Genomic DNA, 115,343 nt, shown 5'->3' with positions numbered 1-115,343 from the left:
AAAGTCAGTTAATTGAAGCAATTAACCGCTTTTTAAGCCCGTGGGCATATGATACTGATGCTATAGACTTTTCTGGAGAGATAGAAGTATCATCACTCATCCAGTTAGTTGACGACCTGCCTTATGTAGATTTTGTTACCAAATTTAAAGTTGACCAGCTTGTGCCGGATCCTAATAAGGATAACAAGTATACCGAGCTCAGCGATGTTAAGTCTATAACACCTACTACTGATTATACTTTGTTTATTCCAAACGAAGCGCACAATATTATTAAGATAACCGAGTGTATTAATGAATCCTGAATATATAATACCTAAAGACAGAGTACTGCCCCGCGCCCAGGATTATGAGTTCCTGAGGCAGGAAGGGATGAAGTATATAGAGAAGCTGGGCAACAAGCTATGGACAGATTATAATGCCCACGATCCCGGTATTACTATACTCGAAGTACTGGCTTATGTTATTACAGAGCTGGGTTACCGTTCGGGTTTTACTGTAGCTGATTTGCTTACCGGAAAAAACGGCGGCATACAAAACGGCAGCTTTTTTCCGGCAGACCAGATAATGGTAAATGCACCCCTTACAGAAATCGATTACCGCAAATTGCTTATTGATATAGAAGGCGTATCTAACGGATGGCTGCTGGCAACCAAAAGAACTCTTAACAGCCAGGGATATTATCAGCCTAACGATAACGAGAAAAATGTTTATATCGACAAGCAGGATGATAAACTCAGTTTTAGCAATACAAACAGCAAAGGCAAAAAAAATGCCCAACTGCACATAAGAGGGCTAAACCGTGTTTTTATAGAGCTTGACGAAGACCCTGTTTATGGCGACCTGAATGCCACAATTACAGAATATGAGTTTTTGGTAGAAAATCCTGAAAAATGGGTTCAGGTAACTATAATACCAACGTTTAGCAGTTGGCTTGATAAGCAGGCACAGTATGTAAAAGAGTTTTTGGCAGCGACTGACCTGAATGTTATGGTTTATGGTTCGGGAAGTAATATTGTTACATTAAACATAACTAATACTACCACTGGTAACAACTTGTTATTTAAAGTAGAGGCTTATGATAAAAATGAAATAGCCGACATAGAAAACTACCTGAGCAACGACTACATAAAAATTTTAGAGCTGTTTGAAAATAAGAAAGCTAAGGCTGACGAAATATTCGACAGAACACTGGTTAAGCTGCAAAGCAACCGTAACCTTACAGAAGATTTTATAGAAGTTAATATAGTACCATCTGTAATGGTTAGCGTGTGTGCCAAAATAGAATTAAAGCCGCAAAGCAACCCTACCGATGTAATGGTTGCCATACAAAAAGCTATTTATGATGTGCTGAACCCGGGTGTGTCATTTTATACACTTTTACAATTGGCACAGCAGGGCTACTCTACCGAAGATATTTTTACAGGGCCAAGGCTTGAGCATGGCTTTTTGAAAGACGAGGAGGTTATCAAATCGCAGCTTCCCACATCTGTACATTCTTCTGACATTATTGCAGCAATAATGAAGATTGAAGGAGTTCAGTCGGTAAATAATGTATTAATGACAGCCTATGATGCAGCCGGTAACCCTATAGCAGGAAAAACAAACGTGTCTTGGTGCATGCCATTGCCCGGAGATGTAAGGCCAACTTTTAACCGCAAAAGGTCGCAACTGCAATTGTTTCAAAACGGCATACCGTTTCTATTATCGGAAGATGCACAACGTAACATAGACCAGCAGATAAGCATATATAAATCTTTTAAAACGGCACAAAAGCTATATAATCCTGCCAAAGACTTGCCGGTTCCTGAAGGCACCTACTACCAGTTAGGCAATTATTACAGCATACAGAATGATTTTCCTGCCAACTATGGGCTTGGTAAAAATAAGTTGCCGGAAAGTGTTCCACAATTCAGAAAAGCGCAGGTAAAGCAATTGCAGGGATACCTGTATTTCTTTGAGCAAATACTCGCTGATTTATTCAGCCAGCTTTATAATGCCAAAGAGTTGCTTAACACCACTACCCTTAAAGACAGTTACTTTACCAGCTATCTTGGTAACATAAATGGTTTTTATTCGGATGAAGTGCTTACAGATGAACTTAAAGCAGCTTTTGAAGCAACAGGTGTAAGCGGCGATGCTGTTTATGAAACCCAAGAACAGTTTTACAACCGCAGGAACAGAGCTTTAGATCATCTTATAGCTCGCTTCGGCGAAAGCTTTAATGACTATGTATTCATGATGTACCAAATGCAGTATGAAAACACGGGACTGGGCACCATGTTTATTGACAACATTGAACTTATAGAAGACAAGCAGAACTTTTTAGAAGCCTATCCGCAGATAAGCAGCTACAGGGCCATAGCAAAAAACTATACGTTAAAATGGCCTCCAAATACTTATGTGGCCTACTCCAATTACTGGAATACATTCAACATAGGCGGGTATGCAGAGAGAGCCGCAAGGCTTTTGGGTATTAACACCTGGCCATTACAGCCAAGCGATTATGATAATCCAAAAACCTATTTTATCCTTAATGTAAATAACGAAGCTGTTCGTTTCGATTTTGTAAATCCCGAAACGCAGCTTCCGCAAAAAAAGCGTTGGGCCAATACCAACATAGCAGATGCCGCCAACTATGCTTATAAAGAAGAAAATCCGGGTGAAGTTTACGCATATCTGCAATACAGCGGTAATGACATACTAAAGTTAGATAAAAAATTTTCGGATAATAATGAGGCTGTTGGTTATATAAATAAACTGATAGAAACCTTAGCCCTGCCTTACGAATATTTTTACTGCCTTGAGCATATATTGTTAAGGCCTTTTGAAAGTATGACACAGGAAGAGGAGCCGGATAACCCAAACCACCTGTCAGACCTGCTTCCGGTTTGCCTTGGCGATGACTGCCAGGGAGAATCGGGTACCGACCCCTACTCTTTTAAAGCATCTATAGTATTGCCGGGCTGGATGGGCAGGTTTACCAACATCAGCTTCAGGAAGTATGCCGAAAAGATATTCAGGCAGGAAGCACCGGCACATGTACTGCTTAAAATATGCTGGGTAGGTACTGAAGATATGACTGCCTTTAAAAAAGCTTACATAGACTGGTGCAAAAGCTATAACGGCTTCAGGATAGCAGAGACTAAAAAAGATTATACCGACCCTGTAATAGCAAAGCATTTAAAAAACCACAGGGAACTGATAAAAGTTATGGGACAGCTAAATAATACCTATCCGCCGGGGCATTTGTATGACTGCCACAGCAGCGAAAAATCATCACCAATAATATTAGGAAATTCTGTACTTGGAAATCTTTAAAAACATTTTTATGAAAGCATATAATAACACTAAATATCCCATTTTCGAAGCTGACCAGGTTTTAACCCAAAAGCATCTTAATACCATTGTCAGCTACCTTGAAGAACAGGACAGGCTTACACGTACCGGCATTATAGGTGTGGGCACTATTTGCGGTATGGAGGTTACTTTCCCCGATTTCAATTCGGTAACCATAGGCTGCGGTACTGCGGTAACATCTATTGGTTTCCAGATAAACTGGGAAGAAAAGAATTTTAGTTTTTATAAAGATGTTGAGCTACCCGAAACATTTTTACATCCTAATATTACTACCGAAACTTTTTTAAAGCCTGTATTTGACCAGGCTGCAAAATATACGCCGTTTAAAAACTGCCGAGAGCTTGTACACATTCCTGATTCAGACTCAGGCAAGCCCCTGCCGGAAGGCGTATCGGTAATACCAAATGCTAAGTTTTATAATGATAAAGTTATCATGATTTTGCTTGAAGTATCATTATCTGACGCCAAAAACTGTGTGGCTACAGATTGTGATGACAAAGGCAAAACACTCAACTTTACTATAAGGCCGCTTTTGGTTGATTATAAAGATATTGAGGAGTCTTTCATAAATAAATATATAACCGGAACCCTGCAGCCACCGCTATATATAGAGAGGTTTAATGTACCGCAAACCAACCTTGTAACAGGGCAACAGATACTTAACGCGCTTTATTCAATGGCCGGTAACACTCTTGTTGACCGCATTACACTTGCCATAAAATCATTATACAGCAATTTTAAAGACGAGTATGCCGGGAGTATCAGTAATTTCATCTTCCTTGATAACCCAAGGCCAAAGATCGACGAGGTAATAAAAAGCTACCGCACCTCTTTAGCGGTGCAGTATGTGTACAGGTGGCTTAACGATATTGTTGATGCCTATAACGAAATATATTTTCTTGAAGAAAAACATTCTTTAAGAAACTGCTGTTCAGACAATGTAGTTAACATGTTCCCGCTGCACGTGTTGTTAGGGCGTGTAATCACGCAAAGGTCTGCTATACAGTACCCGGGTCAGTTATTACCGAGGCCGGATATTTCAAAACGTTTTTTCCCTAATGAATATAACATATTAGATACCAACCAGGCCTTTATAACACCATGGCTTAAAGTCGCCGAAGAGGTACAGCTTGGCGAAAAGAACCGCCTGAGGCTACTGCTGGAAAGGCTTATCCTTTTGATAAATAACTTCACGGTACCTGCTAATTATGCCGATATGGAAATCAAGGTCACACCATCAAAGTATGGCAGCTACAACCTATCTGACAAATCAATACCTTATTACTATAACAGGAATACGGTTTCTACACTTAATAAAGTCTGGAATCCAGAAAAAACAATTGAAGGATTAAATACTTCTATTTTTAGCTACAACGCAAGTGCTTATACATCGCAACAGCATATAACTAACCCGCTACCATACAACTTTGAGCCTTATAACTTTTTAAGGGTTGAAGGCCATATAGGTAAACCTTATGACCAGGTTGTAACCACGCTTAATAATATAAAGAACAGCCAGAGGCTTGGTTTTAATATTATAGCTGTTAATGCTGTAGATTTAAATACGGGCTCTTTACGCATGAGCGATTATAAGGGCGACTGGGGCGAAATACAGTTAAGCTATGAAATTGTAAGCCGCAGGTGGGAAGATATTATTGGCAAATGCATAGAGTGGTTTGAGTATAACAACTGGTGGGTAAGAAATTATATTACCAATGAGTGGTTTGATAACCTTGTTAACAACATGAAAAGCGCCCGCAGTATGACCTACAAGCAATTTTCATCATTCCTGCCTATATACCAGCAGTTTATAAGCCTTTATGAAAAGATTGAGGCCAAAGCTATTGAATGTCGCGATTTACTTTTTGAAGAGTTACTCGTATTAAGCGACCGTTTTAAAGAATTTGATAATATGCCGAGTATAACCCGCATAGAAGAAATTGTAGATCATCTTGATGAGGTTATAATGGTTTGCAGCAAAGGCCAGTTCAGGGCGGTATATCAAAATGCAGAACAGAAATGGAAATCGATAAGCCAGGCTATTACTTTTAAAACATTCCTTGACAAGAACCCCGGTATAGAAAGTGCAGGAGGTGTAACCACTGGTGGTACATTACTATTAGTATATCAGGATAAATCAGCACAGGTTAACCCAATTGTAAGAGCAGAGCCCACAGATTTACCTGTACGTGGCGCAACTACCAAAAACATAATATTTAGCCCTACAATACAGGATTACAGCAATAAGCTCAAGGCTTTTGCCGAAGCATCTTTCGACAGCAATAACTATCAGAGCCTTGTTAGGTATATTGACCAGTCTATTTTCATAGGTTCTATGAAAGATACCTCAACAATACCTGATAAGGTGGTTATTGCTGACTTTTTCCTGCCGTACCAATGCTGTGGCGGTGGCGGAGACTCGCTTACTTTTATTGTAAATCCGGCTGATTTTGAACCACCCGGGCCTGCAGATTTTGACAAACCTGATTTTAAATCGCCCGACTTTTTTGCTAAAACAAATCCTTCTAACGAATCTTAACAGCGAATCATCATGACAAAGCAAGATGTTATTAACGAGATAAACAGGATATTAGACCAGTCATATACTACTGCCGAAACGGTAAGAGAGGTACTCAACACCTTACTGGACTACTCTGATGACGGAATAACCCAAAACAGTACTACTATTCAGGAGCTCGAAAGGGATATTGAAGACCAGTCCTCTCTGATAAATGGGCAACAGCAGGTACTTGACAATTATGGCGGGCAGTTTGAGGGTATTAATGCTACGCTTCAAAACCATGAGGAGCGTATAATTGCGCTTGAAAATGAAGAGCAGAATTTGTTGTTCAGTTATCATATAACAGATCCTTTGAGAGACCAATCGGGCAATGTGGATTTATGGTATTCATTCAGGGGAGTTGAAAATAAATACGCCAATTATACTTTTGTGATGAAGGCTCTAAAAGCAATACGAGGTGTAAATCCTGTTGACATTGTGTTTAATTTGAGGCAATCTGAATTAGTGCCAATATTAAAGAAAATAATGACTGACACAGTTAATTTATCATTTGTAGTTGCCGTAAATAATCTGAGAAATGCTGAAGGAAGAATGTTCAGTAAACTGGCTACAACAACTATAAATATGAGTAAGGATGAGTCCGCATTTTTTACACACAGGATATTTCCCTACAATATAATTGACCCGGACGGAAGCCAGGAAGAAATAATACTGGATGAAGGAGATACTATTGAAACATCTATTATTATACACCGCCCGGCATTTAAGATTAATTAAATGATTATCAATGCACTTCATCAGGAAAATTTCTATAGACGCGCTAAGCAGTTGCGAAAAAACGGGGCGGCAGCTTAACGATGAAATCAATACTGTTATAACTGATGAGCTGGCCCCGAAACTTACTACGCTTTTAGATAAATATTCGGCTGATACTGTTGTTACCGATATTGGTAGCATCAGTATCAGCCTACCCCCTCTTACCATCAAAAACTGGAAAAAAGAATTTGTTTCAAACTGCCTGAAAGAAATTGAAATCTTTTTAGACAGGCAAACAGCAATAAAAGAAGCAAGCGCAGCAGAACCAAAAATAATTTTTACTGCATCTAAGAGCCTAAGCTTACCTGAGAGAGGCACAGCTTTATCCCAGCATTCCGCATGGAAAGCTATTATCTATTATCTCCAAACAGGCATTATCGAAAATAAAGAATTCCTGAAAATAATGGAGGAAAGCAATCCGCTTAAGGAGGATATTCCCACACAAGTTGCAGATGCTCTAAAAAGCATTTTAGCTCAGGATAATAATGCATTGGTACGGCTCATACTTAACACTCCCGTAAAGTTTAAAAATGCAGTATTAACCAAACTAATCCCTGATTATAAATATAGTACTGCCATAGAAACAGTTTTAAAATCTGGAGGTATATCTTTTAATTCTGCGACAAGGCAGTCCGGTTGGGCAGCGGTACTGTTATCAGAATTATCTTTTTTCAGGAGTGGAGCGAGTACAGATAGTAAATGCCTGAAAATAATTACAGATTCTTATTTTAGCGAAATAGCCCCAAAATATTCTGAAGTACTATCTACATTAATTGTCGGTAATAAAGAGATTGCCGGCAGTGATGTTGGGTTTTTAAAATTTTTAGGGCTACAGCTTTCGCAATACCATGATAAACAAAACAGTTCGCATATTCAAACATCGCCTGTAAGTGAAGTATCTAAAGATGATATTCACTATGACAAGGTTTATACTGAAGAAGCAAATGTAGCAGCTCAAAATAAAACGAATAGTAATATACAAGACACCGCGGAAAGTGATTTAGTTACCAAAACAAAAAATAATCAATTTAAACCTCAAACAGGTGATGATACATTTGGCACTAGTGAAGGAAATACTAAACCTGTAACCTCATCAGATACTGTAACTGGTAATGATACTATAATTAATAATAACGATGCTGTAACTGACGATAATAATGCTGTAATTAGTGATGATGCTGTAATTAATGATAATAATGCTGTAACTGGTGATAACGATACTGTAACTGGTGATAACGATGCTGTAATTAGTGATAATAATGAAAATTATTTTGTTAGCAACAAGTCGGTATGCAAAATGGATGATATCGGTAAGATTAATGACAAGTCAACAACAGCAAAAAGTACTAATCCTGATATTACACCTGTTGTAAATATAGCACAAACATCTGAACAAGAGCATATAAAACAGAAGGACGAAATTATGCTCGGTACAACCTACATTACTAATGGTGGTTTGATTTTGCTTTTTCCCTTCTTAAGCTACTTATTCCAGAATACGGGACTTACCGAAGATAATAAATGGATATCTATGTTACAGCAACAAAAAGCAGTACTACTCACACAATATTGCGTTACCGGCAATACAGATTTCAGGGAAAATGAACTGCTGCTTAATAAATTGTTGTGCGGTTATCCGGTGTTTGATGTAGTAGATACAACAATTGAATTATCTGACTCTGATAAAGAGCAATGCCGTGAAATGCTGCAATCAGTAATACAATACTGGGAAGCACTTAAAAACAGTTCACCCGAAGCATTACAGGAAACGTTTTTACAGCGGGAAGCCAAACTAAGTTTTGATAATGAAGTGATAGAAATGTGGGTTGAAAACAAAGCCTTTGATATATTACTGCAACGCTTACCCTGGAGTATCGCTATGGTAAAAACAGTGTGGATGGAGAAAATGATTCAATGTAACTGGTACTGATGGAAAAGCAAAACAAAGAGCGGCAAAATGTAAGCGCTGTTACTGCAAAGGAGCCTTTTATAGATAATGTAAATAAAGCTGCAGATAAGGGCAAAGCCGTTCCTGCGCCCGCAGTACAAAAGGGTGTACCTAATAAGTCACTCCCTGTAAAAGGCCACTTGTTAACCACCAAAAAAGACGGAGGGCAGGACGATACCGTGCAGTACATTACAATTTCAAAAGGGCAACAGTTTGAAGGCAAAGTCATTGAAACTGATTATGAACTGAACCGTTTTGCAGAACAGCAAATGGGCATTACAGTTCCGCGAAACTGGAATCCTAAATATACAGACGAAGAAGTTAAGGGTATTATCAGTACAGGTAAAACTATTGCCTACCGTTTTAACCTTAATGATGTTAATAAGGGTATGGAGCTACTGCCGCCCGATAAAAAAGACTTTATTGCAAACCTTGACGGGATGACTTCTACTTTGCAAAAAGTAAGGATACTTGATTTATTAAGCCAGTTATCGGCATCAGATATTGCAGATTACAAAAGTAAGACTAATGCTGAAAGCGCAGATGCATTGGCCATTGAGGCGTCTTTAAGAGCTTACATTCAACAAAAAAATGAGCGATTACAGGAACAATCGTTGCTATCCTTACTTGCGGGTGAGTTAAAGGGCACAGATATGTTATCGCTATACAAGCAATATAAAGAATATAATACCGCTGCGCCAGTCAGTATTTCACCCTCCACCCTTGCACCGGCAAGCACAACCAACTACACGCAGGACCAGCAAAGGAGAGAGAAAAACAATCAGTTTCTTGAAAACCTTAAACAAAGTGGCTATACAGTTGAAACTTTCCGGCAACTGATAAATGATTATGAGCTTTCGTTCCGCCGCGAAACGTTATATTTAGCGCAGGATGTACTGCAAAAATACAGTCATATTTTATTTGAAGAGCAAGAAAAAATAAATAATGATGCCATACTCAGCTCATTACTGCGGCAGATAAAACAATCGGGAGCAAAAGAAGCATATAAAAATGCTGATGCGGCAAAAAGTGCCGCTAATATAATTACTGATGAAAAGACTATAGCTACTGAAACAGCATTTAAATTGGAAATGCGAGCTAAGTCAGCTTCCGAAACTCAAAAGGGTAATGCAGCGATAAATGCGCTCTCAGCAGCTTTACCCCTCATTAAAGATAACGGCTTTGATAAAGAAGCATTCTCTAAAATTGAAAGTAAGGCTGAACTCTCTGCATTCCTTAATGAATATATAGCCGGGCAAAAACTAAACATTACAGAAACATTAAAAAGCCTGAATGAAGATGACGGACTTGCCATATATGCCTATCAGGATTTGATGCAATACTCTAAAGCGCAGCAGGGCATTCAGAAAGGCAATATACTCGACCTTATCATTACCGATAAAGAAAGTAGAGAAAGTGCAAAGCACCTTATAAAAAGCCTTGTTATAGGGGTTTTGGCAGTAGCACTCGGATTGCTTACTTTTGGTACAGGTACCATAGCCCTTTTAATTGCTGCGGGTAATTTTGCTTTGGGGGCATACCTGACTTATGAAGAAATTGATGCCTACCAACAACAGCTTGCCGCTTATAATGTAAACATAAGCAAAGATGAGCCGAAGGCAGTGTGGGTAATATTATCTGTAGTAGGCACAGCACTTGATTTAGCTGCGATTGGAAAGATTTCAAATAATCTGGTTAGGGCGGGAAGAATTTTTGAAGAAACAGGTGACATAACAAAAGTAAATAACGTATTAGATGAAATTCCTGAAGTTGATAAGGTTACACGGGATAAAATTGCTAAAGCGTTACAAACTTTAGAAAACGATTCAAGAGGTATTAATAATTATCTTCCAAATGAACAAAGTCGTTACTATAGTTTAAGGGATAAATTTATGGATCCTGTGTGGGTTGAAAAAAATAAAGTTATTAGACAAGAATACTTAAAACAGACCGCAGAATTAGAAATTGCAATTATAAACATGAGAGCAGAAGGGAAGAATGATGAATATATAGCTAAATATGTTGTTGAGCAGAGAAATATTCAAAAGGTTAATGCAAGAAAATATATGAATGCTCAAGAAATAGAAGTTTTAGAAAAAGGTAATATGGAAAGATACGGTAACCCGGTCGGACCGTCTGCAAAAGATTTATATGATAAGATGAAAGATTGGGAAAAAGTTATAGAAAGTTCCCTTCGCAAAGATATTGAAATTAATATTCTTCTAGGTCTATAAATAGTTTGTTATGATTTTAAAAAATTTTGATAAAAGTAATGAACTAATTGACTATACCGATGGACAATATGTTCGATTAAGTAACCCTGCAGAATCTGATGGCTATTACCAAAATCATGCTATAGGATTTATAATTTTTAATCCCAATAAAGATTTGTTTTTAATAAACGATAAAAAATTCACTATTTCAGAAATAGGAAATATTGTTTATAATTCATCAGGGAATTATCGCGAAGTAATAATTTTAGATAAAAAAAAACATATAAAAGGAAATTACTCTTACGAACTAATTTATACCGAAGCTAACTCCATTGAGTTTATTTTTGAACTACCTACTGATGATGAAATAGATATATTAAAATATGCATCTAATTTTTTTGAAAGTAAAAAATAGAGTTATAAATATTTTAAATCGATGCAATTAAGTATTGTTTAAAAATAGCCGATTTGCTTGACAATAAAGAACATCAATGAATTTATGTTTTTACTAATTTCATGAAAACATAAATACTCAAAAAGAAATTTTGAAGAAAATTCTCATGCATATAGAGAGCAAGATCTTTTTTATAATTTAGTAGCTAAAAGCAATTTTTAACAAGAGTATATCCGTAACATGAACTCTATTAAAGATATTATTGAACTACTTAATACGAATAATAAAATAAAATTATTTGATATATTAAGTAATTTGGGAAAACGAATTGAACTTAATAATACTGAGAAAAGTATATTAAAAAAAGAAATAGAAAAATTTTTAAATAGCGAAAGTGAAATTCTCAGAGAGGTTTCCTTGAGGGTCTTAGGATTTTACTGGGCATTACCTGAATATAAAGATATAGCTATTAAAATTTTTAATAAAGATTCAGATGATGATGTTAGAGCTACAGCTCTTATGAGCTGGTCAAATCTTCAGCGTAACACAAATAATTTAAGTAGTATATCTTTTTTAAAAAAACTTGTAGAAGATAAATCGTTATCACCATTTATAAGACTTGAAGCATATTCTAATATTTTTGTTATCAGTAATCTACACCCAAGCTCATGGCCAAAAACCAATATAGATTTTAAACACATTGATGAAGAAATAGACTGGAAATTAATTGATGAAATATTGAAAGAAGCTGAAAAGTAAAATTAAAATCAGTATTTATACTGAATGTAAATTTAGTTGGTGTTGTTTAATTTCAGCGGTTGTAAGTTAAGTTAACTTACCATTGGAAAACAGCACTTTATGGAGACAACCCTTGTAAGCGAAAAACCAAAGGCTACCACTACCGCCAAAGCACAGCCGCTAAAAGTAGAGGACTCGCCGTCTTTTTTTCCGGAAACTGTAAAACCTAAAAATAGCTTTGATACTCCTGTACCGGTTTTGTCTGAGCAGGAAACTGAAGATGCTGTTAGTTCGCAAATAGCTGAACCCAAAATAGCTGAACCCGAAATAGCTGAGGCCGGCATTCAACCTGAAATTTTACCTTTGACTAACGAAGATGAAGAGGCACAAACAGAAAACCCGGTTACAAGCGATACTGTAGTTAACTCACCTTCTCCGGCACCTGCGGCAGTAGCTGCCACAAATAATTCTGATGCCGGTTTACCTGTAGAAGCAGCTGTAGAAAAAGCTGAAGAGAATATAGTACCTGAGCAGGCAGGTGATACAAACCTTGTTAACCAGGATGCGGAAGCGGGTAACGTAGAAAATGCTGAAGCTGCTGAGGAAGATAAAGAGCCGGACCCGAATGCTCTTCAGTTTATGGATCCTGCCACCACAGAGCAAGCCGTTCAGGAGAAGCTGGAAAAAACCGCGACACTGGCAAAAGCAAGTGCCACTACAAAGTCTGCAGGCACTAAAATAAATGAAAGTATTAAGGCACAAAATACTCCCGTTGCCGAAGCCAAGGCAACATCGGGTGCCGCACAGGTTAATCAACTTGCTAAAAAGCCGGTAGCTCCAAAAAGTAAAGAACCCGGTAAGAAAGCCTTTGATGCCAAACTGAAAGCTGCTACCCCGCAAACCCTTGATGACCTTGATAAGTTTAAACAAAATAAACAGGCATCAACAATCTCAAAGTCATTATTACAGCAGGTGCAGGGCGATGTAGGCAGCGTAAAAGGAAGTTTTGGCAGTATTAAAAATGAGCCCAAACCCGCACCGGCACCGGCCGGCACCCCTATACCTGCTGCTGAGCCTGCAAAAAGTGTGTCGAAAATAAACTTGTCAGGAGGCATATTGCCTGCAATACAGCAGGAGAAACTGCAAACGCAGGAATACCTGCAACAGGCCGATTCAGATATAATTAAGGAAGGGATTACACAAGAGCAACTGGCAATGGTTGATTCGGGTGAACTTGCTGAAGCGGCAGCACTTAAAGGTGAAATGGCAACGGAAGCCGCGGCACAGCCCGCAGCTGTGAACGAGGCTGTAACTACAGAGCAGACGGCACTTAGCTCTTCACTAAATGAAGCCGAAACTGCAACGCGTACTGAGATGAACACGAAAAGGTCTCAACAGCTAAAACAGACCGGTACGCAACAAACAAAAGCTAAATCTGATTTAGAGAAGAAGCGTGAGGAGGTCGCCAAAAATATAAATGACCGCTATACGGCCTGCCAGCAAAGCGTAACCAGAAAACTAGATAACCTTGAGCAAAATTCGTTACGTGATTTTGACGCGGGGCAAAAACGGGCTACAGCAGAATTTGAAGAACAGGTTGACCGTGATATTAAAGCATTTAAGCAAAGGCGTTATAGTAGTGGACTTGGAGGCTTCAAATGGGTAAAAGACTATTTGTTCGGGATTGATGATTTTCCTGAGGTTAAAAATGCCTTTAAAAATGCAAGGGAGGTTTATGTAAATAAAATTGACAACCTTATTAATAGCATTACCAAAAAGAATAATGAGGTTATAGAAGGCTGTAAGGCAGAAATTGCAACTACGCAAAAAGAGATTGATAATTATGTAAAAGGCCTCTCTCCTGCCCTGCAAAGTATTGGCAAAAAAGCACAGAATGAGGTGGCTGCCAAACTACAGGAACTGGGCAAAGAGGTTGAGGAGCGCAAAGAAAAACTGCAACAGCAACTGCTGGAAAAACGTAAGGCTGCGATGCAGGCTATCGACAAGAAGATAGCAGCCATGAAAAAGAAAATGCGGGGTGCGCTGGCTACTTTTGGCGACCTTATTGCCGATGCGGCACGTAAGTTCTTTAAATGGGCACTCAGCCTTTTGGGTATTGATGCCGAAGGCTTTATGGCTACCCTGCAAAAAGCAGGCGAGGCTATCGGGCTGATTTTTAAAGACCCGGGCAAGTTCTTCAGTAATCTTGTGGCTGCGGTTAAAGGAAGTATTGATGATTTTAAAGCTAACTTTAAAGAATATCTTACGGGCAGCCTGTTCGACTGGCTTACGGGTGCATTGGGCGCGGTAGTAACCCTGCCGCAGAAATGGGACCTGAAAGGAATAATTTCTGTAGTGTTGCAGCTTGCCGGTATCAGCTGGCAATTTATCCGCAAGCAGTTGGTAAAAGTGTTTGGCGAGGAGAAAGTGGCTTATGCTGAAGCAAACCTGAAAGAAGTTAAGGAGGTGGTTCAGAAATTTATGACTGAAGGCGTGGCTGGGCTTTGGGACTGGATTAAAGACCAGGCAGAAATGCTTATGACCACGGTTGTAGATGGTATAAAAGACTGGCTGCTTACACGTATGGTTATAGGTTTTGCCGAATGGATTGCCGGGTTATTGATTCCGGGTGGCGCGATTGTAAAACTGATTCAGGGTATTTATAAGCTCGTCATGTTCTTTGTGGATAATATTCAGCGTATTATCAGGTGGGTTGGAGCAGTCCTGGATTCTTTAGGCAGCATTGCAGCAGGGGCAATACCAAGTGCAATCACTTTTATTGTGGATGCTATGAAAACCATCATCCCTGTTATCCTTGATTTCTTTGCAAAGCTGCTTAACATCAGCGGTATTGTAAATGCCGTTCAGGATATTATTGCAAAAGTAACAGCACCTATACATAAGGCTATTGATAAGTTTGTGGCGTGGATTAGCAAGCTGATGGAGAAAGTGTTGAAGAGGTTTAAGGGCGGTAAGCAGGAGAAGAAAGCTGATGCTAAAGATGAAAAAGCCTCTACAGATTCTAAAGAGAAGCTTGATGATATTGAAGTTGGAAAATTAGTCCGCTTTAGAGCTGGTGGAGAAAACCATAGACTTTGGGTAGAAACGAAAGGTAATAGTGTGGAAATAATGTTGGCTAGTGAAGAAATGACTATTCGACAACATCTTTCTAAATGGAAAAAAGCCGCTTCGAAATTACCTGAAGAAAAGCAAGTTAAGGCTCAAAACTTGATCCCAGAGGCCGAAAAAATGTATGAAGATACATTAGGGGATGCAAAAATAGCCAGCACGCTTATTGTTAAATTGAAAAAAGGAGATGCATCTGTTGCAGATGAGGCAAAGAAAAAAGACAATGCCGTTGAAAAAGATGAGGATGCACTTAAAAATCCTCTTTCGGAATTATTCAATCTATTTGGCGAAAAATTAGAAGATGTTTTACTTGTATCCCCACATCCTGTAAAAGTTCCGGGTGCCAGTAACAGAGAATCTCATCATGTACCGCAAAATGAATTTAAAAATACCTTTATAAATTATTATCAGGAACTAGGAAATAAAATTAAAGAAAATGGAATTGATGATTTAGGTATAAAACTTACTGAAAGGGCAGCAATTATAGATGCAAAATATCCTGAAGGGAATGGCCTTTCAGCTATATCTTTGCATAAAAATTCACATACCGCTAAAGTAACAGGTATTCATAGTAAAGATATGCAGAAACAAATTGAGTCTAATCTCAAAGCTTCAACCGATAGTTCTATGATCATCCTTTTAAAAATTGCCAGTCGACCGCAATTACAGGCCAAAGTCAATAAAGAAAGTTTTGAACAATATGTTTCTGTAATGTTTGACATTGAAGGGAATACGGAAAAAGAAATCGAAAATTCAACTTTAGCAGCTGAGGATTTTATAAATATATATAGAACCCAAAATGGATTAGTTATAGAAATAAAAGCTACAAAAAAACAAAATATAGCCTCTATTGTAAAAAAGGTTGAAAATGAATATATTAATAAAATTAATATTTTAAAAGAAAATGAAAGAGATATAATTTATCAACGAAATCTTATTATAAATAAACTTGAAACTAAAATACATGATGTAGCTAAAAGTTCTTTTATAAATATATTAACAAATTCAATTGGAGCAGTAAAAACTGTTTTACATGAAGAAAAAAATAGTAATTTAAACGGTCCTGAAAATTTGTTTGAAAATAGATTAAATGATCTACGTTTACTGGCATTAAAAATATGGGGCGATAATATTTATAATAAACTGGAAACATGAATATAAATGAATTTCAAAAAGAATTATTAGAAGTAAATGATTTTCTGGAAAAAGAAAGTAAAAAAATAAATTTAAATTATATTGGATATATTGGGTTTTATCTAAGAGTACTTGATAAAGATAAATATGAAGCCTTAAATAAAGGCTATTGGAGCAGTTACTTTTTTGGTCATTTAACTGATGGTGTCTCGCTATCTTTACGAATTTTTCCAAATTCTACATTTAAAAATTGGTCAATAGTACAAAATATGGAAGGTGACTTTGCAAGTACTTTTTCAAATAATATTTCCAATCTTATTCCAATTGCACAGTTAGGTATGTTATTACATAAAGATTTGTTTGGATATGTTAGTAAAGATTGGCATATTTTTTCAAGGCTTATTGATCCTCTATTAGATATTTTTGTATCCCGAGATAAGTTAAACTATATAAAAGATTATGCTTTTAATCCATTAAATCAGCCGATTTCCAATAATAAACAAAACAGTTTATCAAATTATCTTAAATTTTGGTTTCATTATGATCAATCAGAAGGGCATAAAATAATGAGGGAAATTATTGAAAAACTTCAATTTGATGAAAATTGGCTTCCTAATAGCTTCTCGCACGATAATTTAGGAATATGGGAAACCAGGATTAAAAACATGCTAATGTCAAGAGCGTACTTCTTAACAAATCGTTCCAGTTTTGAGCATAACAAAAATTTTCTTTGGGAAGGATATCAACAACCGCATGGATATGATTTTTCGGATTTTGAATATAGCCACTATCTCCAACTAATCCGAACAAAAAATGGTATACATTTTTTTGCTGAACAGATTAAGTTATTTGCAACCCATATAGATCCAGAGATCTTAAACCACCCTCTTTATACAACGTTGAAACCTTTGTCAAACGATTTCAATGCATATGTTGGCGAGGAGCATTATCAGGCAGCATTATTATTATATCAGGATAAGCCTCTAGATGCTTGGAATGCATTGGTTAGCGCCAGTTACTGGGCGGGTGTAAATGGCAGGCCTGATCTGGTAGAGAAACATTGGCAAAAAGCTATCGAACTTTGTCAAAACCAAAACTGGACAGATGCTTTGGATGCCCTCACCTATCAATGGGAGTGGTATCAGAATTACAAAAAGGAAAACAGTATTTCTTAAATTAAAAAAAATTAAACCGGTCAATAGTGCCGGTTTAATTTTATTGGAAAGTGAAAGGCAAATAGCGCTAAAGGTTGCAGAAGGAGCGCTCTTAAAGCTGGGGCAATGGCTGAAGGAGGCCGGGAAGAAATTCTTTAAATGGGCACTCAGCCTTTTGGGTATAGATGCCGAAGGCTTTATGGCTACGCTGCAAAAAGCAGGCGAGGCAATCGGGCTGATTTTTAAAGACCCCGGTAAGTTTTTCAGTAATCTTGTGGCAGCAGTAAAAGGCAGTATTGATGATTTTAAAGCTAACTTTAAGGAATATCTTACGGGCAGCCTGTTCGACTGGCTTACGGGTGCACTGGGCGCAGTGGTAACCCTGCCGCAGAAATGGGACCTGAAAGGTACTGTATCTATAGTATTGCAACTATATAGCTTTACACCCTTTTAAAATGCTTTTCTTCTTTAAGATACTCAAGTTCTATACCTGCCAAAATATCCTCATTTAATAAGCAATTGCTATTATTGCCTAATGCCTGCAAGCAGGCATAGGTAATAACAGATAGTATCTGCGCTCCTGTTATATCATACGATTTTGCAAGCAACTCTAATGAAACGGTTTCTTCTAGCTTTACATTATCAGGCAGGTTTTTTTGCCACAATGAAAGGCGCTCTTCAAATCCGGGTTTGTAAAATGCCACTACATTATTAAAACGCCTTAAAAAAGCATCATCGATATTATTCTTAAAGTTCGAAGTTAAAATCACCAAACCGTTAAATGATTCTATACGCTGCAAAAGATAACTAACTTCTTGATTGGCATACCTGTCGTTAGATGAGCGCGCTTGTATGCGTTTGCCAAATAAAGCATCCGCTTCATCAAAAAGTAATATCCACTCTTTACTTTCAGCTTGTACAAATATTTTTTCAAGGTTCTTTTCGGTCTCGCCTATGTATTTAGAAACAACAGCAGATAAATCTATTCTGAACACGCTCTTGCCAAGTTCTTTACCCAACAGGCAGGCCGTTAAGGTTTTTCCGGTTCCAGGCGGGCCATAAAACAATGCCCTGTAACCCGGCGCTATTTTACGGCCCATTTTCCAATCGTCCATCAGGCGGTCTTTATGTTTATTCCATAAAGCGATATTCTGTATCTGTTTTAAAGAGTTCTGGTTCAGCACCAGGTCTCCCCAATCCATTGCTGTAAATACTTCTTTTGCAGGAAATGTACTGCTGAAACGTGGCAACACTTCTTCACCATAAAATATTTTATGCAGTACCTCTTGCGATAACTGAAGCCTTCCGCTCATCTGCGGCTCCCCTTCCCTAACATCGCTTAAATACAGAATATTTTTTTTATAAAACCAGTGGCCGGGCATAAACATGTTTTGTAGCATGAGCCTTTGTTCTATATCATCTTTTGCAAGTATATATAATGCGGTTTCTCCTGTTGGATAAAATCCCCTGTGGCTTTCAAGCCTTGTGCCTCCTAATTGCGGAATATTTCCACCTTCAGGAAAAACTTCTTTAATTATATCATCATAAAAACCCGGCAATATATGCGGAACCGTAGCCATGAGTAGTATAACACCTTCCTCATGGCTTACGGGCACATCAATAACCTCAGAAAAAGTACCTTCAAAAGAAATATCAGATTGTTTTCCCTGAGGAAGGCTTTCCTTTAAAAATTGTTTCAGCAGTGTATAGGGCATATCATCAAATTAAGTCTTCAACACCAATAAGCCCCTGCTTAAAGGCAAATAAAATAACACCGATAAAGTTTTTGGAGTTAGTGCGCTCCATAATCCTCCTGCGGTGAGACTCTACAGTACGAGCCGTTATACACAGTTTATCGGCAATCTGGTTACTGCTAAACTGCTTGCATGCCAGCCTTATAACGTCAATTTCACGTTCGCTGAAGTTTACAAGCGGCTCCGGCTCATAACATCTCGGCCGGCGTTTTAATATCCCTGCTTCTTCAGCAAGAGAATTCAGTTCTTCATCAAAATAAAAATCAGAGTCATTAACAGTATGTATAGCCTTTTCCAGGCTATAGGGGTCAGAGTTTTTACTAAAATAACCATGAGCACCAATTTCTACTATTTTAAGTAAGGCCTCTTTGGTATTTAAATGAGATATAATTAAAACTTTTATATCCGGATACAAACTCCTGACCCTTTTGCAGGTTTCATAGCCATTAAGTACGGGCATCTGCAGGTCTAAGAGTAAAATGTCAATTTCATTACATTTAAGGCTTTCAAGCAACTCCAAGCCATTTTCGGCCTCAAGTGCTACAGCTACGCCATCAAAAGAGTCTATTAAAACCCTGAGGCTTTTTCTTACCAGTTTATGGTCATCAACTAATCCAATCTTTAACATAAATGAGTGTGGTTTTGAAAAGGAAAGACAAAGCACAGCCATATCCGATGCTATTTATACAATAACACGAAAGAATTGTGCGGTTAACAGATTAAGGGGTTGCTTAATGCTAAACTATGTACTCACAAATGATGATAAATAAAGAAATCTTGAAGAATGAGGTTCCGGTGGGGATGTACGGTAATTCATTATGTAATTTTTTAGTTGGGATAAAATTATAGAAATTATGATATCAACGTATAAAAAATTAAAATATTGTTAAAAAAAGTTATTAACCATTCAATTTCAGTAAAAACACGCAATGTGAATTTTAACAAATAATTTATATTTACCTCATATAAAACTGCTTCTTATGCAAATTGTTGAAGTTCCTGATGTGAACAATAAAGTCCATGCGGTAAATACTGCTAAAATTATAATGTTTTACCCGCGGCTAAATGGTAAAACAGTTATAGAACTTGAGAACGGACACCAATTGATTACCATTGTTCCGTATGAAGAATTATTAAGGCTGATAAAGTCACCCGAATAATGTATAAGTAAATTTTGAGTTACCCAGAGTTGTAATTTTTATGGACAAGAAGTTTGAAATTGGATTGTGTATGGCCGGCGCGGTATCTGCAGGCGCCTACACCGCCGGTGTTATAGATTATCTGTTAGAAACACTTGAAGAATGGGAAAAAAGGCGCGGAGGAGAAAATGTACCCTCTCACCAGATTAGTATTCCAATAATTGGCGGAGCCTCTGCAGGGGGAATGACAGGGCTTTTGCTGGCAAGCGCACTGCAGGAAAAGCACATACCGGTACAGTACAGCAGTAACAATACACAAATAACTGCTCCGCATCCCGAAAACAAATTATATCACAGTTGGGTAGACCTGCTTAACAATGATGTTTTCAGCAAGATGCTTGATGTGTCCGATATAAAAAATGGCTCGGTAGTATCACTCCTAAACTCACAGTTTATAGAGGAAATAGCGGCAAAAATGATTACAGGCACTAAGAAAGCCGTTGATAAACTACCCGCCTTTTTTGAAAATAACGACGGTTCTCCACTCAAAATATTTACCACCCTTACTAATTTAGAAGGTTTTTGCTATTATGCAGGATTAAACGCTGCAGGAAGGCAGGAAAAATATTATATGAGGGTTCATAACGACTATGGTTGTTTTGAGCTTATAAACGGAAATGCAACGCCTACAGGCAATGAATGGATGCCGCTGAACTTTGCAACAGGCCAGAATGTTTCGGTGGCTGTAGAGGCTGCAATGGCTACAGGTGCATTTCCTGTGGGTCTTGCACCACGAACCCTTACAAGGCCATCTGAATATGTTAACCAGATCCCATGGTTAAAATATATTTTTAGGAATTCTCCTGTAAAAGACGGCAGTTATACGAGCCTTAATATTGATGGTGGTGTTATTAATAATGAGCCTTTTGAAAAAGTAAGGGACTTATTAAACGAAACTTTGGCGCGTGACAAGGGCATGCCCTACACTACCGATGAAGAAAAGGCAGGCACCGACAGAATTTTAGATGATATAAACTGCGATTATTCGAGTTTTACAAATACTGTGCTTATGGTTGATCCTTTCCCGAGTGCAGAAGCCGAAATATTTGATGCTAACCCTGTACTAACAAGTGTGATACCTAAAACACTTGGTGCAATGCTGTCGCAAATGAGGGCCAAGCCACAGGAGTATAAAGAGCTAATGAAGGAAAATGACGCAAGCAGTTTTATAATTTCTCCCTCAAGGGAAATAAGGGATAAAAACGGTAATGTGATAGAAGATGTTTTCGGAGAAAAGGCAATAGCCTGCGGAACCCTTTCGGGGTTTGGCGGTTTCCTCCATAAAGAATTCCGTATTCACGATTTTTACCTGGGTCGCTATAACTGCGAAATATTCCTCAGGGACTACTTTACCGTACCGGAATCTGCCCTGCAAAATAACCCGATATTTGCCAATGGCTACTCTGGTGTTGCTAACAAAGATGATTTTGCGTCGTCTGCCACGAAACCCGGTGAAGAAAAACAATACCAGATAATACCCGTATTCTCAGAAAGGACAGGCGAATTTAAGATACCTGTATTTTCATGTGGTGATACCTGGCCAAAAATAAAAGTGCAGGATATTGATAAATATGAGCAGAAAATACGTAAGCGGGTAGGAAAGCTTATTATGGAACTGTTCACGTTTAAAGGTTTAGCCAGGCCATTAATGTTTATAGGTACTAAAGTAGTTATCAATAAATTTATAGCAGGTAAAGCTATAGATATAATAAAGCTGTCACTTAAAAAATGGAAACTGCTGTAATACATAACCCTAATATGAAAAAACATGAATGCAAACCGTAAAGCCATATTAGATACTGCCCACGCCGAATTAGGCACTGTAGAACGCCCTGCAGGCAGCAACAAAACCAAGTACGGCGAATGGTACGGAATGAATGGTGTAAAGTGGTGCGCCATATTTGTCAGCTGGGTTTATGATAAGGCGGGTTTCCCTTTGGGAGCCATACAGGCCACTAAGGGCATACACCATTGCCAGGCTGCACATAACTATTTTAAATCGAAGAACATGCTGGTTAAAGAGCCGCAGCCCGGTGATATAGTGATATTTGACTGGCGTGGCGACGGGCATGCAGACCACATAGGTATTTTTAAGAAGTGGACTAACACCGCTAAAACCACCTTTGAGTCATATGAAGGGAACACCGCAACTGGCAACGACAGCGACGGCGGAAAAGTAATGTTGCGCAACAGGTCATTAAACTCGGTAAAGTCTTTCGTTTCTCCCGAAGTACTGGGGCGTGAGAGTGCCGAAATTAAATCTGATATAAGTGTAGGAGACAGGGGTGCAGATGTAGTAAAATTACAAAAACTGCTGATAGAGGCAGGCCATGCTATAGTTGCCGATGGCTGGTTTGGCAACAAGACCAAAAAAGCAGTTACCGATTTTCAGGAATCACAAAAGATGAATGTAACAGGCATTGCCGATACAGTAACAATAGGCGCATTACAGGAATTTGTCAGTGATAAAAAGCAAAAAACTAAACTTTCAGGCACTATTGTTAAAGCTGGATATTCTGGTGAGGCCGTTATTAAAATCCAGGAAAGGCTTAATGAGGTTGGCAAAGCTAAAATAGCTGTAACAGGTATCTTTGATGCAGCTACAACCAAAGCAGTTAAAGAATTCCAGAAGGCTAAAAATTTAAAAACTGACGGTATTGTAGGCCCAAAAACATTAAAAGTAATGAACCTGATACTGTAATAATATGTAATTAGTAAGTGTCTAAAGCCAGTATCTCTTTTCTGTACAATGGAGGCAGTAGTGCAGCTTTAAGCAGCCAGTCAAACTTAAATTTCCTGCTCAATTTGTAAAAACTGACTAAAGGCTTTATTATAATCAACCGCTTAAACCCCAACAATGCCTTTACGTGTTGAGGCACGAGCAGCATCTGTACCTCTAGCAGTAACTTGTACCTCAAAAAGCCAAGATGCTTGTTATATTGTTTAAAAAGATTAGCGGTGTAGCGGCTGTATTGTAAGTCTTCTTCAAGGTGATGGGTTCGCATCACTTCCCATTCTTCATAATTACCCGGCAAGCCTTTTAGTCCCATCCGTGCCCCTACTCTGTAAAAAACACTAAACACATCTTCTTTTTCAGCTGCGGTAAGTTTCCGCTCAAGAACTTCAAAAGACCGTATAGAATAGTCTATCAGCATAAAAAGTACATCACGATATGCCCAATCGGGTATGCTGTAACCGCGAGCTTGTTCAACACTGTTGTGTATAGCTGCCATAGCATCAATAGCATTGTGCGCTGCCTGTTTCTCTGCAAAAACAATCTTCCTTGCGTAAGCTACTGTAGAAAACAGCCTGCCCAACGGATCAGATGGCAAACGGCCTGTAAAATAAAGCCAGTCCACGGCTTTATTAAGGGCAAACTCTGCAGAGGCTCCTGCAAAAATAAAAAGTATGGTATCGCCCCTGCCCCATATCCGGCGTACTATGGAGTTTTCTTCTGTAAAATATTCCATAACAACTGCATTAGTTCCAAAGTGTTCCGTTAAGTCCAAGTACAATGCCAATCCATAATATAACTACATAAACAGGCATACTTAATAAAAAGCCGACAACTTTATTTATTTGCATATACGCGGCAAGCCTTGTGCAGTAATACATAGCCATACCACCAAAAGCGCCAATGAATGGTGTAAGCAGTAAGGGTTTTACCCTCCAGTAGTTCCCCCATTCAGGATTGGGTGTATTTACCGAAAATACAAAAAGTGCTATAACCGCCAGAGCGATTGTGCCGCCTGCAATTATAAATCTTGTTCTTGTCGTGTTAATGTGCGACTGATTTTTAAAAACATTTTCTGCCATAATTTTAATTTTTAAATTACAAATAACTTTGATTTTCAAAGTTTAAAAATAAATTTTTTTATTTCTGAGATTTTATTAGTTTTTCCAACACTTTCAGGTGGTCTTCAAAAGCAATGCGCCCTTCTTTGGTCATAAAATAGCGTGTGTTAGGCTTCCGACCAACGAAAGATTTTTCTACACCTATAAATTCTTCTTTTTCTAGCGCTTTAAGGTGGCTTGCAAGATTACCGTCGGTAACTTCAAGATATTCTTTAAGGGTATTAAAATCGAGCCTGTCATTAACTGCAAGCGCCGACATGATACCAAGCCTTATGCGGCTTTCGAATGCTTTATGTAAACCGTTAATGGATAACTTCACCTTTCGTATTTGTAATGTATGTATATACCGTAAATAATGTGGCCTGCACCAAAGCCAATTGCCCAGAACAACAGCCCGTAGCCTAAGTATAAAGCTGCAACAAGCCCCAGCATTACCTGTACAAGCCCAAGTATCTTTACATCTTCATAAGTATAGCGGCTCGCAATATACAACGATAAGCCGTAAAAAATAAGCGTAGCCGGTGCAACAAGGCCTATCAAGCCTTTAGCTGCCAAAATTAATACAAATAAGCCTCCTGCCACAAGCGGGACACCCATATTTATCATCAGCCTTTTTGAAGTTGCATTCCATAGCTTTTCGTTTTTCTTCTTGGCCTTTTGGTTTGAGAAGAACCAAGCGGTACCAATGGCTAACAACAGTACTGCAGCTGCAACCAGCATCAACCCGATAAAATCTTTATTAATATGCATGCGGCCCAACGGGTTGTAAACAACTTTCCTGGGACTAAAATCAAATACAGCATAAGCTATATAGGCACCTGTGAGCGCATATATGCCTGCCATAATACCTGCCCAACCCGACAGCGATAAAAACTTAGTAGAACGCTCCATCATAGAGCGTATCTCTGATATGTCGCGGATATAATCCTGTTGCTGCTTCATATAAAGTACTTTTAAATACAAAGCTAGAAATTAATTTCAATCTGCAAACTAAAAGTTGAAAAAATATCTGCACAAAAAAACCTCCCTGCAAAGGGAGGTTCTTCAAACTTAACATTTATAACTAGTATGGCACCATTATCTGGTTGTGGGTAATTCTCGTGTCAGCCATCCCCTCCTGCCTGCTGTTGCAATGGCATAAGGCGTTATCCAGAATAACCCGAAGGTATAAAGAAGGCTATAGGAATAGGCCCAGAAGGAATCTGCCGTATCATATTTCCTTGCATAAAAGAAAACTGAAAAGCTGGAATATATCAGTATGCTGAACAATGTGGTACTAATAAACAGTATCGGGTGCGTAATAACAAAATATAACATCAGTAACAGCGCAGGATATACCATTATCATTTTAAGCCATTGGTTAATAAACAGCAGCCTTGTACCGAATTTAGAATCTTTCCTGAAATTGCTGAAGACAAACTTTGCCATCATGATGTTTTCGCGCACATTACTCCTGCCCCAACGTATAAACATTTTGTATAATCCTGTATATTGCTCCGGCACATTAGTAAGTACATGGGCATTACGCTGAAACAGCACGTGGTACCCCTGCTTCATGATCATGTTGGTCATGGCCCTGTCTTCGCCAATGTCTGATGGCTGCCCCATAAAAGTCTGGTTTATCCATTCTTCAAGGCATGCAAAAACTGCTGTGCGCCTGTAGGCAGATAATGCTCCCGGTGTGCACAGCACAGAACCAAGCCTGCTTTCTGCCGAACGCATAAACTCGAAACTCATAACAAAGCTTACATTAAGCATTTTAGGCAGTATGCCTTTTTTATCATTCAGTACTTTTACATTACCCGCAACAGCACCACATTTTTCATTTACCACAAATGGGCTTACCAAGTTTCTTAAAGTATCTTTCTTAACTATAGAGTCGCTGTCAACGGTTACAAAAACATCTCCGTTACCCATTTTAAATCCGCGATACAGCGCATGGCGCTTACCCATATTTTTTGGCTGTTTAAATATAGAAACCCTGTCACCAAGTTCTTCCTTGGCTTTCAGCATCCACTGCCAGGTGTCGTCTTTACTACCATCATCAATGGCGAGTAACTGTAATTTATGCTCGGGATAGTTACTGTCGGCAAGGCTTTTAAGTGTTGCCCATACCTGGCTGCCTTCGTTATAGGCAGGTACAATTACGGTACAGGTTGGCAGCTTATCATCGGTTACTGATTTTACAGGCCTGTAGCGTATGTATAAATATAAATTATAAAGGAAAAATCCTCCCTTAAACAGCAAAAGAAAAGCGGAAAGGAAAACTAAAAATATTCCAATAGCTGAATTTATCCTTTCCGTATTTAGCTGCTCGAGCTGGGGGTAAAATTCAAACAATAAAAAAACTCCGGTTGCCAACAGCAGAAAAGTAAAAAACTGTACTGCAAGATTAATGGCAGCCGGCTTGTTGTCTAAAATTGTTTTGGTAATATCTGTCGTGGTGGTGGTTATTGGACTGACCGTATCAGGATTTGCCGAAGCATATAATTTTCCTGAAGTAATTGTTTCACTATTCATATTTGCAAGTGTTATTATTTTAGGTTTTAATACACATACCAATATGCAATAGCTGCACCACAACAATAAAGTGATTGTAAATCAGTTATTTAAACCACATAACATTTTGAAATCTCTGTAGAAATCCACAAATTAAAATCAAACTTTCTACACATTCTATTAAACAATCCCCTATTGCATTTCTTAATCTGGTTCAATTCATATACAATAAAATTGACAGAAGTTTGTAAAGCAAAAAATCGTAATTTAACAGCATTAATCTTTCAGTTATGTCAAACATCAGCTTTATTATAGAAGAGCGACCAAGCGATATCGGTAATTTTTTAGTGGGCAGGCTATTGCCTTTCCGCCAGAAGCGCATGGTTGGGCCGTTTATTTTTATAGACCACATGGGGCCTGTTGCCTTGTCTGACCATGAAAATTTTGATATTGGCCCACACCCGCACATAGGGCTTTCTACCCTTACCTATCTTTTTGAGGGCAGTATTATGCACCGCGACAGCCTGGGAACCGAAATTGAGATAAAGCCCGGGCAGGTTAACTGGATGACAGCCGGGAAAGGCATAACACATTCTGAACGTACACCGGATTACCTGCGAAAATCAGATAAAAAAATGCACGGACTGCAAATATGGGTGGCGTTGCCTAAAGAGGAAGAATACTCTGAACCCTCTTTTTATCATGCAGATGAAAAAGACCTGCCGGATTGGGAAGAAAATGGCGTGCAGTATAAACTGATTGCCGGAGAGGCATTGGGCAAAAAATCGCCTGTACCGGTTTACAGCCCGCTTTACCTTATAGAGATTAAAACCAAGGAAAGACAAAATATAAACATAGGCAGCAGCCTTTTTGGAGAAAGCGGTTTGTATATACTGGAAGGTAAAGTTGAAACCGAAGGAACTGTTTTTGAGCCTAAACAACTTTTAGTTGCTAAAGATGCCGGCTTGTGTGAGTTTACCATGCACGAAAATACTACTGTATATATTTTTGGCGGCGAACCTTTTGCAGAGCCAAGGCATATATACTGGAATTTTGTTGCCACAGATAAAGAACGTATTGAAGAAGCCAAACAAATGTGGGCAAATAAAGCATTTCCCTCTATACCGGGAGAAACGGGCTATATACCACTACCGGAAGAAAATCCTAATCTTAAACTAAAACAATAAGTATGAATATTGAAAATTTTGACGACGGTAAAAAAGGGCATTTTAAAGCTACTGAGGGTGATACAGAAGCAGGCCTTATGACATATACCTGGGCGGGTGACGATAAATTTATTATAGACCATACCGAAGGTAACCCTGAGTTTAAGGGTGTCGGCATGAAGTTGCTGGACAAGGCAGTAGCCTTTGCACGAGAGAAAAATGTGAAAATAATTCCGCTGTGCCCTTTCGCTAAAAAAATGTTTGAACGTAAGGAAGAAATAAGGGATGTGCTTGCTTAACGGCAGCCTTTAAATACCTGATTAAAAGTATACCATAACTTAATTCTCCATGATTAAGTTATGGTATTTATGTATTACTGCTTTACTACAGGTTTTTTAGCTTCGGTCCAGGCATCCATACCGCCGTCAAGTTCTATAATACTTGTAAAGCCTTTTTCTTTCATGATAGCCACAGCTTCGGCACTCCTGCCACCTGCCTTGCAATATACATAAAGAGGCTTGGTTTTATCAAGCTGCTCTATACGCTGCTCAAAGTCTTTATCATAAAGGTGGATATTCACTGCATCTTTAATATATCCCTGCTTGTATTCCGTAGGCGTGCGCACATCTACCAACTGCCCCTTATGCTCAGCCATTTTCTCCGAAAAAACAGTAGGTTTTACAAGCATTACACTTTGTTCTTTTTGTTGCGCCTGGCACGAAACCAAAGCTATTACAGCTACTATAAGGCATATAATTTTTTTCATGATATAAAAAAAGATGAGTCGCTAATATACTAAAATGTGCTGTTTTTATGTAATAAAATTGTACATGATATTTATCATTTTTTTACCGATGTACCCATACTAATTTTGGATTTTGGAAATAATGTTGTCATGAAAAATTCTATAGTACAAAAATATAATGTTCCGGGCCCGCGCTACACCAGCTATCCGACCGTACCCTATTGGGAAGAAGGATTTTTTACTGTATCAGGCTGGATAGAAACCCTGCAAAGGGCATATACTGAAAGTAACGATACCGAGGGCATAAGCCTGTATATACACCTGCCCTTCTGCGAAAGCATGTGTACCTTTTGCGGCTGTAATAAGCGCATAACAAGGCGACATGAGGTAGAAGAACCCTATATTAACGCTATACTTAAAGAATGGGCACTATATTGCGGACTGCTAAACGGCAGGCCACGCATAAAAGAGCTGCACCTTGGCGGAGGAACTCCGACTTTCTTTAGTGCTGATAATCTTGAAAAACTGATTAAAGGCATATTTGCACTGGCAGATAAAGCACCCGATTGTGAATTCAGTTTTGAAGGGCATCCTAACAATACTACCCGCGCGCACCTGCAAAAGCTATATGATCTGGGCTTCCGAAGGGTTAGCTTTGGCGTGCAGGATTATAATGAGAAAGTGCAGATAGCCATAAACCGCATACAGCCTTTCCATAATGTGGCAAAAATGACCTTTTGGGCTAAAGAAATTGGGTACACGTCTATAAGCCATGACCTTGTTTTCGGGCTGCCTTTCCAAACAGTGGCAAACGTTACCGATACTATAGAAAAAACCAAATCACTGAACCCCGACCGTATATCGTTTTACAGCTATGCGCATGTGCCCTGGATAAAAGGCAATGGGCAACGTGGTTTTGATGAAGGCAACCTGCCAAAAGACGAGGAGAAAAGAATGCTTTATGAAGTAGGGAAAAAACTTTTAGCCAAAAAAGGCTATTATGAAATTGGTATGGATCATTTCGCGCTGCCATCAGACAGTATGTATAAAACTTTTACTAACGGCACACTGCATCGCAATTTTATGGGGTACAGCGCTTCTAAAACACAACTGATGATCGGGCTCGGGGTTTCTTCTATAAGCGATAGCTGGTACAGCTTTGCGCAAAATGAAAAGAACCTGGAAGACTACTACCGCAGGCTTGAAGAAAATGAGTTACCCGTATTCAGGGGGCACCTGCTAACGGATGAAGACCTTATTATCCGAAGGCACATACTTAACCTTATGTGCTGTTTTACCACATCATGGAAAGCAGAAAATACTTTTTTTAATGAATTGCCCGAAGTGCTGGAAAGCCTTACTGAAATGGAGCAGGACGGCCTTATAGAAATCACCGCTTACAGCCTTACCGTAACCGAAAAAGGAAAAGCATTTGTGAGGAATATCTGCATGGCTTTCGACCTGAGGTTAAAGCGCAAAGCGCCCGACACAAAGCTATTCTCTATGACCATATAGCAATAACATAATCAAACACTCAAAATAAAAAGAGCGGCATAAAGCCGCTCTTGCAGTTAATAAGGGTTAGTTATGGATGCCCAACAATACAGTCGGGATTGCTTTGTACAAAAAGGCTGTTCTCTGCCGGAGAGATAAACGGTATGCCCAAACCCAGCCCTCTCATAATAAACAGCATGCCAACCAATACAGTTACATAAGGCACCACTTTATAAAGGTTACTTCGCAAAGGGTTAGAGAGCATGCCTGATGCATATACCACGGCACTCATCATGGGTATGGTACCTGCTCCGTATAAAAACATATAGGCTACACCAAACGCTGTGTTTTGCATGGCTATTGCACCAAACAAGGCGGCATAAACAAGACCGCAGGGCAAAAACCCATTAAAGAGCCCGGCAAGGTATAGCGCCTTATTGCTTTTTTTGCCAAACTGTTGCCCAAGGCGGCTTTTTACAATGCGAATAAGCCTGTACACCGGCCTGCTGAAATTATACCGGACAAATACCTTTTCCGGTATAAGTACTATCAGAATCATTAACAGGCCTGCCAAAATTGATAGCTGTTGCTGTATGCCTGCCAGGTATAAACCTTTGCCAAGCATTCCGAACACAAGCCCCAAAGCGCAATATGCAGTGAGCCTGCCAACGTGGTAAAGTAATACTTGCGCAGCTTTTTTGGCAGGATTATTCCGGTCAACGGGCAGCATCATAGCTATTGGCCCGCACATGCCTATACAGTGCAGGCTGGAAAGCAAACCTAATATCAGTGCAGAGTAAAGCATATTTTCTACTGTTTCAGCAGTAACTTAAATCAGTCTATGGTAAGCATGGCATTATTGCGGTAATCTTTACCGTTGTACTGCCAGTCGACAGTAATGTCCCAACGGCCGCCTGCCAAATCACTTTTAGGTATGAGCAGATAAGGCATGGATACTGAAATGGGTAATTCAAAATCCAGCTTTTGGTTAGACGGCCTGTAAAGGGACACTTTGCCTGTTATTTTTGATGCTTCAAAGTTTTGAGGGAATATGATTTTTACTGATGAGTCGTCTTGATCTATTACCACCTTCTGTGTAAGTGATGCTGCGTTTTGCTCACTGTCGAGTTTTTTCTGGAGTACACGCTCCTGCTTGTAATAATCTTCCACCACCAATTCGTTGTCATAACTGCTGTCTGACTGTACTTTTATGACAAAGAAGAGTATAAACCCCATAAAAAAGATGAAGGCTAATACTATACCTGTTCCCCAGTTTATTTTGATTTTCATGATGTTATTTGTTTTAGTTAAATGTGCGGGGGCCTAAAAAATTGGTGGTCTCTGTTTCAATCAGGCGCTCGCCGTCATACACTTCAAGCGTAATTTTGGTTTTATCGCCTTTCAAAAACGCAGGATTAATCTCTATAAACATGGTGCCCTGCGCCATACCTTCTTTAGGTACCTTAAATGTTGCATTACCTACAAGTTTTACAGTACCCTGTGGCTTTACAAGCTTAAAGTGGACATTATCAAATTCCTTTGTTGTTTTATTTACAATTTTGTAAGTAAACACATTACTGATATTTTCGCCTTTGTGCTGGTAAAGCTGCCCGGGCAACCTCAGCACCGAAGCCTCTACATCATTACGCAAAAACAACATACCTGTAAACACACTCAGTAATATGGCAAGCACGGCAACATACCCCTTCATTCTTGCCGTAAAAACAAATTTTTCTTTTTTGGTAATTTCATCTTCGCTGGCATAGCGGATAAGGTTTTTAGGCAGCCCTACTTTTTCCATTACCGAATTGCACTCGTCTATACAGGCGGTACAGTTGGTACATTCAAGCTGGGTACCGTTCCTTATATCGATGCCGGTGGGGCAAACAGCCACACAAAGCTTACAATCTATACAATCGCCTTTACCGGCAGCCTTTCGGTCTTCATTTTTAATAACCTTGCCCCTGCCGCTTTCCCCTTCGCCCCTAACATGGTCATAGGCTACTATAATCGATTTGTTATCTAGCAAAACGCCCTGCAGCCTGCCGTATGGGCATGCTATAATGCACACTTGCTCCCTGAACCAAGCAAACACAAAGTAGAATACTGCTGTAAAAATGAGCAGTGCAATAAAATTACCCAGATGATTTGCAGGGCCGTCTTCCATCATTTGGATAACCCTGTCGCTGCCCACAAGGTAAGCAAGGAAAACATTGGCTATAGCAAATGATATGATAAAGAAGATGCTCCACTTCAAAACCCTTTTTTTAATCTTCCCGGCATTCCACTCCATTTTGGCAAGTTTTATCTGGGCATTTCTGTCGCCGTCTATCCAATACTCTATCCTCCGGAAAACCATTTCCAGGAAAATAGTTTGCGGACAAACCCAACCACAAAAAAGGCGTCCGAATGCAACTGTAAAAAGCGCCACGAATACCACCCCTATTATCATTGAGATAACAAACAGGTGAAAATCCTGTGGCCAGAACGGAAAGCCAAATATGTTGAACCTGCGTTCCAGCACGTTAAACATGAGGAACTGGTTGCCGTTTATTTTAATGAAAGGGGCTAATACCAGAAAGGCTAACAGGAAATAGCTGACAACTTTCCTGTAATTATACAGCCTTCCTGATGGCTTTTTAGGATATATCCACGACCGTTTCCCTTCATCATCTATCGTTGCAATGCGGTCACGAAAGTCTTCATCCAATTGTACTGACATTTTAAATCATTTTTAGTTAAGGGCTACATCGGGCCCTTTTTCCGTTTTTTCGGGTGCTGCCGGGGCAGCATTGCCTTCTTTGGCAGGTGTGCCTTCCTCTTTCCATATATCCCCATCAGGTGCTTTAGCATCAACCGGGTTTGTTCCCTGCAATGAAAGTACATAACTCGCCACAAGCTGAATTTCGCTTGGTTTTAGTGTGCCTTTCCATGCCACCATTCCTTTGCCATCGCGGCCACCCTCTGTAATCGTGTGGAACACGTTTTTAATGCCACCACCAAGTACCCAGTATTCGTCGGTAAGATTAGGGCCTATTGCACCCCCTCCATCTGCACGGTGGCAGGCTGCGCAGTTGGCTTCAAATATGGTTTTGCCCTGCGCAAGTTCGCCTGCATCCGTAAGTAATGTTACCGTTTCGGCATCTATCAGATCTTTAGCAGTCTTTTTATATTCTTCCACAGCAAGTTTTGCCTCTGCCATTTCCTGCTCAAATTCTTCTTTCTGATTATAATCGCCAACTATATGAAAACGTACCAGGTAAATTATACCAAACAAAATCGTTCCGTAAAACAGATACACCCACCACGGCGGCAATACATTGTCAAGTTCTTTAATACCATCATAATTATGATCGAGCATAACAGAACCTTCCTCTTCAACAGGTGCGCTTTTGCCCAAAAAGCCTTTTAGTTTTTTGTACCAGGCACTCTCTTTAATACCTATTGATTCTGCTTCAGCCAGCTTTTGCTTCTGCTCTTCGGTAAGCATGGCATAGGTAACTTTATCTATTGCGCTTATAACTATTTCTATGGCTATCTGCAGGAACAGGAACACAAACAGGAATACCGAAACCATTGGATATTTAAGGAAGGCCGGCCTGTCGCCTGAGTCTATAAAATACTCTAATGCCATAAACACAAGGGCAAATAAAACGGGTACCCTTACATATACCGGAATTAATTTTTTCATGGTTCTGATAGTTAACTGTTAAACGGTTGGTTATTACTGCCTTCTTCATCAGAAAAAGGCAGTTGGCTCATTTCACTTATCTTTTCTTTCCTGTAGGTATAAACCCATGTGTACAGCCCCACAAAAAACAGGAAGAATATCAGCAGTGACAGTATCGGGTAAATCTCAATTCCTGAGATTGACTCCATATTATGTTTTACGAACTTCAGCATGGCTAATTATTTAGTGTTATCAGCAGTTGCGCTGTTGGTGTTTTTAATTTTGATATCAGTACCCAGGCGTTGCAGGTAAGCAATAAGGGCTGTAATTTCCCTGTCCTTCATGGCAACAAACTCCTCGCCTCTTGTCTGGGCAGCCTTGCGGCTTTCTTCATAGCTTTTAACGAAATCAGGGTCGGTGTGCAGGTTCTGCTCTATTTTAGCTGACTGCGCCGCTATAGATTTTTGTGCATTGGCTATATCCTGCTCTGTATAAGGCACACCCAGCTTTACCATTACTTCCATCTTCTTTTCTATCTGGCTGTAATCCATTTTCTTATTATCGAACAGCCATTTATAGCCCGGCATTATAGAACCTGCCGATGTACTTTGCGGATCCCACATGTGGTTAAAGTGCCAGTTATCGCTGTACTTGCCACCTACCCTCATAAGGTCAGGCCCGGTTCGTTTAGAACCCCAAAGGAATGGGTGGTCGTATACATATTCCCCTGACTTGGAATACTCACCATAGCGCTCTACCTCGCTCCTGAAAGGACGTATCATTTGAGAGTGGCAACCCACACAACCTTCGCGTATATACAGGTCGCGGCCTTCCAGTTCCAGCGGTGTATAGGGTTTTACTGTTGATATGGTTGGTATGTTGGATTTTACCATAATGGTAGGCACAATCTGAATGATACCGCCTATAAGTATGGCTATTGTTGCCAGTATGGTAAGCTGTATTGGTTTCCTTTCCAGCCACGGGTGGAATTTCTCACCTTTAAGCCTGCGGCTTGAGATTTTTTGTAACGCTGGTGCTTCGGCAAGCTCATCTTCTATAGGTTGCCCCTGCCTTACCGTCATGATGATGTTATACACCAGTACCAATAAGCCAATCACGAACAGCGTACCGCCTATGGCCCTCATCCAGTACATCGGCATTATCTGCTTTACTGTTTCAAGGAAGTTACCGTATACCAAAGAACCATCAGGGTTAAACTGTTTCCACATAGAAGCCTGTGTAAAGCCCGCTACATACATTGGCAGCGCATATAGTATAATACCCAGTGTACCTATCCAGAAATGGAAGTTAGCCAGTTTAACAGAGTATAGTGAGGTTTTTGTCATGCGTGGTATCAGCCAGTATATCATACCAAAGGTTAAGAAACCGTTCCATGCCAGTGCACCCACATGCACGTGTGCCACAATCCAGTCAGTAAAGTGGGCAATAGAGTTCACGTTTTTAAGCGAAAGCATAGGACCTTCAAACGTTGCCATACCATAGCCGGTAACGGCTACCACGAAGAACTTAAGTACAGGATCTACCCTTACCTTATCCCACGCACCACGCAGGGTAAGCAAACCGTTTATCATACCGCCCCAGCTTGGCGCAATAAGCATTACAGAGAAGACTACACCGAGATTTTGTGCCCAGTCAGGCAATGATGAATATAACAGGTGGTGCGGGCCTGCCCATATATAGATGAATATTAAAGACCAGAAGTGAATAATTGACAGCCTGTAGCTGTAAACGGGCCTGTTGGCTGCCTTTGGCAGGTAATAATACATAAGCCCTAAAAATGGCGTAGTAAGGAAAAATGCCACGGCATTGTGCCCGTACCACCATTGCACAAGCGCATCCTGCACACCTGCATATACAGAGTAGCTCTTCATGCCGTTTACAGGCAGTTCAAGGCTGTTAAAAATGTGCAGTACCGCAACGGTAACAAATGTAGCAAGGTAAAACCAGATGGCTACATACAGGTGGCGCTCGCGCCTTTTAAGTATTGTACCTATCATGTTGATACCAAATGCTACCCAAACCAGTGCAATAGCGATATCTATAGGCCATTCCAACTCGGCATATTCTTTAGATGTGGTGTAGCCTAACGGCAGCGATATTGCGGCGGCTACTATAATAAGCTGCCAGCCCCAAAAGTTTACATTGCTTAAAAAGTTACTGTACATGCGGGCTTTAAGCAGCCTTTGCAATGAGTAGTAAACCCCTGCAAAAATAGCATTACCCACAAAGGCAAAAATAACTGCGTTTGTGTGCAGCGGCCTTAGCCTGCCATAACTTAGCCAAGATATCCCGTCGGTTAAGTTCGGGAACATATACATCGAAGCGATCAATAAACCTACAAGCATCCCCACAACACCAAATACTATTGTGGCATAGAGGAACTTCTTAACTATTTTATTGTCATAATAAAATTGTTGCACTTCCATAATTACTGTTATTTGATTTTCGTTTTGGTTTTGGTTTTTTGTAACTCGTCGTCAAAAAGCATCCTGACGGAGGGTGTATAGTCGTCGTCATACTGCCCGCTCTTAACCGCCTTTACAAAGGCGAAAAAGAAAGCCACAGCAACCACTATACTGATGGAGATTAATAAATAGATTACACTCATACCTTCTTAATTTTATCTTAACAAAGCTACTGCCCGCGCTACCGAAAAAATATGATATTTGTCATGCTTCGGCTTTTTGCAGCGGTTATTTGCCTTTTTTTGCATAGTAATTTGTAGTTATGGTTACAAAGCTTACTATAGTGATAGTACTAAGTGGCATAATAATGGCTGCTGCCAGCGGGCTAAGCTTGCCTGCAACAGCAAAAGAAAGCCCAACTGCGTTATACAACAGCGAAAGCGCAAAACTCATTTTTATGGTTTTTACCGCATTTTTTGCATAATGCATAAAGTAGGCAATTCGGCTGAACTGCCCGGCATCCAGTATGCCATCGCAGGCAGGAGAGAATACATTTACATTTTCTGATATGGATATGCCTACATTGCTTTGTGCAAGTGCCCCGGCATCATTAAGCCCGTCGCCAATCATCATTACATTTTTGCCCTGCTGTTGCAGTTGTTTTATAAAAGCAAGCTTCTGCTCCGGCTTTTGGTTAAAAACCAATTCGGTACCGGATGGGAGTAATTGTTGCAAGGCCTCGCGCTCGCCCTCATTATCGCCCGAAAGTATTTTAAGTTCATAGTTTTTGCCAAGTAGCTGAAAAAGGGAACTGAGGCCGTCCCGATAACAATTATCAAATACAAACTTGCCTTTATAGCTGCGATTTACTGCTATGTGAACATTAGTTTGAAGTGTGCCTGCCTCATCTTTACCCACAAATGCAGCAGAACCTGCCTGAATTAACAGCACTCCTGCCCTACCCAGCACACCTTTGCCCGTAACTTCCTGAAAATCCTGAACGGGTGCTACGGTATATACCGGTAAAAAATCATACAATCTTCTGCTAAGGGGGTGGTTAGAGCCGCGCAGCACATTTTTAAGGGCAGCCGTTTCGGCATCTGTCAGGACTTCGCCTTCATAAACAATAGCCGATTTTTTATTAGTGGTTATAGTACCTGTTTTATCAAATACTATGGTGTCTATCTTAGCCATCTGCTCTATAACCGTTGCATTTTTAAGGTACAGCTTTTGCCGCCCCATAATACGCAATACATTACCCAGCGTAAACGGTGCGCTAAGTGCCAGCGCACAAGGGCACGCCACAATAAGCACTGCTGTAAACACATTAAATGCAGTAGTTACATTTTTAAAAACCCAGAACAGGAAAACAGCAACGGCAAGTGCCAGCAATGCAGGTGTAAAATAACGGCTTATGGTATCGGTAAGGGTTTTGTAGCCCTGCTTTTCTTTTTTATTAAAAACATCATTACTCCATAGCTGGGTAAGGTAGCTTTGCGATACCGAACTGAGTACCTCTATCTCTGCCACTTGGCCAAGCTGCCTGCCGCCTGCAAAAACCTTATCGCCCGATCTTTTCCTGATGGGTATTGCCTCTCCGGTTACAAAGCTGTAATCAATATCGATTTCGGAACTGATTAAAATACCATCTACAGGTATAAGTTCCTGGTTGCGGATAAGCAGCCTGTCGCCTGCCGCCACATCATAAACCGGAACAGAAAGCTCCTGACCGTTGGTAAGTTTTGTTACCGCTATAGGGAAATAAGACCTGAAGTCACGTTCAAATGAAAGAAAGTTGTAGGTTTTCTGCTGAAAGAGCCTGCCCAGCAGCATAAAAAAAACAAGGCCTGTAAGGCTGTCAAAAAAACCCTGCCCCAGATTAAAAACAATATCTACCGTGCTTCTTATAAACATTACCACCAGCCCGAGAGCTATGGGTACATCTATATTAAGCATGCCCGCCCTTATGCTCTTATATGCAGAAACATAATAGCCACTTGCCGCATACAGGAAAGAAGGCAGCGCAAGGGCAAAAATGAGCCATCTGAAAAAACCTTTATACTGTTCCAGCCAAAACTCATCTACATCAAAATATTCGGGAAAAGAAAGCAGCATAACATTGCCGAAGCAAAAAAATGCAACACCAAGCTTATAGGTTAACTCCCTGCTGATGCCTTTTTTAGTACCCTCATAATTCTCAAGGCTTATGTAGGGCTCATAGCCTATAGAACTTAATAAAAGTACCACTGCTTTTAGTGTAGCTGCTTCGGAGTTAAACACAACCCGCACTTTTTTCTCCGGAAAGTTAACCTGAGAGCTGCTGATACCGGGGTTTAGCCTGTTGAGGTTCTCTAATATCCAGATGCAGGAACTGCAATGTATGTGCGGTATATATAAGGATACAATATGTGTGGTTTCTTCTTTAAAATCAAGCAGTTTTGCAACTATAGCCTCGTTATCTAAAAAGTCATATTTACCCTTAATGTCCTGTGGTGTTGCTCCGGGCGCATTTTCAAAATCATAATAGCAATCAAGACCGTTACTGCTGAATATCTCATAAACGGTTTTGCAGCCGCTGCAGCAAAACTCTTTTTCGTTAAATGCAATTTCCTGGCCTGCAACAAGGTGCAACCCGCAATGGAAACAATTTTTATTATCCATGATTATCTGCTCTAAATACCTGATACAAAGGTGCGGCAGCGTTAAATATTAAAATATGATTTTTGTCATGTTGGAGTAATTCTTATCTTTGTTGAGTTAACACAATTTTAACAAGGAGCACTGAACATATGAGTAAATGTGAACAATGTATAGTAAGAGAATTCAGCTCCCTGAAAGCACTTAAGAAAGACGAGCTGTTACGGCTCGCAGACTGCAAATCTTCATACACAATAAAGAAAGGAGAACCTATTTTTACAGAAGGCGAAAATGTGCAGGGCATCTTTTGCATTAAAGATGGCGTATGCAAAATGACAAAGCTAAGCCCGAACGGTAATGAGCAAATTGTAAAACTGATTACCAAAGGAGAATTGCTGGGTCAGCGCAGCATGATTAGCGAAGAACCTGTAAACCTTAGTGCTGTAGCGTTAGATGACATGCAAGTTTGCTTTATACCAAAAGCAGAGGTTATGAAGTTCTTTAACGAGAACAATGGATTTTCTATGAATGTGATGCGCACCATTTGCGGCGACCTTAAAGAAGCCGACGACCACCTTGTGACCATGGCGCAGAAATCGGTTAAGCAGCGGTTGGCCGAAACACTGATTTACCTGCATGACACCTTTGGCATTAACGAAGACAAGAGCCTAAAAATAAAATTATCAAGAGAGGAGCTTGCGGGCATGATTGGCACTGCTACGGAAAGCTGTATCAGGCTGCTTTCAGAGTTCAATAAGAGCGGACTGATTGAACTTAGCGGCAAAAAAATTACTCTTACGAATACCGAGAAACTGAAAAAAGTTTAGTTTCTACATCATCACACCACCTTACATTATTGACTATTAATTAATTAAATCAAGAACAACAAACAATTGTTCTTACAACAGGTATGTAAAAAAGTGATAAAAATATGTGAAAAACTATAAACCGAATTTCAGAAAAAATTTATATTTATGCATAATAAACTAAACGCCACACATGAAAAGACACAGGGATATACTGGTTATTGAAGACGATGAGGATGACAGGGAAATACTACAGGAGATCTTTCGTGACCTGGGTTACAAAAACAACATTATCTTTTTTGCTGACAGTACGGAAGCATTAGAGTACCTGAGAAGGCCCGAAATAGAACCTTTTGTAGTTATTTCGGATATAAACATGCCTAAGCTTGGTGGCTTTGAATTAAGGAATATTATCTTGAATGAAGAGATTTTTATGGACAAGGATATTCCTTACATTTTTATTTCTAACGCACAGGATGAACATTCCATAAAAGAAGCCAATAAATTATCCATACAGGGATACATCCACAAAGGCAGCGATTACAACAGCTACAAAGAGAGAATTCGCAACATGATTGATTACTGGCGCGAAAACATTAACTCATTTACAACCAAAAACGGTTAAAAAATTTAAGAATCCCGCTCAATGAGCGGGATTCTTATTTACTGAAACTTTATATCAGGCAACTACTTTATTGGTGTTAGAAGCCGACTGAAAAATTGCAAATGCTATTGCAGAAACAGCTATCCCAAAAAAGTTGGCATCCAGCCCCAAAGGCAGTTCTACCTGCATTAAGATTAAGGTTAGTGTGGTTAAACCACCCGATATCATAGCTGCCATTGCCGCCTTCGCAGAAGGCCTTTTAAGCATTAATGTACCCAGAACAGGAACCAGCAACCCCGATACCATAAAAGCATAGGAATACAGCATAAGCTCTAAAACGTTTTGCATGTGCGTTGCAAGCAGAACAGCAACCACACCAATTATCAGCGTAATTACCTGAGAGTTTTTTATGGTATTGTATTTCTTTACTCTTTTAAAGTAAGAAAGAATATCAGTAGAAAAATTGCCGGATGCAGCCATTAGGCAGCTATCGGCGGTTGACATGATGGCAGAAAAATAAGCCGAAAGCATCAGCCCCATAAGGCCAACAGGTAAAATACTTCTTAAAAACAATGGCAGCCCAAGCTCTGCATCAAGCCCTGTGCCGGGAGCAAAACCTATATTGGTAAACATGCCCTGCTCATAGCCTACCCTTGCGAATAAGCCGAGCGCAATACCCATAAATGCCATTACAGGCCATTCAAAAAGCCCTGCTATACGCCACGCTTTCTTAGCAGTTTTCTCGTCGCGACAGGCGTAAATGCGCTGATAAAGCGTCATACCCACAAACCAGATGGGTACAATGGTTATAAGCCAGTTAAAAAATTGTACAAAAGTGACTTCGGTCAGTGACAAGAAGCTGTCAGGCAATGTAGCCCTTATAGCATCCCAGCCACCAATGTGTATGTAACCCAACGGTATGCCTATACCAATAAGCCCTGCCATAAGGATAATCCATTGTATGGTATCGGTATAAATTACGGCTTTAATACCCCCAACTGCGGTATATACAATTGCTATAACGCCCATTATAAGAATAGCATCGGTTATTGAAACGGAAGGAAATGTTGCCGAAGCCAGCTTAGCACCCGCAAGTATTTGTGAACTGGTAAAGCCTATATAACCTATCAATGATATTATACCTGCTACAAGGGCTACTTTTTTATTATAGTGAAAAGCCAGTGACTGCGGAAAGGTTAGGAAGTTATGTTTTACCGCAACTGGATAAACTTTTGGTATCAGCAGTACGGCACTAATCCAAGCGCCAAGCAGCCCGGTAAAAAGCATCCAGCTGCCGGAAAGGCCCATCATGAACCCAAGCCCTCCTAAACCTATAGAAAAACCGCCTCCGACATCTGTTGCCACTACCGAAAGCCCTATATGCCCTGCCGACATACTTCGCCCGCCAACATAGTAATCTTCTTCAGATTTATTACGCTTCATAAAGTAGAAGCCTATGCCCAGCATAATTACAAGGTAAACTACAAAAATAGTGAGGTCGATAAAATGGATTTCCATTAGGGTTATCAGGTTTAAGATGATGGTGCAAACCCTCGTGGTTTGCCGTTATAAATGTTTTCTGTAAATGAATTTTACAGCAGGACAGCCCGCTACAGGACTGAAGGCGAAGCCTTAACAACATTTGTGATAACGGCAAAGATAAAAAACTGAATCCGTAATGGCAATTTTAAAGATAAACAATAAAAAAGAGGCTGTCTCAAAAGTGCTTTACCGGCATTTTGTCATTCCGACGATAGGAGGAATCTTAACGGATTTAACCATTTAAGATTCTTCACTTCACTATCGCTTCGTTCAGAATGACACTTTTGAGACAGCCCCTTTATACTTATCGTATTTTAAAGGCATTATAAATATTTATTTCATAACTGTATGGCCCTAAAAACAGGTGCAATGCAGAGCCGTCGGCAGCATACCAAACCAGGTTTACTTTTCGCTTACCATCCTGTATGGCATTATGCAGCGCGGCAGGCTGGTCGCTTTTAGTATCAACCATCTCTACACTTTTGTACTGGTCGGGCTGGTTAATAGAAAGTTCATTCTTAACAAGCATCTGCTCTGCTATTTTAAGGGCATCCTCTGCGCCTTTGGCAGTCTGCGGGAACTTCATGGTAACCTGCCTTGTGTCGCCCATCCTCAGCCAGTCATAATAAACGGCTTTGTTCATATCGAACACACCTTCAACCTCTACGCCGGCCGCACCAAAAGATTGTGCCTTCGCTATTGTACCCATCATTAAAAACAAAATAAAACAGTAAAATGCATTCTTCATAATATTACTTTTTGGTTTTGAATTTCAACTACTTACAAGTTACAAAACACAAAAGCAAATTATTTTAAAGTTATGCTAAATTACTACTTGCTAAGTACTATAAATTCTTACTTATATAGCTGCCGTATATGTCTTTAAATTCATATCCCTGTGTAAAGCGGTCTTTGCTCAACTTGTTATTTTCGGCTAATCCCCATAAAATAAATTCTTTTAGGAAGTATTTATCTTCATCAGTAATATCCGGCACATACTTCATCTGTAGCTGCTTAAGCGGAATAATGCTGTCAAGCTTTTTTCTGTATTCAGCATCTGTAGCCTCATCTGTAAGCTCAAAGCTGCTTTCGTTAAAGAACCAGTCTACCACTTCCTGATAAGGGCTTTTATCGTTTTGCCTTTCCAGTTTTTCTATTTTAGGGAAATATTCAGCAAAAAGTGTTTTTACTGCATTACCGATTAGATGCTCGGCTACAGCGGCTGCCCCCTCCTGCTCGCCTTCATATACAAGCTCAACTTTGCCTGTTACAGCGGGTATTATACCTGTAAAATCAGAAAGGCGCACAGTGGTTTGTTGCTCACCATTTTTCAAAGCACGGCGTTCGGCTGTGCTCAGCAGGTTCTCATAAGCCGTTATGCTCATACGGGCACTTACACCACTTTTATAGTCGATATATTCGCTGTTACGGGCTTCAAAGCCCACCTGCTCCAGTAAATCTTTAGCAAGTGAGGGTACATAAACCGATTCGCTCTGCCTTGCGTCAAGGCGTGCTTCCTGCTCAGTTATTGTACGCGCAATGGCAACAGATTCAGGGTAATGCGTAAGTATTTGAGAACCGATACGGTCTTTAAGCGGTGTAACAATACTACCCCTGTTGGTATAGTCTTCGGGGTTTGCAGTAAACACGAACTGTATATCCAGCGAAAGGCGCACCTTAAACCCGCGTATCTGTATATCGCCCTCCTGTAATATATTAAATAACGCCACCTGTATGCGTGCCTGCAAATCGGGCAGCTCATTTATTACAAAAATAGAACGGTTGGCACGTGGCACCATTCCGTAGTGTATTACTCTGTCATCAGCATACGACAATTTAAGGTTTGCTGCTTTAATTGGATCGATATCGCCTATCAGGTCGGCAACGGTAACATCCGGTGTCGCCAGCTTTTCATAAAAGCGCTCATTGCGGTGCATCCAGCTTACAGGAGTATTATCACCCTTTTCTGCTATCAGCTCTTTTGCATAGCGCGATACAGGGTTAAGCGGGTCGTCATTTATTTCTGAGCCTTCCACTACCGGAATCCATTCGTCCAGCAGGTTTACCATAAGGCGTGCAAGGCGGGTTTTTGCCTGGCCCCTAAGCCCCAAAAGGTTTATGTTATGGCGCGATAGTATGGCACGCTCCAATTCGGGTATAACGGTATTTTCAAAACCCCATACGCCTTCAAATACATTTTCTCCTTTTGCAATTTTGCTGCGCAGGTTGTGTCGCAATTCATCTTTTATGGTTCGGCTTTTATAACCGCTGTTCTTAAGTTCTCCTAATATTTTTATTTTAGTATAATCCATTTGTTATTATGCTTTTAAAATACCTAAAATTCCTGTACTTTTTTCTTTATAGTTCTTTCTTAGTTCTGAAGGATTAATGCTCCATCTTTCTGCTATGTGCAGTATTATATGTTTATCGGCGAATGTAACGTTGTTCCTCTCCCAATACTCCTGGTCTTCCTCATCAATCTGCCACGGCTTAATTTTCGGAAAATTCATTCCGCCTTCTTCAGCAAGGGATTCTCCCATATCATGAAAATCATAATTATTGGAGTTATGCGAATATAAACGTACTACTTCCCCATCAACTGACTTTGCGAATGTGTAGCAACTTTTATAGGTACCATAAAACTGTGCTTCCCCAAATTGCTTACTTAACCTGTCTATTAACAACTTTATTTTATTGATCTCAGCTTTAGAATTACTCGTGGGCAGGTCTATGCCTACAACCAAAACCCAATTCTCAAAAGCGGGGGTAACAAAAACAGCACCGCCTTCAAATACATAATGCATGGCATTTAACCACCCGGAGCGCACCCTGTTAGTTAACCCCAGCGCTTCAGCTACGCCTTCGCTGCTGTCTGCTCTCACGGCAAGCCACACCATTTCTTCTCCAAAATTAAAAGGCCTGTCAGCTTTTTGGTTGGGTAGTAATTCGCCCAATTTTCTCCTCTTCTCTTTAATGCTTTGGCTGTAGCTGGTTTGTATAAATAAAAAAGCAACTATGCCAATAACAATAATTATGAAAAAATTAGCTGCATTCATGCACCGCCTGTTGTTACTTTACCCTTTTTTTACGATTGGTTTCATAATCTTCAAAGATCATCTCACCCAATCCTTTAAGTCCTGTATAAAAAGCCTTACCCTGATTAGCCTCTGTAAAATGGCTCACAAACTGTTGCAGATAAGGGTCGCTTGCAATCATAAAGGTTGTAATGGGTATACGCAGCTTGCGTGCCTGTGCTGCCATGTTATAGCATTTTTCCACTATATAATCATCAAGCCCGTAGCTGTTCATATAATACGTCCCGTCGCTTTCGCGGATGCAGCTTGGCTTACCGTCTGTTATCATGAAAATCTGCTTGTTGGTATTACGCTTGCGGCGTAATATATCCATAGCAAGCGAAAGCCCCGCAACAGTGTTGGTGTGGTAAGGCCCCACCTGCAGATAAGGCAGGTCTTTTATGGCTATAGGCCATGCATCGTTACCAAAAACAATAATGTCTATTGTGTCTTTCGGATAACGGGTTGTTATAAGCTCTGCCAGTGCCATAGCTACTTTCTTGGCAGGTGTTATACGGTCTTCTCCATACAATATCATGCTATGGCTAATATCTATCATCAGCACAGTACTCATCTGGGCTTTATATTGCGCATCTTCCACAACAAGGTCGTCTTCCGTTAACCGGAAACTGCCGATACCATTGTTTATCTGCGCGTTTTTAAGGCTTTCGGTAAGCGATATGCGTTCAAACCCGTCACCAAAGCGATACTCCCTGTATTCGCCTGTATGCTCGTCACCCGTACCGGAATATTTAGTTTTGTGATTGCCCGATCCGCTTTTATTCAGATTGCCGAATATCTGCTTTAATGCCTGCTGGCGAATATTCCTCTCGGTCTTGGCAGTAATTTTTAGCCCGCCGCTGCCATCCTCTTTTGTTTCATCACGGATGTAGCCTTTCTTCTTCAGGTCTTCTATAAAATCATCGATGGTATAGTTTTCATCGGTAAGTTTATACTCTTCATCAAGCTGACGCAGCCAGTCCAGCGCTTCATCAAGATCGCCCGAAGTATGGGTAATAAGCTCTGTGAAAATTTCGAACAGCTTGTCAAAAGGCGAAACATCTGGTGCCTTATAGCTGCTGAATATAAATCCTTTTCCTGTCCTTCTGTCCATAGCGTTAAATTTACTACATATTGAACGTATGTACTAAAGAACAAAACATAAATTTTGAGTTAAAGTTATGTTCTCAGTTATCTTCCGAGTAAAAACATTTTGGGAAATGGTCGCGGATGGAAAAGTAAAAAACCCACAACAGCAGGAAAAGTTGCATTGGCACCCTGAACCACAGGTAGGCAGGGCCGCGGCCGTCTCTCGCGCCGGTTTCATAGTTTATGTGCAGAAATGCAGAACGGATATTGGCAGGTAATGCAAGAATAAGGAAAATTACGAATGCAACACCGGCAAGCAGCCTGTATCGAGGAAATAAAAATCCTGCCGCAAGTGCTATTTCTAAGACCCCGGTAACATAAATAACCGCTTTTTTAAAAGGAATAAGCCCCGGCAGCATCATTGACATACCATAGGTATATTTAACGTGCCCAGTAGCCGTAAAAAGCAGCATCACGCTAAGGGCAAAGTTACCCGTTACAGTAGTATGCCAATTGCCCGATGTTAATTTAAATACCACAGACGCCGCAGCAAAAAAACCAAGCAGCACTATAAGGGGTTTCATTTGCAGGATTATTTAAAATGCAAATATGCAATATTTTTTTATTCCTGAAAATGAAGCACATAAAAAAGCGGTTTAAGAATATTCTTAAACCGCTTAATATATTTTTTAACTATTTATTACCAGACAAAAATAGGCCTTTCACTCATCATTTCGTTAACCTCATCGGCTACTGCCTCAAGCACCTCTTCGTTTGTGTGGTCGGTTATTACCCGGTCGATAAAGCCAACAATAGTTTCCATATCAACTTCCATCAAACCGCGTGTGGTAATTGCAGCCGTACCCACACGGATACCTGATGTTACAAACGGCGATTTATCATCAAACGGAACCATATTCTTATTAACCGTAATTTCTGCTTTTACAAGTGCATTTTCAGCTTCTTTACCGGAAATGCCTTTGTTTCTTAAGTCAATAAGCATCATATGGTTGTCCGTTCCGCCCGATATTATATCATAACCACGCTTAACAAATGCCTCTGCCATAGCCTTGGCATTTTTTTGTACCTGCATGGCATAACGGAAAAATTCATCCTGTAATGCTTCGCCAAACGCTACTGCCTTAGCTGCAATAATATGCTCAAGCGGCCCGCCCTGGTTACCCGGGAACACAGCGCCATCAAGCAGTGAGGACATCATCCTGATTTCTCCTTTAGGCGTTGTAATGCCAAACGGGTTTTCAAAATCTTTGCCCATAAGTATCATACCTCCCCTTGGGCCCCTTAGTGTTTTGTGGGTGGTAGTGGTTATTATGTGGCAGTGCGGCACTGGGTCGTTAAGCAAACCCTTTGCTATAAGCCCGGCAGGGTGCGAAATATCAGCAAGCAGCAATGCGCCAACGCTGTCGGCAATTTCCCTGAAGCGCTTAAAGTCAATATCGCGTGAGTAAGCAGATGCTCCGGCAATTATCATTTTTGGTTTTTCACGCTCTGCTGTTTCCTGAATTTTATCATAGTTAAGCATTCCTGTTTCTTTCTCCACTCCATAAAATGAAGTCTGGTAAAGCTTACCCGAAAAGTTTACAGGAGAACCGTGTGTTAAGTGCCCTCCATGCGAAAGGTCGAAGCCTAAAATTTTATCGCCGGGCTTAAGGCATGCAGCATATACCGCCGTGTTAGCCTGAGAGCCTGAGTGCGGCTGTACGTTGGCATATTCGGCACCAAAAAGTGCTTTAGCCCTGTCTATAGCTATCTGCTCAATTACATCTACTACTTCACAACCGCCATAGTACCTCTTGCCGGGATAACCCTCGGCATATTTATTTGTAAGTACAGAACCTGCAGCTTCCATTACCTGGTCGCTTACAAAATTTTCTGACGCAATAAGTTCCAGTCCGTGTATTTGCCTGTCCTGTTCTTCAAGTATCAGGTCAAAAATTTGTTCGTCGCGTTGCATTTTATATTTTTTCGTTAATTTGCTGTCAAAAATAAAAAAAAGGTTTGGTAAAACCATTCTGAAAAGTATATTTGACAAATCAGTAAAACAACAAACAACATATAAAAGATGCCTCTAACAGCAAACGACCCGTCACGAAAATCCTGGCTGGATGTACCACAGGACAGCGACTTCCCGATACAGAATATTCCTTTTGGTGTTTTTATCACTAAAGATGACGTAGTAACCATTGGTACGCGCATAGGAAACTATGCCATAGACCTTGGCGCCCTGCAACAGCTAAACTATTTTGAAGGTATAGAACTTACCGATGATATGTTTATGCAGGACACGCTTAACGACTTTATATCTGACGGAAAAAAAACATGGAGGCTGGTTAGGAACCGTATTGCTGAAATTTTTGACAGCAACAACCCTGAGTTAAGGGATAATGATAAGCACAGGGAAACTATTATTTTTAATATAGAGGATGTAGAAATGCAGTTGCCGGTGCTTATTGGCGATTATACTGATTTTTACTCGAGCAGGGAGCATGCTACCAATGTTGGTAAAATGTTCCGTGATCCGGAAAATGCGTTGCTGCCCAACTGGCTGCATATACCTGTTGGTTACCATGGCAGGTCTTCTACCATAGTACCATCAGGCATACCGATACACCGCCCGCAGGGACAAACTTTGCCACCGGGTAACGATACACCAGTGTTCGGGCCTTCTAAACTTGTAGATTTTGAGCTGGAAATGGCTTTTATAACTACTGATGCCAATATAATGGGCGAGCCTATCCCAATCGAGGAAGCAGAAGACCATATATTCGGTATGGTGCTGTTTAACGACTGGAGTGCACGCGATATCCAGAAATGGGAATACGTGCCGCTTGGGCCATTCCTTGCCAAGAACTTTGCCTCTTCAATGTCGCCATGGATTGTTACCCTTGATGCTCTGGAGCCTTTCCGTACCAAAGGGCCTGAACAAAGTCCTGAACCTATGGACTACCTTAAGCAGGAAGGCGAGCATGCATTTGATATTAACCTGCAGGTAGCTTTACAGCCTGAAGATGGCAATGAAAATGTTATTTGTAATTCTAACTTTAAGTATATGTACTGGAGCATGGCGCAGCAGCTTGCCCACCACACGGTAAATGGGTGCCGCGTTAACAGTGGCGACCTTATGGGCAGCGGAACCATATCGGGTCCTACACCTGACAGCTTTGGCTCTATGCTTGAGCTTACATGGGGCGGTAAGAACCCTATAAAGCTTAATGATGGTACAGAGCGTAAGTTTATAAATGACGGCGATACAGTTATTATGCGCGGTTACTGCAAGAATGACACTGTTCGCATTGGCTTTGGCGAAGTTAAAAGTAAGTTGCTTCCCCCTTTCAGCAGGAAATAGTCAGAGAACAATATATCAATAAAAAGTAAAGCAGCCTGATGGGCTGCTTTTTGCGTTTAATATGCTTTTTTAATCCGGTCAAGGTCACGCTTCACATCACGGTCTTTCATGGTTTCACGCTTATCGTAGTTCTTTTTACCTCGGCACAGCCCTATTTCAAGCTTTGCAAGGCCTTTTTCGTTTGTAAACAGCCGTAGTGGTATAATGGTAAGCCCTTTGTTCTGTACGCTCTTCTGCAGCGCTTTAAGCTCTCTCTTATTAAGCAGCAGTTTACGTTCGCTTTTAGGATAATGGCTAAAGCTCCTGCTGTAGGCATACTCTTCTATGTTGGTATTTATAGCAAACAACTCATGTTCGTGAAACTCACAAAAACTTTCGGCAATAGAAGCTTTACCCAAGCGAATGGATTTAATTTCTGAACCCGCCAGTACTATGCCTGCCGTATATTTATCCAGAATCTCATATTCGAACCTGGCCTTCCTGTTTAGTATGTTTACCGTTTTTTGCATAAGGAGTGCAAAGTTACGCACAATAGTTTAAAACGCCAACGGCATTACATAAACTATAACGCTAACTGCAACAATAGCTGTAACTACTCTGTTACTACAATATTTTTGGAAATGTAGCTGCCACTGCCGGATGGGAAACGCAACTGGTATTCTCCCGCTTCCTCAAATGTAATCGTATAAATTTCTGTAACTGTTTCTGCTTTTGTTACACATTCGCAGCCACGGTAATCAATAACAGGCTTTATAATTTTTGGGAAAGAATTACTTTCTGAAAACCTTTTAAAATCGCCGCAGTCATTCACTATTTTAACTTTGGTTTCAATATCCACGGGTGTGTTAACAGTAGCTGTTGCAGGAGCGGTAACCGCTGAAAATTCGCCATAAATTTCAATGTAGCAGTTGTCATCGTTGCCATCAAGGCTGCACGACAGGAAACTAAAGCATAAAACTGATACTGCCAGTAAATTTTTAATATTCATTGTAAATTTTATTAGTATCACAAAGATGATTAATTACGCAAAAGGTTGCGCGCAAATATACATCAGTTCAGTATTTCTACAGAAAAAGATTTTAAGGCTTCTTCACCTGCTGCAAGAGTTATTATACCCTCCTTTTCCTCAAGCCTTCCATTTGAATTGATGTTATCTGCATAACCCTGCCATGGCTCTATGCAAATAAAAGGCGCGCCGGGTTTTGTCCAGATGCCCAGACTGGGAAAATCATCATAAATAACTTTAAGAAAAGGATGACCTTGAAAGGCGATTGAAACACTACGCGACTGCAATTGCTTAAATACAAGCGCATCATTTTCAAAAAGGCTGTAACGTAGCGGCAGTGCTTTTTCCTGAAGTGTAATTACGTTTTCATTATTGCTAAGCAGATCGTCATGAAGAGGGGTTGCTATGAGTTTTTCCTCCCTGTCAAAATGCAAACTATAATCCGAAAAATTACCCGGAAGGGCGAATGCCGGATGTGCACCGATGCTAAACAACATCTGGCCGTCATTACTATGATTTTTGGCGGTATATTGTACTATGAGATTATTTTCATCAAGCCTATAGCTGATAATGAGTTCAAAATTAAAAGGGTATAATTTTAATGTTTCATCACTGTAAACCAGACTAAAAGAAACACTTATATCATCTTTTTGTTTAACAACAAAATCCATATCCCGTGCAAAGCCGTGCCTGCCAAGCAAATAAGAATTGTCCTTATAGCTATAGCTGTTATTTTTTAAAGTTCCGACAATAGGGAATAAGACAGGCGAATGCTTTCCCCAAAAATCAGGGTTGCCACCCCACATATATTCCCTTCCATTATCATCTTTTAAGGATATAAGTTCGGCACCTTTATTTTTAAAAGATGCCGTTAGTTTTCTGTTGGTAATTTGTACGTCCAAAGCCTGATTATGTGTTACGATAGCCTGCTTCCGAAAGCTGTTTTATCTTTTGCGAAGCTGTTTCGCCAAAGGTAATGCTTTCCTCATAATATTTATCTCCTTCGGTAAGGATAGCAAAATCGCCTATCTCAATTCCAAGCCATGTATAGCCATTTTCATCTACAGAGAGATTGTACGTGTAGCCCACATTCGTTATCTCCTCATCTTTCCAGGCCGGCACAAAAAGAGAATATTTAAGCGTTTTATTCAGCTCAAATTCCACTACCTGCATTTTAGAATACCCGGGCCATTCTATAACCGTGGCAGGGTGTATTTCATAATCGCCGAAGTCTTCCGGCAGGCTGTCCCATTGGCGGATGTATTCAGGTTTGGTTAAAACCTCCCATACGCGGGCTACGGGAGCATCTATACGGATGTTGTTGTTTACAATTAAAGATTTGCTCATAGTTTTATAATTTATTGATTTGTAGTTAACTAAAGTTACTATTCAACCAATTGTAAGCATAAACCTTTAACTATACTTTATAGTATGAAAAAGCCCGCAACTAATTGCGGGCTTGGTTTTGAACACTTATTATATTAGTGGCTTATAGCCTCGACCGCTTTGGGGTCGTGCTTGTGCTTAAAAAGAATGGCAAACGCTATGGCAATAACAAGGGAATAAACAGCAAAGGCAAGCCATATATTATGCCAGTCTTTCATCATTATAGCGTTGCTGAAGGTGCCATTATCTGCTAATGATATCTTCTGGTCTTTTACAAATTCTAAAAGTTTAGTATTCGTTTCTTCTGTTTCAAGAAAGTTCGCTAATGAAGCTGTATCAGTAAACGATTTTGTAAAATACCTGTCTATCATCCACCCCGATGTGAAACTGCCTATAATCGCTCCAAAACCGTTTGTCATCATCATGAAAAGCCCCTGTGCCGACGAACGTATTTTAGCAGGTGTTGTTGTTTCCACAAATAAAGAACCTGATATATTGAAAAAATCGAATGCCATACCATAAACTATGCAGGATAGTATTATCATCCATAGCCCGTCTGCCGGGTTACTGTAGGCAAATAAGCCAAACCTTAGCACCCACGCCAGCATACTGATAAGCATTACCTGCTTAATACCAAAACGCCTTAAAAAGAATGGTATTGCTAGGATGAACAGGGTTTCTGAAACCTGAGATATGGACATGATTATGGTACTGTATTCTACCACAAAAGATTCTGCATATTTAGGGAAAAATTTAAATTCGTCCAGAAAAACATCACCATAGGCATTTGTCAGCTGTAAAGCTGCCCCCAGAAACATAGAAAAGATAAAGAACAGCGCAATTTTATACACACTGAACAGCCTGAAGGCTTCAAGCCCCAGCGCTTCAAACCATGAGGCATTGGCTTTGGTATTTTGTGGCTCGCATTTTGGTAGGGTAAAAGAATACAGCCCAAGTGCAACAGCCGCAATACCGGCAATATAAAACTGATATGCACTTGCCTTATTTCCTGTAAGGTTTGTTATCCACATGGCTGCTATAAAGCCTATCGTACCCCATACTCGTATAGGCGGAAACGCCTTTACAACATCATAGCTATTGTTTTTTAGCGCTGTATAGGATATTGAGTTGCTAAGTGCTATAGTAGGCATGTAGAAACACATGGCAGCCAGCATTACATATACAAAAGTACCGGGATCTGTAACCTGGGGTATATAAAAAAGTACCGCAGCATATAAAATGTGCAGTACCCCATATAATTTTTCGGCATTTATCCAACGGTCAGCTACAATACCTGTTATAGTAGGCATAAACACAGATGCTATACCCATAGTGCCGAAAACAAGACCAAACTGGGTACCATCCCAATCTTTAGTACCAAACCAGTAGTTTGCAATAGTTATAAGCCAGGCTCCCCATACAAAGAACTGGAAGAAGCTCATGGCTACCAGGCGGTTTTTAATGCCCATACAAAGAAAAATTAAGTTAACATTTTATTAACGGTGGTAAAACTATTAATAAAATCTGAAATTCAAAGAATTCAGCCGTTAAAGTTAAACAGCGTTTTGTACCAGTTGCATTACTTTTTCAAACTGCTCCTCTATGCTGAGTTTAGAGTTGTCTATCTCTATTGCATCGGCAGCCTTAACAAGCGGTGAGTCCTGCCTGTTACAGTCTATATAATCGCGCTCCTGCACGTTTTTAAGTACTTCTTCATAACTCGCCTTATCCCCTTTTTCCTGAAGCTCTAAATAACGGCGTTTTGCCCTTGTTTCCGGACTTGCTGTCATAAAAAGCTTAAGTTCGGCATCGGGAAAAACAACCGTGCCAATATCCCTGCCATCCATAACCACGCCTTTGCCTGCACCCATTTGCTGCTGTTGCTTTACAAGCATGGCACGCACTTCTGATAATTCAGCTACACGGCTCACTTTGTTAGACACCGCAAGTGTGCGTATCATTTTCTCAACGTTATGCTCATTGATGTACATTTCGGCAAAGCCCTTTTCAGGACTAAAAAGAAATTGCAGGCTTATATGCGGCAGGTCGTTAATAAGTGCCTGTTTATCAAAATGCTCATCGGTAATATAGCCCTTGTCCATGGCATAATACGTTACAGCACGGTACATAGCGCCGGTATCTACATAGGCGTACCCCAAGTGACGTGCTAATTGTTTTGCAAGCGTACTTTTTCCGGTAGAGGAAAAACCATCAATGGCAATGGTAATTTTTTTATCCAAAACTGCTGTTTTTATTGCAGGTTAACGGTTAACCCGAACAAGCTGGTATTGGCTGCCAGCGTATAACGGGAATATGAATAATCAAAGCGCAATTTATTAAATCTTAACCCTAATCCTACCGAAATTCCTGAAAAATTACGCTGCTCCTCAATACGCAGTTCTTCTCCCCTCCTGAAGTTGTAACCCACCCTGAGATTAAAGCTTTTACCGGGAAAAAGCTCGGCACCCAGTATCACGTGGCGAAGTGCATTGTTAAAAAAAGATACTTTTTCTTCCTGTACCCCCCCGTCTATGCCCTGTTCAGCGCGGTTAGGGTTAGAAAATGCTATATTCCACTGTTGCAGGTTCTCTAAAGTAATATGCCAGCGAACAGGGACATTTTCTACTTCCTGAGATATACCTGCAATAATTTCCAGCGGCAAGGATTCCTGCTGCCCTGCATAGGTAGTAAACTGCATACCCACATTACGTATGGCAAGCGCGATATTTATGTCATTATCCTCATCAATATAAATAGCGCCAATATCTATAGCGCCCCCAAGGGAATTATAACTTTCCAACGTAGATGATATTAGCTTGGCGTTTGCGCCCACATAAATATCTGTCCAGGGTATATTGTAGGCATAGCCGAAAGATAAAGCTATTTCACTCCCGGTAAAATCGCCCGTAAGCAGGCCGGCTTCATCACGCCCTTCAAAAGTACCGTAGTTTACATAATTAACCCCTGCATGAAAAGTCTGAACGTGCCTGTCGTAGGTATAAGCGTAGGCTGCAGTACCATAAGTAACTTCACCAAAATAACTGCCGTAATTTGCAGAAAGATGGTTATCCATCTCGGCATTTATGGTTGCAGGATTAAAAAGCCCCTGATTTACATCATAATCATAAAGGGTGATTATTTTACCGCCCAGGGCTGCCTGGCGCGGAGAGGTAACAAGGTTTAAAAACTGATAGGTGTGCCTGCCCCCTATCTGGCTGAAAGACAAAGCACTTATAAACAATAAAATATAAAGAAACCGGTTTTTAAACATTGCCTGTTACATACGTTTGGTGCATACTATAACGCGGTTGCGAAGATATTATTTTTTAAATAAAAAAACGGCTAATAAATTTAGCCGTTTTTAAATTGCAAGTATATAAACTTTATAATGTCTTTGCCTTTTTTACCTTTTGGTCGGTAATTGCATGTTTAATAACATCTTCCATATATTTCACATAATGGAAGGTAAGCCCGTCCAGATACTCCTGCTTTATTTCCTCTACATCGCGCCTGTTCTCTTCACAAAGTATAATTTCTTTTACATTGGCCCGTTTGGCGGCAAGTATTTTTTCTTTTATACCCCCTACCGGCAGCACTCTTCCGCGCAGGGTAATTTCGCCCGTCATGGCAAGGTGTTTTTTAACCCTTTTTTGTGTGAATGATGACACAAGAGATGTAAGCATTGCCACACCTGCACTCGGGCCATCTTTTGGGGTTGCGCCTTCCGGCACGTGTATATGTACGTTATAATTGCCAATTATCTCAGGGCTTATACCTAATAACTCAGAATTAGCTTTTATATATTCCAGCGCTATGGTAGCCGATTCTTTCATAACCGCACCAAGGTTACCTGTCATTGTCATATTACCTTTTCCCTTAGAAAGGATAGACTCTATAAACAATATGTCTCCGCCAACGCTTGTCCACGCAAGGCCTGTTACCACGCCCGCAACCTCATTATTCTCATACTTGTCGCGCTCCATTTTAGGTGCTCCCAGTATTTCAGTAATGTCTTCGTCGGTAACTTTTACATTATACTGCTCTTCCATTACCACACATTTGGCGATATGGCGTATCAGTTTTGCAATTTGCTTTTCAAGCCCGCGCACACCCGACTCGCGTGTGTAGCCCATAACAATCTTTTCGAGCTGCTTTTTACCTACCACAACCTCTTTAGGCGTAAGTCCGTGTTCTTTTATCTGTTTTGGCAAAAGGTGTTTTCTGGCTATTTCTACTTTTTCTTCGATAGTGTAACCGGTCATGTTTATAATTTCCATCCTGTCGCGAAGGGCAGGCTGTATGGTAGCCATATTATTTGAAGTAGCTATAAACATAACTTTAGAAAGGTCATACCCCAACTCGAGGAAGTTATCATAAAACTCTTTGTTCTGCTCTGGGTCTAAAACCTCAAGCAAAGCCGAAGAAGGGTCTCCATTATGGCTTGCAGATAGCTTATCAATTTCATCCAATACAAAAACAGGGTTAGATGTCCCGGCTTTTTTTATGCTTTGGATGATGCGCCCCGGCATTGCACCGATATAGGTTTTCCTGTGTCCGCGAATTTCTGCCTCGTCACGAAGGCCTCCTAACGAAATCCTGATATACTCCCTGCCAAGTGCCTCTGCAACCGATTTACCAATTGAGGTCTTACCTACCCCCGGAGGTCCGTAAAGGCACAATATAGGCGATTTCATATCGTTGCGCAGCTTTAATACCGCAAGATATTCCAGTATCCGCCTTTTTACATCATCAAGCCCGTAATGGTCTCGGTGCAATATCTTCTCTGCCTTCTTAAGGTCGAATTTATCTTTAGAGAAATGATTCCACGGCAGGTCGAGCATCAGCTCAAGGTAGTTGCGCTGCGTTGCAAACTCTGCCACCTGCGGGTTCATGCGTTGTAGCTTGGCAAGTTCCTTTTCAAAATGGCTTTTAGTTTTTTCATTCCATTTCTTCGCCTTGCCTTTCTGGCGCATTTCCTCAATTTCCTGGTCATGGCTTACACCGCCAAGCTCTTCCTGTATGGTTTTCATCTGCTGGTGCAGGAAGTACTCACGCTGCTGTTGGTCGAGATCAAAACGTACTTTACTCTGGATATCATTCTTGAGCGCCAGTTTCTGCAACTCAAGGTTCATATACCTAAGCGTTTCCAGTGCCCTTTCTTTAAGACTGTTTATAACAAGTAACCCCTGCTTTTCAGCAACGGTAAGGTTCATGTTGCTCGAAACAAAATTTACAAGAAAAGACTCGCTCTCTATATTTTTGATAGCGAAAGTAGCCTCTGTAGGAATATTAGGGCTTTCCTTTATTATTTGTATGGCAAGCTCTTTAATAGATTCTATAATGGTTGTAAATTCAACATCACCTTTTTCGGGGCGGGTTTCACTTACTTCTTTTATAGTAGCCATAAGGTAAGGCTGCTCTGATGTTACCTCATCTATTTCAAATCGTTTCTTACCCTGAAGTATAACAGTGGTGTTGCCATCAGGCATTTTAAGGACCCTTAAAATGCGCGCAACCGTACCTACGGTATGTATATCGGCCGGAGAAGGTTCTTCAATACTTTCATCCTTTTGTGCAACCACACCAATAATTTTACCGCCTGAATTAGCGTCATTAATCAGCTTGATAGATTTGTCCCTTCCGGCTGTTATCGGTATTACCACACCCGGAAACAGCACCATATTGCGTAACGGCAAGATTGGCAAGGCGCCGGGCAGTACTTCATTATTCATTTCTTCTTCGTCCTCCGGGGTCATCAGCGGAATAAGTTCCGCATCTGTATCAAGTTCCTGGAGTGACAAACTGTCAATATTCAATATTTTTTGATTAGACATCTTATATATAAGTCATTTTGTCATTAAACAATAAAACAAACTGCATCTAATTAAGTAACGCATAATTTATAAATGCATTATTATCAGTAGGTAAAACCTGTTTAAAGCAGTTTATGTATCGTAATAGGGCAATGATTATGCCAACGAAAAAGCCCCGCTATCGCGGGGCTCAGATATTATTTAATAGAATATTACAGTTCTACATTAAATTCGCCTGTAACCTCTATCGTTTCATCATCAAAATTGGTACCTGTAAAACTGAATGTACCAGTTATAAATCCATCAGAATTATTGGTAATTGTTAGTGAACCCTCATCAAAAGGATATGCATCAGATAAGTTTTGGTAGGCAATCATAGTTGCCGAAGCGCTGCCAAACTGGTAAGTGCCCGGTGTGATATCAGCATCTACAAGCATCTGAATTGCTTCACCGCTTAGTAATAAACCTATTATCTGTAAATTATCACCTGTCGGTGCAGCCTGTATATTTGTAAAATCTTTTTCAACGCCATCTACAACGGCTGTAAAGTACTCATCGTCCGGGTTTGTAACCGGTGTAGGGCTGCCTGTATAAGGCACATCGGTAAATGTACCGCCTGTTAGTACTACAGGCTCCATTTCCTCACCCGGCATGTTCCAATAAACAGTACCGCTGAAAGTACCTGAAACCGTTTTGTTCACAGTATCAATATCTGTTATGATTATGCTTCCGTTGTAATTGTTGCCCGGCTCTGCATTTATATCTATATTGGTATAGAATGACTGCTCTGAGATATTAGGAATATACATTATAGATGCCTGCTGGTTTGTATAAGTACCCTCCTGGCTGCCAAGGGCTGTTAAAGATACAACGCTGCCAGTGGTGCTGGTGCTTCCGCCGCTGATGTTTAGTACACCCTGTTCAAAAGCTGCCTGTGCAACAGAAGCTGTAAACTGTTGTCCGTCTATATTTACCTGGAAAGAACCACCCTCTGGGTTGTTATTATTTTCCTCCCAGTTATCCAGAAACACAGGATCTACAGGTTCAGAATCACAGGATATAATGCCAAATGTTGCAAATAATATCAATAAAGCTGATAAGATTTTAGTATTTTTCATAACAGTTATTAATTTTTAATCCCCAAATATAAAGTAATAATTTTAAAATGCTAAGATTTTTTTAAGACTCTTCGCAGCAGGAAAATACCGGCCACAAAAAATACGGTAAGGAATATAACCGAATAGCGCATGCTGCCAAAAACCTGGTCTATTGCGCCATACAACAGCATACCGATAACAATACCTATCTTTTCTGTAACATCATAAAAACTGAAAAAGGATGCAGTGTCTTTGGTTTCGGGCAAAAATTTTGAATATGTAGAACGGGAAAGCGACTGTATTCCCCCCATTACAAGCCCTACAAATGCAGCAGTAATGTAAAAATGTATGGGCAACGTAAGGAAAAAGGCACAAACGCAAATTACAGCCCATATACTATTGATAATTATAAGTGTTTTAATGTTTCCGTAAGTTTTAGAAAGCCTTGATGTTATTACAGCACCACCCACAGCAACAATCTGTATCAGTAATATACTTATAATTAGTCCCATTTGTTTGGCGCTGCCTTCGCCCCACGCAATTTCTTCGGCGCCAAAGTAAGTGGCTACCAACATAACGGTTTGTACCGCCATACTGTAAACAAAAAATGCTCCTAAATATCGTTTTAATGTTAGGTTTTGCTTTAGCTGGCTCCATACTTTTTGAAGCTCCCTGAAACCGTTAAGCATAACATCTGTGGTAACTTTATTTTTGCGGGTGCCTTTTGGAAGATAATAATAAGTGTACTGGCTAAATAAAATCCACCATATACCTACTGAAACAAAAGACCAGCGCATTGCTTTAACAGCGGCAGGCTCTACTGGTGAATCTTCAAGCCCGAAAACATCCGGGAACATTACCATTGCAAGGTTGAAAACAAGCAGGAAAACGCTACCGATATACCCCATTGAGTAACCTTTGGCACTAACAGCATCCTGTTGCTCAGGGTATGCAATGTCCGGCAGGTATGAATTATAAAAAACAAGGCTGCCCCAAAAGCCCACGAGCCCAAAGAAATAGCATACTAAACTCCAGTATATATTTTCAAGGCTAAACCAGTAAAGCCCTATACACGAAAACGAGCCGAGGTAACAAAAGAGCTTAAGGAATATCTTTTTATTACCGGAATAATCTGCGATACCAGACAACAACGGCGATATAAATGCGACAAACAAAAAAGCAAAAGCAGTAGTAAAGCTTATTAAAGCGGTACCTTTTACTGACGTACCAAAAACGCTTACATCTGTCTCGCCCTCATTAAAAAGTGCATTATAAAAAATAGGGAAAACTGCTGAAGCAATTACAAGGCTATATACAGAATTAGCCCAATCATAAAAAGCCCATGCGTTTAAAAGTTTCTTACTCCCTTTTTCCGGTTGCTGCATATCGGTTTGGTTTTAAGGCAATAAAAAAGCTGCCCGTTAAGGACAGCTAATATATGTATAAAAATTATATGCAGGTTTTGGTTACATAAATTTAAAACTTAACACCAAACTTGGCTGCTGCAGCTTTAGCGTCAGGAATCTGGCTTTTGATATTACGTATCCTTGTGCTGCTTGACGGGTGCGTGCTTAAAAACTCCGGTGGAGCGCCTCCGCCTGAATTAGCTTCCATACGCTGCCAAAATGCTATAGCATTTTCAGGATTATAGCCTGCAATAGCCATTAGTATAAGTCCGGCCTCGTCGGCTTCGTTTTCGTGTTTTCTGCTAAATGGCAGCATTGCGCCAAACTGTGTGGTAATACCATATGCCTGCTGGTACAACTGCTGCGCTGTTTCGCTTTTACCCGATGTAGCCGCGGCTACACCTACTGCACCAAGTTCCTGTATGGTGCCTGCGCTCATACGCTGCCCTCCGTGATTTAAAAGTGCGTGTGCCACTTCGTGCCCCATTACCGTTGCAAGCCCTGCCTCATTCTGAGCTATGGGCATTATACCGGTATATACTACTATTTTGCCACCGGGCATACACCATGCATTTACTGCAGGGTCCTGCACCAGCTTATATTCCCACTGGTAACCTTCTAACGACTGTGACAGCCCTTTTGATTTAAAGTAGGCTTCGGCGGCATTCTTTATCTTTTGCCCAACTTTTGTTACCATAGCAGCCTCCTGCGTGCCGGAAACTACTTTATTTTCCTGCAGGAACTGATCATACTGCTGAAAAGCAACAGGAAACAGTTCGGCATTAGACACAAAATTAAGGTTTTTCTCACCGGTAAAAGGATTTGTAGAACAGGCACTTACCAGCACAAACAATATCCCTGTAAGTATTAGCACACTTTTTCTCATAGGTTATTTATTAAATTACATTCAAATTTACTAAATACCTTTAATATGTAATTCAGAAAAATCCTTAATAACCGTTAAACTATTGTGAATATTTAATTGTAAGTCTTCTAGCGAAACCACCTCGTTATCAACCTCTACCGATTTAATTTCAAAAGGCAGCCCTATAAGATTAATCTTAAAGCGGCTGTAAGGGGTTATGTACTTACCTTCTTTATGCTGGCGTATTACGATTTCCTTTTCTTTTCCTGTAAAGGTAAAAGTGCGGAGGCTGTATCGCCCTTTGGTATAATCATATCCATCCTGAGCATCTTCAAATACTTTAGATACTTCTTTACCGTCTTTGTAGTAAGCATCAAGCGTGAGCTCATCAAATTGTAATTCGCCCACATACTGCTGCACCGGATATTTAGGTATTACAGCACCGGCTTTTACAAAAATTGGTATCTGGTCGAAGCTTACATCTACCCACATTTCTTTCCCACCCGATACAAGTTCATTGTTCCAGTAATTATACCAGCTACCGCGTGGCACATACATCCTGCGCCCTACAGCGTTCGGCTCTAATATTGGGCAAACCAGTATCTGGTTACCAAAAATAAATTCGTCTGTACGATAATGTGTCTGCGCATCCTCCTGGTCAAAATAAACCAGGGGCTTAAGCATTGGTATGCCTTCATCAATATATTGCCAGAACATAGTGTACAGGTAAGGCAGCAACTGGTAGCGCAGCTCTATAAATTTGCGGGTTACATTTATAACTTCTTCATCAAATGCCCACGGCTCCTGGTCGCCATGATGGCCCGATGAGTGCGTGCGGCAAAACGGGTGAAACACCCCAAGCTGAATCCACCTTGCGTAAAGTTCTCCTGTAGGCTGCTCGGCAAAACCGCCGATATCACTGCCTGTAAAGCCCATACCGCTAAGGCTCATGCGCTGCACCTGAACGTTAGCCACCCAAAGGTGCTCCCAAGTTGCAACGTTATCGCCTGTCCATGACGATGTATATCGCTGTGCACCCGAATAAGCAGAACGTGTTATGATAAAAGGCCTCTTAGGATAAGAAAAACGTTTGACACCTTCATAAGTGGCACGCGCCATCTGTGTGCCATATATATTATGGGCTTTGCGGTGGCTGCATGGGTACCCGTCATAATCGTGCCTTACATCCAGTGGGAATGTTTTGGTTGGCACTTCCATAACAGCAGGCTCGTTCATATCATTCCACACACCCTTAACACCTATTTCTGCTATCAACTCTTTAAACAGCCCTGCCCACCATTCGCGTACAGCAGGGTTAGTATAATCCGGGAAGTTACATTCGCCCGGCCATACTTTGCCTTTCATGTAAGGGCCATCGGCACGCTTACAGAAATAATCGTTAGCTATTGCCTCATTATATACCCAGTAGTCTTTATCTATCTTTATGCCCGGGTCTATAATAACAATGGTTTTAAAGCCATCCTGTGCCAGCTCATCAACCATTCGTTTCGGTTCGGGGAAATAATCTTTGTTCCATGTAAAGCAACGGAAACCTTCCATATAATCTATATCAAGGTAAATAGCATCACATGGTATTTTAAGCTCCCTGAATTTTGATGTTATTTCTTTTACCTTGCTTTCAGGGTAATAGCTCCATTTGCACTGATGATAGCCCAACGCCCAAAGTGGCGGTAGTTCAGGCTTGCCGGTAAGGTCGGTGTAAGATGTTACCACTTCCTGCATCTGCGGCCCGTAAAAGAAATAATAATTCATTTCGCCGCCATCTGCCCAAAAACTGGCGACATTACGGCGTTCCTGGCAAAAATCAAAAAAGCTTCGGAAGGTATTATCGAAGAAAACGCCGTAGGCAATTTTTCCTTTAAGCCCTATGTAAAACGGCACTGACTTATATAACGGTTCCTGGTCTTTCTGAAAAGCATACTGGTCAGTAGCCCAGTTTTCAAGTCTTTTACCTTTTAGGTTAAGGTGCGTTGCTTTATCGCCAAGCCCGTAAAAATTTTCACCGTCAGGAGAGAGCTTACTCATTTTTACGATATTTCCGCCATATTCATACGTTTCTTCCCAGTGGAAACCCTGCTCGTCTTCAAGCAGTACATTACCTTCAAGATCGGTTATTTTAGAACGGAGATCTTTACGGTTTATGTAAACAAGCAACTTGCTGGTTGTAACTTTATAAAAATCTTCTTCTTCGGTAAGTTCGAAATGGTTAAAACCTCTTGAGTGGTTTTCATCAATGGCATACGAAAAATCATCGTTAAAATAGCCTTTGGTAGTAAACCTAAAACGGATAAGGCTGTCGCGAAAAACCGTTAGCTTTAAAATTACATCATTAGATGTATAAAAATATACGCTGTCAACTTCTTTTTTAAAATCGGTAACCTGTAACGGGTACTGGTCTCCTTTATGTTCGAGTTCGGTATTTGTAATCATGGAGTAATATTATGTACAAAATCTTCAAATTTATAAAGTTACATCCATGTTACGCATACAGCATCTATATATTTTTAACGAAAACGTTGGCGTGTTAATAAAATTTATTTTAATTACCCAGCCATTCCCTGAAAGCATTGACACGCTCGCGGCTTACTATAACCTCATCTTCGGTATAAGTAGGCAATATCACCTTTAGGCGTGAATTGGTATAAACCAATATATCTTTCACCGCATCTACGTTGATGATATGTTTGCGGCTTACCCTGTAAAAGCGTGCAGGGTCAAGCTCTGCCTCCAGTTGTTCAAGTGTGGTTTCAAGCAGGTAATCCCTGTTATCGGTTGTATGGATATACGTACCTTTATTTTCACTGAAAAAACATTCGGCATCGTCTGTATTTATCATTTTAAGGTGCTGCCCCATCTTTATTGCAAAACGTTTTTTATAGCTTTTTTCTATTGGGTTTACGAGCATCTTCTTTATTTCTTCGAAATCAAGCGAAAGGTTTTGCTGCTGCGGGCGGTGCTGCCTGTACTTATCAATGGCAGAGGCGAGTTCGTCTTCATCAATAGGTTTCAGCAGGTAATCTATGCTGTTGAGTTTAAATGCGCGCAGTGCATATTCATCATAAGCCGTTGTAAAAATTACTGCGCTATCAATAGTAACATTTTCAAATATTTCAAACGACAACCCGTCTGAAAGCTGTATGTCGAGGAATATAAGGTCAGGATGCGTATTGGCGGAAAACCATTCTACAGCCTCTTCTACCGAATGCAGCATTACCTGTGCCTGTACATCCAGTTTCTGTAATTTGCGCTGCAAAAGCCTTGCCGCAGGTTTTTCGTCTTCTATAATAATAACATTCATGTTTATAATTGGTAAAGTTAGTTGTGTTTTTAAATCAGTGGTTAGTGTTGTTTCTTGCTTTGCGCTCTTCTTCCTGCTGCATAAGCTGGCGTATTTTGCGTTCTTCCCAGTTATTACCTAAAAAGACTGCAGGCCCAAATGTACCTATACCATGAAGCAAAAGGCCAAATCCCCAAGAAAGCCGTGCTGAATGCCCCGAAGGTAAAAAAGCTTTCTCCCTCAGCAAGATTGGCATAATGCAACAGCAATAAAAAACTGTTTACAAGAATGTAAGCCATCAGGTGCATATAAAACCCTTTAATGTTACGAACCCTTTTACTGGCACGGTCGTAACGAATCTGTTCATCTAAATTATTTTCCATCTTACCTGAATTTTGAACGTTGTTGTTTTTCTTCTTCCAGAAATTTTTTCAGCTTTTTTTCTTCCCATTCCCTGCTCATAAACGGCATATAGCCGAATGCGGCAAGGCCGTGTATCAGTAGCCCGCTGCCCCACCCTATCATAGAAAACAGGAACCAGTAGTACTGCGGGGTGTAGTACAGGTTAAAAAATATAAGTATAGGGATTACAATGCAATAACACATCAGGTTAACGTAAAAGCCTTTAATGTCTTTTACCTTTTTGCGTGCACGCTCATAAGCGAGCTTATTGTTGTTTGCCTCCATAATTATTTCCATTTGTTTTGTTCCTGTTCCATATACTGCCTTATCTTGCGGTCTTCCCAGTCTTTACCCAAAAAAGGCAGGAAGTTAAATACGCTCATTCCGTGTACGGCAAGCCCTACACCCCAGCCCAGTGCAGGGTATATAAACCACAAACTGCCGGGAGATGTTATAAGGTTAATAATAGTAAGGCCAATGTTCACTAAAATATATGAGCTTAAATGCCCGTAAAAACTTTTGATTTCTTCTACTTTTTTCTGCGCTTTAAAATAGCTGCTTTCTGTTTCTTCAAATACCGATATTTCCATAATGGCTACTTGTTCTGTTAATATTGGTAGTTTTACCGTAAAATATTTTTCTGTCTGTTCTATTACCACCTGCCTTTTGGTGATTATGGCATAGCGGCTTATAATGTTTTGAAGGCCTACGCCTCGCCTGTCCTGCAATACTTCCTTCTTCCTGAAATCATTCTGCACAACCAGGTATCCCTTTTCCATAAAAATTTTTATATGAAGCGGTTTTTGCTGGCTCACAATATTGTGTTTTATAGTATTCTCTAAAAGCAGTTGCAGCGATAAGGGCACTACCCAGGCACTGCTATCAGGAACATTATCAGGCATTTCAAAATGAATGCTGTTTTCGAACCTCATTTTAAGCAAATTCATGTATGTTTTTGCAAAAGTGAGTTCCTCCTGCACACTAACCAGTTCTTTATCGCGCTGCTCCAGCACGTAGCGGTACACTTTAGATAATGAAGTTGTAAACCGCTGCGCACTGTCGGGGTCTTCCTCTATAAGTGAGCTTAGCACATTAAGGCTGTTAAAGAGGAAGTGCGGGTCTATCTGGTTCTTTAATGTTTCAAACTTTGCAGAGGCCGTGCCGGCAATAATCTTTTCCTGCTTAACCCTGTTTTCCTGGTACTTTCTGTAAAAATGAAATGCATGTACAGCAATACTGATAATCAGCGTGATTATCATGGCAACGTAATAGTTGGAAAGCTTTTCTTCCTCAAAAAACTGTCGCAAGGTTTCTCCTTCCATCACTACATCTTCAAAAATGCGCAACAGGAAAATTACCGCAAGCGAAACTACAAAAGAACATACAAACCCGGTTACTACACGCAGTAAAGGCATTTTACCGGGAGGGAATATCTTTGCCATTGCCCCAAACACCAGGCTGTTGGCAGCATATAGTGACAGGGTATAAAGCATTGTGTATAAAAACTTTGTGAACAGGATAAAATCCCACACGAGCTCCTGCCCCGATGCAACAGCAATTATTGCCAGTACCACAAAGATGATAACCCCAAGCCCAAATGCCCTTAAAAACTGTTTTACTGTTGCGTTAACCATAGCTCATGTTATTTATTACATTCTTCCAGCTTTTGCTGTGCCCTGTCCTGCCCCCAGTTAGGGTGAAAAGGTGTTTCAGGCTTAAAGTTAGCAAAAAGTTCTGCGGCGCGGGCAATTTCGGCACACATGGGTGCAGTATCATTACCAAAATAAGCAGCCGCGCCCATATCAAATTCTGCTTTACAAAACACCACGCGCGGGTTATTAGGTGCTATTTTAATGGCTTTTGCATACAAGCCGTTTACCTTTGCTGACAGCTTCATGCCGTTAGTCATAGGGTCATAAGCTATCCATGCAGTGTGTATCATCGCCTGCATTACCAGCAGTTCGGCATTATCGGGTGCAATCATCATAGCTTTATCCTGTGCCTCCTGTGCTTTGGCAAGCAGCGCAGGTACTGTTTTCTTGTCTTGTGCACGAAAAGCCTCTGTAGTATTAACAAGCGCCACATAATATGACGGAAGCCAGTTTTGCGGTTCGGCGGAAGCAATACGTTCAAACACAGCCGATGCTTCAGCAGGTTTATCTTCGGTCCACAAAGCGAATGCTTTTTGCATTCCTGTTTCAAATTGAGATTGTGCCATAGCAGCCCCACAGGCAAGTACTAATAAGTAGGTGACAAATTTTTTCATGATTTATGATTTAGAGGTTGTTGATTATTTACATGACAAAGTTGCGGCATAACGTACTGCCGTAAAAATGTAAATTACCCAACTGTAGAATTTAGAGGATGAATTGTAAGTTATTTAAGTAACTTTGACGCTCTAAAAAAATAGTTATGAAAAAATGGGTGCGCAATGGCCTTTTATGGGGAGTGGCGCTATATGTTTTAACCATAATTGCGCTGCCGATGCTGGACGGCGAAAAACTCAGCTACTATAAAATTATAATGGGTGTACCCCTTTGGATAGCTGCGGGATTGGCAATGGGTTATTTATTTGGTAATAAAGGTATCGCTAAGAGGAAAAGCAGGAGGTAACTTATTTGAAAGAAGGATTTTCTATTTCGTACCATACAGCCATTTCGCTGCCATTACTGCTTTTAAGATAATCAGATTCGAAGGTAGAAATATAGCGCAGCCCTGCTTTTTCCAAAGCCCTGCGCGATGCTTTATTATCAGCATCGGCATAGGCACATATCTTTTCAGCTTTTAATACATTAAATCCGTAATCTACAAACGCTATTGCCGATTCTGTAGCATAACCCTTACCCCAAAACTGTGGTAACAACCTGTAGCCAATATCATAAAAGGTTTCATGCCCGTTAACATTACGCTCCAGCTTTAAGCCTACCCAGCCTATAAATTCATTAGTTTCTTTAAGTATGGCAGCCATGCGCCCTACTCCGTTATCTATATACTGCTGCCTTACATAATCTATAACTTTGCGGGTCTCCTCTATAGACTGTATAGGATTTTTACCCAGGTAAAGATGTACTTCAGGATTGTTATCCATAGCAAACATAGCTTCGGCATCTTCAGGCAGAAGCTCACGGTAATACAGGCGTTCCGATTCAAAAGGTGCTATAAGCATCACTATTATATTTCAGCAAGAATATCTTTTGCCCGTTGGGCATCGTTATCATTTACATAGAGTTCAACAGCCTGGCCTATCGGGCTTAATCCAACCATTGCACCCGACTGTATATTATTTTTGGTAATTACTGCGATACCTGACTCCTCCAGCTTGTTCTTCGCTGAAAGCGCCATTACCTCGCTACCTGAAAATACTTTTACCATGGTTGGTTATTTAATCGGTTTCTTCATCAAACTCTTCGTCGTCCATTTCAAAAAACAGTGGCTCAACCATTAACCTGTCGGCGAAAAACTCCACTCTTTCTGTTATAATATCAGTGAAAAATATTCGCTGTGTTTTAGATATACTGTTGCTTAACCTTGTCAGCTTAGGTTCAAGCCTTACCTTAAGCATTGCTTCCAGGTCATCAACAATAAACATTTTTAACTGGTTAACATCATAACCTGCAGAGCCAAACATTTCATTAAGCCTGTTTGGTGTGCCGACAAGCACATCTATGCCTACCGAAATCTGGTTTTTGTCATAATCGATATCACCCTGCTCATACACGCCATATACACGCAAATTGGTATAGCTGCCATACTGCCTGAACATTTCCTGCATTTCCTGCACTCGGGCTTTATCCTGCACTACTATAAGCGCACGCGGCGACTGCTCAAAAGCCTTTTCAAGCTTTTGTATTACATTAATTACTATTGCTGTGGTTTTGCCGCCGCCATCGGGTGCAGCCACAACACAGTCGGCACCACTTTTTATAGTACCGAAAGTTTCTTTTTGCAACTCTGTAGGCTCTGTAAGCCCTGCTTCTTCAAGAGCCTTTTGCAGGCCGGGATTTATTTTTTTTAGAAATGGTTTATCCAATTATTATGAATTTTAAACTTAAAGTATATGATTAAAGATTATTTACTTGCAAAAAGTTTTACATCTGTTTCAGATATTTCTGCACCGCCTAATATAATAAGGCGTTCTACCACGTTGCGAAGTTCCCTTATATTACCTGTCCAGTCATACTCCTGCAACAGCTTAACGGCATCGTCTGTAAACTTTTTTTGTGCTGTTCCCTGTTCCGCAGAAATTTTTTCTGCAAAATGGTTTACCAGTAACGGTATATCATCGCGCCTGTCATTAAGTGCAGGCACTTTTATCAATATTACCGCAAGGCGGTGGTAAAGGTCTTCCCTGAAACGGCCTTCCTCAATTTCTTTTTTGAGATCTTTGTTGGTTGCTGCTACTACGCGCACATCCACCTTAATATCTTTTTCGGCTCCCACACGCTGAATCATATTCTCCTGAAGGGCACGCAACACCTTTGCCTGTGCCGGAAGGCTCATATCGCCTATTTCATCCAGGAAAATAGTGCCTTTATCTGCCGCTTCAAACTTACCTGCCCTGTCTTTTACAGCACTTGTAAACGCACCCTTAACATGCCCGAAAAGCTCACTTTCTATCAGCTCGCTGGGTATAGCGGCACAGTTAACCTCTATAAAAGGTGCAGCAGCGCGTTCGCTCTTTTCGTGCAGCCAGTGTGCCACAAGCTCTTTACCGGTACCATTTGGGCCTGTAATGAGCACGCGTGCATCTGTAGGAGCTACTTTTTCTATAATATCTTTTATATGGCCTATAGCGCTGCTGTTACCTACCATTTCATAATTCTTGCTGACTTTCTTTTTCAGCATTTTGTTTTCAGTAACCAGCGTTTTGCGGTCAAGCGCATTCCTTACCGTGTTGAGCAGGCGGTTAAGGTCTGGTGGTTTCGATATATAGTCATAAGCACCCAAACGCATGGTTTGTATGGCAGTCTCTAAATCACCATGCCCCGAAATCATTACCATCGGGGTTTCCGGTTTTATCTTTTTAACTGCCTCCAGAACCTCAACGCCATCCATCTTGGGCATTTTTATATCGCAAAGTACAAGGTCATAATCTTCGTTCTTTATCTTCTCAAGGCCTGCCAGTCCGTCTTCTGCTTCCTCAACAGTATAAGTATTGCTTTCCTCTGTAAGGATTTTACCGAGTACACGGCGTATAGCGGCTTCGTCTTCTATAATTAGTATCTTAGGCATTTAGGTACTGATTTAATTTTGTATTCAGATGTATTACTAACTTCTAAGTTATGGCTTAAAATAAATGCCAACAACTTTCTATTTATTTTTTAACTTATTTTAGAACCTGTTTAGTACTTAAGCCACTTAAACATTTCTTTATATGTTGGTTTCTTGCCATACATTAATATACCGATACGGTATATTTTGGCAGCAAACCACACTACTGCAAAGAAAGTTATAAAGAGTATGGCTACTGAAACCAGCAGTTCCCAAAGCGGTACACCAAATGGTATGCGCATCAGCATTACTATTGGCGAGGTAAGCGGTATCATACTGAAAACAGTGGCAACAGTGCCGTGAGGGTCGCTTATTACTGTAAAGAAACCTACATATACCCCAAGCATAAGCGGCATAATAATAGGCAGCAGGAACTGCTGCGAATCGGTTTCACTATCTACAGCCGCGCCTATGGCAGCATACAAAGAGCTGTACAGAAAATACCCACCTATAAAATAAATAATGAAAGAGAAAAAGATGGTTAGCAATGGTAGTTTCCATATTTCGCTAAGGTAAAGCTGTATGCCATCCATTGCCTCTTTAGAGGCTTCGGCAGCCTGCGGCTGTGCGGCTGCACCCACCTGAACGCCAAATAAAGAACTCAATAAAAATATAAGCCCAAGCCCCAATATTACCCATATAATAAACTGTAATATACCTGCTAACGATGTGCCTATGATTTTACCCATCATCAGTTTAAATGGCTTTACAGAAGAGATTATAATCTCGATAATACGGTTGGTTTTTTCTTCTATAACGCTGCGCATTACCATATTGCCGTATATGATTACGAACATCATGATAAGGTAACCGGATATACCGCCAATAATTATTTTTATGATACTGGCTTCCTTAAACGTTTCCTCTCCCGAAAATTTGCTCAGGTGTATTTTAGAACTGGCTTTTGCCTGCTCTATCTTATCATAATCAAAACCCAGTTCTTTCAGGTTATTGCGTGTCAGCTTATTATCTACCACATCTTCTATGGTTGCTACAAAGTCAAGGTTGGGCGAATCGTTGGAAATGTATTCAACTGTAGTGGCAAGCTGAGACAGGCTGTCTGTTGCAGGTACATAAATTAATCCTTCATACGATTCACTTTCAGACACTTCTTTTTTAGCCACATCTAAAGGCATAGCTGAGAGGTCTGTATATTTTACATTCTTGCCGTCTTTAAAATCTGATTTAAGCAAACCTGCCGAATCATGTATGGCTACCTGGTTTACCTGGTCGCTGTTAAGCGTGGCAAGGTAACCCACCAGTGCACCCATAGCCACAATGAGCAACGGACTGAGAAACGTCATTACTATAAACGACTTATTACGCACCTTTGCGTTAAACTCTCTTTTTATTATAAGGGAAAGGCTCATAGTTTACTGGCTTACGGTTTTAATGAATATATCGTTAACGCTTGGTATCTTCTCTACAAAATAGGTTACATTACCATGTTGCAACAGGTATTGCAGCAAATCGCGCGAATTGCCGCCGTCCGGCAGCTTAACCTCCAGCTTCAGCTCGTCATCAAGGGTTTTAAAGCTTGCCTGGCGGGTTTCATATTTAAGATTGATATCCGCAAGCAGCGCCTGCAGGTTATACGGAATTATGCCTACTTCAAACGTATTGCTACGGTACTGGCGCTTGACATCGTGCAGCCTGCCTTCTATCAGCTTGTTCGATTTATGAATAAGCGCAATATGGTCGCACATATCTTCTACACTCTCCATGCGGTGTGTAGAGAAGATTACGGTTGTGCCTTTATCACGCAGCTCCAATATTTCGTCTTTTATGATGTTGGCATTTACAGGGTCGAACCCGCTAAAAGGCTCATCCAATATCAGCAGCTTTGGGCGGTGCAGCACAGTAACCACAAATTGTATTTTTTGGGCCATACCTTTACTTAGCTCCTGAATCTTTTTGTTCCACCAGCCTTCTATTTCCAGTTTTTTAAACCAGTATTCCAGTTGTGTTTTCGCCTCGGTTTTACTAAGGCCTTTAAGCTGTGCAAGGTATAATGCCTGCTCCCCTACCTTCATCGATTTGTAAAGCCCGCGCTCTTCGGGCATATAGCCAATATGGCTAATGTGCGAGGGGTTTAGCCGCTCACCATCAAGCCACACTTCGCCACTGTCGGGCATGGTTATCTGGTTGATTATACGTATAAGAGATGTTTTTCCGGCACCGTTGGGGCCAAGCAGCCCATATATACTGCCTTTGGGCACTTGTAAGGAAACATTGTTAAGTGCAGTATAATTGCCATATTGCTTAACAACGTTATTAACTTGTAAAATGGATTCCATTATTTGGCTTGTGTTTGCAGATGTAAATATAATGATTAATGTGTGGCTGTAAAATGTTTTACAGCTATGCGGTCTGTTTATGCTTCTTGTCCGCAGGTATAGGAAAAACTACCTTAAATTATGTATAGTAGTTCAGGTAATCATTAGTAATAATGGCAATTACATTAATGTTGCAGCCATTTTAATACTGATCTGATAAGAAGTCCGGTGTAAGAAACAAAATAATTATGAAAAATAGTTGCTATTACTACAATACAAATTATTCTCCACAGTATTCCTAAAGGTTTAAATTTTTCTTTTGTTAACTGGTAGTAAATTATGGTAGGGAAGAGAAAAGCGACAATTATGTGAAGAATTGTCATTGCATAATACATATTAATACTTGTAGCTTCCGGTTCTATGATACTTATAAGGTTAATTATCTGCTGCCAAAATACCACTACCGCAGCTACTATAATATGTTCAAAAAAATTATATTTCATCCTCCTGAAGAACAGGAACCCAAGTGAAGCATATATGGGTATAAATGTAAGATAGGTGGCCTTATAATGAAAGCTATCCTGGTGTGTACCCATCCAAGACTCTACAAAAAATATTACCGCAAACATGAGCAGCAACAGGTAAAAAATATTATAGTACTGCACACGCTTGCCCTCTATGTACTCTTTTGCCATGTAGCCGGGGCGTATAAATAAAGCTTTAAGGGTATAAAGCATACCCCTGTCAAGGTGCCACACCCCATGTATAAGATCGTGCATTAAAAAATGTTTTGCGGTAATCCGGTGAGTATTTGCTTTCTGACCGCAAGCAAAACAAAATCTACCGGCAAGTTCAGTTCCGCAATTAAGGCAATTGTTGTGTTGCATAGCTGATTACAGTTTTTCCAAATATAAAAAAACCCACCCTTATTTGCACAAGGATGGGAAAAATTGCTATGAAAAAGAAAAATCCACTAGTTAACTAGTGGATTCAAATTTAAAAAATTATCTTAAATTATGAAAACATATCTTTAACTTTTTCAAAAAAAGATTTATCCGACTTTTCCGGGTGCGGAACAAAGTTTTCATCTGTAAGTGATTTCTCAAAAAACTGGCGCTGTTCGCGGGATAATGTTTTGGGTGTCCATACGTTAACATGCACTAAAAGGTCGCCGCTGCCATAGCTGTTTATGCTTGGTACGCCTTTGCCTTTAAGCCTTAATATCTTACCCGACTGTATACCTTCTTCCAGCTTTATGCGTACTTTACCGTTAACGGTTTCAATATCTTTACTGGTGCCAAGTGCAGCCTCGGCAAAACTTATGTACAGATCAAGATGAAGGTTTTCGCCTTCTCGCTTAAGTGTTTCGTGCTCAACTTCTTCTATTACTACAATAAGGTCGCCCGGTATGCTGTTGCCGCCCGGGGCATCATTACCCTTACCGGAAACTTTTAATTGCATACCGTCTGCCACACCCGCAGGTATTTTTATAGATACTGCATCATCAGCCATAACCATACCCTGAGCATCAGCCTGTGGCGGCTTGCTTTCAATAATCTGTCCGCTGCCCCCGCACACATGGCAGGTGCTTGCCGTTTGCATACGACCAAGTATGGTATTGGTTATTTTCATTACCTGGCCGCTGCCGTTACAGGTAGAGCAGGTTTTATAGCTAACGCCCGGTGCCTGCACCTTGCGTTTTACTTTTATTTTCTTTTCTACACCGTTTGCAATTTCTTCCAGTGTAAGCTTTACTTTAATACGCAGGTTGCTGCCTTTAACACGGCGCTGGCCGCCACCGCCGCCAAAGCCTCCGAAACCGCCAAAGCCTCCGCCAAAAGCACTGCCGAATATATCGCCAAACTGGCTGAATATGTCATCCATATTCATACCGCCACCGCCGCCAAAGCCACCATTTTTAAAAGCAGCATGGCCGTACTGGTCGTAACGGGCTTTTTTATCAGGGTCGCTTAGTACCTCATAGGCTTCTGCAGCAAGCTTAAAGTTTTCTTCAGCCTCTTTATTACCCGGGTTTTTATCAGGGTGAAATTCGATGGCTTTTTTACGGTAAGCCTTTTTTATCTGCTCTGCACTTGCACTTTTGTCTATGCCCAGTATTTCGTAATAATCTTTCTTCATTGCTTTTTAAGGTTTCTTCAATCTCCTTATTAGTTGCCTAACACAACCTTAGGGAAACGTATTATTTTATCACCAAGCTTATATCCTTTCTCCACCACATCTACAATTTTGCCTTTAAGCTCGTCTGCCGGGGCAGGTATCTGTGTTATTGCCTCTGCAAAATCTGCATTAAAATCATCTCCTGCCTTTAGCTCTACCTGCTCCAGTCCTTTAGATTTTAAGGTGTCCCTGAACTTATTGTGTATAAGCTCTACACCTTTAAGCAGTGCTTCATCTTCAGTTTTGGCAATTTGTGCCATAGCCCTGTCAAAATCATCAAGTACAGGCAGTAACGCAAGCAAAACTTCCTGATTGGCAGTCTTAAAAAGCTCTACACGCTCTTTAGATGTCCTTTTCTTATAGTTCTCAAATTCTGCAAACAGGCGTAAAAATTTATCTTTTTCAGCAGCAAGCTCTTCTTTTAGTTTCTGTTCGGGGCTAAGTTCTTCTGCCGAAGGTATAGCCGCTTCATTTTCATTTTCAACAACTTCCTGCTCCTGCTGTATATTTTCTTGGTTTAAATCTTTCTCTTTGTTTTCAGAATTTTCCTGGCTCATATTTCTAAATATTTTCTTGAACATTTACTGTAAAATTGTCTGACATTGAAATGCAAAAGTATTGCCAAAAAAAATAAAATGTCAAATTGTCACAGGCTTATTTTGTAACTTTAGTACAATAACCAATGTAGCTGAATTTAACTATGACTGTAAGGCAATTTTACCTGCTGCCCTTTTTTGTGCTTGCAACACTGATTTCGTGCAAAAACGAAGGCGATGCCCCCGAAGCCGAAATTGCAGAGCCTGTGGAAGCAAAAACCATTCCGCCGGCCTCGCAAAAATATATAACCGATACTTTGGCTTCTGTAATAGAATGGACCGGCTCTAAGCCCACAGGTACTCATAGTGGTACCATTAGCCTGCAAAAAGGGGATATCTTTGTAAAAAACGATTCGCTGGAAAGCGGGAGCTTTATACTGGATATGGCAACCATTACTGTAACCGATCCTAAAGAAGGCAAAGAAAGGATTGACCTTGAAAATCACCTGAAAGGATTAAAGGAAGGTAATGCCGACCATTTTTTTAATATTAAAAAATATCCTACGGGTACTTTTGAAATTACTGGAATAAAAATAAAGGACAGCCTTAATATGATTGAGGGTAACCTGACCCTGAAAGATATTACCAAGAATATTACCTTTCCGGCTAAAGTGGCTGTAACTCCTGATAGTGTAAATATTGAAAGTGAGGAATTTACAATAAACAGGACATTATGGAATATAAATTATTCGTCTAAAAGTGTTTTTGAAAACCTGGGCGATAAGTATATAAATGATGATATAAAGCTGAAAGTTAAAGTAAAGGCGAAGAAAAAATAAGAATTACTAACAGTAATTCAATTAAGGCGTTAAAGCAATTACTTCTTTAACGCCTCTTTTATAGCTTTTTCTAAAGAAAGGTATTTAAATTGGTAACCATCGCCAATTATTTTACGGGCGCTAACATTCTGGCTGCTTAGTAAAATCTGGTGCATTTCGCCTAAAACCGCTTCAAGCATAAACTTGGGCACATTAGGCATAAAAAATGGCATATTTAGTACTTTGGCAACAGTTTTCATAAGCGTTGCATTGGTAACAGGATATGGCGCAACTGCATTATATACACCGTCAAGTTCATGCGTAAGTATATAATAGTAAATACCTACCAGGTCCTGAATATGTATCCACGACTGCATTTGCTTACCCGTGCCAAGCGGAGAGCCAACACCCATTTTTACCGGCTTAGCCATTTCTGTAAGTGCGCCCCCGTTACCCGAAAGCACAATGCCTGTCCTTACTTTGGCGACTTTAATATCCAGCCTTTTTATCTGATCTACAGCTTCTTCCCACTTTTTTACCACATTGCCTAAAAATGAGTTATCCGTTTCAGTACTCTCTTCAGAATATACTTTTTCCTTACTGTCGGGATAGATACCAATAGCCGATGCAGATATAAACTGTCTTACCTTATTAGGCTTGTTTTTTAGCAGGCTGTACAGCACATTGGTAGAAAGTATACGGCTTTCCAGTATTTCCTGTTTGTAAGCCTTAGTCCACCTTTTAGATACCGAAGCCCCTGCAAGGTGAATAATGGCATCTACATCATCAATACAGTTCTCATCTATATTGCCATTGTCAGGATTCCAGTAGAAACCGCTGTAACGCTGCTCGCTTTGCAGTTTATCTTCCGAAGTGGTCAGGTAATTTATATACACACCATTTTTAAGCAGGAGCGAAACAAGTTCATTGCCAATCAGCCCGGTGGCTCCCGTTACTAACACTCTCATGATTCCTATTTTTAACAAATATAGACGTAACCCTGATATACAAGCTATAATTAAAAGTTAAATAAACAAGCCTTTAACTATTGTTTTAGAAAGTTGATGTAAATTATTTGGCTTTGATTGTCCATTCAAATTCCATTACAGAAACAGTATCGCCACTTTCATCTTTACCCTGTGCAGTCATCCATACAGTTTGCCCCTCTCCCGTTGCAACAGCCTTAGCAATTACCTGCTCCGCCATATCACCCTGCATGCAACTGAACGTTATCCGGCCTTTGGCTTTTTTGCTGAATGTAGCTTTATTATTGGCAACCAGCATTGATATTTTTTTACCGCTCCGGTTTATATGATACATCATTAAAGCTCCTGTAGTCAGTTCGGCCGCCATGGCCTGCACTGCAAAATACATAGAGTTAAATGGGTTTTGGTTGAACCATTTATGCTTTACTGTAGCGGTACATGCCTTCCCGCTTATCTGCTTAACACGGACTCCGCACCAATAAGCAGAAGGTAATTTAAAGAATAAGAATGTATTTAGATTAGAAGGTGTAAACTGCATAATAGCCTAATTTTAAACGAATATACTCATAATTTATGTAACAAACCACATTATCTCAATTTGTTAAAATTTTGTTAAATATTAGTACTTTGTATTGCATAATACCTTTTTACAAACATATATTTGCATAAAATATTAATAGCTAATAACCTGTACTATGATAACAACAGCCGACAAGAATGCATCCATACTGCTTCAGATAAGCACCTTTACGCAGTATTTCTTTCCATTGGGAAACTATATATTCCCTGTATTGATATGGAGCATGAAAAGAAAAGAATCAGAGTTTATAGATAAGAACGGCAGGTCTGCCATTAACTTTCAGCTTAGCCTGCTGGTTTACTTTGTGGGTATACTGCTAATTGCCTTACCAATATTATTGTATAGCATATTTAACAACACCAGCTTTATATTAAGCAATAACTGTAACTGGATTGCAGAAGAATTTACAGCCGGTAAAATAACTACTATAGTAATTATAAGTGTTGTTACACTTTTATTATTTGCCGCACTTAAAGTGATAGAATTTTGCCTCGTTATTTATGCTGCGGTAAAAAACAGCAACGGCGAAGTTTACAAATATCCGCTAACCATAAATTTTATAAAATAATCAGCCAACGCTCGTAAGGGCAAAATCAATCATCAATCATCATCAATCAATCATCAATTAAAAAACGGACAGTTTATGAAAACAATGTTAGTAATTGCTGCACTTGCCCTTAGCGGTATGGCAGCCACAGCTCAAAATGCAGAAACAAGAAATGTTACAGGTTTCAATGCAATTAATGTTCAAAACGGTATAGAGGTAGTTTATACCCACGGAAGTACCGAAAGCGTAAAAGTAGAATGCAGCAGCCAAAACCTGCCTTATGTAGTAACCAAACTAAAAAACAACACATTGCACATCAGCCTTGTAAAAAGTGACACTGATATACCAGCGGCAGGCCCGGTTAAGGTATATATTACCGATAATGACATGGCAAGTATAGAGGCTTCGGCGGGGGCAATGGTAAGGGTTACAAATGAAATTGACGTTCCCCGGCTATCGCTTGAGCTTAAAACGGGTGCCATGTTTAACGGTAACATCAATGCCACTGAAAAGATGGTACTAAAAGCAAAATCGGGCGCGGCATTTAAAGGGAGTATAGTAACAGGCGAGCTTGTTACCGATATTCGAAGCGGGGCACATGTAAAGCTACTGGGGCATGCAGAAGAAAGCGATATAACTTGTAGCGGGGGCACATTAATAGCCGGTACTTTTACTTCTGAAATGGCAGACATACAGGCTGTAAACCTGTCTTCTGTATCCATTAACGTTAAACAGAAAGTAAAAGCCAATGCTGATAATTCTTCTGCCATAAGCTACTCCGGCACTCCCGACGAGGTAATTTTAGCAGAGAATACCTTTGCAATGAAGAGAAATTAATAATTTGGCGCCATATAAGCCACAAAAAGTAATAAAGTGAACGACATTAAATACACAGCCTATGAATATTGAGAACACTAAGGCACAAATGCGAAAAGGGGTACTCGAGTTCTGCATACTTTCTGTACTTAAAGAGAAAGATGCTTATACTTCAGAAATACTCGACACCCTTAAAAACGCAAAGCTGCTTGTTGTGGAGGGTACGGTTTACCCGCTGCTGACAAGACTTAAAAACGACGGATTGCTCAGCTACCGCTGGGAAGAATCTACCTCGGGGCCGCCGCGAAAGTATTACGGCCTTACCGATGAAGGAAAAGAATTTTTAAAAGAACTTAGCATAACCTGGACGGAACTATCCGATGCAGTAAACATAATAACCAGCCAAAACGCATAGCCATGAACAAAACAGTCAGTATAAATTTAGGAGGTTTTTTCTTCCATATTGATGAAGATGCCTATCAAAAATTAAATCACTACTTTGATGCTATACGGCGCTCGCTTGCCCCTGACGGCAAAGATGAAATTATGAGCGACATCGAAGGCAGGATTGCAGAACTTTTAAATGAAAAGCTGAAGAATGACAAGCAGGTAGTAAGCATTCGCGAAGTAGAAGAAGTGGTTGCTATTATGGGCGAGCCGGAAGACTACAGGATAGATGACGAAGGCCCTGCACAAAAAAGCATAGCCGGCAGCTACTACAGCACAGGCGGATATGTACCGCCGCGCACCAAGAAGTTTTACCGTGATGGTGATAAAGCCATGATTGGCGGTGTTTGCGCCGGGCTTGCACATTACTTCCGTATAGACCCGCTTTGGCTTCGTATAATATTTGTGATATCATTATTTATATCTTTCGGAGCCAGCATATTTATTTACATTTTGCTTTGGGTACTTATACCTAAAGCAATAACCACTACCGAGAAGCTTGAAATGACAGGCGAGCCCATAAATATTTCCAACATCGAAAAAAAAGTGCGCGAGGAGTTTGAAGCTTTAGGCACAAAATTTCAGAATGTGGATTATGAGAAAATGGGTAACGATGCCAGGCGCGGTGCAGAACGTGTGGGAAACGGATTAGGCAGAGTTTTTACGGCAATATTTAAAGGCTTTGCCAAACTTATAGGTGCGTTTATTACCATATTTGCAGCAGTATCTATAATAGCTGTTGTTATAATGTTCTTTATCGCCTTGTTCTCTTCATCGCTACCGGGCCGTTCTATATGGTTTCCGTATGCCGATGGGTTCAACTACACGGGCACACCTATATGGCTGATAGGGCTGCTGGGGCTCTTTGCCATAGCAATACCCTTGTTTGTACTTTTCCTGTTAGGGTTAAAGATACTGGTAGAAAACCTTCGCCCAATTGGTACAATCACAAAAACAACCCTTTTATTATTATGGATAATTTCTATTGCAGGGCTTATTTATGTGGGTGTTGCAGAAAGCAATGAAGTAAGCCACAGGGGTAAAACATTTGAGCGTAAAGAGCTTACCATAAACCCTGCCGACACACTAAACATTAAGTTTAAGTATAACAGCTATTTCAGCAAAACGTTGTATAAAGAAGATGAGTTAAGGTTTACGCAGGATATGAACGGTAATAACATTATCTATTCTAATAACGTTTACCTGTACATTATGAAAACTGACGAGGCTGTCCCTTACCTGCAAATAGAAAAAATATCTTTGGGTAATTCAGCTTCTGAGGCACGCGAAAGGGCAGGTTTTATCGATTATAATTTTGTAACTGAAGGAAATACGTTAATTTTAGACAATTATTTCATAACAGGTTCAGAGCACAAGTACCGCGGACAGCAGGTAGAGCTGTACCTGTACCTTCCGGAAGGAATGGTGTTTTATCCTGATGCAAGCGTGAAAGAATATGACGATACTGATAATAGCTTTTTTGACCTGTGGTTTGACAGCGAAAATGTTTACCGTATGGAAGAGCAGAATGTAAAATGCTTAACATGCAATGAGCAGGCCGGTGAAGAAGAAGGCGAAATGATGGAAGAGAATATCAACCTTAGCGGCGCTTCGGGAAACATAAAAATCAACGGGGAAGAAATCAGGGTTAACCTTAAAGATGATAAGGACAGCCTTAACATCAGTATTTCGGGCACAAGAACTAATAACTAAAAATAACAGCCATGATAAAAATAATTGTACAGGTAACTAAATTAATTATTGGTGCCATTGTAGTATTACTTTTCGGGTCGTGCAGTTTTGTGCAAAATTCTGTAACAGGTATTCCGGGTAGCGGTAATGTAACAACACAGGATCGAAACATAAACGGCGGGTTTACTTATGTATCTTCCGGTAGCGGACTCGAAGTAACTGTAGAGCAAGCCGATACGTTCTCGGTTATTGTTGAAGCAGACGATAATTTACACAACCATATAACTACCGAAGTTAAGAATAACGAGCTAAGCATACGCTGTGATGTTAACATCCGCAACGCAAAACGCAAAAAAGTAATGGTAAAAATGCCTGTTATAGATGGTTTATCGTCTTCATCCGGCTCATCATTAAAAGGTATTACAACAGTAAAATCTGACAACCTTAACCTTTCTTCAAGCAGTGGCAGCAGCATGAATGTGAGCATACAGGCGGCAAATGTTATCTGCGAAAGCAGCAGCGGCAGCCACCTGACAGTAAAAGGAGCGGCAAAAAAAGCGGAGACCTCTTCATCAAGCGGAAGCAGCATAGATGCAACAGAACTTTCAGCAGAATTTGCCACTGCAGATGCTTCAAGTGGTGCCAGTATACGAATAACCGTTAAAGAATCATTAGATGCCGAGGCTTCAAGCGGCGGATCGGTAGTATATAACGGCAATCCGGCGCGTATTGATAAGGAAACATCATCCGGCGGAAGCGTGTCCCGCAACTAAGAACTTAAACCTGATTAGGTATATTTTAAAAACACCTGCCATGGCAGGTGTTTTTTTATATATTTGCCTTTAGCCAATTACACAAAAAACACATCCTATGAAAAATGTAATTGTATTGCTTGTAGCAATACTTTGCTGTGGCGTTGCCGTTGCACAAAAAAAGGAAAAGATTAAAGGCTCTAAAACCGTTACTGTAACCCAGCGGGAAATAAACCCGTTTGAAGCGGTTGAAATAGAAGATAATATAGAAGTATTTCTTGTAAAAGGAGACGTGCAGGGGCTTGAAATAGAAGCCGATGATAATCTTCATGAAGTTATCAGCACTGAATACTACGGCAACACACTGCGCATCACTACAACAAAAGATGTATCTGCTTTTAAAAAATTCAGTATCAGGCTTACCTATACCGGTATCTTAACATCGGTAACGGCAAAGCACGAAGTAGTACTAAACGCGCTTATGGCGCTGGAGCTTGACAATATAACCATCACTAATCTGGACTATTCTAAATCATTTATAAATGTAAAGTCTAAAAATTTTACACTAAAGATGAATGATAAAACAAAGGTTGAAGCTAACATACAGGCTGACAGCACTGTAATTGAAATGAGCAAAAATGCCGACCTGAAAGCGCTTGTTGCCGCCCAGTCTGCGAAAATAGATCTGTACCAGAAAACCACCGCAAGCATTGAAGGTGATGCTGCCAGGGCGCAAATAAGGCTGGACAATAATGCGGAGCTTACCGCTAAAAAATTTACTGTAAAAGCGCTTGAATTGCTTGCTGAAAGCTACAGTACCTGTAATGTGCTGGCTTCTGAAACTATTGGAGTATCTGCAACTGGTAAAGCGGAAGTAGAGTTATACGGTACTCCAAAAATCGACCTCAAAAAGTTTGCAGACAATGCTACCTTATATAAACGTAACGAAGAAAAGAGATTGTTCTAAATAAAAACAGCGCCTTGAAGGCGCTGTTTTTATGTGGTATAACTGATTGATTAATGACTCTCAAGCATATTAAGGTAACGCTCAGCATCAAGTGCTGCCATACATCCTGATCCGGCAGCGGTAATTGCCTGCCTGTATTCTTTATCCTGAACGTCTCCGCAGGCAAACACACCCGGCAGGTTGGTTTTAGCCGTTTTACCCATAGTGATAAGGTAACCGGTATCATCCATATCAAGCTGGCCTTTAAAAATATCAGTATTAGGCTTATGCCCTATCGCTATAAACAAACCTGTAATCTTAATTTCAGATTTTTCCTGTGTCTGGTTGTTAACCATTTTAAGTCCCTCTACAACCTGGTCTCCAAGAACTTCTTCAACTTCAGTGTTATATAGTACTTTAAGGTTAGGTGTGTTTTCTACCCTGTGCTGCATGGCCTTACTGGCACGCATGTAATCTTTCCTTACAAGCATGGTAACGCTTTTACAAATATTGGCAAGGTAAGTCGCCTCTTCGGCTGCGGTATCGCCCGCCCCTACTATAGCTACATCCTGTCCGCGGTAAAAGAAACCATCGCAAACAGCACAAGCGGATACTCCCCCTCCTCTAAGTCGCTGCTCGCTTGGCAAGCCCAGGTATTTAGCAGTTGCGCCCGTAGCAATTATAATGGTATGGGCATGTATTTCTTTATTGCCATCTATAATTACTTTGTGCCAGCCACCTTTTTCGCGGCTAAACTCGACAGCGGTAGCCATACCTATACGCACTTGTGTACCAAAACGTTCAGCCTGCTTTTGCAGGTGAATCATCATTGTGGGACCGTCTATACCATCTGGATATCCCGGAAAGTTATCAACTTCTGTTGTGGTAGTAAGTTGTCCGCCGGGTTCCATACCGGTATAAAGCACAGGGTTCATATCTGCCCTTGCCGCATATATTGCCGCTGTATAACCAGCAGGGCCCGAGCCTACAATAAGGCATTTTATTTTTTCTATTGTTGTATCAGTCATAGTGTTTAAGCTATTGTTTGTAGTGGTGCAAATGTAAGTTTTTAATTAAAGAACACCTACCGTTGATTATCAGTTTTAGCTATTTTAAAAATAAATTAAGCTTATGGCTTTGCAGGATAAAAATTAGTTTTATATTTGCACCCTGTTTAAACAGCACGGGGTGTAGCGTAGCCCGGTCATCGCGCCTGGTTTGGGACCAGGAGGTCGCAGGTTCGAATCCTGCCACCCCGACAGAAAAAGCCTTTCGAGAAATCGAAAGGCTTTTTTGTTTTCTCAGTAGAGAAGTACTTCAATTAATGCAGATATTTTTGCTTATTTTTACGGTTCAGTAAATCCATAAAAATGCCCGATACTATAATATTATTACTTGCCTTTGTTATTGCCTTAGCCATTGGCATATACATAGGTAAATTACTTTTTTCTTCAAAATCAGAATCTGAAAAGAAAGTGCTGGAAGAACGTAATGCAGGCTTCCAGATGCAGATAGAGCAATTAAGGCAGCAAGCCGCTAATGAAAAACAACTGCTTGAAAAACAGTTTATACAACTGCAGGAAGAGCGTAGCGGACTGCGAACCGAAAAAGATGCTCTTGCCATACAACTCACCAAAAAAGAAACTGACTACGATAACCTTTTGGAGCGCATGAGGGAGCAAAGGCAGGAAACAGAAGAACTAAGGGAAAAATTTACAAAAGAATTTGAAAACCTTGCCAATAAGATTCTTGAGGAAAAATCCAATAAGTTTACCGAACAGAATAAAGAGAATATAAGGAACATCCTCTCCCCGCTTCAGGAAAAAATACACATGTTTGAGAAAAAAGTAGAAGACACCCATAAAGAAAGTATAGACTATCATGCAGCGCTTCGCCAGCAGATTGTCGGGCTACGTGAAATGAACGAGCAGATGAGCCGTGAAACGCTTAACCTTACTAAAGCGCTTAAGGGCGATACCAAAATGCAAGGTAACTGGGGCGAACTGATACTTGAGCGCGTGCTCGAAAAATCGGGGTTGGAAAAAGGCCGCGAGTATTTTGTACAGCAAAGCCATACCACCGAAGAAGGTAGCCGCGTAATGCCCGATGTAGTGATAAGCCTGCCGGACGGCAAGAAAATGGTTGTGGACAGTAAAGTTTCGCTTGTGGCTTATGAACGTTATGTAAATGAAGAGGACGACCCGTTAAGGCTGGTGCACCTTAAAGAACATTGCAACAGCATACGCCGCCACGTAGAGCAGCTGAGCGCAAAAAGTTATCATGACCTGTACGATATGGAGAGCCCTGATTTTGTGCTGCTTTTCATACCTATAGAAGCTGCTTTTGCCTGTGCATTAAATGAAGATAACACGTTATACAACAAAGCTTTCGAAAAGAACATTGTGATTGTAACGCCAAGCACGCTGTTGGCAACCCTGCGTACTATAGACAGTATGTGGACCAACCAGAAACAGCAGGAAAACGCCTATGAAATTGCACGACAGGCAGGAGCACTATATGATAAATTTGAAGGTTTTGTGTCCGACCTTATCACAGTTGGTAAACGCATGGACGAAGGTAAAAAAGCCTATCAGGGTGCTATGAATAAGCTGGTTGAAGGGCGTGGCAATATTATTACTTCGATAGAAAAACTCAAAAAGATGGGTGCAAAAGCTAAAAAAACGCTTCCGGAAAATATAATACAACGCGCTGAGCAAAAAGAGGAAGAAGCGCTTGAGGATGATGCACACAACCTGTTAAACATTTAATTATATGGAAGATAATTTCAGGAAGTTAAGCGCATCCCGTGTTACCATTTCAGAGCTTATGCTGCCAAGCCACACTAATTTCAGCGGTAAAATACATGGCGGCTATATCTTAATGCTGATGGACCAGATAGCCTTTGCGGCGGCATCTAAGTTTTCAGGAACTTATTGTGTAACAGCCTCTGTAGATACTGTTGATTTTTTAAATCCTATTGAAGTTGGCGAGCTTGTTACTATGAAGGCTTCCGTTAATTATGTCGGCAACAGCTCTATGGTAGTAGGCATAAGGGTAACTTCAGAAAATATCCGGACAGGGAAAGTAAAGCACTGCAACTCATCTTATTTTACAATGGTTGGCAAAAATAAGGAGGGTAAAAATGTATCGGTGCCAAGGCCGGTTATAACAACACTTGAAGAAGTACGCCGCTTTTACAATGCAAAAAAACGCATTGAGTTTAAAAAGCAGCACGACCATCACCAGGAAAATTTTGACCATACTACCCCAGACGCAATAAATGCACTCAGACAAATGAATATTAAGGTAGAATTATAAGGCACATCATAAAGTAAAAAGTATATATTTGCGATACAGCATAAGCAAATCATGAAAAATAAATACTTTTTTAACGCACTTGTCTTAATTCTCTCCTGTTTCTGTTTCGTTTCCTGCGGCAGTGATGATAGCTATACCAAAGTGCCTGATGTAAATGAGCCGGCATCTCCTGTTACCTTAAATCTTGATGCGGTGCCGTATGCTACTTTATCAGAGTATAACTTTTTTGAAGGCGATTTAAAAAACCTGAGCCCTGTATATAAAGTAATACCTTATGACCTTAACAGCGAACTGTTCACCGATTATGCACTTAAAAAAAGGTTCATCTGGATGCCTGTGGGCAGTAAAGCCACTTACATTTCAGACAGTAAAATATCCGATTTTCCCGTTGGTACTGTACTCATTAAAAACTTTTATTATAACACGGTAGCACCGGACAATTCTACATATATAGTTGAGACAAGGCTGATGATAAAAAAGGTGAGCGGCTGGATATTTGCTACCTATGTATGGAATGATGAGCAGACCGAAGCAGTTTTAGATAATGACGGATATTCGATGCGTATGAGCTGGAACCAAAACGGAACAGCCATGTCCACTAATTACAAAGTTCCAACACAGCAGGATTGCCTTAAATGCCACCAGATAAACGAAACACCTGTACCTGTTGGTGTAAAACCACAAAACCTGAACAAGATGTATGCCTATGCCGACGGCACTAAAAACCAACTTACAAAATGGATAGAGGCAGGCTATTTAGATACTAAACCAAACGGCATTATATCTACTGTTAACTGGCAGGACGAAACACAGCCTTTAGAACTTAGAGTACGCTCTTACCTAGATATTAACTGCGCCCATTGCCACAGTACAGGTACTTCATGTGATTATACTCCTATGGAACTTTCATTTGCTCAAAATGAATCGCTTTTCAATCTGGGTGTATGCAGGGAGCCTGTAGATTTTGTTACGGGTAACCAGCAGTATATCGTGAAGGGCGGAGATGTACCGGGCTCATTAATGCATTTCAGGATGAGCACCACAATACAATCGGAAATGATGCCTACACTCGGGCGTACCGTTGTGCACCAGGAAGGGTTGCAGCTTATAGAAGACTGGATAAACAGCCTTGAAAACACATGCGATTAGTGCTTTTTTAAAAATTTATTTTATTTAATGAAGTAGGGTTTTTATTTCTATATTTGTTATCATTAACACAATTATGTGAGATAACTATATGAAATACAACTATTATTTAAAAACTCTACTATTATTAACATTAACTGTGCTCACGGCGTGTGAGTCTGATGACGGTGATAAATATACTGAAGTTCCCGACCCGGTTTCGCCTGTGGTTATGGACCTGACGGCTGTACCTTACAATAAACTTTCTGACTATAAATTTTTTGAAGGCGATCTTAAAAACCTTCAGCCCTCCTATAAAGTACTTCCTTATGAACTGAACAGTGCATTATTCACCGATTATGCCCATAAGAAACGATTTGTATGGATGCCTGCAGGAAGCAAGGCTACCTATACGGCAGATGGTGAGTTGCTTAACTTTCCCTCGGGCACTGCTTTAATAAAAAACTTTTATTATGATAACGTTCAGCCGGGTAACACCACGCGCATTATAGAAACCAGGCTGATGATTAAAAAAGGCAGCGAATGGATATTTGCAGATTATGTTTGGAATGATGAGCAGACAGAAGCCTTTCTTGACCTTGACGGCAGCTTTACCGATGTAAGCTGGAATGAAAACGGTTCACCTAAAAGTGCCGGCTACAGGATACCTTCGGAAACAGAGTGCCTTACCTGCCACAAAATAAACAACAGCAACGGTAACTCAGGCCCGCTTGCCATACCAATAGGCACCAAGCCACAAAACCTAAACAGGATGTATGCCTATGCTGATGGTAACGCAAACCAGCTAAGCAGGTGGATACAGGAAGGCTACCTTAAAGATAACCTGCCGGGCAATATAACCAGTACTGTCAACTGGCAGGATGCCAGCCAGCCGCTGGAGCTAAGGGTACGCTCATATATCGATATTAACTGTGCACACTGTCACAGCGAGGGTGCACACTGCGACTATATGCCCATGCGCTTTGCTTTTAGCGAGACAACCAACCCTGAAAACCTTGGGGTGTGTGTAGAACCTTTCGAGTTCATCAACCCGTCGATATCACATATTGTGGCTAAAGGTAATCCTGCCCGAAGCGCTTTATACTACAGGCTGAACAGTGTTGACGAATCGTATCGTATGCCCATGCTTGGCCGCACTATTAAGCATGATGAAGGCATACAGCTTATACAGGAATGGATTAATTCTTTAGAAGGGCCCTGCCCGTAATATACAACCTGACTATTAAAACAACCTCACATTATGAAGAAGATCTTTACTATTATTTCCTGCGGTATAAGTGCTTTTGCGCTGCATGCCCAAACTAACTGTGCTACGGCAGTACCCGTAACTTCGGGTACATATAATGCCTCCTATTCAGATGGCAGCCAGGTACCTGCACTTATTTGTACCAATGGTATTGATAATGATGTAACCATGGGTATATGGTACAGCTATACATCTGCAACTACAGTAAACGTTACGGTAAGCACCGATGTACAGGGATTTACCCCAAAAGATACACGTGTACATGTTTATAACGGAGCTTGTGGCAGTTTAACCTGCGTTGCCGGGGATGATGACAGTGGCACAAGCTATTCCTCTATAGTAAGCTTTACAGCACAGGCAGGCGTAACCTATTACATCGCTTTTGACAACAACTGGGATGATACAGACTTTACTTTTCAGGTGTTCGAAACAGCATTTACAGCGCCTTTGTTTGATACGGTAATGTATAATGTTACAGGTGCTTATGTTATGTGCGTGGTTGATATGAACGGCGATTATCTTGATGATATAGTGGTACCAGATAACAACCAGATAAAAATGTTCTACCAGCAAACCGACGGTACTTTTACAGAAACAGCAAGAGTGGCGGGCAGCACGCCATACATGCCGGGTTGGAGCCTTGCAGCAGGAGACTATGACGGTAATGGCTTTAACGACCTGCTTTATGGGAATGGTAACGGTGCAGCCTTAATGATAGCCAATGCAGATGGTACACAATATACGGCTATGCAATCGCCACAATCCATTTTTTCGCAGCGCACCAACTTTGTCGATTTAAATAATGATGGACACCTTGATGCTTTTGTATGCCATGATATTGCGCCAAACTGTTATTTCCTTAATGACGGTAACGGCGGATTTAGCTGGGTACAGGGCGGCATAGGCGATCATCCGAGTGGTGGTAACTATGGCTCGATATGGGTAGATTATGATAATGACGGCGATGCCGACCTGTTTATTGCAAAATGCCGTGGCGGCGGAGACCCTGCTTCAATAAACGAGTTGCACCGGAACAATGGCGATGGCACTTTTACCAACGTAAGCGAGCAAGCCAACCTTGCCGATATGCTGCAAACATGGTCTACAGCATGGGGCGACTTTGATAACGATGGCGATATGGATGCACTTGTAGGAGCTAACTCCACAGCAAACGGACCACATAAATTGATGCGGAATAATGGTGACGGTACCTTTACCGATGTAACGGACGGCTCCGGCTTTGCTGACCTTTTCGAACTAAACCGTGAGCATATAGCGCATGACTTTAATAATGATGGTTGGATAGATGTTATGGGCGGCGGAAACTACATCATGTTTAATAACGGAGACATGACCTTTACAAAAACCCAGGCAAATGCTTCTGTAGGGCCAATTGGAGATTTAAACAATGATGGTTTCCTTGACATCCTGAACTTTAACCAGATGAAGCTGAATAATGGTAATGATAATAACTGGATTAAGTTATACCTTGAAGGCACGGAAAGCAACCGTAACGGAATTGGGGCACGTGTAGAGGTTTATGCTGAAGGTGACGGATGGGAAAAACAAATTCGTGATGTGCGCAGCGGAGACGGTTTCCGGTACATGAGTTCGTTAAACACACACTTTGGGCTTGGCACTACAGATGCTATTGAGCAGATTATCATTAAATGGCCTTCAGGAATTATAGATGTTATAGAAAACCCTGATGTTAACCAGGCTATCACGGTTCAGGAAGGCTCTACGCTTGGTACTGGTAAATTTGCCACTAACCTTTTCAGCACCTACCCTAACCCCGTTAAAGACATACTTTACTTTGCTTCTGACGATGCAACAGAGATTACTGAAGCACACGTTTATGATATTTCCGGAAAGCTTATCAGTACAAGCGCAGTTGAGAATAATGCGCTAAAAGTACAGCAGCTTTCTAATGGCAATTACCTACTTGTATTAAAAGACAGTGATGGCAAATATTATTCTGCCAAATTCATAAAGAAATAACTACAAAAATCAACTGTGTATGAAAGCGCGCCACATGGCGCGCTTTTTTACTTAATTTTTTGTTAATCAATAACAATAAATATTCTATCTTTCGACCTTTTAAAGGCTTATGAAGAAAATTACTATGGCGCTGCTGTTTGCGGCTTTGGCTTTTCAGGCGGCAAATGCGCAAAAAAACATTGACCCAACCACCGAAGACATTGCACTTGCCAAACAATTGCGCGAAAAACATGGCAAAGATGATGTAGCAGTCTTATCAAGCAAAGAAACTATTTCTTTTGAACTTAATGAAGATGAGCCCGGCGTGGCAGTTAACCATCACATTACAGAAAAGCTGATGAACATCAGCCATCGTGCTGATATTCATAAATATGAATTTTATGACAGCCAGTCGGAAATTCAGGATTTTAGCATGACTTACAGAAATGATAAGAATGCACATTTTGAAGTAAAAGACGAATTTTACACCAGTAACGACCTTTTCTATAATGATTACAGGGTAAAATACATGGAAGTAACTTTTCCGGTGCAGGGTTACACCTACAATTACAACCTCAACAAAAAGTATAAAGATGTAAAGTATTTTACCTCAATATATTTTAATGATGAATACCCCGTTGTAAAAAAAGAGATAGAGATACTTGTACCAACATGGCTGGAAATTGAATTTAAAGAAATGAATTTTAGCGGCTTTGATGTAAAAAAAACCAGCAAGCCAGATCCTAAAGGTAAGGGCACCATCTATACCTATACTTTAGAAAATGTAGCGGCAAGATACAAAGATGAGTCGGCACCCGGCCCCTCTTACATCTATCCGCATCTTTTGGTGGTGGCAAAATCATATACTAACGAGGGCAAGAAGACTACGCTGTTCAACTCAACTGCTGATTTATACAAATGGTATAAATCTTTGGTTGATAGTGTAGATGAAAATCCTGACGAACTTAAGGCAAAAGTAAATGAGCTTATTGCCGGTGCAAAAACCGATGAAGAGAAAATAAAGAAACTGTACTACTGGGTGCAGGATAATATTCGCTATATCGCTTTTGAGGACGGTCTTGCAGGCTTCCGCCCGGATGCCTCGCAAAACGTATATAAGAAGCGTTACGGAGACTGTAAAGGCATGGCGAACCTTATGCGCCATATGCTAAAAATTGCAGGGTTTGATGCCCGCCTTACCTGGATTGGTACAAAGCATATTGCCTATGATTATACAACACCATCGTTATGTGTAGATAACCACATGATTTGCACATTATTTAAAGACGGTAAAAAATATTTCCTTGACGGAACAGAAAAATATAATTCGTTTGGTGATTATGCAGAGCGCATTCAGGGTAAGGAAGTAATGATAGAAGACGGCGATAAATATATAATTGCAAAAGTACCCGTTACTCCTGCCGCCTCTAATAAAGAAAGTTATAATATTAACTTTAGCATTGATGGTGAAATACTTAAAGGTAAAGTACAGGGTAACTTGATTGGTGAAAGCCGTGCTTACTTTTTATATGGCTATAACAACATCAAAAACGATAAGAAAGAAGATGTGCTGCAAAACTACCTAAGCCGTGGCGATAAAAACTTCTCTATATCTAACATTAAAACTTCTAACCTTACCGACAGGGATATTACCCTTACTGTTGAATATGATGCCGTACTGCGCAACAGGGTTTCATCTTTTGATAATGAAATGTATGTTGACCTTGACTATCTTGAGGAAATGTCGGGGCTTGATTTTAAAGAGCGTAAAACTGATTTTGAGTTCAGCTACAAAAAAGATTATGAATCTAATATAACACTTGCCATACCACAGGGTTATACAGTTTCAAGGCTGCCTGAAGCTCTTGTTGTAGATACTAAAGATTATACATTAACAGCAGCTTACGAGCAAAAGGGCGATGCAATTGTCTATAAAAAGCATTTTGTAATTAAAAACGGCACCATTAAAAAAGCAGACTTTGCTAACTGGAACGATGCCATTACCAAACTTAAGAAATTATATAACGACCAAATTACCTTAACCAAACTATAATGAACAAAAAGCTACTAACTCTCCTGCTATCGTTTTACTGCGTAATTACAAGTGCACAGAACACCGCCGAAATAAAGGAAATGTTCTGGAGTGCAAATGATGAGTACAAAAAAGCCACAACCATACCCGATAAATGGAAAAACGAATCGGCAGTGGTTATCTATAAAAATGAAAATTATGATTACCACAAATTCGGTACAAATGTAACCTATATCTCATCTGTACGTAAAAGGGTAAAATTATTAGACCAGGCCGCAGTAACGGAGTTTTCAGAATTTTCGTTTAAAGAGAGGTTCTATTCTTCAAGAGGTGTCGGCTTTACATTCAGGAAAGCTGAAAACACGATAGGCATAAAAGTTATTAAGCCGGACGGCAGTGAGCGTGAAATTGACGTGAAAGCAGAAGCTGTTAATATGGATGAAGGTAAGAAAATTGCCATATCAAACCTTGAGGTTGGTGATATTATCGATTTTTATTTTTATGCCGAAGAGCCTTTTAAGTCTATCTACGAATATGGTTTTGACCCGGTTGAAACCTCACTTGGTGATGAATACCCGGTAATGAACATGAAGATTACTTTTAAAACCGAAAATGACTTTTTTGTAAACTTCAACAGTTATAACGGTGCACCGGAACTGAAGCAGACTTCTGACCCTAAAAGTAAAAATCGCAGCTATGAGCTTATAGCTACGGATATAGAGAAGAATGACTTCCCAAGATGGTTTTTCCCTTTAGCAGAAGTACCGTGTTATAAATTCCAGGTGTTTTTTGCCCGCTCAGGCAAGTTTGAAGAAAGAGCTTCAGCATTCCTTCCGGAAAAGGAAAGTATCGTTAAAAAAACTGTTAGTGCAGATGACGTACTTGATTTTTATGATGCAAGGTTCTGGCCGCAGGGTGATATAAGCGAAATTAAAAATTTCGTAAAAAATCGTGACTTTAAAAGCGACGAAGAAATGGTTCGCGAGGTATATTATTATACACGCCATCAATATTATACCCGTTATGTAGAGGCGTTTGTGGTTAAAGAGGCCAATATCATGTACCCATTTGATTTATATGGTTATGCGCCCGTTTTCTTTACCAACGAAATACAGTTTATAAACCATTTTATGGCTTTCCTGAAATGGAAGGATATCAATTATGAAATTGTTGTTGCCACACCGCGCTATAATGGCAGCATTAAAGACCTGCTGATAGAGAAGAACACCATAATAATGATTAAAGCTAACACAGCTAACCCTGTTTACCTGCAGTTCTTCTCGCCATATACCAATGCCGACCAGATAAACCCTTATATAGAAAACACAGAAGCTTATGCCCTGCAGGCTGCTAAAGGTAAAGTGGTTAATGGTATCAAAACTATACAACTGCCCTCTTCTACTCATAAGGATAATATCAGTAAAGAAAGGATCTACGCCTCTATGGCAGCCGATTTTTCTTCTGTTAACGTGAAACGAGAGTCGGAACATTATGGTCATAACAAAGATCAGGACCAGGATGACAAAATGTACTTTTTTGACTATGTTGCTGAAGATTATGCAAAATATGGTACTACACCATTGCTTGAATTGGTGAGGAGCAAGAAGAAGAAAGAACAGTACACCAATGAGTTTGATGCTTTAAAGAACAAATTACGCGAAAAGCAGAAGGAAGAATTCGAGAAGAGCCTTGAAGGCGAGCTTGGTTTTGAAGTTGATGACCACAAACTTGAAATTGTGAATACCGGGCGCTTCGGTAAAAATACTGCCTTTAGTTATAAAGAAGATTTTACTGTAAAAAATAATCTGCTAAAGAGTGCAGGCTCTAACTATGTTTTTGAAATAGGGAAACTTATTGGGCAGCAGGTAGAAATAGATGAGAAGGAGCAAAAAAGAACCAATAATATCTACTTCCCCTACCCACGCTCTTTTGAAGAAACAATAGAATTTACAGTACCTGACGGTTATACTGTAGCCGGTTTAGACAAGCTGAATAAAAAAATTGAAAACAGTACAGGCGGTTTTGTGAGTACTGCTACTCTAAATGGCAATAAGCTTACGGTTAAAGCATATAAGTACTATGCCAACTACTTTACACCAAACAGCAACTGGAAAGATATGCTTGCTTTTCTTGATGCTGCCTACCAGTTTACGCAGGAAAAAGTTTTGATTAAAAAGATATAACGATGAAGAAATGCCTGCTCTGTATCTCAGCTTTTTTGCTGCTTCTATCATGCAAACATAATGATAAGTACTCTAAGATTCATAAAGCGGAATGGCTTGTTGGCTCGTGGAGCAATACATCGGCAGATGAAACACTAACTGAGATTTGGGAAAAGCTGAATGACTCTGTATTTGCAGGACAGGCTTTTGTTATTAACGAAGAGAATGACACCATATTCTTTGAACATATACGTTTAGAGGAAACTAAAGGTGAAGTATTTTATATTGTAACGGTTCCTGACCAAAATGACGGGCAAGCAGTACCATTTAAAATGACAGCTATAAATGACAGCCTGATCGTTTTTGAAAATCCTGAACACGATTACCCGCAAAAAATAGCATACCGAAAAGTAAATGCAGATTCGCTTATTGCTGAAATATCAGGTAAACCAAACGGAATAATGCAATCAGAAAAATTCCCGATGAAAAAGAAGGATTAAACTATCTCCTTGCTTTAAAATAATCTTCAAAATAAGTACAGTTACCCGCAAGCTCTTTGTAGTATTGCGGGTAATTTTTTTCCAGCTTTTCGTAGTAAGGGTTTACATATTTCGGCCTTTCTCCATAGTAATAGTCGCTATAGGAACTACTCCATTTGTTTTCGGCGCATTTAGCCTGCATCCGTAGGCACAGCGCGCGGAACTTATCCGTCTTTGCATGCTTTAAAGCTAAACCGTAATAATAGGTAGCCAGGTTGCATTCGCGATATTCTTTTTCATCTTCTATATTACGGTCAGCCATGTAAGCACTGCTGCTTGTACGACGCATCATCCATGCATTACCATAATCGGTCATGTTATAGTAGCAATTCGCTGCGAGGAAATAATAATAGTCCCTGTCTTTTTCAGCAACACTATTGGCACGGTTAAGGTACTGTATAAGTTTACGGGTAACAGAATATTTATTAAGGCTGAACTTGTCTTTTACCGGGATAAAATCAGATGTATATTTTATTTGGTAAAACGGGTTAGCATCAAACTGGTTACCAAAACTATCACCTGTTTCCCATGCGGAATAATTTTCCTGCCAGTACGCAGTGCCTGCTTTACGAAAGCTAGAGGCTGCTTCGGCAAGTCTGTCCTGCCTTATGTATTTCATGCCCAAATAATCGTACAGAAATGGCAAACGGTTTTTAAGAATACTGTACTGCCATTGTGTAATAGTATCGGACGAATGATTACCTTCAATATCTTGGATTAATGCTTTAAGCTGCCCCGGAGTATATACTGCATCTATATAACCGGAGTAATCTGTAAAATAATTTACGTAGCCATACCCCTTAGTGCTCTTAGACTTCCAGAACGGATTGTCGCTGCCTGTACCAATATAATCCTGATATGATGCATCTAAATGCGAATAAAGCAGGGCAGCATCTGTAGTGTTGCCACGATATTCAAGCTCCCGCCCTAATGAAAACAGAAAACGCGAATCTGCTTTGTGTTTAAAAATTATTGGTTTTATTTCTTCTTCAATAATAGTACTACCTTCAGGCTGGCGTGCAGTAAGGGCTAAAGCTTTTATCTTTTCCAGTTGGCTTTGTTCCTGTACACTGAGTTTTGTATTGTGTTCCAACTTTTTTATAGTGGTTAAGCAGTTGCTGTATTTATTGCATACAAACTCAAGCTGTGCTTTTATAAGCTGCCAAAATTGCGGGTTATATACTCCTGATAAATTGGCACTATTAATAAAATCAAACAACTGCTGTGCATATTGCCTGTCTTGAGGAACCCGCTGTAATATCATTTTGACTGAATCATCATAATTACTATTATGACGCTGCAGTGTAACAGACGGCTCGAACATACTGTAATAGGGTGTGTATACCCAGTCTTCAATTTTGTTCATTTCCCGCAAAAGCAAGAAATCAAGACCTTCACTGTGCGGATTGTTGGCATACATACCCTTAATCTGGCTTAAAGCCCTGTCGGGCGTGTGTATAGCCGAAAGCAAATACACATTAGCCCGCTCTTCATTAGTTTGGGCATGCTGCAAAACCTCATCAAGAGGCAATTCTGTATCAAAACTGCCATAAACTACAAAACGCTTGTCGGGTGCATTTGCGAAAACCTGTGCCGCCATAAATGACTGCAAAGAAGGATCTTCTTCGGCAAGTGCGCGGAAATAGAGGCTATAGTAATAAACAATCCCTTTATTTGCTCTACCCTTAAAATTACTGTCAAATATTTCGCGGACACGTTCAAAATCCTGGTCGTAAAATGCAAGACGGATAGCGAGGAACAGGTAACGCTCTTTTATAAGCGGATTCTTCGCCATGCATTCACCTTCCATAGCATTGTAAATAAACAGGCTACGTGCACGGATATTTATGGTGTCATTACGTTCCCATGGGTCGGCTATAAAAGCATTAGCCAGTTCGCACTCTTTAGCAAACCTCAGGTATTGTATTGCTTCAAAATCTTTTACTGCATACAGATATTGTACCATAAGGTTATCACTGTTCGCATCAAGACTGCTTTTATCCATTTCATATACTGCCTGGTGAATGCTGCCAACAGGTACTTTGCCTTCACAATAGTTAAACCAAGCCTCATCATTTGGCGGCAGGTGCTGCTCATCAAATACCTGCCCGGGCTCAAAATAATTAGCCGTATAATTAAACTCTGAATATGTAGTGAAACCAAAATATTCAGGTTTAAAAAAACAATATCTTACATCTTCGCCAAACGGGTAGAAACCACAAGCACTGACTGTGATGCTGCTACTCAGTAAAATTGCTGTAAAAACTTTCAATATCTTCATGGCTGTACTGGCTTAGCTGTTGTGTGTCGAGGTGAAAAAGGCTAACGGTTATTTCACTATCAAGCATAACGTGTTTTTTTATTTGCTGTATAGCATTTTTCAGCATTTCGGGGGAAACTTCTTCAATTTTTACCATATCGCCCCTGCGAAGGTAAAATTCATCTATAACAGTATCTTTATTTACACTGTACCATAATGGTTTTTGTTCTGTAAGTGCCTTTTTAATTTCAGTGTTATCGGTATAGAGTAGCTTCGTGAAATGGTTGTTTTGGTACACCTGCACCCACGAGAAAACAGGTAATGCTATATCAAGATGCAGCGGATAAACATTATTTGTTTTTAAGTAGGCTGAAAACTCATTTTCATCAAAAATCGAATTCCGTTTATGGTCTTCAAGCGGGCTGATGAGGTTATAGCACATAAGCATAGCACTATCTACAGGCGGTACCCCCATTTTATCAGGATATTTATAAGGGTAAAGGCGTAACGTGCAGCTTATTTTTTTACCTGACAAGCTTTTTAGTTTTTTCAGGAAGTAAAAATAATTCTCTTTGGTAGAAGGTGTCCAGTCACAGTCCATCTGATACTCGTAAATAACTTTATTTCGATACATATAGTTACTACTGTATTTACCAATTAGAAAATTAACATCATCGGCAAGGGTATCCAGTGCCCCTTGGGTAATATCTTTAAATACCTCGTTTTTGATATATACTGTGGGCACAACTTCGATACTGTCAATACTGTCAATATTATACATATTTAAAGAGGTTTTGGCAACGGGCACAATTCCCATTATGTCATTTTTTTCTACCTCAAAAAATTTTATATAGAGCTTTTTTACATCATTCTCATTAATTATTTTCTCCTCGCTTTCATCAAGATGCCAGTTGCTGCTTTTCCAGTAATAAAAGGCGCGGTTTATTTTTTCCGCCTTTTGGGAGCAGGAGAATAACAAGATGCCTGCAAACAGTGCAAGGATAAGCTTTTTCATGAAGTGATGGTGGTTTTTTATACAACGCTAAATCATTGTAAAAGTATATGTTTCAGTGGAATTATTACTAAAAAAGCCCACTTTATTAAAAGCGGGCTTTTTAAAAATTTTAAGACAGGAAAGCGACTATTTCTTTGGTATATTTTCAAGTATTTCCAAGACAAACTTCCAGTATTTTTGGGCAGAAGATATGCTTGCCCTTTCATCCGGGCTGTGTGCGCCTTTAATAGTTGGCCCGAAGGAAATCATATCCATATCCGGATAATTGGTTCCTAATATACCGCATTCAAGGCCGGCATGGCAGGCAACAACATTCGGCTTTTCGCCATTTTGCTTTTCATAAATATCTTTAAGCACTTCCAGTATAGGCGAGTTTACATTGGGTGTCCAGCCGGGGTAAGAACCTGAAAAGTTTACTTCGCAGCCAATCAGTTCAAAGGTGCTTCTAAGTGCGTTGGCAAGGTCGAATTTAGAGCTTTCTACAGAGGAGCGTGTAAGGCAGCCAATATGTATCTTACCATCTTTTACAATTACCCTTGCAATGTTATTAGAAGTTTCCACCAAGTCTTTCATATCGGCACTCATGCGGTAAACGCCGTTATGGGCGGCATACAGCGCGCGTGTTAAGCCTTCCTGTACTCCTAAATCCATTACTTTGGCAGGAGCTTCGGTTTTTTCTAAAACAACTTCAAGCCTGGGCTCTGTAGTCTTAAATTCAGCTTTTATTTCCTGTATCAGCTCGTTCATATCAAACTGAAAAGCCTCATCAAAAATATCAGATATGATTACTTTGGCAAAGCTTTCACGCGGAATTGCATTACGAAGGCTGCCACCGTTAATTTCTGAAATCTGTAACCCAAAATTCTCAAATCCGTCAAACAGCAGGCGGTTCATTATTTTATTGGCATTACCCAGCCCTTTATGTATGTCCATACCGCTATGGCCACCGTTAAGCCCTTTTACGGTTATGTTATAACCAATTGAATTTTTCGGTGTATCTTCTTCATTATAGGTGCGTTCTGCTGTAACATCTACCCCACCGGCACAACCAATATCAATTTCATCGTCTTCCTCTGTATCAAGGTTCAGCAGTATCTCGCCTGTAAGCAGCCCGCCTTTAAGCCCCATTGCCCCGGTCATACCCGTTTCTTCATCTATGGTAAAAAGTGCTTCTATGGCAGGGTGCTGTATATCCGTACTTTCCAGCACTGCCATAATGGTGGCAACACCAAGGCCGTTATCAGCACCAAGTGTAGTTCCTTTTGCGCGTACCCAGTCGCCATCAACATACATTTCAATTCCCTGAGTGTCAAAATCAAACTGTGTATCGGCATTTTTTTGGTGCACCATGTCAAGGTGGCTTTGCATTACAATTGTTTTCCTGTCTTCCATTCCCGGAGTAGCAGGTTTTTTAATAATAACATTGCCTACCTCATCAATTATGGTTTCAAGGTTTAACTTTTCACCGAATTCTTTCATGAATGCTATTACACGCTCTTCTTTTTTAGAAGGGCGCGGCACGGCATTAAGATCGGCAAATTTATTCCATAGCGCTTTTGGCTCAAGGTTTCTTATTGCTTCGTTCATCTATAGTTTTATTTTCAGTTTGTGTTATTCAAATCCTTCAATGCGGTCAATGTAAACATTCACCAACTTAAAATTCTGATTCATTTTTAATACTTCATCCCAATACCTGCTGATTGTTTGATGGAATTCATTCATTTTCATATTACCAAAACGGATATGTATGACTTTTGGAGGAGGGTTGCGAAGCATAATTTTATTAGAGAAATCGCTGTCTTTAGTAACAATGGTGAGGTTGTGCTGCATTGCATAGTTCCAAATCTGCTCATCTGTCCAACAGTCATCAATATCAATTTGGTGAATATAGAGTTCGGATTTCCAAAGGGAAAAATAATAAGGAAGATTTACATCTATAAGGAAGACCGGCATTTAAGCTACAGTTTTAATAACAAAATTCCGACTCATAAGGTCAGATGCAAACTTGATGCAGGCATCAATATCTTCTGCTTCCAAAGACGGATATTGCTTAAGAATCTCCTCTTTAGACTCTCCTGCGGCTAAGAATTCGAGTATTGTTTGTACACTGATACGCTTACCCCTAACAGTAGGCTTTCCGTTACAAATTTTCTCATCAATTGTTATTCTTTCAGCAATATATTCCATATAACAAAGATAAAAAAATATTGAACATTGCTTCTTAAAGCCTTGTAAGATTTTGATGATATCTGTTATATTTACAATCAACTATTGTATTGCCTGATGAAGAAAAAGATTATACTGTGCCTGTTGCTGCCACTGCAAATTATAATTGTAAACCTGCTTTCTTTTTTTCCCGATTTTGTAGAGAATTATTACAGCACAGGGCTATACCCGTATATTGCAAAAGCGTCGCGTATTATATTTGGCGTTGCAGGTTTCTCTGTAGGCGATATTATCTATACAATAGTAATCATCCTGATTATAAGATGGCTATGGATAAGGCGAAAAACATGGCGCCGCGGGTGGAAAGCCAATCTTGTTACCATAGGCAGTTTCTTAAGTGTATTTTATTTCCTGTTCTATTTTTTGTGGGCGGTGAATTACCACCGTGTACCACTAAATGAAAAAATGGGTATTGAGAAAAAATATACTCCCGAAGAGCTTGTCAGTTTTACCAAAAGGCTTATAACAAAAGCGAATGCTGTGCACATGCAAATAACAAAGGATGATAGTGTTAAAGTTGTAAATCCATATACTGTAGAAGAAATTTATGCACACTCCCCTAACGGCTATAAAGGTGTAGCGCAGCTTAACCCTAACTTTACTTTTAAACACGAAAGCCTTAAATCATCATTGTTAAGCACTCCCCTGTCGTATATGGGCTTTGGAGGCTACCTTAACCCTTTTACAAATGAAGCCCAGGTTAACTGCCACCTGCCCTTGTATAACCTGCCAACAACAGCCTGCCACGAAATGTCGCACCAATTGGGTTATGCATCAGAGAGTGAAGCTAATTTTATTGGGTATATGGCCTCGATAGCTAATGATGATATTTATTTTAAATACTCCGGATATACTTTTGCGCTTAAATACTGCCTGCGGAATATAAAAAAAATTGATGAAGCACAGGCAGAAGCCCTGCTGCCATTGATTAATAAAGGCATTTTACTGAATTATAAAGAAACCGATCAATTCAGTGAAAAATATGAATCTTTCGTAGAAACTATTTTCAAATACTTTTATGATAACTACCTGAAATTAAACCATCAGGAAGACGGTCTTGAAACATACAGCAAGTTCGTGGGGCTGTTGGTGAATTATTATAAAGATAAAGATTTATAAAATGCTGTAACATTTTACAGCTTTATAATACTTATGCAATATGGATTCGGCTTTAGAACAATCTTTTGTGCAACAGCTTCAGGAAAATCAAAACCTGATACACAAAATATGCAGGCTCTACACTAACAGTGAAGATGCCCACAAAGACCTTTTCCAGGAAATTACCATACAGCTTTGGAAAGCCTTTCCGCAATTCAGGGGCGACTCTAAATTTACTACATGGGCCTACCGTGTGGGCCTGAATACTGCAATAACACTTTACCGTAAAAAAAGCAGGACTGTTAATACAGTTGAGTTTGACAGCAGCCTGCACCGTATTAACCAGGAGGAATATAACTATGAAGAAGAAGAGCATATAAAGCTACTGTACCAGGCTGTACAGCAGCTAAATGACATTGAAAAAGCACTTGTGTTTATGTACCTTGAAGATAAAGACTATAATGAAATTGCTGAAACGCTTGGTATAAGCGAAGTAAACGCAAGGGTAAAGATGAACAGGATAAAAGGAAAACTGAAAAAAATATTAAATCCGTAAGTTGGATATGGATGCATTAGATAAATTAAAAAGCGACTGGAAGAAAAGCGAAATTAACTATCCCCGTTTTTCGGAAAAGGATATTTATGCCATGCTGCATAAACGGTCTTCTTCTATCGTAAAATGGATACTGATTCTGAGTATAATAGAATTTGCCTTTTGGCTCGGAATTTCATTCCTGCTTAGAGACTCCCCACAGTCGCAGCATGTCAATAATTTTGAGGCAGGCTACATTGTGCGTATTTTAGACTACGTTAATTATGTTATAGTAATAGTATTTGTTTCCATATTTTATGGTAATTACCGTAAAATAAAGGTAACAGATAACGCACAAGTATTAATGCGCAACATTCTTAAGACAAAAAGGGCTGTAACAAATTATATTATAACAGTGCTTGTATATTATTTTATAGGTTTTGCAGTGTTATTTACACTTTACTTTTTGTATGACCCACAATTGGTTAACACCATACATGTATATGAAGAAAATGGTGATATTATGTGGTTTTACTGCATATATATTGGCATTGCGTTGTTAATAACTGGTATTATACTAGGAGGATTCTGGTTGTTTTACAAATTGCTGTACGGCCTGCTGCTAAAACGCCTTCACCGCAATTATGAAGAACTTAAAAAACTTGACCTGTAATGAAAAAGTTTCTTTTACTGCTGTTATCTGCATTGCCGCTTCTATGCACGGCACAACAGCTCGAAAATTCGCTTTTATGGAAAATTACCGGCAACGGGCTTAAAGAACCTTCTTATCTTTTTGGTACATTTCATATCACTTGTGATGCCACTTTAAGCAATAAAGTGAAAAAAGCAATGGATAACACCACGCAGCTTTACCTTGAGATTGATATGACCGATCCATCATTAATGACAGTAATGTTTAAGCATTCTGTTATGAAAGACGGAGTTAAAATGAGTCAGTTGGCAAGTGCGGAAGATTATGAAACCGTAAAGAAGTATGTTTTTAAAAACACAGGTGCAATGCTCACCACAATTGATAATTTTAAGCCTGCTATTGTAGAAATGATGGTTTTACCAAAAATGCTTACATGTCCAATACAATCTGTAGAACAGGAACTTATAAAACTATCAAAGCAGCAGGAAGAAAAAGTTTACGGCCTTGAAACCGTAGAAGACCAAATGGCTGTTTTTGATGCAATACCTTACCAGCGACAGATGGATAATCTAATTGAGCTTGCAAAAGAAGAAATTGAAAACAAAGCCGCAGAGTTTGTAAAATGGATGGATTTATACAAAAAAGAAGATCTTAAAGCCATTTTTGAACTTGTTAAAGAAGAAAACTCTGCTGAGGAAGATACAGAACTTTTAGACAAACGTAATAAAAACTGGATACCGGAAATTGAGGCTGCGGCTAAGGTAACACCTACATTCTTCGGAGTAGGTGCTGCACATCTGCCTGGCGAAAACGGGGTTATTAATTTATTGCGGCAAAAAGGTTATACAGTAGAAGCTGTTACACAATAAACGCAACATTACAAACCATCCAACTATGAAAATCTGCCTTACGTTCTTTATTTTTCTTTTATCACTACATGTCTTCTGCCAGGAAGAAACAACTGTAAAAAAAGATTCTACAGCAGTAATGGAAACGGAACAGCTGAAAGAAGTGGTAGTAGAAAAAAAGAAAAAAGCGGTAGAACGCAGGGCTGACAGGACTATATTCGACTTCTCTGAACAGGCTTACCTAAACTCAGGCTCCTTAATGGAAGGGCTTAAAAAGCTGCCCGGACTTATAATATCAGATGTAGCCGGAATGCTGTACCAGGGGAAACAGCTACAGGTATTTATGGACGGGCGCCCTTTAAACATCTATTCTAACGAGCTTAATGCCTACCTTGAAGGTATGCCGGCAAGCGCAATAGAAAAAGTAGAGGTTATAACCAATCCCGGGGCAGAATTTCCGGCAACATCCGGCGGGGCGATAATTAACATCGTAACATCTAAAAAAGCCAAAAAATATTTAAGCGCAACTTACTCTGGGGGGTATAGCTTTACCAATTATGATAATACGCGCCACAGGTTTAACAACAGCATGACACTTAGTGCCGCAAATAAGTTATTCAGTTGGCAGGTACAGGCAGGGCAAAGCTATGGTGAAAGCTTTAGCAGGAGTAACTTTCAGGATGCGGATGTAGTGCTGTCCAATAATTTTTCTGACCGCTATAACCGATTCTATTACTTAAAAACAGGGCTTAAATTCGATGTTAAAAAAGACCGCCTGCTGGTTAACTATGATATAACAACCAGTGACAATAACGCTTATATAGCAGCCTTTGGAGAAGGTTTTGCTACAGATGATAAAAGTATGTCGGGTTCGCTGTACCACGATATAATGTTCACGTACCAAAAAAGATTTGATGACCCTTTTAAAAAGCTGGATATCAGGTTAAATTTTAATGACAACAGCAACGAGAACGACCTAAATTCAAGGCTCACCAGTAATCCTGTATTAAACAATAACAGCAACCAGAATTTTTACCAGTTCAGGGCAGATTATTCTCAGGAGATATCTTTTTTGGATAAGTCAAAAATAAGTGCCGGTACTCTGGCTGACTTACTTGATTTTGAGACAGAAAGTTTTAATATCACAAACTTAGATTATACCAGGAGTACACTTGCGGCATACACAGAGTTTCAGGCTAATTATAAAAAATTTGAATTTATATTAGGCGGAAGGCTTGAGTCTTATGACATTGAAGGCACTACAGATACCGATGATCTTATCCCTTTTAGCCAGGTGCGTTTTTTCCCGAATGCCACAGCACAGTATAATTTTATGTCGCAGGTAAATATTAATGCCAACTATAACAAAAAAATCAGGCTGCCTGATACCGCTGCACTAAACCCTAACAACACCAGTTACCAAAACCCAAATGTTACTTTTTTTGGTAACCCTAACCTTCAGCCTACCATATACCACAACTTTGAGGTACAGCTTAATGCCTTTGAATACTTTTTTATAAACTATTCGGTTACTGATGCCCAAAACCAAATCATCAGCCGTATTATCAATACTCCTGATGGTGCCGCCAGTGTATCGGAAAACCTTGATAAACTTACTATACACAACTTTAATTTCGGAATACCCCTGCCCTACATGTTATTTACCAAAGGGCTTGCAGAAACCCTTAAAATGGATTTTAACCCTGATGAGATCAACTTTTTGTATATATACGCAGGTAACCAAAAGCATATTATACGGGGAGTTGATTTAAAAAGTGTGTGGAATTTTAACCTCACATCACAGCTTGTCCTGCCAAAAAAGATAAAGTTTACCGCAAATTATACTACATCAAATACCGGGGGTAACTATTACTATTACAATGTAAGGAAACCGCTTTACCAGCAGGTTGACCTTACTTTTTCACGTAAGTTTTTATCAGATAATCTTTCCATTTCTGTATATGCTAATGATATTTTTAATACCAACCACCAATACTTTGGTATTACAGGTACCAACCTGCTTTATGATAACAAGTACGACTCCCGCAGGATTGGGATATCATTAAATTACAAGATCCCTTCTAAAAATAAACTTGCAAAAGAAGAAGGTAATATCCTTACTAATGAGAAAAAGCAACAGGATAACGATTTAATTGGGAATTAAAAAAGGCAGTTTCAGCTACATCAAACACTAATTTATGCTTGAAATATTCTGAAACTGCCATCAAATTATTTCTTAACAATCTTACTTATCTCTGTTTTACCATCATTGGTTTCAACAGATAATAAGTAAACACCTTTAGTAACGCTGCTAAGATCTAACATATAAGTATTAGACTTTTGCGAAGATACGTTATTTAAAATCAGTTTTCCTTCTACAGAGTAAAGGTTGATAGCAGTTATCATTAAATTATCCTGTGTGGTGATGGTTAGTTCATTCTCTACAGGATTAGGGTAAATAATTGTGCCGTTACCTACAGGTGACATCTCTTTTGTTTTATCTTCCTGCTCCTCCTGATGCATAGCCTGACGCACGGCAAAATTTCCTGAACAACCCTCTACATAAAAACGGTCTATACTGCCATACAGGGCTTCAAAACCTTCTTCTAACACCACTTCTGTACCTGCGTGGTAAATTGCAGATGCATCATCAGCGATTGAATTACTCGCATATATACATATTTCGGCTTCCTGCTCGTCTAACATACCTGTAGCAACAGGCGTTGTAATATCAGGACACTCTAAACATTCTGTTGTTTGCCCCGATGCTCCCCAATATGATAACATCAATATTATCAGATAACATAGTTTATTTATCTCTCTTTTCATTTTGAGCGCTGTTTAGTAATAGTTGAACTTGTTCTCTAAGGATATTCATTTCTTTTTGCTGCTCAATAAGATGCAAGGTAAGTTCTTCTATTTTCTCTTGTTGGCGTTTAACCATATCGCCAAGCGCCAGGCCTTCTTCCTCTACTTCTTTAGCACTTGGCATGTTAGGCAAATGGCCATTTTCAGCAATAAATTGTTCAACTTCAGTAAGCGGCATGAGGTTGTACTCGCTTGTAAAAACATAGTCAGGCCATAAGTCAGTACGAACCCTAACTTCTTCTGCTAAAATTCCACCTTTGATAAAAAGCCTGTAGTTTGTAAGGTCTGGAGATGTTACAGTTGGAAATCCACCAAATCCAAATTCTGAACTACCTAAATTTTCATATCCTATACCGATCCTTTGAGTATTAAAGATTAATATATTGTTATCAAATTCTCCATAAATTAAAGGATTGGCAGTAGAAGAATTATCTACAATAAGCATATTAGATCCTGAATGATTTCTACCTGCTTCATGACCTAAAAAAATATTTGATTCTCCCAGATTAGTATATCCTGCCTCTTCTCCAATAAAAACATTATTACTAGCTGTATTTGATTCGCCAGAATTAGCTCCAATAAATACATTACCTCCACCTGTTTGATTTAATCTTCCACTTTCAGCACCTATATATACATTAAATGTCCCTCCAGTAGTTGTAAAACCTGAACGATCTCCCACAAATACATTACTTCTTCCAATCGTATTGTTTTGACCTGAATGAGCTCCTATAAACGTATTAGCATACCCCTGATTAACTGTCGAATCTCCATTTGTATTTTCGCCTGCGTTGTAACCTATAAATGTATTATTGTTTGTATTAGATGTTGCGGAAGCTCCGGCATTATCTCCTAAGTATACAGCTTTATTTCCGTTATTACCTGCGCTCGAAGGTTCAGAATAAATTTGGGCATAAAAAGTTGAACTTGCCAAAAGCCCCACTACTAAAAAAAATTTTAATTTCATAATAATTAGATTTAAGTTGATGTCTAAAACTAACTAAATCTAATTCTTACAATGTTAATATTAAGTTAATTTATAAAGAAAAATCTTTATAAATCAATAATCCACTTTCGTTTTTTGTTTAGCTCTTCCTGTGCTTCAAGTATCTCGGCAGGTATTACTTTAAGGAAAGAAGGGTGCTGCTCTATTGCATATTCGATCTTTTCAAGAATGCTTTCAATAGATTCATTTTCATAATCTATATGAAGTGGTTCTTTCACTATAAAAGATTGCAAAATACCTTTCTTTTTAAGGCGGAGTCCCTTCTTATCGAAGGAGCGGCGAAAGCCATCAATTACAATAGGCACAACTATAGGTTTGTGTTGCTTAATGATATGCGCAGTCCCTTTGCGAATAGGCTTAAAAGGCTTTGTGGTGCCCTGGGGGAATGTTATAACCCAACCGTCCTTTAGGGCTATTTTAATATTTTCGGTGTCATTAGGGTTTACCTCGCGCTGCACTTCTTTGCCTTTTGCCCTCCAAGTACGTTCTACGGTAATAGCGCCGGCATAAGCCAGAATGCGGGGCAAAAGGCCCGCCTTCATAGTTTCCTTCGCGGCTACATAATAAATATTCAGCTTGGGGTGCCATATATAACCAATGTTTTTAATATTGTCTTCACGTCCCTTCAAGCTGGCATTAAACACATGGAACATTGCCACAACATCGGCAAAGTAAGTCTGGTGGTTTGAGATAAAAAGTACATTGGTATCCGGCAATGAACGGATAATTTCTGAACCCTCTACGTTAAGTTCGTTAAAGCCACTGTAGCGCCTGTGGGTAAGTATCCCAAAAACGCGTATCAGCCATTTTTTAAGGAAAAGTATATGCCCGAAAGGATTTCTCCTGAATAATCCCATTTTTATTAAATCAAAAAGGCAAAATTACAAAAACCTGATGTTATAGCACGCTTTTTATAGTTTCTTTAAGCTCGCTCATTATCATTGCTGTAGCGCCCCAAACAAAATGTTCGCCCACTTTAAATCCGGGTACTGCAATGCGTTCAGCATAAGATGTTTGCAATTCTGATGTTACAATAATTGAATCATCAAGAAATGTTTGAAGCGGCAATTCTATAAGTTCTGATACCTCAGAAGGGTCAGGATTAAATGCCGGTGTGTTAGCTGCTACACCTAAAAAAGGATATACTAAAAAGTTACTTGGTGGTATATAAAGCTCTGTAAACGGCATTACAATGTCAATCTCATTTGCTGTAACACCAATCTCCTCACAGGTTTCCCTTAGGGCTGTAGCGGAAAGGTCTTTATCTTCAGGTTCTGCTTTTCCGCCTGGAAATGATACCTGTGCAGAGTGTACTCCGGGATAGGTATTACGCTTTATCAGTATCAGGCTTGCTTCATCACCCTTAGGATAAAAAAGCATCATCACAGCAGAAGGCCTTGGGTTTTTATCGGCATAATAATTGGCTGATAATGATTGTACCCGCTCCAGCGGAGCCATTTTTAAATGTGCTTTAACAGCCGGTAGCTGCTCTTTTTGTATTTTTGGGAGGTATTTTACAAATTCAGTAAACTGCATCTGGGGTATAATATTACCCGTAAATATACATTAAAAACCGCACAACACCTATACCTTATGTTCAGCAAGGCCGAAGCACAACAGATAAAAAAAGAATTCTGGACAACATTTGCAGATACCTATCCGCGAAAGTGGCTTTTGTATGATACCAAAATAAAAGATGTGTCTTTCAAATTTTATGTGGACAACAAAAAAGCCATGGTTATGCTGGATATTGAGCCTAAAGAAGATGATAAGCGCCGCATTTATTTTGAGAAAATGGAGTCTTTAAAAAACATATTACTGGAAGAACATGTGCCTGATGCCGTTTTCGAAAGAGAGCATTATCTTGAAAGCGGAAAAGAAATTAGCCGTATATATGTTACACTAACAGGTATAAGCCTTTACAACAAAGCTACATGGGATGCTGTTTTTGATTTTTTCGCTGAAAAAATGACAGCGTTCGAAATGTTTTTTTATGAATATGAAGATTATATACGCGACCTTGATATTAACACATAACTACTCCAGTATATCAAGAAACGACAAGCCAATAACCACTCCATCGCCTATAAAACCATTCTCGTAGGCTCTTATATAATCAACACGTAAAAAACGTACTTTACCCCAGCCCAGGTTATCAAGCCCTATGGTATATTCCATATAAGGATTCCTGCCGGGTATTGATAAAATATGGTAGCCGCCAACCAAATGGTAGTTAAGCTTATTTATAAGCGGAATTTTATTGGTTATAAAGCCTTTAAAGTTATGCTCTGCATGTCCTTCTATATAACTGTCATTAGTGCTGTGTGTGTAGTACGGTAAAAAATTAAATACATTAAGGTAGCGTTCAGAGCGGCCCACATGGGTACGGTTGCCGTTAAAGTGCCTATAGTCCGTAAAAGCAATATTATCGCTGTCAAAAAACTTACCTGCCCTTACAGCTGTTCCTGTTTCACCATACTGCCCAATATTAAGTATGTAATTTACTTTTGCAGAGAGGTGGTTAAAGTTATAATCGTCTATACTGGCTCCGAAACCTTTCTCAAACTTTACATAAACTACCGGATAGAGCGGATTGGGTACATCTTCTTTACCCGAAGGGCGAATCCGGTATTTTTGCCCGAAACTGAACTGTGCCGCTACCGACGCCCTTAGCATATCGTGTTTTAAGAACGCAGGTGTTTCATAATCATAAGGCAGTAACGGATTATTTGACGTGTATGGGTCGTAAAGGTCTTTAAGGGTAGAAAAATTGGTGTTGTTAAACAGCGGTTTCCGTCGGGTATATTCAAAACTGCCATAAAGCATGATGCCGTTAACAACCTCTTCTTCATACGATAAGTTTACAAATGTATTATCATACAGTTTCATATAGTTATCTTTAAAGAATAACGTACTGATACTATTTACAATCCTATTTATCGGCCTTTCTGGATTAAATTGTTGAATGCTACTTCCTCCCTTTAATGTTAATGTCCGTTTATTGAAATTGTTGAATTTGTGCGATATGGTTCCGGTAGCCCTGAAGCGTTTTTCTGCAAACCCGTAATTAAGGTCGGTGCCTACAGTTGTACTGGTGTTATCCTCATCATTGGTAAAGGTATAATAGAATGATGGCGACAAAGCATACGCCTGTACCGTATTAAAGCCGAGGCTTAATAACACTCCTGAATATTTTATCTGCCAACTATCTATAGAATTATAATAGGTATGCCCTAATGCAGGCGATAATAGTTTATAGCGGTTCCTGATGCTGTCGCTGGCACGCAGATAAGGGGCTGATGTTATAATATTCTCAATACTATCTTTTTCGATATAATCGGCAAGCTCTTCTTCTGTTAGCGGTATCGGCCTCTTCTTTCCCCAGTAATCACCGGGCTTTTTGTTTGCATCTTCCTCAACAAACATAATCTCGTTGCCAAAAGTCTTACTCGTAAAGCCAGGATTTAAATTGTAATTACTGTAAACATGAAGAAAGTCACCTTCAGCTTCGACACCAAATACAGAAAATGCAAAGTTTAACGACTGTACATTTTTAGTCCATATACCTTCAGTACCATTATAGCCGTAAAGCTGCTTGATGGTAAGGTTTTCTAAAAGGGGCTGCCCTACCCTTCTCCCTTCAATAGTAAGCTCCACAGCATATAGTTCGCCTGTTTCTTCCAAAAGATAAATATAGCCGTGAAATGCTGCTGTATTGCTTTCTAAAGGTGTAACTTTTACTTTATAGATCTTTTGGTTATTGTCATAAAACGTACTTTCTGTGTCAAAACGGTAGTAATCAGGTGCCTCTTCCGATATGGGTGATACTGCACTTACATCAAAAGACAGGTACTTTTGGTAAAAATCAAATTCAGCAGCAGATGCACTGTTGTAACTATACCCTTTATCATCGCCGCTTATTTTTGATGCCATTACCCTCTCGTGCATTTTGTCCGGCCTTTGGTACTTTATCCTCGACACCGTTTCAGAAAGGTATATAATACCGCTTCCTGTAGTATCAAGCCTGCCCTGAAGGTCGCTAAGGCGTTTGCCCAACAGCTTACGTGGTACATTTTTAATGGTATATGAACCACGCGAGTAAAAATCAGCTTCATATTCAGCGGTCTTAGCGGCATTCCTGCTCCTGTTAGCAATTGCTCTATCTATAACACTGTTTTCTGTATTATTTGCCGTTACTGCCATTTGGGTGCGGCTGTAAGCAGCAGGCTTCATCACAATATTGAATGTATAAGGCAGGCTGTCGGCTGTTATTGTAGCTATTTCTGTAGTGTAGCCAAGGCTCCTTATCATTAAAGTATATTCTCCTGGTTTTTCGGCTGCAAGGCTGTAGGTACCATCTTCGTTAGATGCCGTACTGTTATATGTGCCCTTAACCGCAATATTGGCAAATGCCACAGGTTCACCATCGGCAGCAGTTACAGTGCCTTTAATCTGCGCATTTGCACAAATGCACAACATCATCAATATCAATAAAAGGCACTTTCTCATAAATTACAGAAAAGATTGGATGGCCAGCTTGTAGCCTTTTAAGCCAAAACCGACTATTACCCCCGCACATACAGGTGAAAGGTAAGACTGGTGGCGAAATGTTTCGCGTGAATATGTATTAGAAATATGTACTTCTATTACCGGCGCATTTACGGCTTTTACGGCATCTGCAATACCTACAGAAGTATGAGTGTAAGCCCCGGCATTTAAAACAATGCCATCGAGGGCAAAGCCTGCTTCCTGTAATTTTGTAATGATTTCTCCTTCTATATTACTTTGGTAATAGCTGATTTCCGTATCAGGAAAATCAGCCCTTAGCTTTTCGAGGAAGTCTTCAAAAGTTTCAGTACCATATACCTCAGGCTCCCGCTTACCTAAAAGGTTAAGGTTAGGGCCATTAATTATTAATAGATGCATATTGCTCTTTTTGTAAAAATAATCATTCAATTGCCATACTTGTATGTGCTATAACAGTAATTTTAACAAATACAGCATATAAAAAAACCGGCATAAGCCGGTTTATAGTTATAGGGATTTTTCTTTTAGAAAAAGTATCCGACAGATAACTGGAAAACAGCGTTTTTTGCATCTATGTTATCAGATACATCTGTTAAACCAATTGTATAACGGGCCTGGGCAAAAAGTCCGGCAATAATTTTAAGCTCTACACCACCGGCAGCAGCCATATCAAAACTTTTAGTATCCCATGCTTCCTCAGCCTCATCTACAAGAAATGAAAACTGTGGGCCCGCCATAACGCTAAGTGAGTTTGGCAGCACATAAAATTTAGCCATTACCGGTACTGATATATAATCAAGGTTTATATCTTCTGCAACACCTACAACACCTTCTGCTTCAAACTTTGCTTTACCACCCTGAGAGGAGAACAAACCTTCTGCCTGTATAGAGAAAGTCGGTACAAGGTTAAGTTCAAGTACAGCACCTGCGTGAAAACTTGTAATACCATCAGAATCTATATCACCTGTTAAGTTAGAAAAGTTGGCTCCGGCTTTAACACCAAAGTTCACACCTTGTGCCTGCATGGCTACTGCACCTAAAAGTGCTACTGCTAAAAATAAAATTTTCTTCATGTTAATCAGTTTTATTGGTTTATACCTGTTTTAGAACATATAGCATAATGATAGCTGAACAACAGTGTTTTTAAGTTTACTGTTATCTGATACTTCACTGTTACCTGCAACATAACGTGCCTGAGCAGAAAAGTTATCAGCAAAGAAAAACTCTAAACCTGCAGCAAGGCCTAAATCATAGGTATTACTTTCAAACGGAGTAAAACTGTCAGATTCGCTTATAAGCAGTCCTATCTGTGGCCCCGCATGTATATTAAAGCTGTCTGTAAAATACAGTTTAAGCATTACAGGCAGGTTAACATAATTCAGCTTGTAGGTTTCATCTTTTGTTTTCGCTCCCTGAACAGAATACAAAAACTCAGGCTGTACGCTTAATGCATCTAACAGGCGCATTTCTGCTACAATACCGCCATGAAAACCTGAAAGAACGTTAAAATCATCTGCATCATCTCCCCTGAAATTGGCAAAGTTTATACCCGCTTTTACACCAAATGCCTGTGAATGGCAAGTGGTAATACCCGCTATAAATATGCCTGCTGCAAGTAAAAATTTTTTCATACTTTAATTTGTGTTATGTTTTATGCACACAAAAATAGCATAATTTACTATACAGCAAAGGCTGGCACTAAATTCAGCATTACCCTTATTTCAGTTTCATTATAATGCGAAGGTACATTAGCATCAGTTAAGTAATTCCTAAAATTTTAATAAAAAATAGCCAACAACTTAAATTTTTTCCTATTAAAAAAATGTATTTTTACCGCCATAAAATTTTTATACATGAAAAAAATATTACTATCAGTTACAGCACTAATGGCCTTTAATGTAGCACAGGCTCAGGATTTCAGGATAGGCCCAAAATTCGGACTTAATTTTGCCAACATTAGGAGCGAACCTAAAACCGACGGGGCAATAATAGGATATACTGCGGGTGCTATAGGAGAACTCGTGTTGAATGAAACAATCAGTATTCAGTCAGAAATCTTATATTCAACACAGGGAGCTAAGTTAGCAGACGGAGACACAAGGAGCGAAATAGGACTAAACTATCTTATTATACCCATTATGTTTAAATATTATATTAAAGATGGGTTGAATATAGAAGCAGGCCCTCAATATGGCAGGCTTTTATCTGTAGAAAGTGATGATAACATGACCGGCCTGTTTGATGTGTGGGACAGCTATAAAGATAGCGACATCTCTTTTAATGCAGGTGTGGAATATTATTTTGACTGGGGTATGTTTGTGCAGGCGCGATACAGCGTAGGGCTTACAGATATAAATGACAGCGCGATTTTTGAAAATGAAAAGTACAATAATGTATTTTCACTATCTGTTGGATTGAAGCTGTAATAAAATTACCGGTTTATAAATTTAGAAAATAGCCTCCGATTCGGGGGCTATTTTTATATAAATATGCTTAACCATTTTAGTGTTGTGAGTAAAGCAAAAGGTATAATATATATACATAAAAAAAGCAGCCCGGAAATCCGGGCTGCTTTTTTATTTAAGTTTATTAATTATCGTTTAAGCGAGAAGTGCGCCTTGAACTCGAATGGAAGTTCTACGGTATCTTCTACCATCATCGGTTCGTTGGTATCAGGATCCCTTATGATCTGGCCGTTCGCGTCTCTTAAGGCTACCATACGGGTTACGAACTCTTTATAGGTTACACTGAACCAGTAGTCGTCTGCCGGTAGCGGGCTGCCATTGAAGGTGCCGTCCCATCCCCTGCTCTGCGAGCTGATCTGCTTGATGAGCTTGCCGTAGCGGTCAAAGATGTAGATAAGCGCATCGCCTTGTCCGCTCAGTCCGTAAATGTTCCAGTAGTCGTGGTATCCGTCTCCGTTAGGTGTAAAATACCTCGGGTAGTCGATGATGCTTACATCGCTCAGGGTGATGGTGTACTCTGCACACGCACCTTTGTCCCTGATGTGTACTTCGTGCAGCCCCGGTGATACGTTGGTGAACACGTTGCTGTCCTGCCACGGGCCGTAATCCAACTGGTATTCGTACTCGCCATAACCGTCGGTGGTGATGGTGATGGTCTGCTCATCGCTGAAGGCGCCGCTCACGGTGTAGCTGCTCAGGGCAAGGCTGGCAGGGCCGCTCCTTTCTACGGTTACCGGTGCTATAGGGTCGCTGATACAGCCGAAGGCGTTGATGGCTTCTACAGTATAATTACCTGCCTCTGTTACTACATAGGTTGGCTCTGTGGCGCCGGCTATTACCTGGCCGTCTTTATACCAGATGAAGGTATGGGTGGCGTCCAGGCCTGTGTCCAGTACCAGCGGGCTGAGTACTTCGTTGGTGTCAAAGTCCACACATATGGTGCCGCCTTCCAGTTGTGGCTCCGGAAGCTGCTC

Annotated in this window: 108 protein-coding genes, 1 tRNA gene and 1 pseudogene (1 of these 110 running past the window's edge); 44 read left to right on the top strand and 66 right to left on the bottom strand. The window is 40.0% G+C overall.

Going from position 1 to position 115,343, the window contains the following annotated elements; all coding sequences use genetic code 11:
• The 11 genes from KJK34_RS03260 to KJK34_RS03210 form a co-directional block, all read left to right on the top strand.
• Positions 1-302 carry the end of a baseplate J/gp47 family protein gene (locus KJK34_RS03260; RefSeq protein ID WP_223052427.1) on the top strand. It extends 2,968 nt beyond the left edge of the window, so the window shows 302 of its 3,270 coding nt (coding positions 2,969-3,270); its start codon lies off the left edge, out of view; it ends in the stop codon at positions 300-302.
• Positions 292-3,318: a baseplate wedge protein gene (locus KJK34_RS03255; protein WP_223052426.1), complete on the top strand. Its 3,027-nt coding sequence runs from the start codon at positions 292-294 to the stop codon at positions 3,316-3,318. Before KJK34_RS03260 ends, KJK34_RS03255 begins: the two co-directional genes overlap by 11 nt.
• A 10-nt stretch (positions 3,319-3,328) precedes the next feature.
• Positions 3,329-5,896: a hypothetical protein gene (locus KJK34_RS03250; RefSeq protein WP_223052425.1), complete on the top strand. Its 2,568-nt coding sequence runs from the start codon at positions 3,329-3,331 to the stop codon at positions 5,894-5,896.
• Positions 5,897-5,908: 12 nt separating this feature from the next.
• On the top strand, positions 5,909-6,655 hold the full coding sequence (locus KJK34_RS03245) for a hypothetical protein (protein ID WP_223052424.1): 747 nt from the start codon (positions 5,909-5,911) through the stop codon (positions 6,653-6,655).
• Positions 6,656-6,665: 10 nt separating this feature from the next.
• Positions 6,666-8,624: a contractile injection system tape measure protein gene (locus KJK34_RS03240; protein ID WP_223052423.1), complete on the top strand. Its 1,959-nt coding sequence runs from the start codon at positions 6,666-6,668 to the stop codon at positions 8,622-8,624.
• Positions 8,624-10,876: a hypothetical protein gene (locus KJK34_RS03235; protein ID WP_223052422.1), complete on the top strand. Its 2,253-nt coding sequence runs from the start codon at positions 8,624-8,626 to the stop codon at positions 10,874-10,876. The genes KJK34_RS03240 and KJK34_RS03235 overlap by 1 nt, the downstream gene beginning before the upstream one ends.
• Positions 10,877-10,886: 10 nt before the next feature.
• Positions 10,887-11,270, top strand: a complete 384-nt coding sequence (locus KJK34_RS03230; RefSeq protein WP_223052421.1) for a hypothetical protein — start codon at positions 10,887-10,889, stop codon at positions 11,268-11,270.
• A gap of 219 nt (positions 11,271-11,489) precedes the next feature.
• Positions 11,490-12,008 (top strand): hypothetical protein, encoded by a 519-nt coding sequence (locus KJK34_RS03225; protein WP_223052420.1) that lies wholly within the window; start codon positions 11,490-11,492, stop codon positions 12,006-12,008.
• A gap of 99 nt (positions 12,009-12,107) precedes the next feature.
• Positions 12,108-16,271 (top strand): hypothetical protein, encoded by a 4,164-nt coding sequence (locus KJK34_RS03220; RefSeq protein ID WP_223052419.1) that lies wholly within the window; start codon positions 12,108-12,110, stop codon positions 16,269-16,271.
• Entirely contained in the window at positions 16,268-17,425 is a 1,158-nt protein-coding gene (locus KJK34_RS03215; RefSeq protein ID WP_223052418.1) for a hypothetical protein, read from the top strand. Before KJK34_RS03220 ends, KJK34_RS03215 begins: the two co-directional genes overlap by 4 nt.
• Before the next feature lie 43 nt (positions 17,426-17,468).
• Positions 17,469-17,858 carry a hypothetical protein gene (locus tag KJK34_RS03210; protein WP_223052417.1) on the top strand — a complete coding sequence of 130 codons (390 nt, stop codon included), beginning with the start codon at positions 17,469-17,471 and terminating at the stop codon, positions 17,856-17,858.
• Here KJK34_RS03210 and KJK34_RS03205 read toward each other — a convergent pair.
• A complete protein-coding gene (locus KJK34_RS03205) occupies positions 17,845-19,119 on the bottom strand; it encodes an ATP-binding protein (RefSeq protein ID WP_223052416.1) in 1,275 nt (424 codons plus the stop codon). The two genes, KJK34_RS03210 and KJK34_RS03205, sit on opposite strands and share 14 nt — an antisense overlap.
• 4 nt (positions 19,120-19,123) lie before the next feature.
• Complete coding sequence (locus tag KJK34_RS03200) at positions 19,124-19,786, bottom strand: response regulator transcription factor (protein ID WP_223052415.1); 663 nt, start codon at positions 19,784-19,786, stop codon at positions 19,124-19,126.
• Between the two features lie 352 nt (positions 19,787-20,138).
• On the opposite strand from KJK34_RS03200, the gene KJK34_RS03195 reads away from it, so the two are divergent.
• From KJK34_RS03195 to KJK34_RS03185, 3 genes are read left to right on the top strand one after another with little or no spacing between them, the layout of a single operon-like run.
• A complete protein-coding gene (locus KJK34_RS03195; protein ID WP_223052414.1) occupies positions 20,139-20,318 on the top strand; it encodes a hypothetical protein in 180 nt (59 codons plus the stop codon).
• A 40-nt stretch (positions 20,319-20,358) separates the two neighbouring features.
• Positions 20,359-22,101 (top strand): patatin-like phospholipase family protein, encoded by a 1,743-nt coding sequence (locus KJK34_RS03190; RefSeq protein ID WP_223052413.1) that lies wholly within the window; start codon positions 20,359-20,361, stop codon positions 22,099-22,101.
• A 24-nt stretch (positions 22,102-22,125) separates the two neighbouring features.
• Positions 22,126-23,058 (top strand): peptidoglycan-binding protein, encoded by a 933-nt coding sequence (locus KJK34_RS03185; RefSeq protein WP_223052412.1) that lies wholly within the window; start codon positions 22,126-22,128, stop codon positions 23,056-23,058.
• Positions 23,059-23,068: 10 nt separating this feature from the next.
• On the opposite strand, the gene KJK34_RS03180 is transcribed toward KJK34_RS03185, so the two are convergent.
• The 5 genes from KJK34_RS03180 to KJK34_RS03160 all read right to left on the bottom strand — a co-directional run bounded on the left by KJK34_RS03180 (position 23,069) and on the right by KJK34_RS03160 (position 26,732).
• Positions 23,069-23,827 carry an oxygenase MpaB family protein gene (locus tag KJK34_RS03180; RefSeq protein WP_223052411.1) on the bottom strand — a complete coding sequence of 253 codons (759 nt, stop codon included), beginning with the start codon at positions 23,825-23,827 and terminating at the stop codon, positions 23,069-23,071.
• 10 nt (positions 23,828-23,837) lie between these two features.
• Positions 23,838-24,173 (bottom strand): potassium transporter KefB, encoded by a 336-nt coding sequence (locus tag KJK34_RS03175; protein WP_223052410.1) that lies wholly within the window; start codon positions 24,171-24,173, stop codon positions 23,838-23,840.
• Between the two features lie 58 nt (positions 24,174-24,231).
• The gene (locus tag KJK34_RS03170; RefSeq protein ID WP_317196857.1) at positions 24,232-24,531 is read right to left on the bottom strand and encodes a winged helix-turn-helix domain-containing protein; all 300 of its coding nucleotides are present in this window, start codon (positions 24,529-24,531) and stop codon (positions 24,232-24,234) included.
• Positions 24,528-25,154 carry a hypothetical protein gene (locus KJK34_RS03165; protein ID WP_223052409.1) on the bottom strand — a complete coding sequence of 209 codons (627 nt, stop codon included), beginning with the start codon at positions 25,152-25,154 and terminating at the stop codon, positions 24,528-24,530. Before KJK34_RS03165 ends, KJK34_RS03170 begins: the two co-directional genes overlap by 4 nt.
• A 135-nt stretch (positions 25,155-25,289) precedes the next feature.
• On the bottom strand, positions 25,290-26,732 hold the full coding sequence (locus KJK34_RS03160; protein ID WP_223052408.1) for a glycosyltransferase family 2 protein: 1,443 nt from the start codon (positions 26,730-26,732) through the stop codon (positions 25,290-25,292).
• Between the two features lie 269 nt (positions 26,733-27,001).
• Between KJK34_RS03160 and KJK34_RS03155 the strand changes: the two genes are divergently transcribed.
• Both KJK34_RS03155 and KJK34_RS03150 read left to right on the top strand, forming a co-directional pair.
• Complete coding sequence (locus tag KJK34_RS03155) at positions 27,002-27,898, top strand: pirin family protein (protein ID WP_223052407.1); 897 nt, start codon at positions 27,002-27,004, stop codon at positions 27,896-27,898.
• A 2-nt stretch (positions 27,899-27,900) separates the two neighbouring features.
• Positions 27,901-28,176 (top strand): GNAT family N-acetyltransferase, encoded by a 276-nt coding sequence (locus KJK34_RS03150; protein ID WP_223052406.1) that lies wholly within the window; start codon positions 27,901-27,903, stop codon positions 28,174-28,176.
• A 74-nt stretch (positions 28,177-28,250) separates the two neighbouring features.
• Here the strand turns inward: KJK34_RS03150 and KJK34_RS03145 are convergent, their stop codons facing one another.
• Positions 28,251-28,643 (bottom strand): rhodanese-like domain-containing protein, encoded by a 393-nt coding sequence (locus KJK34_RS03145; protein WP_223052405.1) that lies wholly within the window; start codon positions 28,641-28,643, stop codon positions 28,251-28,253.
• Positions 28,644-28,772: 129 nt separating this feature from the next.
• On the opposite strand from KJK34_RS03145, the gene hemN reads away from it, so the two are divergent.
• Positions 28,773-30,137 (top strand): oxygen-independent coproporphyrinogen III oxidase, encoded by a 1,365-nt coding sequence (hemN, locus tag KJK34_RS03140; RefSeq protein WP_223052404.1) that lies wholly within the window; start codon positions 28,773-28,775, stop codon positions 30,135-30,137.
• Between the two features lie 70 nt (positions 30,138-30,207).
• On the opposite strand, the gene KJK34_RS03135 is transcribed toward hemN, so the two are convergent.
• The 8 genes from KJK34_RS03135 to KJK34_RS03100 form a co-directional block, all read right to left on the bottom strand.
• Positions 30,208-30,921 carry a sulfite exporter TauE/SafE family protein gene (locus KJK34_RS03135; protein WP_223052403.1) on the bottom strand — a complete coding sequence of 238 codons (714 nt, stop codon included), beginning with the start codon at positions 30,919-30,921 and terminating at the stop codon, positions 30,208-30,210.
• Between the two features lie 29 nt (positions 30,922-30,950).
• Positions 30,951-31,406 carry a FixH family protein gene (locus KJK34_RS03130; protein ID WP_236937572.1) on the bottom strand — a complete coding sequence of 152 codons (456 nt, stop codon included), beginning with the start codon at positions 31,404-31,406 and terminating at the stop codon, positions 30,951-30,953.
• Positions 31,407-31,419: 13 nt separating this feature from the next.
• Positions 31,420-32,838, bottom strand: a complete 1,419-nt coding sequence (gene ccoG, locus KJK34_RS03125; protein ID WP_223052402.1) for a cytochrome c oxidase accessory protein CcoG — start codon at positions 32,836-32,838, stop codon at positions 31,420-31,422.
• Positions 32,839-32,850: 12 nt separating this feature from the next.
• A complete protein-coding gene (locus KJK34_RS03120; protein ID WP_223052401.1) occupies positions 32,851-33,807 on the bottom strand; it encodes a cbb3-type cytochrome c oxidase N-terminal domain-containing protein in 957 nt (318 codons plus the stop codon).
• Positions 33,808-33,818: 11 nt separating this feature from the next.
• Complete coding sequence (locus KJK34_RS03115) at positions 33,819-34,019, bottom strand: CcoQ/FixQ family Cbb3-type cytochrome c oxidase assembly chaperone (RefSeq protein ID WP_223052400.1); 201 nt, start codon at positions 34,017-34,019, stop codon at positions 33,819-33,821.
• 6 nt (positions 34,020-34,025) lie between these two features.
• Positions 34,026-36,233, bottom strand: coding sequence for a cytochrome-c oxidase, cbb3-type subunit I (ccoN, locus tag KJK34_RS03110; protein WP_223052399.1), 2,208 nt, complete (start codon positions 36,231-36,233; stop codon positions 34,026-34,028).
• An 8-nt stretch (positions 36,234-36,241) separates the two neighbouring features.
• Entirely contained in the window at positions 36,242-36,415 is a 174-nt protein-coding gene (gene ccoS / locus KJK34_RS03105; RefSeq protein WP_223052398.1) for a cbb3-type cytochrome oxidase assembly protein CcoS, read from the bottom strand.
• An 85-nt stretch (positions 36,416-36,500) separates the two neighbouring features.
• Entirely contained in the window at positions 36,501-38,873 is a 2,373-nt protein-coding gene (locus KJK34_RS03100; RefSeq protein ID WP_223052397.1) for a heavy metal translocating P-type ATPase, read from the bottom strand.
• Positions 38,874-39,001: 128 nt separating this feature from the next.
• Between KJK34_RS03100 and KJK34_RS03095 the strand changes: the two genes are divergently transcribed.
• Together KJK34_RS03095 and KJK34_RS03090 are read left to right on the top strand one after the other, a co-directional pair.
• Positions 39,002-39,676, top strand: coding sequence for a Crp/Fnr family transcriptional regulator (locus KJK34_RS03095; protein ID WP_223052396.1), 675 nt, complete (start codon positions 39,002-39,004; stop codon positions 39,674-39,676).
• 172 nt (positions 39,677-39,848) lie between these two features.
• Positions 39,849-40,280 (top strand): response regulator, encoded by a 432-nt coding sequence (locus KJK34_RS03090; protein WP_223052395.1) that lies wholly within the window; start codon positions 39,849-39,851, stop codon positions 40,278-40,280.
• A 54-nt stretch (positions 40,281-40,334) separates the two neighbouring features.
• Here KJK34_RS03090 and KJK34_RS03085 read toward each other — a convergent pair whose 3' ends face one another.
• The 7 genes from KJK34_RS03085 to glyA all read right to left on the bottom strand — a co-directional run bounded on the left by KJK34_RS03085 (position 40,335) and on the right by glyA (position 47,939).
• A complete protein-coding gene (locus KJK34_RS03085; RefSeq protein ID WP_236937571.1) occupies positions 40,335-41,777 on the bottom strand; it encodes a sodium:solute symporter family protein in 1,443 nt (480 codons plus the stop codon).
• Between the two features lie 328 nt (positions 41,778-42,105).
• Positions 42,106-42,549 carry a hypothetical protein gene (locus tag KJK34_RS03080; RefSeq protein ID WP_223052394.1) on the bottom strand — a complete coding sequence of 148 codons (444 nt, stop codon included), beginning with the start codon at positions 42,547-42,549 and terminating at the stop codon, positions 42,106-42,108.
• Positions 42,550-42,646: 97 nt separating this feature from the next.
• Complete coding sequence (locus KJK34_RS03075) at positions 42,647-44,113, bottom strand: sigma 54-interacting transcriptional regulator (RefSeq protein WP_223052393.1); 1,467 nt, start codon at positions 44,111-44,113, stop codon at positions 42,647-42,649.
• A gap of 6 nt (positions 44,114-44,119) precedes the next feature.
• A complete protein-coding gene (locus KJK34_RS03070) occupies positions 44,120-44,857 on the bottom strand; it encodes a hypothetical protein (RefSeq protein WP_223052392.1) in 738 nt (245 codons plus the stop codon).
• A gap of 13 nt (positions 44,858-44,870) precedes the next feature.
• Complete coding sequence (locus KJK34_RS03065; RefSeq protein ID WP_223052391.1) at positions 44,871-45,989, bottom strand: vWA domain-containing protein; 1,119 nt, start codon at positions 45,987-45,989, stop codon at positions 44,871-44,873.
• A 73-nt stretch (positions 45,990-46,062) separates the two neighbouring features.
• Entirely contained in the window at positions 46,063-46,548 is a 486-nt protein-coding gene (locus KJK34_RS03060; protein WP_223052390.1) for a DoxX family protein, read from the bottom strand.
• 116 nt (positions 46,549-46,664) lie between these two features.
• Positions 46,665-47,939, bottom strand: coding sequence for a serine hydroxymethyltransferase (gene glyA, locus KJK34_RS03055; protein WP_223052389.1), 1,275 nt, complete (start codon positions 47,937-47,939; stop codon positions 46,665-46,667).
• A 108-nt stretch (positions 47,940-48,047) separates the two neighbouring features.
• Here glyA and fahA point away from each other — a divergent pair, with 108 nt between their 5' ends.
• A complete protein-coding gene (gene fahA, locus KJK34_RS03050; RefSeq protein ID WP_223052388.1) occupies positions 48,048-49,331 on the top strand; it encodes a fumarylacetoacetase in 1,284 nt (427 codons plus the stop codon).
• Between the two features lie 56 nt (positions 49,332-49,387).
• On the opposite strand, the gene smpB is transcribed toward fahA, so the two are convergent.
• The 17 genes and pseudogenes from smpB to KJK34_RS02965 all read right to left on the bottom strand — a co-directional run bounded on the left by smpB (position 49,388) and on the right by KJK34_RS02965 (position 66,870).
• The gene (gene smpB, locus KJK34_RS03045; RefSeq protein WP_223052387.1) at positions 49,388-49,840 is read right to left on the bottom strand and encodes an SsrA-binding protein SmpB; all 453 of its coding nucleotides are present in this window, start codon (positions 49,838-49,840) and stop codon (positions 49,388-49,390) included.
• Positions 49,841-49,923: 83 nt separating this feature from the next.
• Positions 49,924-50,319, bottom strand: coding sequence for a hypothetical protein (locus KJK34_RS03040; protein ID WP_223052386.1), 396 nt, complete (start codon positions 50,317-50,319; stop codon positions 49,924-49,926).
• A gap of 62 nt (positions 50,320-50,381) precedes the next feature.
• Entirely contained in the window at positions 50,382-51,239 is an 858-nt protein-coding gene (locus KJK34_RS03035) for an aldose 1-epimerase family protein (RefSeq protein ID WP_223052385.1), read from the bottom strand.
• Positions 51,240-51,246: 7 nt separating this feature from the next.
• Positions 51,247-51,684 carry an SRPBCC family protein gene (locus tag KJK34_RS03030; RefSeq protein WP_223052384.1) on the bottom strand — a complete coding sequence of 146 codons (438 nt, stop codon included), beginning with the start codon at positions 51,682-51,684 and terminating at the stop codon, positions 51,247-51,249.
• Positions 51,685-51,818: 134 nt separating this feature from the next.
• Positions 51,819-53,192, bottom strand: coding sequence for a nucleoside permease (locus KJK34_RS03025; RefSeq protein WP_223052383.1), 1,374 nt, complete (start codon positions 53,190-53,192; stop codon positions 51,819-51,821).
• A gap of 84 nt (positions 53,193-53,276) precedes the next feature.
• Positions 53,277-53,963, bottom strand: a complete 687-nt coding sequence (cmk, locus tag KJK34_RS03020; protein WP_223052382.1) for a (d)CMP kinase — start codon at positions 53,961-53,963, stop codon at positions 53,277-53,279.
• 11 nt (positions 53,964-53,974) lie between these two features.
• On the bottom strand, positions 53,975-54,994 hold the full coding sequence (gene porQ / locus KJK34_RS03015) for a type IX secretion system protein PorQ (protein ID WP_223052381.1): 1,020 nt from the start codon (positions 54,992-54,994) through the stop codon (positions 53,975-53,977).
• 112 nt (positions 54,995-55,106) lie between these two features.
• A complete protein-coding gene (lon, locus tag KJK34_RS03010; protein ID WP_223052380.1) occupies positions 55,107-57,557 on the bottom strand; it encodes an endopeptidase La in 2,451 nt (816 codons plus the stop codon).
• Positions 57,558-57,748: 191 nt separating this feature from the next.
• Positions 57,749-58,654 carry a DUF6252 domain-containing protein gene (locus KJK34_RS03005; RefSeq protein WP_223052379.1) on the bottom strand — a complete coding sequence of 302 codons (906 nt, stop codon included), beginning with the start codon at positions 58,652-58,654 and terminating at the stop codon, positions 57,749-57,751.
• Between the two features lie 50 nt (positions 58,655-58,704).
• A complete protein-coding gene (locus KJK34_RS03000) occupies positions 58,705-60,018 on the bottom strand; it encodes an MFS transporter (protein WP_223052378.1) in 1,314 nt (437 codons plus the stop codon).
• A 91-nt stretch (positions 60,019-60,109) separates the two neighbouring features.
• A complete protein-coding gene (locus KJK34_RS02995; RefSeq protein ID WP_223052377.1) occupies positions 60,110-60,925 on the bottom strand; it encodes a M48 family metallopeptidase in 816 nt (271 codons plus the stop codon).
• 30 nt (positions 60,926-60,955) lie between these two features.
• Positions 60,956-63,355: a glycoside hydrolase family 31 protein gene (locus KJK34_RS02990; RefSeq protein ID WP_223052376.1), complete on the bottom strand. Its 2,400-nt coding sequence runs from the start codon at positions 63,353-63,355 to the stop codon at positions 60,956-60,958.
• Positions 63,356-63,464: 109 nt separating this feature from the next.
• Positions 63,465-64,223 carry a LytR/AlgR family response regulator transcription factor gene (locus KJK34_RS02985; RefSeq protein ID WP_223052375.1) on the bottom strand — a complete coding sequence of 253 codons (759 nt, stop codon included), beginning with the start codon at positions 64,221-64,223 and terminating at the stop codon, positions 63,465-63,467.
• A 34-nt stretch (positions 64,224-64,257) separates the two neighbouring features.
• A pseudogene (locus KJK34_RS02980) lies at positions 64,258-64,501 on the bottom strand (2TM domain-containing protein).
• Between the two features lie 85 nt (positions 64,502-64,586).
• Positions 64,587-64,901, bottom strand: coding sequence for a 2TM domain-containing protein (locus KJK34_RS02975; RefSeq protein ID WP_236937570.1), 315 nt, complete (start codon positions 64,899-64,901; stop codon positions 64,587-64,589).
• Positions 64,892-66,238: a 2TM domain-containing protein gene (locus KJK34_RS02970; protein ID WP_223052374.1), complete on the bottom strand. Its 1,347-nt coding sequence runs from the start codon at positions 66,236-66,238 to the stop codon at positions 64,892-64,894. Before KJK34_RS02970 ends, KJK34_RS02975 begins: the two co-directional genes overlap by 10 nt.
• Positions 66,239-66,246: 8 nt before the next feature.
• Positions 66,247-66,870 (bottom strand): hypothetical protein, encoded by a 624-nt coding sequence (locus KJK34_RS02965; RefSeq protein WP_223052373.1) that lies wholly within the window; start codon positions 66,868-66,870, stop codon positions 66,247-66,249.
• A 146-nt stretch (positions 66,871-67,016) separates the two neighbouring features.
• Between KJK34_RS02965 and KJK34_RS02960 the strand changes: the two genes are divergently transcribed.
• Positions 67,017-67,217 (top strand): hypothetical protein, encoded by a 201-nt coding sequence (locus tag KJK34_RS02960; protein WP_223052372.1) that lies wholly within the window; start codon positions 67,017-67,019, stop codon positions 67,215-67,217.
• 1 nt (position 67,218) lies between these two features.
• On the opposite strand, the gene KJK34_RS02955 is transcribed toward KJK34_RS02960, so the two are convergent.
• From KJK34_RS02955 to KJK34_RS02915, 9 genes are all read right to left on the bottom strand, one after another.
• On the bottom strand, positions 67,219-67,770 hold the full coding sequence (locus tag KJK34_RS02955) for a GNAT family N-acetyltransferase (protein ID WP_223052371.1): 552 nt from the start codon (positions 67,768-67,770) through the stop codon (positions 67,219-67,221).
• A gap of 5 nt (positions 67,771-67,775) precedes the next feature.
• Positions 67,776-67,976: a putative signal transducing protein gene (locus KJK34_RS02950; RefSeq protein ID WP_223052370.1), complete on the bottom strand. Its 201-nt coding sequence runs from the start codon at positions 67,974-67,976 to the stop codon at positions 67,776-67,778.
• Between the two features lie 10 nt (positions 67,977-67,986).
• Positions 67,987-68,634: a DEAD/DEAH box helicase gene (locus KJK34_RS02945; protein WP_223052369.1), complete on the bottom strand. Its 648-nt coding sequence runs from the start codon at positions 68,632-68,634 to the stop codon at positions 67,987-67,989.
• 38 nt (positions 68,635-68,672) lie between these two features.
• Positions 68,673-69,836 carry a sigma-54-dependent transcriptional regulator gene (locus tag KJK34_RS02940; protein WP_223052368.1) on the bottom strand — a complete coding sequence of 388 codons (1,164 nt, stop codon included), beginning with the start codon at positions 69,834-69,836 and terminating at the stop codon, positions 68,673-68,675.
• Positions 69,837-69,946: 110 nt separating this feature from the next.
• A complete protein-coding gene (locus tag KJK34_RS02935) occupies positions 69,947-71,245 on the bottom strand; it encodes an ABC transporter permease (RefSeq protein WP_223052367.1) in 1,299 nt (432 codons plus the stop codon).
• 3 nt (positions 71,246-71,248) lie between these two features.
• Positions 71,249-72,172, bottom strand: a complete 924-nt coding sequence (locus KJK34_RS02930; protein WP_223052366.1) for an ABC transporter ATP-binding protein — start codon at positions 72,170-72,172, stop codon at positions 71,249-71,251.
• 164 nt (positions 72,173-72,336) lie between these two features.
• The gene (locus tag KJK34_RS02925; protein ID WP_223052365.1) at positions 72,337-72,930 is read right to left on the bottom strand and encodes a DUF3667 domain-containing protein; all 594 of its coding nucleotides are present in this window, start codon (positions 72,928-72,930) and stop codon (positions 72,337-72,339) included.
• Positions 72,931-73,165: 235 nt separating this feature from the next.
• Positions 73,166-74,290, bottom strand: coding sequence for a molecular chaperone DnaJ (dnaJ, locus tag KJK34_RS02920; RefSeq protein WP_223052364.1), 1,125 nt, complete (start codon positions 74,288-74,290; stop codon positions 73,166-73,168).
• Positions 74,291-74,319: 29 nt separating this feature from the next.
• On the bottom strand, positions 74,320-74,910 hold the full coding sequence (locus tag KJK34_RS02915; RefSeq protein ID WP_223052363.1) for a nucleotide exchange factor GrpE: 591 nt from the start codon (positions 74,908-74,910) through the stop codon (positions 74,320-74,322).
• 119 nt (positions 74,911-75,029) lie between these two features.
• On the opposite strand from KJK34_RS02915, the gene KJK34_RS02910 reads away from it, so the two are divergent.
• Positions 75,030-75,704: a YceI family protein gene (locus tag KJK34_RS02910; protein WP_223052362.1), complete on the top strand. Its 675-nt coding sequence runs from the start codon at positions 75,030-75,032 to the stop codon at positions 75,702-75,704.
• Positions 75,705-75,742: 38 nt separating this feature from the next.
• On the opposite strand, the gene KJK34_RS02905 is transcribed toward KJK34_RS02910, so the two are convergent.
• Both KJK34_RS02905 and KJK34_RS02900 read right to left on the bottom strand, forming a co-directional pair.
• On the bottom strand, positions 75,743-76,651 hold the full coding sequence (locus tag KJK34_RS02905; protein WP_223052361.1) for a TIGR01777 family oxidoreductase: 909 nt from the start codon (positions 76,649-76,651) through the stop codon (positions 75,743-75,745).
• Between the two features lie 103 nt (positions 76,652-76,754).
• The gene (locus KJK34_RS02900; RefSeq protein WP_223052360.1) at positions 76,755-77,207 is read right to left on the bottom strand and encodes a DUF4442 domain-containing protein; all 453 of its coding nucleotides are present in this window, start codon (positions 77,205-77,207) and stop codon (positions 76,755-76,757) included.
• Positions 77,208-77,364: 157 nt separating this feature from the next.
• Between KJK34_RS02900 and KJK34_RS02895 the strand changes: the two genes are divergently transcribed.
• The 6 genes from KJK34_RS02895 to KJK34_RS02870 all read left to right on the top strand — a co-directional run bounded on the left by KJK34_RS02895 (position 77,365) and on the right by KJK34_RS02870 (position 82,470).
• The gene (locus KJK34_RS02895) at positions 77,365-77,817 is read left to right on the top strand and encodes a DUF4870 domain-containing protein (protein WP_223052359.1); all 453 of its coding nucleotides are present in this window, start codon (positions 77,365-77,367) and stop codon (positions 77,815-77,817) included.
• Between the two features lie 75 nt (positions 77,818-77,892).
• Complete coding sequence (locus tag KJK34_RS02890) at positions 77,893-78,633, top strand: GIN domain-containing protein (protein ID WP_223052358.1); 741 nt, start codon at positions 77,893-77,895, stop codon at positions 78,631-78,633.
• A gap of 61 nt (positions 78,634-78,694) precedes the next feature.
• On the top strand, positions 78,695-79,027 hold the full coding sequence (locus KJK34_RS02885) for a PadR family transcriptional regulator (RefSeq protein WP_223052357.1): 333 nt from the start codon (positions 78,695-78,697) through the stop codon (positions 79,025-79,027).
• Positions 79,028-79,029: 2 nt separating this feature from the next.
• Positions 79,030-80,772 (top strand): PspC domain-containing protein, encoded by a 1,743-nt coding sequence (locus KJK34_RS02880; protein ID WP_223052356.1) that lies wholly within the window; start codon positions 79,030-79,032, stop codon positions 80,770-80,772.
• 11 nt (positions 80,773-80,783) lie between these two features.
• Positions 80,784-81,524 (top strand): head GIN domain-containing protein, encoded by a 741-nt coding sequence (locus KJK34_RS02875; protein ID WP_223052355.1) that lies wholly within the window; start codon positions 80,784-80,786, stop codon positions 81,522-81,524.
• 97 nt (positions 81,525-81,621) lie between these two features.
• A complete protein-coding gene (locus KJK34_RS02870; RefSeq protein WP_223052354.1) occupies positions 81,622-82,470 on the top strand; it encodes a GIN domain-containing protein in 849 nt (282 codons plus the stop codon).
• Between the two features lie 50 nt (positions 82,471-82,520).
• Here KJK34_RS02870 and trxB read toward each other — a convergent pair whose 3' ends face one another.
• Positions 82,521-83,477, bottom strand: a complete 957-nt coding sequence (gene trxB / locus KJK34_RS02865) for a thioredoxin-disulfide reductase (RefSeq protein ID WP_223052353.1) — start codon at positions 83,475-83,477, stop codon at positions 82,521-82,523.
• Positions 83,478-83,633: 156 nt separating this feature from the next.
• Here trxB and KJK34_RS02860 point away from each other — a divergent pair.
• From KJK34_RS02860 to KJK34_RS02820, 9 genes are all read left to right on the top strand, one after another.
• Positions 83,634-83,708 (top strand) — tRNA-Pro (locus KJK34_RS02860).
• Between the two features lie 111 nt (positions 83,709-83,819).
• A complete protein-coding gene (rmuC, locus tag KJK34_RS02855) occupies positions 83,820-85,217 on the top strand; it encodes a DNA recombination protein RmuC (protein WP_223052352.1) in 1,398 nt (465 codons plus the stop codon).
• Positions 85,218-85,221: 4 nt separating this feature from the next.
• Positions 85,222-85,767: an acyl-CoA thioesterase gene (locus tag KJK34_RS02850; protein ID WP_223052351.1), complete on the top strand. Its 546-nt coding sequence runs from the start codon at positions 85,222-85,224 to the stop codon at positions 85,765-85,767.
• A 51-nt stretch (positions 85,768-85,818) separates the two neighbouring features.
• Positions 85,819-86,916 (top strand): hypothetical protein, encoded by a 1,098-nt coding sequence (locus KJK34_RS02845; RefSeq protein WP_223052350.1) that lies wholly within the window; start codon positions 85,819-85,821, stop codon positions 86,914-86,916.
• Between the two features lie 136 nt (positions 86,917-87,052).
• Positions 87,053-88,120, top strand: coding sequence for a hypothetical protein (locus tag KJK34_RS02840; protein ID WP_317196855.1), 1,068 nt, complete (start codon positions 87,053-87,055; stop codon positions 88,118-88,120).
• Positions 88,121-88,153: 33 nt separating this feature from the next.
• A complete protein-coding gene (locus KJK34_RS02835) occupies positions 88,154-90,160 on the top strand; it encodes an FG-GAP-like repeat-containing protein (protein WP_223052348.1) in 2,007 nt (668 codons plus the stop codon).
• Positions 90,161-90,269: 109 nt separating this feature from the next.
• A complete protein-coding gene (locus KJK34_RS02830) occupies positions 90,270-92,192 on the top strand; it encodes a transglutaminase-like domain-containing protein (RefSeq protein WP_223052347.1) in 1,923 nt (640 codons plus the stop codon).
• On the top strand, positions 92,192-94,354 hold the full coding sequence (locus tag KJK34_RS02825) for a DUF3858 domain-containing protein (RefSeq protein WP_223052346.1): 2,163 nt from the start codon (positions 92,192-92,194) through the stop codon (positions 94,352-94,354). Before KJK34_RS02830 ends, KJK34_RS02825 begins: the two co-directional genes overlap by 1 nt.
• 2 nt (positions 94,355-94,356) lie before the next feature.
• Entirely contained in the window at positions 94,357-94,833 is a 477-nt protein-coding gene (locus tag KJK34_RS02820; protein ID WP_223052345.1) for a DUF6265 family protein, read from the top strand.
• 1 nt (position 94,834) lies between these two features.
• On the opposite strand, the gene KJK34_RS02815 is transcribed toward KJK34_RS02820, so the two are convergent.
• The 5 genes from KJK34_RS02815 to KJK34_RS02795 form a co-directional block, all read right to left on the bottom strand.
• Positions 94,835-97,153: a hypothetical protein gene (locus KJK34_RS02815; RefSeq protein ID WP_223052344.1), complete on the bottom strand. Its 2,319-nt coding sequence runs from the start codon at positions 97,151-97,153 to the stop codon at positions 94,835-94,837.
• Positions 97,113-98,147 carry a hypothetical protein gene (locus KJK34_RS02810; protein ID WP_223052343.1) on the bottom strand — a complete coding sequence of 345 codons (1,035 nt, stop codon included), beginning with the start codon at positions 98,145-98,147 and terminating at the stop codon, positions 97,113-97,115. The genes KJK34_RS02815 and KJK34_RS02810 overlap by 41 nt, the downstream gene beginning before the upstream one ends.
• A 126-nt stretch (positions 98,148-98,273) precedes the next feature.
• The gene (locus tag KJK34_RS02805; protein WP_223052342.1) at positions 98,274-99,734 is read right to left on the bottom strand and encodes an aminoacyl-histidine dipeptidase; all 1,461 of its coding nucleotides are present in this window, start codon (positions 99,732-99,734) and stop codon (positions 98,274-98,276) included.
• A 24-nt stretch (positions 99,735-99,758) separates the two neighbouring features.
• Positions 99,759-100,100: a DUF5615 family PIN-like protein gene (locus KJK34_RS02800; protein WP_223052341.1), complete on the bottom strand. Its 342-nt coding sequence runs from the start codon at positions 100,098-100,100 to the stop codon at positions 99,759-99,761.
• Complete coding sequence (locus KJK34_RS02795) at positions 100,101-100,334, bottom strand: DUF433 domain-containing protein (protein ID WP_223052340.1); 234 nt, start codon at positions 100,332-100,334, stop codon at positions 100,101-100,103.
• A 96-nt stretch (positions 100,335-100,430) separates the two neighbouring features.
• Between KJK34_RS02795 and KJK34_RS02790 the strand changes: the two genes are divergently transcribed.
• From KJK34_RS02790 to KJK34_RS02770, 5 genes are read left to right on the top strand one after another with little or no spacing between them, the layout of a single operon-like run.
• Positions 100,431-101,492 (top strand): DUF3810 domain-containing protein, encoded by a 1,062-nt coding sequence (locus tag KJK34_RS02790; protein ID WP_223052339.1) that lies wholly within the window; start codon positions 100,431-100,433, stop codon positions 101,490-101,492.
• 40 nt (positions 101,493-101,532) lie between these two features.
• On the top strand, positions 101,533-102,027 hold the full coding sequence (locus tag KJK34_RS02785) for an RNA polymerase sigma factor (protein WP_223052338.1): 495 nt from the start codon (positions 101,533-101,535) through the stop codon (positions 102,025-102,027).
• Positions 102,028-102,034: 7 nt separating this feature from the next.
• A complete protein-coding gene (locus KJK34_RS02780) occupies positions 102,035-102,676 on the top strand; it encodes a DUF8845 family protein (RefSeq protein ID WP_223052337.1) in 642 nt (213 codons plus the stop codon).
• A complete protein-coding gene (locus KJK34_RS02775; protein ID WP_223052336.1) occupies positions 102,676-103,524 on the top strand; it encodes a TraB/GumN family protein in 849 nt (282 codons plus the stop codon). Before KJK34_RS02780 ends, KJK34_RS02775 begins: the two co-directional genes overlap by 1 nt.
• Positions 103,525-103,549: 25 nt before the next feature.
• A complete protein-coding gene (locus tag KJK34_RS02770; protein WP_223052335.1) occupies positions 103,550-105,667 on the top strand; it encodes a TonB-dependent receptor domain-containing protein in 2,118 nt (705 codons plus the stop codon).
• A gap of 65 nt (positions 105,668-105,732) precedes the next feature.
• Here KJK34_RS02770 and KJK34_RS02765 read toward each other — a convergent pair whose 3' ends face one another.
• From KJK34_RS02765 to KJK34_RS02750, 4 genes are all read right to left on the bottom strand, one after another.
• The gene (locus KJK34_RS02765; protein WP_223052334.1) at positions 105,733-106,332 is read right to left on the bottom strand and encodes a T9SS type A sorting domain-containing protein; all 600 of its coding nucleotides are present in this window, start codon (positions 106,330-106,332) and stop codon (positions 105,733-105,735) included.
• On the bottom strand, positions 106,313-107,338 hold the full coding sequence (locus tag KJK34_RS02760; RefSeq protein ID WP_223052333.1) for a hypothetical protein: 1,026 nt from the start codon (positions 107,336-107,338) through the stop codon (positions 106,313-106,315). Before KJK34_RS02760 ends, KJK34_RS02765 begins: the two co-directional genes overlap by 20 nt.
• An 86-nt stretch (positions 107,339-107,424) precedes the next feature.
• The gene (locus KJK34_RS02755; RefSeq protein ID WP_223052332.1) at positions 107,425-108,234 is read right to left on the bottom strand and encodes a lysophospholipid acyltransferase family protein; all 810 of its coding nucleotides are present in this window, start codon (positions 108,232-108,234) and stop codon (positions 107,425-107,427) included.
• A gap of 40 nt (positions 108,235-108,274) precedes the next feature.
• Positions 108,275-108,913 (bottom strand): NUDIX hydrolase, encoded by a 639-nt coding sequence (locus KJK34_RS02750; RefSeq protein WP_223052331.1) that lies wholly within the window; start codon positions 108,911-108,913, stop codon positions 108,275-108,277.
• Between the two features lie 57 nt (positions 108,914-108,970).
• Here KJK34_RS02750 and KJK34_RS02745 point away from each other — a divergent pair, with 57 nt between their 5' ends.
• Positions 108,971-109,414, top strand: coding sequence for a DUF4268 domain-containing protein (locus KJK34_RS02745; RefSeq protein WP_223052330.1), 444 nt, complete (start codon positions 108,971-108,973; stop codon positions 109,412-109,414).
• Here the strand turns inward: KJK34_RS02745 and KJK34_RS02740 are convergent, their stop codons facing one another.
• From KJK34_RS02740 to KJK34_RS02725, 4 genes are all read right to left on the bottom strand, one after another.
• Positions 109,415-111,886: a DUF5686 and carboxypeptidase regulatory-like domain-containing protein gene (locus tag KJK34_RS02740; RefSeq protein WP_223052329.1), complete on the bottom strand. Its 2,472-nt coding sequence runs from the start codon at positions 111,884-111,886 to the stop codon at positions 109,415-109,417. It lies immediately after the preceding gene.
• A 3-nt stretch (positions 111,887-111,889) separates the two neighbouring features.
• Positions 111,890-112,303, bottom strand: coding sequence for a type II 3-dehydroquinate dehydratase (gene aroQ, locus KJK34_RS02735; protein ID WP_223052328.1), 414 nt, complete (start codon positions 112,301-112,303; stop codon positions 111,890-111,892).
• 125 nt (positions 112,304-112,428) lie between these two features.
• The gene (locus KJK34_RS02730) at positions 112,429-112,977 is read right to left on the bottom strand and encodes a porin family protein (RefSeq protein ID WP_223052327.1); all 549 of its coding nucleotides are present in this window, start codon (positions 112,975-112,977) and stop codon (positions 112,429-112,431) included.
• 30 nt (positions 112,978-113,007) lie between these two features.
• Positions 113,008-113,535, bottom strand: coding sequence for a porin family protein (locus KJK34_RS02725; RefSeq protein ID WP_223052326.1), 528 nt, complete (start codon positions 113,533-113,535; stop codon positions 113,008-113,010).
• Between the two features lie 222 nt (positions 113,536-113,757).
• Here KJK34_RS02725 and KJK34_RS02720 point away from each other — a divergent pair, with 222 nt between their 5' ends.
• Positions 113,758-114,330 (top strand): porin family protein, encoded by a 573-nt coding sequence (locus KJK34_RS02720; protein WP_223052325.1) that lies wholly within the window; start codon positions 113,758-113,760, stop codon positions 114,328-114,330.
• Between the two features lie 167 nt (positions 114,331-114,497).
• Here KJK34_RS02720 and KJK34_RS02715 read toward each other — a convergent pair.
• A partial coding sequence (locus KJK34_RS02715) for a T9SS type B sorting domain-containing protein (RefSeq protein WP_223052324.1) occupies positions 114,498-115,343 on the bottom strand: 846 nt, incomplete at its 5' end.

Source organism: Flavobacterium coralii (assembly GCF_019891545.1).
In the GTDB taxonomy this organism is placed as follows: domain Bacteria; phylum Bacteroidota; class Bacteroidia; order Flavobacteriales; family Flavobacteriaceae; genus Flavobacterium; species Flavobacterium coralii.
This window is presented reverse-complemented; position numbering and strand designations above follow the sequence as displayed.

Bases quoted from the DNA above. Each gene is read 5' to 3' on its own strand.
- KJK34_RS03255 (WP_223052426.1), top strand. From the start codon at position 292: ATGAATCCTGAATATATAATACCTAAAGACAGAGTACTGCCCCGCGCC.
- KJK34_RS03250 (WP_223052425.1), top strand. From the start codon at position 3,329: ATGAAAGCATATAATAACACTAAATATCCCATTTTCGAAGCTGACCAG.
- KJK34_RS03245 (WP_223052424.1), top strand. From the start codon at position 5,909: ATGACAAAGCAAGATGTTATTAACGAGATAAACAGGATATTAGACCAG.
- KJK34_RS03240 (WP_223052423.1), top strand. From the start codon at position 6,666: ATGCACTTCATCAGGAAAATTTCTATAGACGCGCTAAGCAGTTGCGAA.
- KJK34_RS03235 (WP_223052422.1), top strand. From the start codon at position 8,624: ATGGAAAAGCAAAACAAAGAGCGGCAAAATGTAAGCGCTGTTACTGCA.
- KJK34_RS03230 (WP_223052421.1), top strand. From the start codon at position 10,887: ATGATTTTAAAAAATTTTGATAAAAGTAATGAACTAATTGACTATACC.
- KJK34_RS03225 (WP_223052420.1), top strand. From the start codon at position 11,490: ATGAACTCTATTAAAGATATTATTGAACTACTTAATACGAATAATAAA.
- KJK34_RS03220 (WP_223052419.1), top strand. From the start codon at position 12,108: ATGGAGACAACCCTTGTAAGCGAAAAACCAAAGGCTACCACTACCGCC.
- KJK34_RS03215 (WP_223052418.1), top strand. From the start codon at position 16,268: ATGAATATAAATGAATTTCAAAAAGAATTATTAGAAGTAAATGATTTT.
- KJK34_RS03205 (WP_223052416.1), bottom strand. From the start codon at position 19,119: ATGCCCTATACACTGCTGAAACAATTTTTAAAGGAAAGCCTTCCTCAG.
- KJK34_RS03200 (WP_223052415.1), bottom strand. From the start codon at position 19,786: ATGTTAAAGATTGGATTAGTTGATGACCATAAACTGGTAAGAAAAAGC.
- KJK34_RS03195 (WP_223052414.1), top strand. From the start codon at position 20,139: ATGCAAATTGTTGAAGTTCCTGATGTGAACAATAAAGTCCATGCGGTA.
- KJK34_RS03190 (WP_223052413.1), top strand. From the start codon at position 20,359: ATGGACAAGAAGTTTGAAATTGGATTGTGTATGGCCGGCGCGGTATCT.
- KJK34_RS03185 (WP_223052412.1), top strand. From the start codon at position 22,126: ATGAATGCAAACCGTAAAGCCATATTAGATACTGCCCACGCCGAATTA.
- KJK34_RS03180 (WP_223052411.1), bottom strand. From the start codon at position 23,827: ATGGAATATTTTACAGAAGAAAACTCCATAGTACGCCGGATATGGGGC.
- KJK34_RS03175 (WP_223052410.1), bottom strand. From the start codon at position 24,173: ATGGCAGAAAATGTTTTTAAAAATCAGTCGCACATTAACACGACAAGA.
- KJK34_RS03165 (WP_223052409.1), bottom strand. From the start codon at position 25,154: ATGAAGCAGCAACAGGATTATATCCGCGACATATCAGAGATACGCTCT.
- KJK34_RS03160 (WP_223052408.1), bottom strand. From the start codon at position 26,732: ATGAATAGTGAAACAATTACTTCAGGAAAATTATATGCTTCGGCAAAT.
- KJK34_RS03155 (WP_223052407.1), top strand. From the start codon at position 27,002: ATGTCAAACATCAGCTTTATTATAGAAGAGCGACCAAGCGATATCGGT.
- KJK34_RS03150 (WP_223052406.1), top strand. From the start codon at position 27,901: ATGAATATTGAAAATTTTGACGACGGTAAAAAAGGGCATTTTAAAGCT.
- KJK34_RS03145 (WP_223052405.1), bottom strand. From the start codon at position 28,643: ATGAAAAAAATTATATGCCTTATAGTAGCTGTAATAGCTTTGGTTTCG.
- hemN (WP_223052404.1), top strand. From the start codon at position 28,773: ATGAAAAATTCTATAGTACAAAAATATAATGTTCCGGGCCCGCGCTAC.
- KJK34_RS03135 (WP_223052403.1), bottom strand. From the start codon at position 30,921: ATGCTTTACTCTGCACTGATATTAGGTTTGCTTTCCAGCCTGCACTGT.
- KJK34_RS03130 (WP_236937572.1), bottom strand. From the start codon at position 31,406: ATGAAAATCAAAATAAACTGGGGAACAGGTATAGTATTAGCCTTCATC.
- ccoG (WP_223052402.1), bottom strand. From the start codon at position 32,838: ATGTCAGTACAATTGGATGAAGACTTTCGTGACCGCATTGCAACGATA.
- KJK34_RS03120 (WP_223052401.1), bottom strand. From the start codon at position 33,807: ATGAAAAAATTAATTCCGGTATATGTAAGGGTACCCGTTTTATTTGCC.
- KJK34_RS03115 (WP_223052400.1), bottom strand. From the start codon at position 34,019: ATGCTGAAGTTCGTAAAACATAATATGGAGTCAATCTCAGGAATTGAG.
- ccoN (WP_223052399.1), bottom strand. From the start codon at position 36,233: ATGGAAGTGCAACAATTTTATTATGACAATAAAATAGTTAAGAAGTTC.
- ccoS (WP_223052398.1), bottom strand. From the start codon at position 36,415: ATGAGTGTAATCTATTTATTAATCTCCATCAGTATAGTGGTTGCTGTG.
- KJK34_RS03100 (WP_223052397.1), bottom strand. From the start codon at position 38,873: ATGGATAATAAAAATTGTTTCCATTGCGGGTTGCACCTTGTTGCAGGC.
- KJK34_RS03095 (WP_223052396.1), top strand. From the start codon at position 39,002: ATGAGTAAATGTGAACAATGTATAGTAAGAGAATTCAGCTCCCTGAAA.
- KJK34_RS03090 (WP_223052395.1), top strand. From the start codon at position 39,849: ATGAAAAGACACAGGGATATACTGGTTATTGAAGACGATGAGGATGAC.
- KJK34_RS03085 (WP_236937571.1), bottom strand. From the start codon at position 41,777: ATGGAAATCCATTTTATCGACCTCACTATTTTTGTAGTTTACCTTGTA.
- KJK34_RS03080 (WP_223052394.1), bottom strand. From the start codon at position 42,549: ATGAAGAATGCATTTTACTGTTTTATTTTGTTTTTAATGATGGGTACA.
- KJK34_RS03075 (WP_223052393.1), bottom strand. From the start codon at position 44,113: ATGGATTATACTAAAATAAAAATATTAGGAGAACTTAAGAACAGCGGT.
- KJK34_RS03070 (WP_223052392.1), bottom strand. From the start codon at position 44,857: ATGAATGCAGCTAATTTTTTCATAATTATTGTTATTGGCATAGTTGCT.
- KJK34_RS03065 (WP_223052391.1), bottom strand. From the start codon at position 45,989: ATGGACAGAAGGACAGGAAAAGGATTTATATTCAGCAGCTATAAGGCA.
- KJK34_RS03060 (WP_223052390.1), bottom strand. From the start codon at position 46,548: ATGAAACCCCTTATAGTGCTGCTTGGTTTTTTTGCTGCGGCGTCTGTG.
- glyA (WP_223052389.1), bottom strand. From the start codon at position 47,939: ATGCAACGCGACGAACAAATTTTTGACCTGATACTTGAAGAACAGGAC.
- fahA (WP_223052388.1), top strand. From the start codon at position 48,048: ATGCCTCTAACAGCAAACGACCCGTCACGAAAATCCTGGCTGGATGTA.
- smpB (WP_223052387.1), bottom strand. From the start codon at position 49,840: ATGCAAAAAACGGTAAACATACTAAACAGGAAGGCCAGGTTCGAATAT.
- KJK34_RS03040 (WP_223052386.1), bottom strand. From the start codon at position 50,319: ATGAATATTAAAAATTTACTGGCAGTATCAGTTTTATGCTTTAGTTTC.
- KJK34_RS03030 (WP_223052384.1), bottom strand. From the start codon at position 51,684: ATGAGCAAATCTTTAATTGTAAACAACAACATCCGTATAGATGCTCCC.
- KJK34_RS03025 (WP_223052383.1), bottom strand. From the start codon at position 53,192: ATGGGCATTAAAAACCGCCTGGTAGCCATGAGCTTCTTCCAGTTCTTT.
- porQ (WP_223052381.1), bottom strand. From the start codon at position 54,994: ATGTTTAAAAACCGGTTTCTTTATATTTTATTGTTTATAAGTGCTTTG.
- lon (WP_223052380.1), bottom strand. From the start codon at position 57,557: ATGTCTAATCAAAAAATATTGAATATTGACAGTTTGTCACTCCAGGAA.
- KJK34_RS03005 (WP_223052379.1), bottom strand. From the start codon at position 58,654: ATGAAAAATACTAAAATCTTATCAGCTTTATTGATATTATTTGCAACA.
- KJK34_RS03000 (WP_223052378.1), bottom strand. From the start codon at position 60,018: ATGCAGCAACCGGAAAAAGGGAGTAAGAAACTTTTAAACGCATGGGCT.
- KJK34_RS02995 (WP_223052377.1), bottom strand. From the start codon at position 60,925: ATGAGAAAAAGTGTGCTAATACTTACAGGGATATTGTTTGTGCTGGTA.
- KJK34_RS02990 (WP_223052376.1), bottom strand. From the start codon at position 63,355: ATGATTACAAATACCGAACTCGAACATAAAGGAGACCAGTACCCGTTA.
- KJK34_RS02985 (WP_223052375.1), bottom strand. From the start codon at position 64,223: ATGAATGTTATTATTATAGAAGACGAAAAACCTGCGGCAAGGCTTTTG.
- KJK34_RS02975 (WP_236937570.1), bottom strand. From the start codon at position 64,901: ATGGAAATAATTATGGAGGCAAACAACAATAAGCTCGCTTATGAGCGT.
- KJK34_RS02970 (WP_223052374.1), bottom strand. From the start codon at position 66,238: ATGGTTAACGCAACAGTAAAACAGTTTTTAAGGGCATTTGGGCTTGGG.
- KJK34_RS02965 (WP_223052373.1), bottom strand. From the start codon at position 66,870: ATGAAAAAATTTGTCACCTACTTATTAGTACTTGCCTGTGGGGCTGCT.
- KJK34_RS02960 (WP_223052372.1), top strand. From the start codon at position 67,017: ATGAAAAAATGGGTGCGCAATGGCCTTTTATGGGGAGTGGCGCTATAT.
- KJK34_RS02955 (WP_223052371.1), bottom strand. From the start codon at position 67,770: ATGCTTATAGCACCTTTTGAATCGGAACGCCTGTATTACCGTGAGCTT.
- KJK34_RS02950 (WP_223052370.1), bottom strand. From the start codon at position 67,976: ATGGTAAAAGTATTTTCAGGTAGCGAGGTAATGGCGCTTTCAGCGAAG.
- KJK34_RS02940 (WP_223052368.1), bottom strand. From the start codon at position 69,836: ATGCCTAAGATACTAATTATAGAAGACGAAGCCGCTATACGCCGTGTA.
- KJK34_RS02935 (WP_223052367.1), bottom strand. From the start codon at position 71,245: ATGAGCCTTTCCCTTATAATAAAAAGAGAGTTTAACGCAAAGGTGCGT.
- KJK34_RS02930 (WP_223052366.1), bottom strand. From the start codon at position 72,172: ATGGAATCCATTTTACAAGTTAATAACGTTGTTAAGCAATATGGCAAT.
- KJK34_RS02925 (WP_223052365.1), bottom strand. From the start codon at position 72,930: ATGCACGATCTTATACATGGGGTGTGGCACCTTGACAGGGGTATGCTT.
- dnaJ (WP_223052364.1), bottom strand. From the start codon at position 74,290: ATGAAGAAAGATTATTACGAAATACTGGGCATAGACAAAAGTGCAAGT.
- KJK34_RS02915 (WP_223052363.1), bottom strand. From the start codon at position 74,910: ATGTTCAAGAAAATATTTAGAAATATGAGCCAGGAAAATTCTGAAAAC.
- KJK34_RS02910 (WP_223052362.1), top strand. From the start codon at position 75,030: ATGACTGTAAGGCAATTTTACCTGCTGCCCTTTTTTGTGCTTGCAACA.
- KJK34_RS02905 (WP_223052361.1), bottom strand. From the start codon at position 76,651: ATGAGAGTGTTAGTAACGGGAGCCACCGGGCTGATTGGCAATGAACTT.
- KJK34_RS02900 (WP_223052360.1), bottom strand. From the start codon at position 77,207: ATGCAGTTTACACCTTCTAATCTAAATACATTCTTATTCTTTAAATTA.
- KJK34_RS02895 (WP_223052359.1), top strand. From the start codon at position 77,365: ATGATAACAACAGCCGACAAGAATGCATCCATACTGCTTCAGATAAGC.
- KJK34_RS02890 (WP_223052358.1), top strand. From the start codon at position 77,893: ATGAAAACAATGTTAGTAATTGCTGCACTTGCCCTTAGCGGTATGGCA.
- KJK34_RS02885 (WP_223052357.1), top strand. From the start codon at position 78,695: ATGAATATTGAGAACACTAAGGCACAAATGCGAAAAGGGGTACTCGAG.
- KJK34_RS02880 (WP_223052356.1), top strand. From the start codon at position 79,030: ATGAACAAAACAGTCAGTATAAATTTAGGAGGTTTTTTCTTCCATATT.
- KJK34_RS02875 (WP_223052355.1), top strand. From the start codon at position 80,784: ATGATAAAAATAATTGTACAGGTAACTAAATTAATTATTGGTGCCATT.
- KJK34_RS02870 (WP_223052354.1), top strand. From the start codon at position 81,622: ATGAAAAATGTAATTGTATTGCTTGTAGCAATACTTTGCTGTGGCGTT.
- trxB (WP_223052353.1), bottom strand. From the start codon at position 83,477: ATGACTGATACAACAATAGAAAAAATAAAATGCCTTATTGTAGGCTCG.
- rmuC (WP_223052352.1), top strand. From the start codon at position 83,820: ATGCCCGATACTATAATATTATTACTTGCCTTTGTTATTGCCTTAGCC.
- KJK34_RS02850 (WP_223052351.1), top strand. From the start codon at position 85,222: ATGGAAGATAATTTCAGGAAGTTAAGCGCATCCCGTGTTACCATTTCA.
- KJK34_RS02845 (WP_223052350.1), top strand. From the start codon at position 85,819: ATGAAAAATAAATACTTTTTTAACGCACTTGTCTTAATTCTCTCCTGT.
- KJK34_RS02835 (WP_223052348.1), top strand. From the start codon at position 88,154: ATGAAGAAGATCTTTACTATTATTTCCTGCGGTATAAGTGCTTTTGCG.
- KJK34_RS02830 (WP_223052347.1), top strand. From the start codon at position 90,270: ATGAAGAAAATTACTATGGCGCTGCTGTTTGCGGCTTTGGCTTTTCAG.
- KJK34_RS02825 (WP_223052346.1), top strand. From the start codon at position 92,192: ATGAACAAAAAGCTACTAACTCTCCTGCTATCGTTTTACTGCGTAATT.
- KJK34_RS02820 (WP_223052345.1), top strand. From the start codon at position 94,357: ATGAAGAAATGCCTGCTCTGTATCTCAGCTTTTTTGCTGCTTCTATCA.
- KJK34_RS02815 (WP_223052344.1), bottom strand. From the start codon at position 97,153: ATGAAGATATTGAAAGTTTTTACAGCAATTTTACTGAGTAGCAGCATC.
- KJK34_RS02810 (WP_223052343.1), bottom strand. From the start codon at position 98,147: ATGAAAAAGCTTATCCTTGCACTGTTTGCAGGCATCTTGTTATTCTCC.
- KJK34_RS02805 (WP_223052342.1), bottom strand. From the start codon at position 99,734: ATGAACGAAGCAATAAGAAACCTTGAGCCAAAAGCGCTATGGAATAAA.
- KJK34_RS02800 (WP_223052341.1), bottom strand. From the start codon at position 100,100: ATGCCGGTCTTCCTTATAGATGTAAATCTTCCTTATTATTTTTCCCTT.
- KJK34_RS02795 (WP_223052340.1), bottom strand. From the start codon at position 100,334: ATGGAATATATTGCTGAAAGAATAACAATTGATGAGAAAATTTGTAAC.
- KJK34_RS02790 (WP_223052339.1), top strand. From the start codon at position 100,431: ATGAAGAAAAAGATTATACTGTGCCTGTTGCTGCCACTGCAAATTATA.
- KJK34_RS02785 (WP_223052338.1), top strand. From the start codon at position 101,533: ATGGATTCGGCTTTAGAACAATCTTTTGTGCAACAGCTTCAGGAAAAT.
- KJK34_RS02780 (WP_223052337.1), top strand. From the start codon at position 102,035: ATGGATGCATTAGATAAATTAAAAAGCGACTGGAAGAAAAGCGAAATT.
- KJK34_RS02775 (WP_223052336.1), top strand. From the start codon at position 102,676: ATGAAAAAGTTTCTTTTACTGCTGTTATCTGCATTGCCGCTTCTATGC.
- KJK34_RS02770 (WP_223052335.1), top strand. From the start codon at position 103,550: ATGAAAATCTGCCTTACGTTCTTTATTTTTCTTTTATCACTACATGTC.
- KJK34_RS02765 (WP_223052334.1), bottom strand. From the start codon at position 106,332: ATGAAAAGAGAGATAAATAAACTATGTTATCTGATAATATTGATGTTA.
- KJK34_RS02760 (WP_223052333.1), bottom strand. From the start codon at position 107,338: ATGAAATTAAAATTTTTTTTAGTAGTGGGGCTTTTGGCAAGTTCAACT.
- KJK34_RS02755 (WP_223052332.1), bottom strand. From the start codon at position 108,234: ATGGGATTATTCAGGAGAAATCCTTTCGGGCATATACTTTTCCTTAAA.
- KJK34_RS02750 (WP_223052331.1), bottom strand. From the start codon at position 108,913: ATGCAGTTTACTGAATTTGTAAAATACCTCCCAAAAATACAAAAAGAG.
- KJK34_RS02745 (WP_223052330.1), top strand. From the start codon at position 108,971: ATGTTCAGCAAGGCCGAAGCACAACAGATAAAAAAAGAATTCTGGACA.
- KJK34_RS02740 (WP_223052329.1), bottom strand. From the start codon at position 111,886: ATGAGAAAGTGCCTTTTATTGATATTGATGATGTTGTGCATTTGTGCA.
- aroQ (WP_223052328.1), bottom strand. From the start codon at position 112,303: ATGCATCTATTAATAATTAATGGCCCTAACCTTAACCTTTTAGGTAAG.
- KJK34_RS02730 (WP_223052327.1), bottom strand. From the start codon at position 112,977: ATGAAGAAAATTTTATTTTTAGCAGTAGCACTTTTAGGTGCAGTAGCC.
- KJK34_RS02725 (WP_223052326.1), bottom strand. From the start codon at position 113,535: ATGAAAAAATTTTTACTTGCAGCAGGCATATTTATAGCGGGTATTACC.
- KJK34_RS02720 (WP_223052325.1), top strand. From the start codon at position 113,758: ATGAAAAAAATATTACTATCAGTTACAGCACTAATGGCCTTTAATGTA.